Source organism: Peptostreptococcus porci, assembly GCF_009695815.1.
GTDB classification, from domain to species: Bacteria; Bacillota; Clostridia; order Peptostreptococcales; family Peptostreptococcaceae; genus Peptostreptococcus; species Peptostreptococcus porci.
In genome coordinates this window covers 1-115343 of the sequence record NZ_VUNE01000002.1, presented here as the reverse complement: position 1 = coordinate 115343, position 115343 = coordinate 1, and the positions used below count along the sequence as shown (strand labels likewise).

Annotated in this window: 102 protein-coding genes, 1 rRNA gene and 1 other RNA gene (1 of these 104 running past the window's edge); 96 read left to right on the top strand and 8 right to left on the bottom strand. The window is 32.6% G+C overall.

Going from position 1 to position 115343, the window contains the following annotated elements; all coding sequences use genetic code 11:
• On the bottom strand, window positions 1–257 hold the start of the coding sequence (locus tag FYJ71_RS04590) for an HAD family hydrolase (protein ID WP_154537647.1). It extends 487 nt beyond the left edge of the window; only the first 257 of its 744 coding nucleotides appear in the window; the start codon lies at window positions 255–257; the stop codon falls past the left edge of the window.
• Window positions 258–545: 288 nt separating this feature from the next.
• Here FYJ71_RS04590 and FYJ71_RS04585 point away from each other — a divergent pair, with 288 nt between their 5' ends.
• The 6 genes from FYJ71_RS04585 to FYJ71_RS04560 all read left to right on the top strand — a co-directional run bounded on the left by FYJ71_RS04585 (window position 546) and on the right by FYJ71_RS04560 (window position 7371).
• Complete coding sequence (locus FYJ71_RS04585) at window positions 546–1736, top strand: hypothetical protein (RefSeq protein ID WP_154537646.1); 1191 nt, start codon at window positions 546–548, stop codon at window positions 1734–1736.
• Between the two features lie 281 nt (window positions 1737–2017).
• Complete coding sequence (iorA, locus tag FYJ71_RS04580) at window positions 2018–3805, top strand: indolepyruvate ferredoxin oxidoreductase subunit alpha (RefSeq protein WP_154537645.1); 1788 nt, start codon at window positions 2018–2020, stop codon at window positions 3803–3805.
• A 1-nt stretch (window position 3806) separates the two neighbouring features.
• Window positions 3807–4379, top strand: coding sequence for an indolepyruvate oxidoreductase subunit beta (locus tag FYJ71_RS04575; protein ID WP_154537644.1), 573 nt, complete (start codon window positions 3807–3809; stop codon window positions 4377–4379).
• 153 nt (window positions 4380–4532) lie between these two features.
• Entirely contained in the window at window positions 4533–5429 is an 897-nt protein-coding gene (locus tag FYJ71_RS04570; protein ID WP_154537643.1) for a bifunctional enoyl-CoA hydratase/phosphate acetyltransferase, read from the top strand.
• 66 nt (window positions 5430–5495) lie between these two features.
• Window positions 5496–6548 (top strand): butyrate kinase, encoded by a 1053-nt coding sequence (gene buk / locus FYJ71_RS04565; RefSeq protein ID WP_154537642.1) that lies wholly within the window; start codon window positions 5496–5498, stop codon window positions 6546–6548.
• Between the two features lie 88 nt (window positions 6549–6636).
• Window positions 6637–7371, top strand: a complete 735-nt coding sequence (locus FYJ71_RS04560) for a helix-turn-helix transcriptional regulator (RefSeq protein ID WP_235899071.1) — start codon at window positions 6637–6639, stop codon at window positions 7369–7371.
• 188 nt (window positions 7372–7559) lie between these two features.
• On the opposite strand, the gene FYJ71_RS04555 is transcribed toward FYJ71_RS04560, so the two are convergent.
• On the bottom strand, window positions 7560–7805 hold the full coding sequence (locus FYJ71_RS04555) for a hypothetical protein (protein WP_154537641.1): 246 nt from the start codon (window positions 7803–7805) through the stop codon (window positions 7560–7562).
• Between the two features lie 221 nt (window positions 7806–8026).
• On the opposite strand from FYJ71_RS04555, the gene FYJ71_RS04550 reads away from it, so the two are divergent.
• Genes FYJ71_RS04550 through FYJ71_RS10050 form a run of 3 tightly spaced genes read left to right on the top strand, consistent with a single transcriptional unit; the run spans window position 8027 to window position 11099 of the window.
• A complete protein-coding gene (locus tag FYJ71_RS04550; protein ID WP_154537640.1) occupies window positions 8027–8977 on the top strand; it encodes an MBL fold metallo-hydrolase in 951 nt (316 codons plus the stop codon).
• A gap of 16 nt (window positions 8978–8993) precedes the next feature.
• Entirely contained in the window at window positions 8994–9812 is an 819-nt protein-coding gene (locus tag FYJ71_RS04545; RefSeq protein WP_154537639.1) for a GTP pyrophosphokinase, read from the top strand.
• Between the two features lie 33 nt (window positions 9813–9845).
• The gene (locus FYJ71_RS10050) at window positions 9846–11099 is read left to right on the top strand and encodes a 5' nucleotidase, NT5C type (RefSeq protein ID WP_154537638.1); all 1254 of its coding nucleotides are present in this window, start codon (window positions 9846–9848) and stop codon (window positions 11097–11099) included.
• A gap of 196 nt (window positions 11100–11295) precedes the next feature.
• On the opposite strand, the gene fba is transcribed toward FYJ71_RS10050, so the two are convergent.
• Window positions 11296–12219 (bottom strand): class II fructose-1,6-bisphosphate aldolase, encoded by a 924-nt coding sequence (fba, locus tag FYJ71_RS04535; protein ID WP_154537637.1) that lies wholly within the window; start codon window positions 12217–12219, stop codon window positions 11296–11298.
• 321 nt (window positions 12220–12540) lie between these two features.
• Between fba and FYJ71_RS04530 the strand changes: the two genes are divergently transcribed.
• The 17 genes from FYJ71_RS04530 (at window position 12541) to FYJ71_RS09965 (ending at window position 32133) form a co-directional block, all read left to right on the top strand.
• Complete coding sequence (locus FYJ71_RS04530; protein ID WP_154537636.1) at window positions 12541–13713, top strand: MGDG synthase family glycosyltransferase; 1173 nt, start codon at window positions 12541–12543, stop codon at window positions 13711–13713.
• 287 nt (window positions 13714–14000) lie between these two features.
• On the top strand, window positions 14001–14699 hold the full coding sequence (locus FYJ71_RS04525; protein WP_277087661.1) for a polysaccharide deacetylase family protein: 699 nt from the start codon (window positions 14001–14003) through the stop codon (window positions 14697–14699).
• A gap of 16 nt (window positions 14700–14715) precedes the next feature.
• Window positions 14716–15765, top strand: a complete 1050-nt coding sequence (locus FYJ71_RS04520; protein WP_154537634.1) for a lysylphosphatidylglycerol synthase transmembrane domain-containing protein — start codon at window positions 14716–14718, stop codon at window positions 15763–15765.
• The gene (rpoN, locus tag FYJ71_RS04515) at window positions 15762–17096 is read left to right on the top strand and encodes an RNA polymerase factor sigma-54 (protein WP_154537633.1); all 1335 of its coding nucleotides are present in this window, start codon (window positions 15762–15764) and stop codon (window positions 17094–17096) included. Before FYJ71_RS04520 ends, rpoN begins: the two co-directional genes overlap by 4 nt.
• Before the next feature lie 241 nt (window positions 17097–17337).
• Complete coding sequence (locus FYJ71_RS04510) at window positions 17338–18378, top strand: sugar-binding transcriptional regulator (protein WP_154537632.1); 1041 nt, start codon at window positions 17338–17340, stop codon at window positions 18376–18378.
• A gap of 57 nt (window positions 18379–18435) precedes the next feature.
• The gene (gene gap / locus FYJ71_RS04505) at window positions 18436–19443 is read left to right on the top strand and encodes a type I glyceraldehyde-3-phosphate dehydrogenase (RefSeq protein ID WP_154537631.1); all 1008 of its coding nucleotides are present in this window, start codon (window positions 18436–18438) and stop codon (window positions 19441–19443) included.
• A gap of 227 nt (window positions 19444–19670) precedes the next feature.
• Window positions 19671–20870 carry a phosphoglycerate kinase gene (locus FYJ71_RS04500; RefSeq protein WP_154537630.1) on the top strand — a complete coding sequence of 400 codons (1200 nt, stop codon included), beginning with the start codon at window positions 19671–19673 and terminating at the stop codon, window positions 20868–20870.
• A gap of 40 nt (window positions 20871–20910) precedes the next feature.
• A complete protein-coding gene (gene tpiA, locus FYJ71_RS04495) occupies window positions 20911–21651 on the top strand; it encodes a triose-phosphate isomerase (protein ID WP_154537629.1) in 741 nt (246 codons plus the stop codon).
• Window positions 21652–21678: 27 nt separating this feature from the next.
• On the top strand, window positions 21679–23205 hold the full coding sequence (gpmI, locus tag FYJ71_RS04490; RefSeq protein WP_154537628.1) for a 2,3-bisphosphoglycerate-independent phosphoglycerate mutase: 1527 nt from the start codon (window positions 21679–21681) through the stop codon (window positions 23203–23205).
• Between the two features lie 272 nt (window positions 23206–23477).
• Entirely contained in the window at window positions 23478–24770 is a 1293-nt protein-coding gene (gene eno / locus FYJ71_RS04485) for a phosphopyruvate hydratase (RefSeq protein WP_154537627.1), read from the top strand.
• Window positions 24771–25147: 377 nt separating this feature from the next.
• Window positions 25148–25381 (top strand): preprotein translocase subunit SecG, encoded by a 234-nt coding sequence (secG, locus tag FYJ71_RS04480; protein WP_154537626.1) that lies wholly within the window; start codon window positions 25148–25150, stop codon window positions 25379–25381.
• 60 nt (window positions 25382–25441) lie between these two features.
• Window positions 25442–27586, top strand: coding sequence for a ribonuclease R (gene rnr / locus FYJ71_RS04475; protein WP_154537625.1), 2145 nt, complete (start codon window positions 25442–25444; stop codon window positions 27584–27586).
• Window positions 27587–27723: 137 nt separating this feature from the next.
• Window positions 27724–28179, top strand: a complete 456-nt coding sequence (gene smpB / locus FYJ71_RS04470; protein WP_154537624.1) for an SsrA-binding protein SmpB — start codon at window positions 27724–27726, stop codon at window positions 28177–28179.
• Between the two features lie 199 nt (window positions 28180–28378).
• Window positions 28379–29110 carry a MerR family transcriptional regulator gene (locus tag FYJ71_RS04465; protein WP_154537623.1) on the top strand — a complete coding sequence of 244 codons (732 nt, stop codon included), beginning with the start codon at window positions 28379–28381 and terminating at the stop codon, window positions 29108–29110.
• A gap of 743 nt (window positions 29111–29853) precedes the next feature.
• Window positions 29854–30765, top strand: coding sequence for an Abi family protein (locus FYJ71_RS04460; RefSeq protein WP_154537622.1), 912 nt, complete (start codon window positions 29854–29856; stop codon window positions 30763–30765).
• A gap of 229 nt (window positions 30766–30994) precedes the next feature.
• Complete coding sequence (locus tag FYJ71_RS04455; protein ID WP_154537621.1) at window positions 30995–31705, top strand: hypothetical protein; 711 nt, start codon at window positions 30995–30997, stop codon at window positions 31703–31705.
• A gap of 152 nt (window positions 31706–31857) precedes the next feature.
• Window positions 31858–32133: a tyrosine-type recombinase/integrase gene (locus FYJ71_RS09965; RefSeq protein WP_328597744.1), complete on the top strand. Its 276-nt coding sequence runs from the start codon at window positions 31858–31860 to the stop codon at window positions 32131–32133.
• Between the two features lie 282 nt (window positions 32134–32415).
• Here FYJ71_RS09965 and ssrA read toward each other — a convergent pair.
• Window positions 32416–32766: a transfer-messenger RNA gene (ssrA, locus tag FYJ71_RS04445) on the bottom strand.
• Window positions 32767–32952: 186 nt separating this feature from the next.
• Between ssrA and FYJ71_RS04440 the strand changes: the two genes are divergently transcribed.
• The 9 genes from FYJ71_RS04440 to FYJ71_RS04400 all read left to right on the top strand — a co-directional run bounded on the left by FYJ71_RS04440 (window position 32953) and on the right by FYJ71_RS04400 (window position 43031).
• Window positions 32953–33375, top strand: coding sequence for a GtrA family protein (locus tag FYJ71_RS04440; RefSeq protein WP_154537620.1), 423 nt, complete (start codon window positions 32953–32955; stop codon window positions 33373–33375).
• Between the two features lie 155 nt (window positions 33376–33530).
• Complete coding sequence (locus FYJ71_RS04435) at window positions 33531–34487, top strand: glycosyltransferase family 2 protein (protein WP_154537619.1); 957 nt, start codon at window positions 33531–33533, stop codon at window positions 34485–34487.
• 8 nt (window positions 34488–34495) lie between these two features.
• Window positions 34496–34798, top strand: a complete 303-nt coding sequence (locus FYJ71_RS04430) for an MTH1187 family thiamine-binding protein (protein ID WP_154537618.1) — start codon at window positions 34496–34498, stop codon at window positions 34796–34798.
• A gap of 8 nt (window positions 34799–34806) precedes the next feature.
• Window positions 34807–36024, top strand: coding sequence for a class I SAM-dependent methyltransferase (locus tag FYJ71_RS04425; protein WP_331468028.1), 1218 nt, complete (start codon window positions 34807–34809; stop codon window positions 36022–36024).
• A gap of 36 nt (window positions 36025–36060) precedes the next feature.
• Window positions 36061–37086: a glycosyltransferase family 2 protein gene (locus FYJ71_RS04420; protein WP_154537617.1), complete on the top strand. Its 1026-nt coding sequence runs from the start codon at window positions 36061–36063 to the stop codon at window positions 37084–37086.
• A gap of 290 nt (window positions 37087–37376) precedes the next feature.
• Window positions 37377–39509: a L,D-transpeptidase family protein gene (locus FYJ71_RS04415; protein WP_154537616.1), complete on the top strand. Its 2133-nt coding sequence runs from the start codon at window positions 37377–37379 to the stop codon at window positions 39507–39509.
• A gap of 101 nt (window positions 39510–39610) precedes the next feature.
• Complete coding sequence (gene nrdE / locus FYJ71_RS04410; RefSeq protein WP_154537615.1) at window positions 39611–41725, top strand: class 1b ribonucleoside-diphosphate reductase subunit alpha; 2115 nt, start codon at window positions 39611–39613, stop codon at window positions 41723–41725.
• Window positions 41726–41750: 25 nt separating this feature from the next.
• Entirely contained in the window at window positions 41751–42740 is a 990-nt protein-coding gene (gene nrdF, locus FYJ71_RS04405; protein WP_154537614.1) for a class 1b ribonucleoside-diphosphate reductase subunit beta, read from the top strand.
• Between the two features lie 72 nt (window positions 42741–42812).
• Window positions 42813–43031, top strand: coding sequence for a hypothetical protein (locus FYJ71_RS04400; protein ID WP_154537613.1), 219 nt, complete (start codon window positions 42813–42815; stop codon window positions 43029–43031).
• A gap of 37 nt (window positions 43032–43068) precedes the next feature.
• Here the strand turns inward: FYJ71_RS04400 and FYJ71_RS04395 are convergent, their stop codons facing one another.
• Entirely contained in the window at window positions 43069–43950 is an 882-nt protein-coding gene (locus FYJ71_RS04395) for a dihydrodipicolinate synthase family protein (RefSeq protein WP_154537612.1), read from the bottom strand.
• A 181-nt stretch (window positions 43951–44131) separates the two neighbouring features.
• On the opposite strand from FYJ71_RS04395, the gene FYJ71_RS04390 reads away from it, so the two are divergent.
• The 5 genes from FYJ71_RS04390 (at window position 44132) to rlmD (ending at window position 49317) form a co-directional block, all read left to right on the top strand.
• The gene (locus FYJ71_RS04390; RefSeq protein WP_154537611.1) at window positions 44132–45325 is read left to right on the top strand and encodes an L-serine ammonia-lyase; all 1194 of its coding nucleotides are present in this window, start codon (window positions 44132–44134) and stop codon (window positions 45323–45325) included.
• A 67-nt stretch (window positions 45326–45392) separates the two neighbouring features.
• A complete protein-coding gene (locus tag FYJ71_RS04385; RefSeq protein ID WP_154537610.1) occupies window positions 45393–46157 on the top strand; it encodes a class I SAM-dependent DNA methyltransferase in 765 nt (254 codons plus the stop codon).
• Between the two features lie 71 nt (window positions 46158–46228).
• Entirely contained in the window at window positions 46229–47104 is an 876-nt protein-coding gene (gene hslO / locus FYJ71_RS04380) for an Hsp33 family molecular chaperone HslO (protein ID WP_154537609.1), read from the top strand.
• A gap of 14 nt (window positions 47105–47118) precedes the next feature.
• Window positions 47119–47820 (top strand): pseudouridine synthase, encoded by a 702-nt coding sequence (locus FYJ71_RS04375; RefSeq protein ID WP_154537608.1) that lies wholly within the window; start codon window positions 47119–47121, stop codon window positions 47818–47820.
• Between the two features lie 132 nt (window positions 47821–47952).
• Window positions 47953–49317: a 23S rRNA (uracil(1939)-C(5))-methyltransferase RlmD gene (rlmD, locus tag FYJ71_RS04370; protein WP_154537607.1), complete on the top strand. Its 1365-nt coding sequence runs from the start codon at window positions 47953–47955 to the stop codon at window positions 49315–49317.
• An 801-nt stretch (window positions 49318–50118) separates the two neighbouring features.
• Here the strand turns inward: rlmD and FYJ71_RS04360 are convergent.
• Window positions 50119–50544 (bottom strand): hypothetical protein, encoded by a 426-nt coding sequence (locus FYJ71_RS04360; RefSeq protein ID WP_154537606.1) that lies wholly within the window; start codon window positions 50542–50544, stop codon window positions 50119–50121.
• A 702-nt stretch (window positions 50545–51246) separates the two neighbouring features.
• Between FYJ71_RS04360 and FYJ71_RS04355 the strand changes: the two genes are divergently transcribed.
• A complete protein-coding gene (locus tag FYJ71_RS04355) occupies window positions 51247–51645 on the top strand; it encodes a hypothetical protein (RefSeq protein WP_154537605.1) in 399 nt (132 codons plus the stop codon).
• A 183-nt stretch (window positions 51646–51828) separates the two neighbouring features.
• Here FYJ71_RS04355 and FYJ71_RS04350 read toward each other — a convergent pair whose 3' ends face one another.
• Complete coding sequence (locus FYJ71_RS04350; protein ID WP_154537604.1) at window positions 51829–53556, bottom strand: rolling circle replication-associated protein; 1728 nt, start codon at window positions 53554–53556, stop codon at window positions 51829–51831.
• Between the two features lie 572 nt (window positions 53557–54128).
• On the opposite strand from FYJ71_RS04350, the gene FYJ71_RS04345 reads away from it, so the two are divergent.
• The 52 genes from FYJ71_RS04345 (at window position 54129) to FYJ71_RS04090 (ending at window position 108569) form a co-directional block, all read left to right on the top strand.
• The gene (locus FYJ71_RS04345) at window positions 54129–54272 is read left to right on the top strand and encodes a hypothetical protein (protein ID WP_154537603.1); all 144 of its coding nucleotides are present in this window, start codon (window positions 54129–54131) and stop codon (window positions 54270–54272) included.
• 324 nt (window positions 54273–54596) lie between these two features.
• Window positions 54597–54902 carry a type II toxin-antitoxin system RelB/DinJ family antitoxin gene (locus FYJ71_RS04340; RefSeq protein WP_154537602.1) on the top strand — a complete coding sequence of 102 codons (306 nt, stop codon included), beginning with the start codon at window positions 54597–54599 and terminating at the stop codon, window positions 54900–54902.
• Complete coding sequence (locus tag FYJ71_RS04335; protein ID WP_154537601.1) at window positions 54899–55237, top strand: type II toxin-antitoxin system RelE/ParE family toxin; 339 nt, start codon at window positions 54899–54901, stop codon at window positions 55235–55237. Before FYJ71_RS04340 ends, FYJ71_RS04335 begins: the two co-directional genes overlap by 4 nt.
• Window positions 55238–55687: 450 nt before the next feature.
• Entirely contained in the window at window positions 55688–55948 is a 261-nt protein-coding gene (locus FYJ71_RS04330; RefSeq protein WP_154537600.1) for a type II toxin-antitoxin system RelB/DinJ family antitoxin, read from the top strand.
• 162 nt (window positions 55949–56110) lie between these two features.
• Entirely contained in the window at window positions 56111–56578 is a 468-nt protein-coding gene (locus FYJ71_RS04325; protein ID WP_154537599.1) for a ribosome maturation factor RimP, read from the top strand.
• 21 nt (window positions 56579–56599) lie between these two features.
• Window positions 56600–57877: a transcription termination factor NusA gene (gene nusA / locus FYJ71_RS04320; protein WP_154537598.1), complete on the top strand. Its 1278-nt coding sequence runs from the start codon at window positions 56600–56602 to the stop codon at window positions 57875–57877.
• Window positions 57878–57894: 17 nt separating this feature from the next.
• Window positions 57895–58179, top strand: coding sequence for an RNase P modulator RnpM (gene rnpM, locus FYJ71_RS04315; protein ID WP_154537597.1), 285 nt, complete (start codon window positions 57895–57897; stop codon window positions 58177–58179).
• Between the two features lie 11 nt (window positions 58180–58190).
• A complete protein-coding gene (locus tag FYJ71_RS04310; RefSeq protein WP_154537596.1) occupies window positions 58191–58505 on the top strand; it encodes a L7Ae/L30e/S12e/Gadd45 family ribosomal protein in 315 nt (104 codons plus the stop codon).
• A gap of 58 nt (window positions 58506–58563) precedes the next feature.
• Window positions 58564–60504: a translation initiation factor IF-2 gene (gene infB / locus FYJ71_RS04305; protein ID WP_154537595.1), complete on the top strand. Its 1941-nt coding sequence runs from the start codon at window positions 58564–58566 to the stop codon at window positions 60502–60504.
• A gap of 49 nt (window positions 60505–60553) precedes the next feature.
• The gene (gene rbfA, locus FYJ71_RS04300; RefSeq protein ID WP_091995749.1) at window positions 60554–60892 is read left to right on the top strand and encodes a 30S ribosome-binding factor RbfA; all 339 of its coding nucleotides are present in this window, start codon (window positions 60554–60556) and stop codon (window positions 60890–60892) included.
• A 73-nt stretch (window positions 60893–60965) separates the two neighbouring features.
• Window positions 60966–61961, top strand: coding sequence for a DHH family phosphoesterase (locus FYJ71_RS04295; protein WP_154537594.1), 996 nt, complete (start codon window positions 60966–60968; stop codon window positions 61959–61961).
• Window positions 61951–62934 carry a tRNA pseudouridine(55) synthase TruB gene (gene truB / locus FYJ71_RS04290; RefSeq protein ID WP_154537593.1) on the top strand — a complete coding sequence of 328 codons (984 nt, stop codon included), beginning with the start codon at window positions 61951–61953 and terminating at the stop codon, window positions 62932–62934. Before FYJ71_RS04295 ends, truB begins: the two co-directional genes overlap by 11 nt.
• 10 nt (window positions 62935–62944) lie before the next feature.
• Window positions 62945–63892 (top strand): bifunctional riboflavin kinase/FAD synthetase, encoded by a 948-nt coding sequence (locus FYJ71_RS04285; protein ID WP_154537592.1) that lies wholly within the window; start codon window positions 62945–62947, stop codon window positions 63890–63892.
• A gap of 245 nt (window positions 63893–64137) precedes the next feature.
• On the top strand, window positions 64138–64845 hold the full coding sequence (locus FYJ71_RS04280; RefSeq protein WP_154537591.1) for a response regulator transcription factor: 708 nt from the start codon (window positions 64138–64140) through the stop codon (window positions 64843–64845).
• Window positions 64846–64871: 26 nt separating this feature from the next.
• Window positions 64872–66233: a sensor histidine kinase gene (locus tag FYJ71_RS04275; RefSeq protein WP_154537590.1), complete on the top strand. Its 1362-nt coding sequence runs from the start codon at window positions 64872–64874 to the stop codon at window positions 66231–66233.
• Window positions 66234–66534: 301 nt separating this feature from the next.
• On the top strand, window positions 66535–66747 hold the full coding sequence (locus FYJ71_RS04270) for a hypothetical protein (RefSeq protein ID WP_154537589.1): 213 nt from the start codon (window positions 66535–66537) through the stop codon (window positions 66745–66747).
• 167 nt (window positions 66748–66914) lie between these two features.
• Window positions 66915–67424 (top strand): hypothetical protein, encoded by a 510-nt coding sequence (locus tag FYJ71_RS04265; protein WP_154537588.1) that lies wholly within the window; start codon window positions 66915–66917, stop codon window positions 67422–67424.
• A 453-nt stretch (window positions 67425–67877) separates the two neighbouring features.
• Entirely contained in the window at window positions 67878–68135 is a 258-nt protein-coding gene (gene rpsO, locus FYJ71_RS04260; RefSeq protein ID WP_091995432.1) for a 30S ribosomal protein S15, read from the top strand.
• 192 nt (window positions 68136–68327) lie between these two features.
• Entirely contained in the window at window positions 68328–69416 is a 1089-nt protein-coding gene (locus FYJ71_RS04255; protein ID WP_154537587.1) for a uroporphyrinogen decarboxylase family protein, read from the top strand.
• A gap of 216 nt (window positions 69417–69632) precedes the next feature.
• Window positions 69633–70202, top strand: a complete 570-nt coding sequence (locus tag FYJ71_RS04250) for a sugar O-acetyltransferase (protein ID WP_154537586.1) — start codon at window positions 69633–69635, stop codon at window positions 70200–70202.
• A gap of 112 nt (window positions 70203–70314) precedes the next feature.
• Entirely contained in the window at window positions 70315–71160 is an 846-nt protein-coding gene (locus tag FYJ71_RS04245; protein ID WP_154537585.1) for a DegV family protein, read from the top strand.
• A 21-nt stretch (window positions 71161–71181) separates the two neighbouring features.
• Window positions 71182–73278 (top strand): polyribonucleotide nucleotidyltransferase, encoded by a 2097-nt coding sequence (pnp, locus tag FYJ71_RS04240; RefSeq protein WP_154537584.1) that lies wholly within the window; start codon window positions 71182–71184, stop codon window positions 73276–73278.
• Between the two features lie 278 nt (window positions 73279–73556).
• Window positions 73557–74807 carry a M16 family metallopeptidase gene (locus tag FYJ71_RS04235; protein WP_321056127.1) on the top strand — a complete coding sequence of 417 codons (1251 nt, stop codon included), beginning with the start codon at window positions 73557–73559 and terminating at the stop codon, window positions 74805–74807.
• Between the two features lie 4 nt (window positions 74808–74811).
• Window positions 74812–77262: a DNA translocase FtsK gene (locus tag FYJ71_RS04230; RefSeq protein ID WP_154537583.1), complete on the top strand. Its 2451-nt coding sequence runs from the start codon at window positions 74812–74814 to the stop codon at window positions 77260–77262.
• Window position 77263: 1 nt separating this feature from the next.
• Window positions 77264–78580 carry a 30S ribosomal protein S12 methylthiotransferase RimO gene (gene rimO / locus FYJ71_RS04225; RefSeq protein WP_154537582.1) on the top strand — a complete coding sequence of 439 codons (1317 nt, stop codon included), beginning with the start codon at window positions 77264–77266 and terminating at the stop codon, window positions 78578–78580.
• A 10-nt stretch (window positions 78581–78590) separates the two neighbouring features.
• Window positions 78591–79130, top strand: a complete 540-nt coding sequence (gene pgsA, locus FYJ71_RS04220) for a CDP-diacylglycerol--glycerol-3-phosphate 3-phosphatidyltransferase (protein ID WP_154537581.1) — start codon at window positions 78591–78593, stop codon at window positions 79128–79130.
• Between the two features lie 74 nt (window positions 79131–79204).
• Window positions 79205–80260 (top strand): recombinase RecA, encoded by a 1056-nt coding sequence (gene recA, locus FYJ71_RS04215; RefSeq protein ID WP_154537580.1) that lies wholly within the window; start codon window positions 79205–79207, stop codon window positions 80258–80260.
• Window positions 80261–80580: 320 nt separating this feature from the next.
• Entirely contained in the window at window positions 80581–82104 is a 1524-nt protein-coding gene (gene rny / locus FYJ71_RS04210) for a ribonuclease Y (RefSeq protein ID WP_154537579.1), read from the top strand.
• Between the two features lie 307 nt (window positions 82105–82411).
• Window positions 82412–84745 (top strand): cell wall-binding repeat-containing protein, encoded by a 2334-nt coding sequence (locus FYJ71_RS04205; protein ID WP_235899070.1) that lies wholly within the window; start codon window positions 82412–82414, stop codon window positions 84743–84745.
• A 23-nt stretch (window positions 84746–84768) separates the two neighbouring features.
• Window positions 84769–85167 (top strand): thioesterase family protein, encoded by a 399-nt coding sequence (locus tag FYJ71_RS04200; RefSeq protein WP_154537578.1) that lies wholly within the window; start codon window positions 84769–84771, stop codon window positions 85165–85167.
• 380 nt (window positions 85168–85547) lie between these two features.
• The gene (locus FYJ71_RS04195) at window positions 85548–86771 is read left to right on the top strand and encodes an ABC transporter substrate-binding protein (RefSeq protein WP_154537577.1); all 1224 of its coding nucleotides are present in this window, start codon (window positions 85548–85550) and stop codon (window positions 86769–86771) included.
• A 163-nt stretch (window positions 86772–86934) separates the two neighbouring features.
• Window positions 86935–87633: a GTP-binding protein gene (locus FYJ71_RS04190; protein WP_154537576.1), complete on the top strand. Its 699-nt coding sequence runs from the start codon at window positions 86935–86937 to the stop codon at window positions 87631–87633.
• Between the two features lie 123 nt (window positions 87634–87756).
• Window positions 87757–88755, top strand: a complete 999-nt coding sequence (locus tag FYJ71_RS04185; protein ID WP_154537575.1) for an ATP-binding cassette domain-containing protein — start codon at window positions 87757–87759, stop codon at window positions 88753–88755.
• Window positions 88733–89410, top strand: a complete 678-nt coding sequence (locus FYJ71_RS04180) for a Crp/Fnr family transcriptional regulator (protein ID WP_154537574.1) — start codon at window positions 88733–88735, stop codon at window positions 89408–89410. The genes FYJ71_RS04185 and FYJ71_RS04180 overlap by 23 nt, the downstream gene beginning before the upstream one ends.
• A gap of 125 nt (window positions 89411–89535) precedes the next feature.
• Window positions 89536–90534, top strand: coding sequence for an anaerobic sulfite reductase subunit AsrA (gene asrA / locus FYJ71_RS04175; protein ID WP_154537573.1), 999 nt, complete (start codon window positions 89536–89538; stop codon window positions 90532–90534).
• 1 nt (window position 90535) lies between these two features.
• Window positions 90536–91336, top strand: a complete 801-nt coding sequence (gene asrB, locus FYJ71_RS04170; RefSeq protein ID WP_154537572.1) for an anaerobic sulfite reductase subunit AsrB — start codon at window positions 90536–90538, stop codon at window positions 91334–91336.
• Between the two features lie 19 nt (window positions 91337–91355).
• Window positions 91356–92327 carry a sulfite reductase subunit C gene (asrC, locus tag FYJ71_RS04165; RefSeq protein WP_154537571.1) on the top strand — a complete coding sequence of 324 codons (972 nt, stop codon included), beginning with the start codon at window positions 91356–91358 and terminating at the stop codon, window positions 92325–92327.
• Between the two features lie 536 nt (window positions 92328–92863).
• Window positions 92864–94216: a peptide MFS transporter gene (locus FYJ71_RS04160; RefSeq protein WP_154537570.1), complete on the top strand. Its 1353-nt coding sequence runs from the start codon at window positions 92864–92866 to the stop codon at window positions 94214–94216.
• 210 nt (window positions 94217–94426) lie between these two features.
• Complete coding sequence (locus tag FYJ71_RS04155) at window positions 94427–94777, top strand: helix-turn-helix domain-containing protein (RefSeq protein ID WP_154537569.1); 351 nt, start codon at window positions 94427–94429, stop codon at window positions 94775–94777.
• The gene (locus FYJ71_RS04150; protein WP_154537568.1) at window positions 94767–95525 is read left to right on the top strand and encodes an ImmA/IrrE family metallo-endopeptidase; all 759 of its coding nucleotides are present in this window, start codon (window positions 94767–94769) and stop codon (window positions 95523–95525) included. Before FYJ71_RS04155 ends, FYJ71_RS04150 begins: the two co-directional genes overlap by 11 nt.
• A gap of 177 nt (window positions 95526–95702) precedes the next feature.
• Window positions 95703–96059 (top strand): hypothetical protein, encoded by a 357-nt coding sequence (locus FYJ71_RS04145; RefSeq protein ID WP_235899069.1) that lies wholly within the window; start codon window positions 95703–95705, stop codon window positions 96057–96059.
• Window positions 96060–96108: 49 nt separating this feature from the next.
• A complete protein-coding gene (locus FYJ71_RS04140; RefSeq protein ID WP_154537567.1) occupies window positions 96109–97113 on the top strand; it encodes an ABC transporter substrate-binding protein in 1005 nt (334 codons plus the stop codon).
• Window positions 97079–97840: an ABC transporter permease gene (locus tag FYJ71_RS04135; protein ID WP_154537566.1), complete on the top strand. Its 762-nt coding sequence runs from the start codon at window positions 97079–97081 to the stop codon at window positions 97838–97840. The genes FYJ71_RS04140 and FYJ71_RS04135 overlap by 35 nt, the downstream gene beginning before the upstream one ends.
• Before the next feature lie 100 nt (window positions 97841–97940).
• Window positions 97941–98528: an ATP-binding cassette domain-containing protein gene (locus FYJ71_RS04130; protein ID WP_154537565.1), complete on the top strand. Its 588-nt coding sequence runs from the start codon at window positions 97941–97943 to the stop codon at window positions 98526–98528.
• A gap of 177 nt (window positions 98529–98705) precedes the next feature.
• Window positions 98706–99299, top strand: a complete 594-nt coding sequence (locus tag FYJ71_RS04125) for an ECF transporter S component (RefSeq protein ID WP_154537564.1) — start codon at window positions 98706–98708, stop codon at window positions 99297–99299.
• Between the two features lie 318 nt (window positions 99300–99617).
• Complete coding sequence (locus tag FYJ71_RS04120) at window positions 99618–99839, top strand: DUF1659 domain-containing protein (RefSeq protein ID WP_154537563.1); 222 nt, start codon at window positions 99618–99620, stop codon at window positions 99837–99839.
• Between the two features lie 16 nt (window positions 99840–99855).
• On the top strand, window positions 99856–100083 hold the full coding sequence (locus FYJ71_RS04115) for a DUF2922 domain-containing protein (protein WP_154537562.1): 228 nt from the start codon (window positions 99856–99858) through the stop codon (window positions 100081–100083).
• A 60-nt stretch (window positions 100084–100143) separates the two neighbouring features.
• Window positions 100144–100293, top strand: a complete 150-nt coding sequence (locus tag FYJ71_RS04110; RefSeq protein WP_154537561.1) for a YvrJ family protein — start codon at window positions 100144–100146, stop codon at window positions 100291–100293.
• 340 nt (window positions 100294–100633) lie between these two features.
• Entirely contained in the window at window positions 100634–101410 is a 777-nt protein-coding gene (locus FYJ71_RS04105) for a hypothetical protein (RefSeq protein ID WP_154537560.1), read from the top strand.
• Window positions 101411–101782: 372 nt separating this feature from the next.
• Window positions 101783–103966 (top strand): cell wall-binding repeat-containing protein, encoded by a 2184-nt coding sequence (locus tag FYJ71_RS04100; RefSeq protein WP_195836895.1) that lies wholly within the window; start codon window positions 101783–101785, stop codon window positions 103964–103966.
• Between the two features lie 399 nt (window positions 103967–104365).
• Window positions 104366–106243, top strand: a complete 1878-nt coding sequence (locus tag FYJ71_RS04095; protein WP_154537558.1) for a cell wall-binding repeat-containing protein — start codon at window positions 104366–104368, stop codon at window positions 106241–106243.
• Between the two features lie 64 nt (window positions 106244–106307).
• Window positions 106308–108569, top strand: coding sequence for a cell wall-binding repeat-containing protein (locus FYJ71_RS04090; RefSeq protein WP_195836894.1), 2262 nt, complete (start codon window positions 106308–106310; stop codon window positions 108567–108569).
• A 179-nt stretch (window positions 108570–108748) separates the two neighbouring features.
• Here FYJ71_RS04090 and FYJ71_RS04085 read toward each other — a convergent pair whose 3' ends face one another.
• Complete coding sequence (locus tag FYJ71_RS04085; RefSeq protein ID WP_154537556.1) at window positions 108749–110281, bottom strand: cell wall-binding repeat-containing protein; 1533 nt, start codon at window positions 110279–110281, stop codon at window positions 108749–108751.
• A 259-nt stretch (window positions 110282–110540) separates the two neighbouring features.
• On the opposite strand from FYJ71_RS04085, the gene FYJ71_RS04080 reads away from it, so the two are divergent.
• The 3 genes from FYJ71_RS04080 to FYJ71_RS04070 all read left to right on the top strand — a co-directional run.
• Entirely contained in the window at window positions 110541–111998 is a 1458-nt protein-coding gene (locus FYJ71_RS04080) for a hypothetical protein (protein ID WP_154537555.1), read from the top strand.
• A 324-nt stretch (window positions 111999–112322) separates the two neighbouring features.
• The gene (locus FYJ71_RS04075) at window positions 112323–114635 is read left to right on the top strand and encodes a Cna B-type domain-containing protein (RefSeq protein ID WP_154537554.1); all 2313 of its coding nucleotides are present in this window, start codon (window positions 112323–112325) and stop codon (window positions 114633–114635) included.
• Between the two features lie 370 nt (window positions 114636–115005).
• Window positions 115006–115343 (top strand): 16S ribosomal RNA (locus FYJ71_RS04070); the annotation flags it as partial.

The following is a 115343-nucleotide window of genomic DNA, read 5'->3' as shown; positions in this document are numbered from 1 at the left end:
TGATCACTGGCAAAATCCATAAAAGACTTTTCTAGGCCAGTTATTGCTTCTACATATTGATCAGATATTTCATGGAGATAATCATCGTAGTTTCCTTGCCTCTTTTCCCAGTTTTTATATGTGTTTTCAAGATGTTCTGACCACTCCCTAGAGTCAATCAACTCATATTTTATCAATTTTTTAAAATGTTCAATCAGTAATGAATCCCTGTACAGAGTACCATCAATGTCAAAAAACGCAACAATATTTTTTTTCATAAGTACCTCCAATTTCAATTCTTTAGACTATTATATCACTATCTGATAATTTGTTGAACAAAATATTCAATTATACTAAAAAATCGAGCTTGATTTTGATGGATAAGATATTCAATTATGCTAGAAAATTGAGGTTGATTTTGATGGATAAGTTATTCAATTATACTGAAAAATAGATACCTAAGTATTAAAAAATAAGCAGCTGTATGGCAGATATTTTAATAATGTTCAATTGATTGATGAGATGTGTAGTATAATAGATATAGTTGTTATGTGATGGAGGTAAGTATGAATTTTAAAAGAGCATTTTGTACAAATACAAGGCTAATGGGAGCTATGATGATGGCAGTTGAGTGGGAATCGGATATATCAGGAATAGAAGCACATGTGTTTTTATTAGATTCTGAGGGACTGGGAATATATGATTTTTTCGTAAAAAAGGATGCAAGTGACAGGGAGTTATCTGACTTTTATATCAATAAGAGTAGTTGCTTTGGTGGTGAAAATATTGAATTGGAAGAAGTAGAAGCCTTGTCGCTTTTCGCACATTTTTATGATAAGAATATAAGAAATGAAAAGGAGATTCCTGAAAATCTTACAGAGAAAATGTATGATTTCTATATAGAAAAATTAAAGAAGTGCAGTAATAGTAATAATATTGATGACAATAATGATGGTAGTGATAGTAATGATGTAAGTTGTTTCGATTTTGCAAAAGTCAAGTCACTGAGTGTTATGTTCAACAAGCTGTGTAAAAAAATTGACTCTGAATACGAATTTGTCAATTATATGGTCATGAGATTTATTGCGAGAGATAGAGAGGCTTTGCTTAGTTTTTCGGGTAGTGATTTGTTGTCTAATCAGCATATAACCGAAATTAACGGAACTTTTCTATATAACCACGTCAATAGAAAGAGTGATGATAGATATATTTGTAGTACTGTATACGAGGACATCGACGGATATTACGAAACAAAGCTGATTATTGTAATCGAAAAAAATGTTGATATGTATAATCTTTTGTCAATTATCATTACATTTAACAACCCGATTAGTGAAGAAGATGTATTTGAATTGATTTCAAAACGGGAGGCTATAAGTGTTTTTAATATACTTGATGAAAACTTCAGTGTAGATGATTTAGATATATTTGATAAAATCGATAACATGATAACCAATCTATATAAAAGTATTCAAAGATTGGAATACGAAAATGGAGTTTTGTACACACAATATTGGAGTGATAATAGCCATGTGGATAATGAAATATATGTAATCAACAACGATATACAGTTTTTGATATACGTTGATGACGAACGATTATATTTGGCTACTTATGATTATGAAACCCAAATTTTTGTGGAAAATTTATTGAAGAGTATTTTGGAGAACATTGTTGAGTTTGATGGAGTTTATGAGTTCGATCAAAACGTTCTTTTTGATTTTATACAATCAGGAGAAATTGACCTTATTTTTTAACGTTATAAACTTGTCATAAATTTTTATTATAAAGAAAAAATTGTTTTTTTATAGAAGTTAAAAGGCAAAAAATAATGTGATACTCTATAAAATAACATAATTCTGAAAATTAAATAAATTGATAAATTGTGTATAATTTCCAAAAAATAAACATTTTGTTGACATAAATTTTTATATTTGGTATAAATTAATTATCAAATTGTTTCTATTTAGATTAACGTCAAGTAAAAAAATATGAAATACCTAAGGGTGTATTTTTTAAAATGTTTTGGAGGTATGATATGAAAAAATTGATGACAGGCGATGAAGCTATCGCAAGAGGTGTTTTTGAAGCTGGTGTAAAATTTGCATCTGCTTATCCGGGTACTCCTAGTACTGAGATTTTGGAAAATTTGTCTGAAATCGATAGAAAATATTTGGTAGCAGAGTGGGCTCCAAATGAAAAGGTAGCCTTGGAATCAGCAATCGGTGCGAGTGTGGCAGGTGCTAGATCATTTGCGGCTATGAAACATGTCGGGTTAAATGTTGCAGCTGATCCATTTTTTACAGCAGCATATTCGGGGGTAAATGGTGGTTTGGTTCTTGTTACTGCTGACGAACCGGGACAATTTTCATCACAAAACGAACAAGATAATAGAAATTTAGCAAAGGCAGCGTTTGTTCCAATGTTTGAACCTGCTGACAGTCAAGAATGTAAGGTAATGGTAAAGGCTGCTTATGAAATGAGTGAGGAATATGATACTCCAGTTATAATAAGAATGACAACTCGTGTCTGTCACTCAAAAGGATTAGTTGAAATTGAAGATAGAGAAGAAGTGGGGATAAAAAAATGGGAAAAGCAACCACTTAAATATGTAATGGTGCCAGCTAACGCAAAGGTTAGAAAGCAATATGTGTTTGAGAGAATGGAAAAGCTTTTCGATTATTCTAATAGCTGTGAATGGAACTTCGCTGAATACAATGATACAAAAATTGGTGTTGTTGTTTCTGGTGATTGTTATCTTTATGCGAAAGAAGTGTTCGGCGACGATGCATCTTACCTAAAGGTAGGTTTTAGTAATCCGTTACCTGATAAGCTTTTCAAGGAATTTGCTGGGAAGGTCGACAAGGTATACGTAATTGAGGAAAACGATCCGATAATGGAAACTCATATAAAGGCATTGGGCATCGAATGTCATGGTAAGGATGTATTTCCTAGTCATGGTGAAATGATACCAGAAGTAATCAGAAGATCTATTTCAGGAAAGGAAGTTCCAATTTTCGATGAAGCAAAAGAGGTTATGATAAATCGTGCTCCAACGTTCTGTGCAGGATGTCCACATAGAGGCTTCTTCTACACATTGGGTAAGAGAAAAAATATAATGATATCTGGGGATATAGGATGTTACACATTGGGATATGGTGCTCCTTATAATGCAATGGATATGACACTTTGCATGGGTGCGAGTATAAGTATGGGACATGGTGCATCACAGGTATTCTCAATGGATGAAAATCAAGACGTTAAAGTTGTTTCTGTAATCGGTGATTCAACATTCTTCCATTCAGGAATCAATTCCTTGTTAGATGTTGTGTACAACAACAGCAGCACTGTTACATGTATTCTTGACAATAGAATTACAGGAATGACTGGTCAGCAACAAAATCCAGGTACAGGATTTACAGCTCAGGGTCAGCAGGTTACTGAAGTTGATATTGAGTCAGTTGTTCGAGCAATAGGTGTTAAAAATATTAGACGTATTAATCCTAACAGCCTTGAGGAAGTTGAAGCAGCACTGGATTGGGCGTTAGCACTAGATGAACCATCTGTAATCATCACTTGGTGGCCATGTGCGTTAAAGATTCAGTCTGAAAGCGATAAGGAAAACTTCCCTGGTTCTTTCCAGAGTAAATATTTTGTTGATGAAAGTGTATGTATAGGATGTAGAAAATGTACAAAGACAGGATGTCCAGCAATTTCATTTAAGAAAGAAATTAAGAAATCTTCAATAGATCCTAATAAGTGTGTGGGATGTAGTGTTTGCGCTCAGGTTTGTCCTGTAAAAGCGATAAGAAAGGTGGAAAAATAATATGACAAAGAATGTATTACTAACTGGAATTGGCGGACAAGGGACAATAACTGCTAGCAAGCTTTTGACTATTGGCTTGATGAGTGCAGGATATGATGTAAAGATGAGTGAAGTACACGGTATGAGTCAAAGAGAAGGTCAGGTATTAACTCATCTGAGATACGGCGACAAAGTTTTTTCTCCAGTTGTACCTATGGGAGAAGCTGATATTATAATGGGATTTGAAGAATTGGAGGTATTGCGAAATATTGACTACTTAAAAGAAGATGGGGTCGTAGTATTGAATACTGCACGATTTAATCCAATTGGCGTATTAAGTGGTAAGGATACCTATCCAGAAAATACAAAGGAATTGATTGAGGCAAGAGCTGGAAAGGTCTACTCCTTTGATGCTACAGCAGAAGCAGAAAAGCTTGGGAATCCAAAGGTAATGAACATTATATTATTGGGGACAATAATAAAGAGCATGAATTTGGAAGATATAGATTGGGATAAAATAATAGAGGAAAATGTAAAGCCGAAATTTGTTGATTTAAACAAAAAAGCATTAAGAATTGGTAAGAGTTTAATTTAGCTAACTAATATACTATAATTTGTCAGAAGGAGAGTGTGATACAATATTATTGATAATATAGATGTCAGCTCTCTTTCTAAATGTTGACACAGATGGAAAGTAAAAAAGAGTAAAAATAATATATTGAATAAAAATAGGTTAGAGGAGAAAATTATGATTAGAACTTTTGATGAAGTAATAGAGAAAGTAAAAGCATTTCCAGAAATGAAGCGTTGTGGTGTTTGTATGGCGGATGAAGCTGCGATTGGTGGGGCATTAGAGGCTGAAAAAATTGGGCTAGCAAACCCTGTTTTCATAGGTGATAAGGAAGAAATATTGAAAATACTAAAAGAATTTGGAGCTACAAAGGACTATGAGATAGTTCATGTTGATTCTCCAAAAGAGGGTGCTGAAAAGGTCGTTGAGCTTGTAAGAGAAGGTAAATTAGATTTTATTTTAAAAGGGCACATAGAAACTGCAGTACTAATGAGAGCCGTAGTTGATAAAGATAGGGGACTTAGAACAGATAGATTGATTTCACATATGTCGTTTGAACAGGTTCCTACTTACCATAAGTTGATCACAATAACTGATGGTGGGATGTGTCCTTATCCAAACGTTGACGAAAAACAGCAGATAATTGAAAATGCTGTAGACATATATCATAAGCTGGGTTATGAATGCCCAAAGGTTGCGTGTCTTTCAGCAATTGAAAAGGTAAATCCTAAAATGCAGTGTACTGTTGATGCTGGTGAACTAAAGGCAAGAAATCAAAGAGGTGAGATAAAAGGCTGTATAGTTGAAGGACCTATTTCGTTTGACCTTGCATATTCGCCAAACGCTGCGAAGATAAAAGAGTATGAAAGCGAAGTAGCTGGAGATCCAGATATATTAGTTGCACCAGATTTACACGCAGGAAATATATTGGATAAAACCTTTAATTTTGCTGCTGGAGGGAAAATGGCTGGATTTATTGTCGGAGCAAAATGCCTTATAGTATTGACTTCTAGAAGTGCTTCTGCAGAAGAAAAATACTTATCAATAGCAATGGCAGCACTTGCTCATCAATAAGACCTTTACAAAATGTATGGTAATGTAATAAAATAAAAAATATGGTTAATTTGTTGGAGGAGAATAATGAAAATATTAGTAATTAACCCAGGCTCTACGTCTACAAAGGTTGGCATATATGAGGATTTGAGCGAAGTAATCGTTGAAAATATTAGTATCGCAGCCGAAGAATTGAAGAAATTCAATGATCTTTATGATCAGACAGAAATGAGATTAGAACAGGTTTTAAGTTTCTTAAAGAAAAATAATCTTGAGCCAATAGATTTGGATGTTATAGTTTCAAGAGGTGGAATGCTACCTCCAGTCCATACAGGTGCTTATGTAGTAGATGACAATCTATGTGACATAATGAGAAACAGACCAGCTCAGCTACACGCCTCGAATTTGGGTGCATTGGTCGCAAGAGAGATATCAAAAAAGGGAAATGTACCTGCATATATTTATGATGCGGTTTCCGTCGACGAGTTAAGCGATTTGGCTAGGTTATCTGGAATAAAAAAATATCCTAGAAGAAGCTTCTCACATGCATTAAATACGAGAGCTGTTGCAATGAGATATTGTAAAGACAATGGATTGGACTACTACAATTCTTCAATTATAGTGGCACATCTTGGTGGTGGTATTTCCTTGAATTTTCAAAAAAATGGTCATTTAGTCGATATCTGTTCTTCAGATGAAGCTCCATATTCAACAAATAGAGCCGGATATCTGCCAATCTATAGCTGTATTACTATAGCAAAAGAAGAAGGACATATTGCACTTCAAAGATATGAAGACAGTACGGGTGGACTGATATCATACCTAGATACCAATGATGCGAGAGAGGTTGAAAAGATGATATCAAACGGAGATGACTACGCCAAGCAAATTTACGAGGGAATGGCGTATCAAATAGCGAAATCAATAGCATCATTGTCAGTTGTGGATGACGGTAGAGTGGATGGAATAATTTTAACAGGAGGAATGGCTCATTCTAAGATGCTTACAGATTGGGTAATAAATAAGGTGTCATTTATTGCTCCTGTGTCGATATACGCTGGTGAGTTCGAAATGAATGCTTTGGCAGCTGGAGGCTACAGGGTTATGAAGGGTGAAGAAGAGGCGGATTTCTTAAAATAAATAAAAGGGTTTATGGGTTTCCTACAATAATCCAAATATATTAGGTAAGGAGATTGAATAATATCATATTTATCACTATATAAAATTTATGAAAAGTAGTAATTTTCTAGAAATTAGAGTACATAGTATGATATTTAAGAAGTATTTTATGGGAAAAGATAATTATAAAGGATCAGTTAATGATTATGATTCATTTATTGTATTTTTAGATACATTGGCAGTAATAATTTCGGAAATGTTTGGCAAAAACTGTGAGGTAGTAATCTCTGATATTGATAATCCAGAAAAATCTATACTTTCTATTTACAATGGGGAAGTGACTGGTAGAAAAGTCGGAGATCCTTTGTCGACAAGATCTGAAGAGTTAATAGAAAGAAGTAAGGGCGGATATAATATTAACTATAAAAAAGCCAATAAGCGAATCAAAAAGGAAATAAAATCTTCAACAATCGTAGTGAAGGCATTCGGAAGGAATTTGTCATTTTGCATTAATTATGACTGTGATGATTTGTGTTCAATACAAAGCACTCTAAAGAAGTTTTTGTCGATGCAGGATGATGTGTATGATGAATTCGACATATATGACAATGGACAGATTGTGGAACAAAAATTTGAAATTGAAGTCGAAAAAATGAACAAGTCTATAGTTAGTATGAATAAGGCAGACAGATTGACTTTGATAAGAAACTTGAAAAATTCTGGAGTGTTTAAGATACAAAAAAGCGTTCCTTATATAGCTGAGAAGTTGGGGGTATCAAGGTATACAATCTATAATTATCTAAATGAAATACAAAACGAAAAAAAATTAGAATCTGAAGAATAAGTACAGTGCTACTAGATTTATAAAAAAGGACGCAAGAAAAAATGAATTGTAAAAAATAGGAAAATATTAAAAAAAAATAATAAAATATGTTTAACATGATGTTTTTTGGGGCAAATATATAATACAAACATAATAAATTAAAATACTCAATCTCCCCAAATAAGGTTCCTACCCCCTAGGAACCTTATTTATTTTTTAATGAAAGATTTTCCCAAGTATTTTTTTATATCATCTTCTGATGAAAAGTCGTCAATCAATATTTCTTTTCCAGTTTCTTCAAAAACCACCAAAACTTCGCAATCTCCCTGTAGGAAAAATTTTCGTACAGTTTCTTCTTTTATCTCTCTAACTTTTGTGATATTCTTTTTTTCTTTTTCAAAATCCTTTGTGTAATAGCTACCCATAATATTAATAAATTTCGTGTATCTGTTCATATGTCTCTCCTTAAAAAATTAGTATTGTCACTTATTACGAATTGTGAATCTTTTTTTTCGGCTTTAACCGATTTCTTTATTTTATTATATATTTTCATTGGTGTTCTTATCAATATTTTTTTTCGAAAAAGTAATTTTTAGCAAATTTGTGGTAAAATATATTTATAGGATTGAGAAAACATATTGAAATAAAAGATACATTTTACAAGGTGGTGTTTTTTATGAAGTTAAACAATATAAAGGGCAATACTCATTGGATAAGAGGTGGGACTAACACTGGTATATACGTCTTTGAAGACAATACAGTATTGCTAATTGACCCTGGAATCAGTGGTTCTAGGCAGGAAAAAATAATAAAACTGTTGGATGAAAATAACCTACAACTTAGGTATATTTTTCTCACTCATGAGCATGAGGACCATGTTGGAGGAATAACCCAGTTGAGGAAAAAATATATAGATGTGACAGTAATATCTACAAATAAAGCAAAAATATTGATAGAAAATCCCGATTTGTATATGGATTCAATAATTGGTGGCAGAAGACCTCAGGAATTGATGGATGTTATTTATAAATATATATCAGAGCCACATATAGATGATAGAAATTTTAGATGTGTAGATGAGATTGTATTTCCAAACGATAAGCTGGAAATTAAAGGACATACATTCAATATTTTCAATTGTGCGGGGCATACGGAAGGATGTGTTGGAATTGTAACTGACGATGGAGTGGCATTTCTTGGGGATTTATTGATAACGAAAAATTCTTTGGATAAATTCGATTTTCTCTTTATGTGTGACTGTAACAGTCAACTAAAGTCACTTGACAATTTGAGAATAGTCGATTTTGAAGTAGCCATACTAGGTCACTCAAGTGTGATTTTTTCGAAGCAAGAAGCTTTGGAATTGGCTGATTATAACAATAATGTATTGATGGAGCATATCTCGTTCATCTTGACTGTTATGGAAAAACCAATAACATTTGATGAGTTAATAGGCATTATTGTAAGAGAAAAAAATTTGAGATGTAATTACATAGCATATATTGAATACAGAAATTCTCTAAATGCGCTTATTTCATATTTGTTGGATAAGGGTGCAATAAAGTATGTATTCGATAATTTTGTGATGAAATATGTAATATCAACTGAAGAAAAAGAAAATGATTAAATAAACGGAGGATAATATGGATTATCAAAAATGGGTAGAGATCATAGGACCATACTCAAATGCTGTAGAGGAGTTAAAAATTAAATTTAGAAATATCAGAAAAGAATATCTGGATATGGGTCAACATTCTCCTATTGAATTCGTTACCGGCAGAACAAAAAAAATATCTTCAATAATGGCAAAAATGAAGAAATTAGATACAAAGAACATTGAAGAGGATATAGAGGACATTGCTGGAATCAGATTGATGTGTCAGTTTGTCGAGGATATTTATACAATTGTCGATATTGTAAAAAAAAGAACAGACATGCGAATTATCAATGAAAAAGACTATATCAATAACTCAAAAGAGAGTGGCTACAGGAGTTATCATCTTATTATAATGTATCCAATTAACACTATTGAAGGCTATAGAGAGGTTCAATGTGAGATTCAGATTAGAACTTTGGCGATGAATTTTTGGGCAACTATTGAGCATTCACTAAAATACAAATACGATCACTATATACCTGATGACTTGGCAACAAGATTGAAAAGAGCGGCTGATGCAGCTTTTAGACTTGATCAAGAAATGGGCGAGATAAGAGAAGAAATAATAAAGGCACAGGAGTTATTCACTGAAAAAGAATATGCTACAACAGACGCCTTTTCTAGGGTACAAAAATTAAAAGAGTTGGGCGATTTGGAAAATTATTTCTTGTATAGACATAGATTAAACATTATGTCTAGTAAAAATGATATTCAGGGAATTATTGAATTAAAGAGAGAATTAGATGGAGTTTTAAGGGACAAAAGCTTTGTTAAATCAAGTGTTAATCCTGATAGAGATGAATAATGTCAAAGAAAATTTGTGGAAATGGAGATGTATATGAGATTATTTGCAATAGGTGACTTGCATCTGTCTACATCCGTTGATAAACCGATGACTATATTTGGAGAATGCTGGAAAAATCATGAAGAAAAGATTTTTTCGAATTGGAATAGGGTTGTCGAGGATGAAGATATTGTATTTGTTGTAGGCGATATTTCGTGGGCATCAAGCTTAAAAGAGGCTGAGCAAGATTTGGATAAAATATATAAAAGTAAGGGAACAAAGTTTTTTATTAAAGGGAATCATGATTACTGGTGGACCACAGCGACAGGATTGAGTAAACTTTTTGATGATAGTATGGTTTTTATGAATACGAACTATAGAGTTATAGGAGAGTATGCAATATGTGGTACAAGGGGATGGAACATACCTAATGACATAAAGTTTGATGAAAAGGATAATGAGATATATAAGAGAGAGGCTCACCGTCTGAAATTGTCTCTTGAGTCGGCGAGAAAGGATGGATTTAGAAAATACATAGTTCTAATGCACTATCCTCCTATAAACAAGGATTTGGATGAAACATTATTTTCGGATATCATAAGAGAATTTGGACCAGAGCATGTAATATATGGACACCTTCATGGCGAAGAAAGCTTTGATTATGGATTTCAAGGTTTGTATAGAGGTACAGAATACCATCTCGTTTCATCAGACTATTTGAAATTTGAGTTAAAGGAAATTAAGCAAAAGCCAACGATTTGTGTAGATATTGATGGTACGATAATAGATCCATATTTCTTTATTCCATATCTAAATAAATTAAATGGAGTAAATATAGATAAGAAAAATTATACATCAATCAAATGGACAGATACTTATGGAGATAGGTTCGGAAGCTTGTATAGAAACTTTGATACAATTTTTACCTATGTGTACGAGGAAGCAAAGCTGCTGCCAAATGTATTGGAGACAATTGAAATGTTGGAACATAGAGGCTTTAATGTATATTTCGTGACTGCTAGGGATACGAAAATTGATTCTATTACAAAAAAATGGATAGAGAAAAATGGAATGAATCCCGATAGAGTTATTTCCTTAGGAACGAAGAATAAGATAAATATTGCAAAGAAACTTGGTTGTGATGTATTCATCGAGGATGATCCGGGAAACATAGAGCAATTATTGTCTGCTGGATTTGAGGTAATTGCGTTGGATACAAATTACAACAGAGCTATAACAGGAGAAAGACTGACTAGAGTTTCAAATTGGGCAGAAATCATGGGAATATTTGAAAGCAAAGAATTATGATATCAAACATAAAAATTAATTGAAAAATAAACCAAAAAATAGATTGAAAATAAAAAAGGGCTCGCAACACTCTTTTTCCTAAACTTATGTTTACGGGATTTGAGTGTGCGAGCTTTTTTGATTGGAACCATTTCAATGGTCAGTCATAGCCTTTTTCAATTTGTTTAATAAAACAAAATTTTCGGTTTTATAAAGTTTATAGAGAATCCTTTGATCCTAATACATTGTCGATCTTTCCAAGAACAACATTCTTTATTGCTGCTCTACCTGCACCAAGATATTTTCTTGGATCAAATTCCTTTGGATTTTCAGCAAAGAATTTTCTCAATGCAGCAGTCATAGCCAATCTTAAATCAGTATCCATATTTATCTTACAAACTGCCATAGATGATGCTTTTCTAAGCATTTCAACTGGTATTCCTTTTGCTCCGGCAATATCTCCGCCAAATTGATTACAAGTAGCAACTGCTTCCTGATCAACTGCAGAGGCACCATGAAGAACTATAGGGAAATTTGGTAATTTGCTCTGGATGTCTTCAAGAATATCAAATCTAAGCTTTGCTTCACCTTTAAATTTAAATGCACCATGAGAAGTACCAATTGCAATTGCAAGTGAATCAACACCTGTTCTGTTTACGAAATCAACAGCTTGGTCTGGATCAGTATATTGATGAACATCACTTGTTACATCATCTTCTGTTCCTGCAAGTACGCCTAGTTCTGCTTCTACAGTAACATCGAATTTATGAGCGTATTCAACGACCTTCTTAGTTATTGCCACGTTTTCTTCGTAATCAAAATGTGAGCCATCGATCATAACTGAAGAGAAACCAGCATCTATAACTCTTTTTGCCATTTCAAAATCTGGACCATGATCTAGGTGAAGAGCACAGTCGACACCAATTTCATCAGATGCAGCTTTTACCATTGAAACTAATGTGTCAACGCCAGCATAGTTGATTGCAGACTTTGATGCTTGAATAATTACAGCAGAATTTCTCTCCTTACACGCTTCAAGAACACCTTGAAGTTGTTCTAAATTACTGATATTAAAGGCACCTATGGAGTAACCTCCTTCATATGCTTTTCTAAACATTTCCTTTGTATTAATTAATGCCATGATTTCCTCCTTTAAAACTTATAAAACTTACCCATCACTTAGATTATACCAAAAAAAGTATAAACTCACACTAAATTTAAAAAAAATAAATAATTCTATTGACAATTCTCTCGAAATATCGTATCATTGTGTTAGTTAATTAATACAGTAATGCAAAAATTACAGCTCTGTAAACAATAATTAAGAAAATCTTAAGATTTATATGAGGTATTTATTTAGAAATAAGTAATATAATGTATTTAATACAAAAATGTAAAAATTGTTGTAAAAAATTGTGAGGGAAAATATAGAGTAAGATAAAATAAAGTAAGGAGGATTGGCATGAAGGTTTTAATATTAACTGCAAAGTATGGAATGGGTCATATGTCTGCATCTAAGTCTATTAGTGACGATATCTTAAAATATAATAGTGCGGCAGAGATTTCAGTAGTTGATTTGTATCAGTATTCAATGCCTGTCCTATCAGATTACTTGTATTCTTTCTTTGGAGCAATGTTAAAGTATTCGAGTAAGACATATATTAAGTACTATAATAGCTCAGACAAGAGTACTGAAAATATAGACTTGATTACAAGAAAGCTTTCATATTCTGTTGAGAGGTTGGTTATGGAAGAAAACCCTGATGTATTGATTTCAACTTTTCCAATTATTTCAAAAGCTGTGTCATTATACAAAGAAAGAATGTCTGTAGATATACCATTGGTCACTTGTATTACTGATGTTAGTAGTCACTACGAATGGATTTCAAAGAATACAGACAAATACATTGTTCCTTGTATTGATGTGAAATATGATTTGATTAAGAAAGGTGTCAATCCAGATAGAATAGTTGTTTATGGGATACCAATTTCAAAGAAATTTAGAGAATCATTTACTCAGCAGGCTTTTTCAGAGCTTCACTCGAATTTGGTGAATATTTCAAAATACAATAGGAAGAAAGAATTGCTGATTATGGGTGGTGGACTTGGTATTTTACCAAAAACTCAGGATTTTTACAGAAAGCTCAATTCGACTGAAGGTTTGCATGTAACAATAGTTACTGGGAACAACAGAAAAATGTATGATTCGTTAAAGGATAGATATGAAAATATAACAGTTCTTGGCTATTCTGAAAATGTTTCAGAATTGATGTACAAGGCTGATTGTGTTGTAACTAAACCTGGTGGAATTACGTTGTTTGAGTCAATTTATTCATTGACACCGATTATTTCATTTATGACTGAGTTACCAAACGAATTGAGAAATATTGATTTTATTGAGGATAATAATTTTGGGATTTCGCTTCATTCAAAAGCGGAGGAAAATGTTGATAGAATTATTAAGTTCATCAATGACAGTAGTAAAATTGAGGGAATGAAAATGTCCATGAAAAAATTTGTGAACTCGTTGGAATCTGACTATTTTGATAATTATCTTCAGGATATCAACGAATTGAATGAAATTTATGGAAATGAGAAATATGCGTATAAGATAGGGAAAATAGCTCAGAAATAATTGGGTTTATAGGGGAATTATAACAAATATATTTTTAATCGTAATGCGGATTGATGTGATATGATGTGTTACGATTAAAAAACTTGAGGGATAGTGATAGTTTAAAAATAACTACTACATCATTTTACTTTTAGTTGCTTCTAGATTACTTGGAGGCAACTATTTTTTTAAAAAGATGAAGAAAAATTTAAGAAACGAAAAGTTAAAATAAAGTATTAAGGATGAAAAAAATTTCAAATAAGTGTATAATATAGTTATTAGGAATGTTTTTTGCTGGAGGTGATAAGGTGATAGAAAAAACTATTATAGTTTTGATATTGATTCTGTTGGTGTTTGTCGTACATTCGATAATACCAACATATTATAATAAATATTTCAATAAGAATGCTCAGAGAAAAACGAGCACGAAGAATGAAGTTATGCTTACATTTGATGATGGTCCAGATCCAAGATATACAAATAGGTTGTTGGATCTTTTGAAGGAAAATGACGTAAAAGCTACTTTTTTTATGGTTGCAGAAAATGCGAAAAAAAATAAAGACATTGTTAGACGAATGATTTCAGAGGGTCATAAGGTAGGGTTGCATTCATGGCAACACAGAAACGCGATGCTTTACAGTTATGCATATACAAAAAAAGATTTTGAAAATAGCGTAAAAATTATGAAGGCAATTGGAGTTGATGAGATATTTTATAGACCACCATGGGGGCACACAAATATTTTTTCTAATTATTTTGTAAATAAATTTGGCTTAAAAATGATTTTTTGGGATGTTATGGCAGAGGATTGGAAAAGTGAAAGTGTGCCAGAGATTATAATCGATAAATTAATGAAGAGAGTCACTCCGTATAGCATTATATGCTTGCACGATGCGGGTGAAAATTCAGGTGGAGACTACGGTGCTCCTGAAAATACAATTTTGGCATTGAAGGTTGCCATTCCAAAACTAAAATCAAAAGGGTATAAATTTGTTTTGCCTGAGTAAGAAGAGGGAGTAATTTATGGAAGGTTTTCAAAATAAAAAGAGTCAAATGATAGGTATAGGAATAATCACAGTATTGATGATTGCTGTGATTGCGTATATTTTGAAAGACGAATCTCTTGAAAATATTGTGAATACAATGCTTTCAATTAAGCCGATGTTTATTCTTATAGCAGTTACACTGATGATTTTTTATATATTATGCGAAGGTGTAAACATTTGGATTGTCATGAGAGCATTAAAAAAAGACGTCAATTTGTTGAATTGTTTGGGATATGGATTTGTTGGTTTTTATTTTAGTTCAATAACTCCTTCATCCTCAGGTGGGCAACCAGCTCAGATTTTTATAATGAAAAAAGATGGACTATCGATGACATCTTCATCACTTAGTCTGATGGTATTGCTTTTTTCTCATCAGCTAGTAATAATTGTCATGGGAATTTTGGCGTTTTTTTTCGTGCCTGACTTTAGCACCACATATCAAACTGGGTTTAAGCTTTTGCTAATCTATGGCTTTGGTTCAAACTCTGTGATTTTGATTGGAATATTGCTGCTTATATTTTCACCGAATATTGTTTTTGGCATTTTGAATTTCTTTGGTATACTTGTATATAAATTGAGATTGGTGAAGAATAGAGATTCAATAAAGAAAAAAATTGAGTCCTCAATAGTCGAGTATGAAAGAGGTGCTGCCTATATGAGAAATAATTTGAATGTTATAGTAAAGGTGACGATTGTCACGTTTTTTCAGATACTTGCGATGTTTTCTATACCGTTTGTCATCTACTATGCATTTGGATTGTCAAAATATAGCTATTTTGATATAGTTCTGGTTCAGGCTGTACTCAATATATCAGTTTCTTCATTACCTTTACCAGGTTCTGTTGGAGCTAGTGAATCCGTATTTCTTGATATGTTTAAAACCTTTTTTGGGAACTTTGTTATTCCGGGTATGTTACTTACAAGAATAGCAAATTTTTATATAGTTTTAATTATCAGTGGCGTGATTTCTCTGTTGATGTATTTTAGAAAAAATAATGAAATGCCGGGAGGAGTAGAAACTCAATGAAAAATAGGTTGGAACAGGTTATTTCACAAAAAATTAGTATAAATACAAATATAGTTCAGTCTCTGAAGGTTCTTCATACAAACAGAATGGAGCTTGAAGAAATGGCTGAAATAGAAGCGACTTCTAATCCACTTCTCGAAGTTGAAATTGACAAAGGTGTGGATTGGGAGCAATATTTCAAAAAAAATAGAGAGGCTTATATTTATGATAAAAATGAGTCATCATACAAAGATGATTCGGAATATAATTTTGAGAATTTGGCAAAAAGCTACGATTCACTTTACGATAGTCTGCATGGTCAGATAAATACAATGTATATGCCTCCAAATAAAAAGATAATTTGTAATTACCTCATAGATAGCTTGGATAAGGATGGATATCTAAGAGAAAATGAACAAACAATTTCTGAATTGTTGGAGGTTGAAGAGGATTTGGTTTTGGAATGTATAGGTATCATTCAATCTTTGGAACCGCATGGGATAGGTGCAAGGGATCTAAAGGAATGTATGATTATACAAATTAGAAACAATGGAATTGAAAATGATGTTTTAGAAAAGATAATTTTAAATGACTTAAATTTGGTAGCCAATCTAGATATAAAAAAATTATCTTCAAAGTATAATATCAGCAAAGAGGATACAAAAAAGAGTATTGAGATAATAAAGTCATTAAATCCAAAGCCAGTGGAATTTGATAGTGATGATAAAATAGCATATGTCTATCCGGATGTTTTAGTAGAAAAAAAGGGTCCAAAGTACATAGCAAAACCTTACAATGAAAAAAGAATGTCACTGAACATTAACTCATATTATAGTAATCTGCTAATAGAGTCGGATGACGAGGAAGTGAAGGCATACATTAGGGAAAATCTTACAAGAGCGAAGGAATTTATCAATGAATTTGATAGTAGAAATACTACAATTGTAAATATCGCAAATGCGATTTTGAATTTTCAAAATGAATATTTTGACAGTGATGAATTAAAGCCAATGACGCTATCCGATATTGCGGAGGTTTTGGAATGTCATGTATCTACTATAAGTAGGGGTGTAAATGACAAATATATGTTGACTCCAAAGGGACTGCTTGAATTTAAATTTTTCTTTTCAAAGGCATTCCAAAGAGGTGATGGAGAAGTAATATCTACAAGCTCAATAAAGCAAGAGATAAAAAAGATAATTGATGCTGAGGATTCTTCAAAACCACTAAGTGACAGTAGAATTGAAAAAATTCTTCATCAAAGAGGATATGATATCGCCAGAAGGACAGTATCAAAATACAGGGAAGAGTTGGGATATCTGAGTTCCACTATGAGAAAAAAGGTTAAATGAGATATGGGATAAAAAATGTCCCTTGTTGCGCTTTGGGAATTTAATACTATATAAAATTTAAAATAATTGATAAATAGCCATTTATTGAATAAACGATTAGGCTATTTATTTTTTTTTGAAATTTTTTATAAAAAAGTATTGCATTTTTTGTCCCGTGTGTATATAATGTAATCATGGGACAAGTAATAATTGAAGGGACTGAAAAAATCCCTAGTGCCGACGACATGGGAGGTGATGCTTATTGAATAGCTTGATAGAGGTTCAGAAAAAAATAGTTCCACAGGTTATCGAACAAATGAATAAAAGATATTCTATTTTGAGACAAATTTCAATAAGACAGCCAATTGGAAGAAGAGCACTGGCAGTTGTTTTGGACATGAGTGAGAGAATTACTAGAGCAGAGGTAGACTTTCTAAAAGAACAGGACTTGATAAATATTTCAACCTTTGGAATGACGATAACCGATGCTGGTAGAAAGCTTCTGGATGACTTAGAGTATGTGATGAATGATATCATGGGAATTACTGATCTAGAAAAAGAATTAAAAAATAGGTTAGGTTTGAAGTTTGTAGCAATATCAGAAAGTGTTGGAGATTCTCAAGAAGGTACTTTGAAGACTGTTTCAAAGAAGGCTGCTAGATATCTAGCGGAAAATATAAGATCTGGTGACATTATAGCAATCGCTGGAGGTACGACAATGAGAGAGGTAGCTCTTAATGTTGAACTAGAGGTAAATTCAAATAACAACGATGTGGTTGTGCTTCCCACAAGAGGAAGTGTTGGGTCAGATATTGATCTTCAGGCTAATAGCATCGCAGGCTTGCTAGCTAAGAACATCGGATCAAGGGTCGAGTATTTATATGTTCCGGATGATATAGATGTCATTACTAGAGAGAGCTTGATGTCTATTTCTGAATTAAAGAGAACTGTAAATGATCTAAAAAATGCGAATAAAATTTTCTTTAGTGTTGGAAGAGCTGATGTAATGTCTGAGAGACGAGGTATGTCAGAGGAGGATAGGAAAAAGCTAATCGACAGCGGTGCAGTTGGTGAGGCTTTTGGTCATTATTTCGACAAAGAAGGAAATATTGTATTAAAAATCAATACTATAGGGATTGACATTGAAATGTATAAAAACTGTGAAAATCCTGTAGTAGTATTTGGTGGGAATGATAAAGTCGATTCTTTCTTGGCACTGTATAAAATAAATAAAAACATATCCTTGATAACGGATGAGGATAGTGCCAAAGAAATATTGAATAAAGTGAAGGTAGTTTTGTAGACAAAACAAGTTTAAAGTGATTAAGTGATTGAAAAAAGATTTTGGAGGAATTAAAAAATGGTAAAAGTAGCGATTAATGGTTTTGGTAGAATAGGAAGATTAGCATTGAGAAAAATGATGGAACAGACTGATAAGTTTGAGGTTGTTGCAATAAACGACTTAACTGATGCTCATATGCTAGCTCATCTTTTCAAATATGATACATCTCAGGGTAGATTCAACGGTGAAATTCAGGTTGAAGAAGGTGCATTCATAGTTAATGGCAAGGAAATAATGGTTATTTCTGAGAGAAATCCTGAAAATCTTCCTTGGGGAGAGCTTGATGTAGATATAGTTCTTGAATGTACAGGATTGTTTACATCAAAAGAAAAGGCAGAGGCTCATATCAAAGCGGGAGCAAAGAAGGTTCTTATTTCTGCACCAGCGACAGGTGATTTAAAGACAGTAGTTTACAATGTAAATTCTGATATTATCGATGGAAGTGAAACTGTAGTTTCTGGTGCATCTTGTACTACAAACTGTTTGGCTCCAATGGCAAAAGTTCTAAATGACAAATTCGGTATTGTTGAAGGTTTGATGACAACAATTCATGCTTACACAAATGATCAGAACACATTGGATGGTCCTCATGGAAAGGGTGATTTGAGAAGAGCGAGAACTGCCGCTGCCAATATCATTCCAAATACAACAGGTGCTGCAAAAGCTATAGGCCTTGTAATTCCAGAATTGAAGGGTAAATTAGATGGTGCTGCACAGAGAGTTCCTGTAACTACAGGATCAATCACTGAATTAGTTTGTGTACTAGAAAAGAATACAACTGTAGAAGAAATAAATGCTGCAATGAAGGAAGCTGCAAATGAATCTTTCGGTTACAATGAAGATGAAATAGTTTCTAGCGACATAGTAGGAATTAGCTATGGTTCATTGTTTGATGCCACTCTAACAAAAGTAATGGACGTTGCCGGAAAGCAGTTAGTTAAGACAGTAGCATGGTACGATAATGAAATGTCATATACTTCTCAGCTTGTGAGAACTCTTGGATTAGTAGGAAGTTTGACAAAATAATAAATATAATTAAATAAAACTAGCGAAAGGTCATGCTTAAAGACCTCGTTGGCTTTAAAAAAATCAGTCCGAGGTATAGATTGTAATATTTGTACCTCGGATTTTTTATAAAAAACTTTTTGAGAGTCGGGACGTTTACCGAAACACTAATCATTTAATTATGGTATAATGGAAGTAAAGTAACACGTAATAAAATCAATAAGTATTATGAAACAAGGAGAAAAATTATGACAATGCTAAACAAAAAGACAGTTGAAGATATCGAAGTCAAAGGGAAAAAATGCTTGGTTAGATGTGATTTTAACGTGCCTCTTAAAGACGGAAAAATCACTGATGAAAACAGATTAGTGGGAGCGATGCCAACTATCAAATACTTGGTTGATAATGGAGCAAAAGTTATACTTTGTTCTCATCTTGGAAAACCAAAGGGTGAAGCAAAGCCAGAACTATCTTTGGAGCCTGTGGCAAAAAGACTTTCTGAAATGCTAGGAAAAGAAGTTGTGTTTGCGGCAGACGACAATGTTGTGGGAGAAAATGCAAAGAAGGCAGTTTCAGAAATGAAAGATGGAGATATCGTTTTATTGCAAAACACTAGATATAGAAAAGAAGAAACTAAAAATGAAGAAAACTACTCAAAGGAGCTTGCTTCTTTGGCGGAAATATTTGTAAATGACGCATTTGGTACGGCACATAGAGCTCATTGCTCAACAGTTGGAGCTGGTGAGTTTTTAGAGGCGAGAGTGTGTGGATATCTTATTCAAAAAGAGCTAGACTTCTTGGGCTCTGCGGTTGAAAATCCAAAAAGACCATTCTTGGCAATATTAGGTGGTGCAAAGGTCAGTGATAAGTTGGGTGTAATAAATAACCTATTGGAAAAGGTAGATACTTTGATAATAGGAGGCGGTATGGCGTACACATTTATCAAGGCGCTTGGTCATGAAATAGGCACATCTCTGCTAGAGGAAGATAAGATAGACTACGCAAAAGAAATGATAACCAAAGCTGAGGCAAAAGGTGTAAAATTACTTCTTCCAATAGACGTTGTATATGCTGATAGATTTGCTGAAGATGCACAACCACATATAACTGAAGGCAGAGATATACCTTCAGATTGCATGGGATTAGATATTGGACCAAAAACAGTTGAATTGTTTACAGAAGCAGTTAAATCTTCAAAAACAATTGTTTGGAATGGACCTATGGGAGTTTTCGAATTTGAAAACTTTGCAAAGGGTACAAAAGCAATTGCTCAGTCAATGGCTGAAACTGATGCTATAACTATAATAGGTGGAGGAGATTCCGCAGCAGCAGTTAATCAGATGGGATTTGGTGAAAGAATGAGCCATATTTCTACTGGCGGAGGAGCTTCATTGGAATTTTTAGAAGGTAAAGAATTGCCTGGTATTGCAGCATTGGACAATAAATAAAATAGATTGATAACATCGAAAAAAGTAAAGGAGAAGCTTGATGAGAACACCAATAATAGCAGGAAATTGGAAAATGAATAAAACAATTTCTGAAGGAGTGGCATTTGTAAATGAAGTAAAGGGAAAGACTGAAGGAAATGCTGAAGTCTTGATCTGTGCACCTTTTACATTGTTAAAGGACCTGAAAGAGGCGACAAAGGGAACAAATATAAAGATTGGGGCACAGAATATGCATTATGAAAATTCAGGTGCATTTACAGGGGAGGTTGCTCCTTCAAATTTGGTAGAATTGGGAATTGATTATGTAATAATAGGACATTCTGAAAGAAGAGAATATTTTAATGAAACTGATGAAACTTGTAACAAGAAGGTTCTTAAAGCAATAGAGGTTGGAATAAATCCAATCTTGTGCTGTGGAGAAACTCTTGAAGAAAGAGAGTCAGGGAAAACTCTAGATAAGGTTGAAAACCAGATAGTAAAAGGGCTAGCAGACGTAAAATCTGAAGATTTGGAGAAGGTTGTTATTGCATATGAACCGATTTGGGCAATAGGAACTGGAAAGACAGCAACGTCTGAGCAGGCAAATGAGGTAATATCAGAAATAAGAAAAGTAGTTAAAGGAATGTATGGAGATCTTGCTGAAAAAGTTAGAATTCAGTACGGTGGAAGCGTAAAACCATCAAATGTTGCGGAGATAATGGGACAGTCTGATATCGATGGAGCATTAGTTGGTGGAGCGTCTTTAAATCCTACAGATTTCCTTGGATTACTGAAATTTTAGTATGATAAAGTTGTAAAGGATTATATTATGAAGAAACCAGTAGTATTAACAATTTTAGATGGCTTTGGCTATACAAAAAACACTGAGGGTAATGCAATTTTCTCAGCTGGAACTCCAAATATCGATACTTTGAGTGCGAAATACCCACATACATTGATTCAAGCAAGTGGATTGGATGTTGGATTGCCAAATGGTCAAATGGGTAATTCAGAGGTTGGACACACAAATATTGGTGCTGGTAGAGTTGTATACCAAGACTTGACAAGAATCACAAAATCAATTCAGGATGGTGATTTTTTCGAAAACAAGATTTTAAAAGAAGCCATGTATAATGCAAAAGATAAAAGCCTTCATATAATGGGCTTGGTATCAGATGGAGGCGTTCATTCACATTTGGAACACTTAAAAGCGTTGGTCGATATGGCTAATAAAAATGATGTGAAAAATGTGTACGTTCATGTATTTACAGATGGAAGGGACACTGACCCTCAGAGTGCTTTGGGATTTGTAAAGGATATTGAAGACTATATGAATAATATCGGAACAGGAAGAGTTGCCACTATTTCTGGAAGATATTATGCTATGGATAGAGATAAGAGATGGGAAAGAGTTCAAGAGGCATACAATGCAATAGTTCTTTCAAAAGGGAATATGTCAGAATCAGCTCAAGGATGTATTTCTGACTCTTATGCTGAAGGAGTAAATGACGAGTTTATTGTTCCTACTGTAATAACTCAAGATGGAGAAGCTATTGGTAAAGTTGAAGATGGCGATTCAGTTATATTTTTTAACTTCAGACCCGATAGAGCAAGAGAAATTAGTAGAGCTATGACAGATAAAAATTTCGATGGATTTGAAAGAATTTTAGTTCCTACAAAGTTCGTTTGTATGACGACATATGATGCGACTATGGAAGATGTTGAAATTGCATTTGGTCCTGAGGATATTAAAAACACACTAGGTGAATATCTTTCAAAAAATGGAAAGACTCAATTGAGAGCAGCAGAAACAGAAAAATACGCTCATGTTACATTTTTCTTCAATGGAGGAATAGAAGAACCATATGCTGGAGAAGATAGAATATTGATTCCTTCACCAAAGGTTGCAACATATGATCTCCAGCCAGAAATGTCAGCATATGAATTGTTGGACAGACTTCTTGGTGCGATAGACGAGGATAAATACGATTTTATCGCTGTGAATTTTGCAAATCCAGATATGGTTGGTCACACTGGAAGCATTGAAGCAACAGAAAAAGCGATAAAAACTGTCGATGAGTGTGTAGGTAAGCTGTTTGAAAAAATTCTTTCAAAGGGTGGAAGTGGAATAATTACCGCAGATCATGGTAATGCAGAGCTGATGATAGATGCAGAAACTAAGAGACCTATCACATCACATTCTACAAACCCAGTGCCATTTATAGTGGTAGGCGAAGAATTTGTAGGAAGAGAGCTATTAGATGACGGTAAATTATCTGATATTGCACCTACAGTTTTAGACATGATGAAGATGGAAAAGCCTGCAGAGATTACAGGACATTCATTAATAAAATAATAAAAAAATATTAGCGAAATCAGTAAGATTTAGATATTAATAATGATGGATATTAATAAAATTGGAAAAAAATAGTATATCAAAATGACTTATACAAATTTACCCATCAATTTATTTGTTAAAGCGACCAATGTTTATTGTAAATTCTATGCGATATTAATATTTTCATCAATTGCAAAATTTTGCTCAAATATAGTATAATATAAAGATAATTATCTAATAATAATGTTTAATTATTAAATTAATTGTTTGACAATGAGAGGAGAAATAATATGTCAGCTATTGAATCAGTATATGCAAGAGAGGTTTTGGATTCTAGAGGAAATCCAACTGTTGAGGTTGAGGTAGTATTAGAAAGTGGAGCAATTGGTAGAGCGATAGTTCCATCAGGAGCATCAACAGGAGCTTTTGAAGCTGTTGAATTGAGAGACGGAGATAAGGGAAGATATTTAGGAAAGGGAGTTCTTCAAGCAGTTGATAATGTAAATGAAGTTATTGCACTTGAAGTTGAAGGGCTTGATGCCTTTGATCAGCCAGGAATAGATGCTTTAATGTGTGAGTTGGACGGAACTCCAAATAAGGGAAAATTAGGTGCTAATGCGATACTAGGTGTATCACTTGCAGTAGCAAGAGCTGCAGCAGACGAATTAGGATTACCATTATTCCAGTATATAGGTGGAGTAAATGCAAAGCAGCTTCCAGTACCAATGATGAATATTTTAAATGGTGGAGAACATGCTGATAATAACGTGGATGTTCAAGAATTTATGATACTACCAGTTGGAGCTGATTCTTTTGCAGAAGCTTTGAGAATGGGTGCAGAAGTATTCCATTCATTAAAGAAGGTGCTTGCTGAAAGAGGCTTGGCTTGTGGTGTAGGTGATGAAGGTGGATTTGCACCTAATCTTGACTCTAATAGAGAAGCTCTTGAGTTGATCGTCGATGCAATTAAGGGTGCAGGCTTGGAACCAGGCAAAGACGTAATGTTGGGAATGGACGTTGCTTCTTCAGAAATGTACAACAAAGAAACTGGAAAATATGAATTAAAGGGTGAAGGTAAGGTTCTTACTTCAGAAGAAATGATAGAGCTTTACGAAGGTTGGGTTTCAGAATTCCCAATTATCACAATAGAAGATGGTCTTGATGAAGAAGACTGGGCTGGATGGAAGCTATTGACTGACAGACTAGGAAAGAAGATTCAGTTAGTTGGAGATGACCTATTCGTTACTAACACTGAAAGGCTATCAAGAGGAATTGAAGCTGGTGTAGCAAATTCTATACTTATAAAGGTAAACCAGATTGGTACACTAACAGAAACATTAGATGCTATAGAAATGGCTAAAAGAGCTGGATATACAGCAGTTATTTCTCATAGATCTGGTGAAACAGAAGACACTACAATAGCTGATATTGCTGTTGCAGTAAACGCTGGACAGATAAAGACAGGTGCACCATCAAGAACTGATAGAGTTGCAAAATACAATCAGTTGTTGAGAATTGAAGAAATCGTAGGTGAACCATCAAGATACGAAAAAATTAAATCTTTCTACAATTTAAACAGATAGTCGTTACTGAAGTTCAGAAAAGTAAATAAAATCAATAGTAATAAAGGGATCCTCATCAATTTCGATGCAAGTAATAAAGGGGTCCCTTTATTATTTGACAAGTGTACAAATTGTAAAAAATGTCAACTTTTATTTAATATATTTAATATTATTGTTATATCAGTTATATATCGATTGTAATACCACAAATATACTTTTCATATTAAATTCTACTTTTATCAATTTACTAGAATTTACTTTGCGAATTAACAAATTTTTAAATGTTCTTAGATTATATCTTAAATTGATTGAATTCAGAGATATTTTATGATATACTTATAAGTGGATTTTATTGTGAAAATTAGTAGACATTGACTATGTTTTAGGAGGATAGAGAGATGAGTATAAATAATATTTTGATGTTAACACAATTAGTATTAAGTCTTTTTTTGATAATAGTGGTGTTGCCTCAAGAGAGTAAACAAACTCAAACACAGGTTTTTTTGGAGGATTCTGATTCTCAGGCATATTTTAAACCAAAGGGAAAAGAAGCATTTTTAAAGAAGACTACAAGAATAATAGCTATTTTATTCTTTATAAATGCAATTGCTCTAGTAACAGTAATGAAATAGTATTGTGATGCCTTTTTACGTGAGTAAGGGGGCTTTTTTCATAAATGGGGGTGAAAATATATGTTAGGAAATGACGTTAAAAATAGAATATTGGGCTTGATAAACGAAACCGCATACAAACTTATGCCCATTGATGAATTAGTTATGATTTTTGCAGAGGATAAAATAGAAAAAAGTGAAGTTAAGGCTCTTGTTCAAGAGATGTTTGAGGATGGCGAGCTTTTTATAAACAAAAAGGGAAAAGTAGGAAGCTTGAAAAGCTATTCAATGGTAAAGGGTAGGTATGGATTTACAAGAAAAACTTTTGGATTTGTAACATCTGAAAAAGACAATTCTGATATATACATAGATTCTGATGATAGAAACGGTGCTTTTGATGGAGATACTGTTCTAGTAAAAATTACAAAAGAGCCTACAGGAAGAATGAATAAAGAAGGTGTAGTTATAAAGATTTTAGAGAGGGCTAACAGAGAGATTGTTGGTTTATTTCACGAAAATAATAGCTTTGGTTTTGTGATTCCTGATAATAAAAAGTTTGATAATGATATATTTATTCCAAAAAAATACTTTAGTGGAGCAAAAAATAACGATAAAGTAGTTTGTAAAATAGAGGTATGGCCCGATGATAAAAAAAAACCAGAGGGAATAATTACTGAGATAATTGGTCAGAGTGGTGAGCGATTTGTGGAAATAGATTCAATTGTTAGAAGTCATGGATTTCAGGAGGAATTTCCAGAGAAGGTTATCGCTCAATTGGAAATGATTGAAAATAAGGTTAAGCCTAACGAGATAGAGGGTAGACTTGATCTAAGGGAAAAAATGATTTATACAATAGATGGAGATGATTCTAAAGACTTTGATGATGCAATAAGTGTAGAGATTTTGGATAACGGAAATTACGAGCTTGGTGTTCATATTGCTGATGTGACACACTATGTCAAAGAAAATTCTCCACTTGACAGAGAAGCATTGAGAAGAGGGACTTCTGTATATATGGTTGATAAAGTAATACCGATGCTTCCGCAAAAGCTTTCAAATGGTATATGTTCTTTGAATCCACATGTAGATAGGTTGACTTTATCTTGTATTATGGAAGTAAACCCTCAGAATGCGAAGGTAGTTCGTCATGTGATTTCAGAATCTGTGATTAGATCAAATGCCAGACTGACCTATCACGAGGTAAGTGAATTTTTGGAGAATAAAGATAAATCTCTGATTGAGAATATAGATGATCCAGAACGAGCAGAGGAGTTATTTGATAGTTTGAGAAATGCTGGAGTCTTATCTGAGTTATTGAGAAAAAATAGATTTAAAAGAGGTGCAATTGATTTTGATTTTCCTGAATCAAAAATAATACTTAACAAAAATGGATATCCAATTGAGATTTCGCCATACGAAAGAAGAGTATCGAACAAATTAATAGAGGAGTTTATGCTTTTGGCTAATGAAACTATCGCAGAACATTTTTTCTGGCTGAAAACTCCTTTCGTGTATAGAGTTCATGAGCTTCCTGATAATGAAAAGGTAACAATTTTAAAGGAATATTTAAATGAATTGGATATTATGTTGAGAATTTCAAAGGGTGGAATTAGACCGAGTGACTTACAAAGAGTTTTGGATAGCATTGAAGATTTTGAAATAAAACAGGCGGTTGGTTCAATCATGTTGAGGACATTGAGACAAGCTAGATATTCTCCTGAATGTCTGGGACATTTTGGTTTGGCTGCGACGTATTATTGTCATTTTACTTCGCCAATTAGAAGGTATCCAGATTTACAGATTCATAGGATAATAAAAGAACAGATTTCAGGAAAACTGAGCGACAAGAGAATAACTCACTATGAAAATATATTGTATGGAGTGAGTGATCAGAGTTCAGTACTGGAGCGAAAGGCTGAAATGGCTGAAAGAGATGTGGACGATTATTATAAAGCAGTGTTTATGAGTGACAAGGTTGGTGACGAGTTTGAAGGACACATTTCTGGAATAACAAATTTTGGTATTTTTGTCGAGCTGCCAAATGGTGTAGAAGGTATGATAAGCTTGGATAGTCTTTCAGATTATTATATTTATAATGAGCGAAGTAGGACGCTAGTTGGAGAAACCACAAAAAAAGTATACAAAATAGGTCAAAAACACAAGGTGAAATTGATAAAGGTTGAAGTCGAAACTAGAAAAATAGATTTTTCTTTTATACAGAAATAGCCAATATATAAATCAATAGATTATATATTGAATTGAAAATGAATTGATTTTAGTAAATAAATTCATTTTGGTAATAGAATGCAAAATGGCAAAAAATTAATTGAAAACTTGAAATATTTGAAAAGGGAGGTAGTTTTATGTCTGGAGTTAAGATACTAGCCAAAAACAAGGTGGCTAGACATAACTACTTTATAGATGAAGTTTACGAATGTGGAATAGAGCTAAAAGGAACTGAGGTAAAATCAATAAGAATGGGAAGAATAAACTTGAAAGAAGGCTATGCTTCTGTTGATAATAGCGAGGTTTTCTTGAAGCAGGTTCATATTAGCCCATATGAACAGGGGAATAGATATAATGTTGATCCTCTTAGGAACAGGAAGCTATTGCTACACAAGAGTGAGATAAGAAAGCTGATAGGGGCTACGACAGTCAAGGGGTACTCTCTAATACCTCTGAGTGTCTATCTAAAAAATGGTAAAGTAAAGGTTGAGCTTGGACTTGCTAAAGGAAAAAAATTATATGATAAGCGTCAGGATATGGCGAAAAAGGATGCTCAAAGAAGGATAGAGAGAGAAATTACAGGAAAATATTAGTATCATATATATGATAAGTGAGATTGGCTGCGACATTCTAGATTGAAATAGAGTGTTGTAGCTTTTTTTGACTGATTGTAATTAATATCAATTTATTTATGAGAGATAGAGACATATTTTCTGTTGAAAATTTTTCAAAAATATGTTGACTATAACATAACGTGATAGCTTATACTTATTATCGTTAGGAGGTGATTAAATGTACTTGATAAAAAAAGCTAGTGAGATTAGTGGTGTATCGGTGCGCACTTTACATCATTATGATGAGATTGGTTTACTATCTCCACAGAAGCATGAAAATGGATACAGATATTATTCTGAAGAAGATATGTCTATTTTGCAGACGATTTTATTTTATAAGTATTTGGGGTTTTCTCTGAAGCAGATAAAAGAATTGATAAATCATGATGGGAAAGAAATAACTTTTCATTTGAAAAAACAATTGATTTTGATGCAAAAAGAGAAAGAACGTATCCTAACATTGATAGAAACATTGGAAAAGACGATTGAATCAAGAGAAAGGAGAATGAATATGTCAACAAAGGAAAAATTTAATGGATTTACATATCATGATAATCAAAAATACAAACAAGCAGCAGTGGATCTGCATGGAGAAGATGTGATTGAGCAGGCTATTGAAAGGCAAAGGGGAAAAGAACAAGAAATAGCCGATGGATTCAATGAAATATTCTTTGCTTTTTCAAAAAATATGTCGAATGGATTAAATGCCTTGAATAAAGAAAATATAGAGCTAGCACAAAGATTACATAAGCATCTTTGTGAATATGCTTTTGATTGTACGATTGACGTGTTTTCTAGCATTGGTTTTGGATATGTACAAAATGAAGAATTTAGGGATAATTTAGATAAGTTTGGTAAAGGAACTGCGCAATATGTTTGTGATGCGATTCAACATTATGTAAAAAAATAGAAGAATCAGCAAGGAGATAATGACAGCTTAAAAAGAGAATTAAAAATATCTGAATGGAGAGACTGTGAAAAAAGGAGAGCATGTAAAAAACTCTGTAAATAAAAATAAGTCCTCCTAAGGTATAATAAAATTATCATAGGAGGATTTATTTTATAGAAAAAATTATTTCACATACTCTTTTACCTAATTTTCATTTGAGTATACTTGTTTACAATATTAACTTAATGACATTGCATATAGGTGCTTTGGTTTTATTTTTCAAGATTTTAATTTAATTTTGTAATCGTTTTTTCTAATTCATTTATTTTCACGATTTTTGAGTAGTCTTCTAGAAAACTCAAATTAAATAAAATTATTATAATATTTGTGATGCGATAAAAGATATTATTTATATTTTACAATTTTACACACTAAAAAATAAAAGGTATTTTTGGGGTAACTTGGGTATTATCGTGCGTATTAACCGTTATTAAAACCAAATAATTGATACAGTATATCATAATACAACATAATAATTAATGAAAAAGTAAATAAATTTATTAAAAACTATATACAGTTATAAAAAAATGATATATAATCAAGATATAAAATACATCTGGCCTCTTCATTGAAAGCTCATTAGGGTGTATCTGATTTGCGAGTTACGACTTGGCCTCTTCATTGAAAGCTCATTAGGGTCGTACAGAACGAGAAACCCACTTGATTTTATCAGGTGGGTTTGTTTTCTTATAGGAGATTTTTTTATGAATATAAAAAATGCAAAAACATTTAATGAACAGATAGAAATTTTAAAAGATAGAAACCTAGAGATAAATGATATTGAACAGGCAAAAACGTTCCTTAGCAATGTTAATTATTACAGATTTACCGCCTACCTAATTAATTATAAAACTAATAACGGTAACTATGAAATAGGTACAAAATTCGATACTATAAAAAAAATATACCTTTTCGACCAGGAATTAAGACACCTGATAAGTTCAATATTAGAAGTTATAGAACTGTCATTTAGGACTTATATTGCTTATACTATCGCTCACTTATGTGGACCATTAGGGTATAAAGAATATAGAAATTTTATAGATAGTACTATGTTATGCAACAAAGATGTAAATGATGATGAATATATAAAAGATATTTTTAGAAAACATAGTATCATCCTCGATGAAATAGAAAAAGCGCTTCATGACAATAAAAGTAAAATATTTATAAAACATCATAAACTGAAATATAATAGTGATATACCGGTTTGGGTTTTGGTTGAGGTTTTAACATTTGGAACTATTTCGAGATTATATAAATTAATGACTTCAGAACAAAAAAAACACATTAAAATATTGTGTCCCGTGAATCAATCTTTGGTTACTTCTTGGCTTGGCTCACTAAACAAACTTAGAAACGAATGTGCACATCATGGACGATTATATGGTGTAAATCTATCAAAAATAAAAGTGGCCAATAAATACAATAAAGATGTTATTGATGATATTTCATTATTTTCTTATATATTAGCCATAAAAGAATTGGTATACTCTTTCAGTATTTGGAGCGCATTCAAAACAGACTTGACTATTTTAATATCTAAATATTCTCAAGATATTGATATTAAAAACCTAGGATTTCCAAATAATTGGTTTGAAATCCTTTCAAAATAAAAGGTTGTGACGACTATGCCAAAACGCGAAATGCTATAAACTTCTTCAAATATTGATGTATTAAATTAGTAGCGGTGTAGGACTATTATCTGTGGTTAATGGATTATAAGAAAACATATAAGCCTATGAATATATGTATATATACTTAAGATATGGAAGAAGTAGAAGAAGTAAAATTTAAAGAAGTTGACACACTAAAAAATATATTTAACTTTTAGGAGGTTTAAAAATGCAAAACTATTTTGATAATAAAATAAATTTATCTCTTGATTTAGTTAAAGAAAGGTTAGATGTTAGTTATATTGAAAAATACAAGGATATTTTTACAGATGATAATAAAATAAGCATATCCAATTTTTTAATCTATCATCTCGAAACAATTGAATGTTTTGACCGGCAAAGAACTAAAAAAAATGATCAGTATGAAATAATATTAGGAAATATCGATAAATTATTTGAAATGTTTCGTAAAAATGGCATAAACGACACTAAAATTAATATGGATGAAAATTTTATTTTTAACTATAAAAATCAGTGTTTTTTAGCATTTTGTGTTAATAATGAAATAAATGGACTTGACAAACTTTTAAGTAGAGAACGCAATATTTATACAAATATTAAAATTGATGATACCGTAAATAAAATGAATAGTATAGAAAATAAAGTTGATGAAAAATTGAAAGAAACAACAAATCATCTCGAAAAAAGAATAGAAAAACAGAATATTAGCAACTTGACTATATTGTCTTTATTTACTGCAGTAATATCTATTATTATTTCGAGTATTACTACTGTAAGCAATGTATCAAATTCTATTATAGGAAACAATATTCCTCAAAATGCCTGGGATGTTTTAGCTCTCATATCTTTAGGTATAACTATTTCTGTAATATTTTTAATTCATATGGCGTTTAGCATTAGTAGAGGTAACAGTAAATAGCGAGCATAAATTAATGTCTTTTTTATTGTTTAGATCTTTAACAGCAAGAATAAAGCTAAGTATCTTCTCTAATACCTAAACTAATAGAATAACGTAAGACACAACTATAGAATAGATTAAAATACGGTGAAAGCTATCATATAAGCGATTACGTGTTTACTGATGAAGTAGGTAGGACAATAGACAATAAACGCCCTAACAGGACGTTACAAGCGATTTTAAAGAAACTAGATATAAACCCTATTAAATTTCATGGACTAAGAAAAACATACGCCACACGTTTATTTGAGAATGGTGTACCACCGAAAACAGTACAAACCTTATTAGGTCACGCCGATATACAAACAACACTTAACATATATACTCAGGTTATGGAAGAAGAAAAATATAAAGCCGTTGATACATTAAACTCTATATTTAGTTTTTAACTTTTTTGTGGTAAATCCATCCTTTATATAGGTACGGTAGCAAATTTATATTAACACAGGTTCTATATAAAAAATAAATAATCAATTTTAGAGCGTTTCCAGTTTTGGAATTGCTACAATATTCAACCCTCTTAATAATCATCTGAAGAGGGTATTTTTTATGTAAATTTTCTGAATCTTTCCTAGTTATTGCACAGTTATTGCATAGAGCAATAAAAAAAAGAAATACCACATCGTAAAATCCAGCATTTCCAATATATTCACCATATTTTTATGTTCATTTGGTGGAGATGAGGGGAATCGAACCCCTGTCCGCAAGCCTATTCCCTGCTACGTCTACATGCTTAGTCATCTCTTTTAAAGTTTCGAATTCCTCAACACCGAGTGACAGGTTTTGAGTTCATCTAGCCTTGATTATTCTGCTTCAAGTCAAGACACCCTTGAAGGAGTTCCCTGCATAAATGACGTCAGTTCTTAATCGGCAGGAGGATTAAGAAGGACGAACTGCTATTAAGCAGCTAATAAATTTTCTTCGTTTGCGTTTGTTTTAAATTTCCCCAGTTGTTACGTGACCCAGAGTAACACGACATGCTGTCTCAAGTTCCAAACCCACGTCGAAACCAGTACACCCCCATAAGTAATAATACAAACGAGAGATTCTGTAGCTACATTATACCATCATATTTGAATAAAATCAAATATTATCCATCTAATCAATTAATATTGCTCAAAATGGTTTAATTATTTTTTTCGAAATGGTATAATTATTTAGTAGATTTACTAATAAAAATATCGTGGTAAGGTTTTGAGGAGACAATTATGCAAAAAATATTAGATATACTGTCGAAAAATAGGGAGATAATAAACTACTTAGTTTTTGGTGTGCTCACAACCATAGTGAATTTTATGGTATATTTTTTCGCAAAAGAGGTTATAGACATTTACTATCTTTATGCAAATGTTATAGCGTGGTTTATATCAGTTCTTTTTGCATATGTTACAAATAGAGCATTTGTTTTTGAAAAGGTCAACTTCGGTTTTTATCCGATACTGAGAGAAGTAGTTTTGTTTATTGTGGCAAGATTACTTTCTGGAGCGATTGAAACGGTACTTTTATTCCTTATGGTTGAGTTAATTAGAATGGGAAGTGATATTTCGAAGGTATTAGTTGCAGTCGTCGTTGTAGTGCTAAATTATGTTTTTAGCAAGCTGATTATTTTCAAAGAAAAGAAAAATGATTAGATTATTTATACTAATTAAATATACTGATTAAATATATGAATCTAATATAAGAATTAGATCTGTGAATTAAATATAAGAATTAAATCTGTGAATTAATATGGATGAATTAACTTTTACGAATTAATATTGATATGACTTTCAGGGGGAGGTAGTTTATGTTTTTATCAGTGATTGTTCCTTGTTATAACGAAGAGGGAGTTTTGGACAAGTTATATAGCGTCTTGAGTTCTGAGATTGAAAAAGATTCAAACTTCAGCAGGTATGAGATAATACTTGTTGACGATGGTTCAAAAGACAATACTCTGAATGAAATAAAGGGCTTAAAAAAATTGGATGATAGAATAGAGTATATTTCCTTTGCCAGAAATTTCGGCAAGGAAGCTGCAATTTTTGCAGGATTAAAAAAGTCGAAGGGCGAGCTTGTCGTTTTGATGGATGCGGATCTACAGCATCCACCTGAATTAATTCACCAGATGGCAGATTTGATAATCAATCAAAATTATGATAGTGTTGGTACGATAAGAAAAGATAGAGAGGGCGAATCGAAAATTAGAGGCTTTCTCTCAACTCAATTTTATAAAGTTATCAATAGCTTATCAGAAACTACAATAAAAAAGAATGCTACCGATTACAGAATGATGAACAGAAAGTTTGTAAATTCTGTTTTGGAGCTTAGTGAATACAATAGGTTTACAAAGGGAATTTTCAGTTGGGTGGGCTACAACTGTACAGATATTGAATACAACAATGTAGACAGAGTATGCGGCGATAGCAAATGGAATTATATAAAGCTGTTTAAATACTCTATTGAAGGTATAGTCGCTTTTTCGACAACGCCTTTGATATTATCAAGCTTTCTAGGGTTTATAATGTTTTTTCTTTCTGCTATTGTAATGCTGGTATTTGTATTCAAATACATTTTCTTTGGTGAAGTCGTTAAAGGCTTCCCAACAGTAATTTGCTCAATATTTTTATTGGGTGGGATTCAACTTCTTTCTATCGGAGTTTTAGGGCAATATTTGTCAAAAATGTATCTCGAAGTAAAGAATAGACCAATTTATTTGACAAAGGAAGAGTCTGAAAGTGTTTCAGATGTTGTAACGAAAGGTTAGGTGTATTTATGGCTATAGTGGAATTGACAGTATGTCCTTTAGGGACAGGAACAACAAGTGCAAGTAAATATGTTGCAGGTGCTCATGAGATTTTATCATCTCAAAGTAGTGTGAAATTTATGCTAAATCCAATGGGAACTGTAATGGAAGGTAATATTGATGAAATATTCTCGCTGATAAGGAAAATACAAGAAGATGTATTCGACAAGGGTGTTGATAGAGTATATTCAATCATAAAGGTCGACGATAGAAGAGATAAAATCTCAACGATGGAGCAGAAATTGAATTCTGTGAACTCAAAATTGAAGTAGGTAAAAAAATGAATAACATGGAGAACAATCAAGAGCTGCTTGCGTATTGTGATGAAATAGCACAAGCTGAACCTATAAGAATCACTTTTAGCAGGCTTTCTGATAAAACATATAAATACAAAACTACAAAGGTAGTTCAAAAAAAATTAGATGGTAAAACTGTGTATAGTGTTGAAAGATATACAGAAAAGCAAGTATTTCATACAATAGTTAGATCTGACGAGCTAGTTGAAAATATTTTAGAAGAATTGAATTATTATAACCAAATTGATGCTGAATCATCTTATTTCAATTTCAATTTGAGGATAACAAAAAAGAAAAAAATTCTTTTTTCTAAAAAGAAAAAGTCATCCAATACTGTAGGTTGCTTGAATGATGAACAAATTACTTCGCATAATAGAAAAAAGAAATATATATTAGAAGAAGGGATGTACATTCCGGCATTTATTGATTTGGGTATTTTTACCAAAGAGGGTAAGATTGTAAACTCAAAATACGATAAGTTTAAGCAAATCAATAGATTTATTGAAATAATTGATGATGGCATAAGCAAATTGGAGCAGAGCGGTTATCTTAAAGATAGAAAAGTGTTAAAGATATTGGATTTCGGATGTGGAAAATCATATCTGACTTTCGTATTATACTATTATCTAACTGTTGTGAAATCATTAGATGTTGAGATTATTGGTCTTGATTTGAAAGAGGATGTTATCAATTCATGCAATGAGATCGCAAAAAAATACGGGTACAAAAATCTTGCTTTTGAGATTGGTGATATTTCAAACTATAAATATAACAACAGCATAGATATTGTCATAACTCTTCATGCGTGTGATACTGCGACAGATTATGCCTTATTCAATGCAATAAATTGGAATGCAAAGATGATTTTTTCTGTACCTTGTTGTCAGCATGAGGTGAACTCCAGCATAAGAACTGATGATTTAGAGATTCTTACTAAGTTTGGAATTATTAAGGAGAGAGTGGCATCTCTAATGACGGATTCAATTAGGGCAAGTCTATTAGAATATATGGGATATAAGACTCAGGTTTTGGAGTTTGTTGATATTTCTCATTCTCCAAAGAATATTTTGATTAGAGCATACAAGACAAATATAAGTAAAGAGAAGAGAGAAAAATCACTTGAAGAAATAACAAAGCTGAAAAAAATATTTAATTTTGAGCAAACATTATACAACCTTCTAAAATCAGACGGAAGATTTTAATGTTATTTGGCAATAGTATTTTGGGGGAGTTTTTTTATGTTTAGTAAAGATAATTTTGTTTCGGTAATTTTGCCTGCTTACAATTCGGGAAAATATATTAAATCATGCATCGATTCTATTTTGAATCAGAGCTATGAGGACTTTGAGCTGATAATTGTAGATGATGGTTCTACAGACGATACACAGAAAATAATTAACAATTATGTTGACAAAAAAATAAAATATATTTATCAGAGTAATAAAGGTGTGTCGTCGGCTAGAAACACTGGAATAAAAAATGCAATCGGAGAACTTGTAACATTTGTTGATGCTGATGATATAATGGGCAAGTATCAGTTAGAGATAATGGTGAAATATTTTTGTGATGGTGTGGACATGGTTATGTGCAGATATCACAAATTTTCAAAAATGGAAGAGCTTTCTGATAAATCCTGTGATCAAAGGATGGAAGAAGCTGATGTGTCTAATATATCAAAAATTGAGGCTTCAAAGCTTATTCACCTTGGAAGCTCATATGCAGGGTATGTTTGGAACAAAATGTATAGAATGAACAAAATATCAGAATTATTTTTTGATGACAAAAGTAATGGTATGGCATTTAGAGAGGATGTTGCGATGTGTGAGGATCTTCTTTTTAACAGTATTTATATCGATAGTTGTGATAATATCTGTGTTTTGAATAAGAAACTATACCATTATTATGAAAACAAAGATGGAATATCATCAGGAAAATATTCGTCGAAACTCCACACCCAAATAACTGCTTACAGAAATATTTTTGATGTATATCAGAAAAATAAGAGTGAGTACGTAGAGGTCATAGATCTATTAAAAGAAAATGTGTTAAAATTTAGCATTGATCACATAAATAGAATGGTAGTTGGTGGAAAAATAAATTCAGCCGAAGTGAAAGCATATAAGGAATTTATTAGGGAAAATATGGACTTACAATCGTCAAATAATATTTTGAATTCGAAGGATAAATTTCTTATAGGTATTCTTATGAATAGTCCCTTTGCTGCGTATAAATTTATATATAACATCTGGACAAAGATTAAATAACGTTTAGGGCGAATAAAAACAATTCAAATGTAAATAATTTAAATACAATGATAATATTAAAGGATAAATTAAAAATATACAATAGTAAGAAAAAAATAATAATAATAAAAAATAATAATAATAAAAATGTAACTCAAATTAATACACTTATTATGTAAAATTTTTCGTTACAATTTGGTAAAAAATAGCCAGAATTAGTTATTATATGGTAAACTGTATAGTAATACTGTTTTTAAAGTAAAGGATTTGATGAAAAGTTCAAAACTGAGTGTTATTTATGAGGAGTAAAAATGTCTAGGGTTGAAAGAAAGAGATTAGAAAAGGAACAGAAGAAAAAAACACGTTTCTTTGCAAAGAGTTCAGATAATTCTACAGCAGATGCTGTTGGTGACGATAAAGAAAAGTTGAATTTTAATGATAAAACAAAAGAAAATAAGAGCAAAAAGTCAAGCTCTGATGAATACTATGCAAAAGAAATTGAGAAAATGAAAAGTAGTGACAGTTATGGCGAAGATGTTGCTTCTAAGAATAGATTGATGACGGCTGATAAAATTATTTCAGTTGAAGATGAGAGAATGCTTTTGGAAAGAAGAAAAAGAAATTTGGGCAATCAAAGTGAATTAGGTGCAAATGTGATGACAGTCGACGATATATTCACAGCAGAGGATATAGAAAACGGGATTACGGAAAATGTTCCAAAGGTTCAAAAAGAAAAAAATCCAAAAATAAAAAAATCAGAAACTAATATAAATGAAATTAAAAGAATAAAAATTGAGAATGCTCCTTTTGAGGATGAGGTGAAGGTGGCTGAGTCTAGATTGGCAGCACAAGGTAAGGAGGCAAATATGGGAAAGGAAGATATTACGCCAGAGAAGAATGAACAAATTGAAGAAAAATCCAACGATATTATTGAGGAAAAGGAAATAATATCTGAAGAAATAAATGAAAACAAAGAAGAATCTGTTGTAGAAAAATCTATAAAATCTGCACCGATTCAGACTGAGATAAATGATATTGAAGAGCCTGAAAAAGGCGGTGGTATTAAGCGTGTTTTAAAGAAGTTTTTTGGAGCAATCGCAATTATTCTTGTAGTAATATATGGGATTGGATGTTTTGTTTTTAATGGGAGATTTTTCCCAAATACAGTTGTAAATGGAATTGATGTTTCTTATAAAACTCCAGAGCAACTAGACAAATTAGCTGCTGAGAAAATCGAGGGATATAAGTTGGATATTGAGGGAAGAAATAATGTAAAGGACTCAATTGCTGGATCAAGTGTCGATTTGGAATATGTGAAGGATTCTAGTGCAAGAAAAGTGAAATCAGAGCAAGGATTTTTGGGGTGGCCTCTTGCTTTGTATAAGGGTGAAAGCATTGATGGAAAGCTGAATATAAAGTACGACAAGGATAAATTTGAAAAAATTGTTTCTGAATTGAATATATTTAAAAAAGAAAATATTAAGGAACCAGTTAGTCCATATCCTGATTATGATGAAAAAGGTAAAAAAGTAATCGTAAATAAAGGTGATCTAGGGAGTACGCCAAAGAAAGAGGCTGTATATGCCTATATCTCTAATATGCTGGTTTCGGAAGCAACATCAGAAAAGTATCCTGATTCAGTATACAAGGCTCAGAAAAACGACGCTTCAAACCCAAATCTTGAAAAAGCAGTTGAATTTATTCAACCATATACAGAAAATAAGATCGAGTATGATTTTGGATACGAAAAATATACTGCAACAGGTAAAAATATTGTCAGTATGTTTGATGTAGATTCTGAAGGAAATTATGACGTTAAATTAAGCAAGGACAAGGTTAGAGAATTTGTCAGAGGATTGAGTAGAAAATATTCTACTTATGGAGATACTAGAGAAATCGACTCTGCTTCGACTGGCGGAAAGCTAAAGGTTAGTGGTGGTATCTACGGATGGTTGATAGATAGAGAAAAAGAAACTGATGAACTGTATAAATTGGTCAGTGAAAAGAAGAATATAACAAACAGAACTCCAATTTATTACCAGACTGCAATGTCAAGAGATAAGAATGACATGGGAGATGAATTTATTGAAATTGATTTATCAAAGCAGTATATGTGGTATGTTAGAAAGGGCGAGGTTTTGGTTTCAACTCCGATAGTTTCTGGTCAGCCGGGCAAAGGAGATGCAACACCAACAGGAATATATCCTCTAAACTATAAGACGAGAAACGCAACTCTTAGAGGTCCTGGATATTCATCGCCAGTATCTTATTGGATGCCATTCAATGGAAATATAGGAATCCATGATGCTAATTGGCAGCCATATTTTGGTGGAAGTAGATATTTATTTGCTGGTTCGCATGGTTGTATAAATACACCTTATGGCAAGGTTGCAAAATTCTATTCATTGGCAAAGGAAGGAATGCCAGTGGTAGTACATAATTAGTAAAAAATATTTAAAATACGTGTCAATGTATCTATATATTGATGCGTATTTTTTATTTTTTAGGGTAATAATATAAGAGTATTTTAAAAAGGAGATAGCGCATGAGAACGACGAACTATATTGAACTGAACAATGAAGTTATAGTGAGAGATATACACGGGGAATATCAATTGCATAAAGATAAAGAAGCATTAGATTTATACTTAAGAGATTCTGTTGATAAAAGGATGCTTTGCTTTGGCAATCTTGGAGAGAAGATAGATTATCTTGTGGATAATAATTATTATGAAAAAAAGATTATAGATAAATATAGCAGGGAATATATTGAGGAATTATACAATTATATAAAGTCACAGGGTTTTGAATTTAAATCGTTTATGAGTGCAAGTAAGTTTTACGAAAATTATGCACTAAAGACAGATGATGGAAAGAATATATTGGAAACTTATGAAGACAAGATATTGATATGTTCTCTGGCAATTGCTAATGGAGATGAGAAAGTAGCAAAAAAAGTTTCAAAATCTTTGATATCTCAGCAGTTTCAGCCTGCAACGCCAACATTTTTGAATCTGGGAAGAAAAAGAGCAGGTCAATTGGTAAGTTGTTTTTTGCTTACAGTTGAAGATAGCTGTGAAGGCATAAGCTATGCAGTATCTTCTGCAAATCATCTTTCAAAGATTGGTGGAGGAGTCGCACTCAATCTTACAAGACTAAGAGCCAGAGGAGAATCTATCAAGGGGATAGAAGGTGCCAGTGGTGGCGTGGTAGGAGTGGCAAAAATGCTTGAACAGAGTTTTAGCTATTTTAATCAAATGGGTGCTAGACAAGGTGCTGGAGCAGTATATTTAAATGTATTACACGCAGATTTTGATAACCTGATGGATACAAAGAAAATAAATGCCGATGAAAGAGTTAGGCTTGCTACATTGTCAATTGGGGCTATTGTTCCAGATAAATTTATGGAATTGGCTGAAAAAAATGAAGTTGGATATGCTTTTTATCCACATTCAATATTTAAGAAATATGGACTTCATCTTGATGATTTAAAGATGGATGAGTGGTATGATAAACTTGTTGCAGACCCTGATATCAGAAAAAAGGAAATAAATCCAAGACAAATGCTTACGAGAATAGCTGCAACTCAAATGGAGAGTGGTTATCCATACATAGTTTATATAGATACGGCAAATAGAGAGCATACCTTAAAAGATGTTGGAATGATAAGGATGTCGAATCTATGCTGTGAAATATTCCAACACCAAACTCCTTCTGATATAAAGAGCTTCGGCTCGACTGAAAGCACATGGGGACAGGACGTAAGCTGTAATTTGGGATCATTGAATATTACAAATTTGATGGAAAACAAAGAGATAGATAAATCAGTCGATGTTGCAATCAGATTTCTAACTGATGTCAGTGATATCACTAGTATCGAGGAAGTTCCAACTATCAAAAATGGAAATGATAGAAGTCATTCTGTGGGGTTGGGGGCGATGAATCTACATGGATATCTAATTAAAAATAATATTATGTACGATACAAAGGAAGCTGTAGATTTCTGCGATACATTTTTTGCAATGATAAGATATTATGCAATAAAAACCTCTATGGATATCGCAAAGGAAAGAAATGAAAAATTTGAGGGATTTGAAAAATCGGAGTATGCAAAGGGCGAAAAGAGTTCCGTTCTTGGAAAATACTATACTACTGATTTTAAACCAAAATACGAAAAGGTACAGAGGCTATTTGAGGGGATATACATTCCAACGAGGGAAGATTGGAAAAGGTTGCTTGACGAGGTAAAGGAAGTCGGAATTTACAATGCATATTTGATGGCTATAGCTCCTACTCAGAGCATTAGTTACGTGCAAAATTCTACATCTTCTGTTATGCCAATAACAGAGCAGATCGAAGTAAGAATATACGGAGATTCAACTACAATTTATCCAATGCCGTATTTGACAAATGAAAATATGATATTTTATAAAAGTGCCTACAATACAGATATGATGAAGGTGATTGATGTTGTTGCAGCGGTACAATCTCACGTAGATCAAGGGATTTCAACGACATTGTTTGTGACTGACGATAAGACGACTCGAGATATAGCTAGATACTATATTTATGGATACAAAAAAGGATTGAAGAGCTTATATTATACTAGAACAAAAATGCTGAGAGACCTTAATAACGATTGTGTCGCTTGTTCAGTTTAATATTGCAGAAAGAGAGAATAAAAAAATGAACAAATTGCAAGAGATAGATCAAGTAAATAAAGTGCATAAGGCAGTAAATTGGGATACAGAGGATGATGAATTTACACAAGCATTTTGGGACCAGAATGTAAAACAATTCTGGCTACCAGAGGAAATTCCTATATCAAAGGATATTCCAAGCTGGTCGAATTTATCAGAAAAAGAAAGGATTTTGTACAAAAGGGTTCTGGCTGGGTTGACTCTTTTGGATACAAAACAAGGAAATGACGGAATACCATCAATGATGGATTTAACCGAAAATCTGCAGAGGAAGGCAGTCTTGTCGTTTATGGGAACTATGGAAGAAATTCACGCCAAAAGCTATTCAAGTATATTTACGACACTTCTGTCAAAAAAAGAAATAGATGAGCTCTTTATATGGATAGAAGAAGAACCTTTACTACAAAATAAGGCTAAAATAGTTCTTAGACAGTATAAAAACACGACAGACCCAAAGAGCCTTTATTTGTCAATGGTAACAAGTGTATTTTTGGAAAGTTTTCTTTTCTACAGTGGATTTTTCTATCCATTGTTTTTGGCAGGACAGGGCAAAATGATTTCAAGTGGAGAAATAATCTCTCTAATTCTTAGAGATGAGTCACTTCACGGAAAATACATCGGTCTTTTGGCTCAAGAAAAATACAATCAATTTGGATATGACGATAGAAATGAGTTAAAAGACAAGATGTACGACTTGTTAAAGGAATTGATGGATAACGAGGAAAAGTATACAAGATTGTTGTATGAGGGCACTGGTCTAGAAGAACAGGTTATCAATTTTTTGAAATACAATGCTAATACAGCACTGACAAACCTTGGATTTGGAGAATTTTACAAGGTTGAACCAGTCAATGCAATCGTATTGAATGGACTTAGCACGGAAACAAAAACACATGACTTCTTTTCAACAAAGGGGAATGGATATCAAAAGGGTATTTATGAGGATTTAGAGGATTCAGATTTTATATTTGAATAATATCAGTATTCGTTGTATAATAGTATACTGTGGTAAAAAAATTACGAAATTTTTAATTGTAGCGAGGAGCATATGGACGAAAAGAAAAAATCAATATATATAAATAGAAAATTTATGAATGAAAATCAGAAAATTTTCCAAGAAAAACAGAGAATAGCCGTTGAAAAGTTTGGCGAATTGTTTGAAGACGAGATATTCTTTGCGTTAGAACTTGTTTACAATCAAGAATTTAAGCAAGAGATAAACAAGGAATACAAAAAGATAATAAATAGTAGTAAGTATATCAACTAAAATAGGCTGACCAATTGGTCAGCCTATTTTTTAAAAACTAAAGTTTTCTTATGTTTTGATCCATAATCAATGTTGCGACTCTTGCCGCATAGTCCGTATTCATTCCACTCAAAGGTAATCTGAAATCTCCAACATCATAGCCAAGCATATTCATTGCAGTTTTTATTGGAACTGGTTGAACCTCTTGAGAGAATACATCGAAATATTCCAACATAGATAAAAATTTATTTCTAGATTTTTCAATGTCCGATTTTTCATAAAAATCGATGATTTCACTAATATCAGAAGGACAAATATTTGAAATTGGTGAAATAAACGACTTTACACCAAGGCTAAGTGCAGGAAATATAGCTCTATCATTTGCACAGACTATTTGAAAATTATTGCTCACTTTTGAAATAATTGATATATACTTTCTTGTATCATCAGTATTTTCAATTATGCCGACAATATTTTTAATTTCAGAAAGCAATGCTATGTGCTCTGAAATGTCAACTCCTGTTTTTTCAGAATCATTTTCAATATAACAAGGTAATCCAACAGCAGTGGCAATTGATTTAAAATGATTTAATATTCCCGATTCATTGCCCAAGCTATAGTATGGAGCGAGCAATATTAAGGCGTCAACGCCAGCGTTTTTTACCCTTAACGAAAGCTTTATTGATCTAATTGTATCGTTAAAGCCAGTTTGTGCGATTACTGGAACTCTCTTGTCTACCTTTTTTACAACAAATTCAGCCACATCGATAATTTCATCATCGTTCATTGTCAAGAACTCACCAAAAGGACGACCCAAAATTAGAGATTTTGCACCATTTGCAATATATACCTCAATTTGTCTTTCGATACTTTCAAAATCTATTTCATTTGTTTCTGTGAATGGTGTTAATAAATTTATAGATAAACCCTTACTAATCATAATATCCCTCCTGTAATTTTATTGATACTCAAAATTAATTATAAGTATTTTATACCCATATGCAGTATTTAATACACACTTTTTATTATACACAATAAATAAATACATTAATACATTTATTTAGATTTATGATATAATTAGTGTGAAGAAAAAAATTTGTAGATAATACAATGGAGGAAATATGGATACACTTAAAGAATTATATAAAATAGGATCTGGACCATCGAGCTCACATACAATGGGACCACAGAGAGCTGCTAGGAGATTTATGGATAAAAATCCGGATGCAAATAGCTATAGATGTACATTGTATGGTAGTTTGGCAGCAACTGGTAAGGGTCATTTAACTGACTACATCATTGAGAAAACTATTGCTCCAAAATCTGTTGAAATTATCTGGAGAGCTGATATCAATCCTGAGTTTCATCCTAATGGAATGAAGCTTGAGGCATTGGACAAAGATGGAAATTCATATGATGAGTGGACAGTATTTTCTGTAGGCGGAGGTACACTTGCCGAAGAAGGAAAGAGAAACGAAACGACTGGTAAAGTATATTATGAGCACTCAAAATTGGATGATATAATAGCATACTGTAAAGAAAGAGAAATGAATTTTGTTGAGTACGTTTTGGAAAGAGAAGACGACGATTTTCTTGACTTTATGAATGGAATTGCAGATGCGATGAAAGCCGCTATAGACAAGGGCATTGAAACTAATACTGTAATACCTGGAAAGCTTAACCTAAAGAGACGTGCACCGAGATTTTATAAAAAATACCTAGCTACAAAAGACTATACAACGCTTGATTATGCATTTGCATTGGCAGCATCTGAAGAAAATGCTTCTGGTGGAAATATAGTAACAGCTCCAACATGTGGTGCGGCAGGAGTAATACCTGGTGTTTTCTATTCACTGATGGTACACAATGGATATACTAAGCAACACGTAATAGAAGGGTTAATCGTGGCGGGTCTTATAGGTAATCTTGTAAAGACAAATGCTTCTATTTCAGGTGCAGAGGTTGGATGTCAGGGTGAAGTTGGAACAGCCTGTTCAATGGCAGCAGCAGGTGCAGCATATTTATTTGGTGGAACATTGGAGCAGATTGAATATGCCGCCGAAATAGGATTGGAGCATCATCTTGGAATGACATGCGATCCAGTATATGGCTATGTTCAAATTCCATGTATAGAAAGAAATGCAATGGCAGCAGAGAGAGCTATTGCAGCTGCAAAATATGCACTAAATACCGAAGGAACACATACTATTTCTTTCGATCAGGTAACTGTAACAATGAAAGAAACAGGTATAGATTTGATGGATAAGTATAGAGAAACTGCCAAAGGTGGTTTGGCAAAGTGGTTTGAATGTTAGTTTAATGAGTATAGAGGCATTTTGTCTCTATACCATTTTTTTGTAATATCAAATATGGAGAAAAAATATGAGTCAATACGAAAATTTTGCGTATATATACGATGATTTGATGGATGATGTAGACTATGAAATGTGGGTAAACCATATTGAAAAAATTATTAAAAAAAGCGGATCGAGTGTGAAAAATATTCTTGAACTAGCTTGTGGGACAGGAAATATCACTATTCCACTGGCAAGGAAAGGCTATGACATAGCAGGTGTGGATATATCGTACTCGATGTTAGATGTTGCACTGTCAAAATCAGAGGAAATGGGAATACCCTTAGTTCTCTTAGAACAAGATATAGTGGAATTAGATTTCGATTTGTACGATTTAGATTGTGTGCTATGTGCCTGTGATGGATTTAATTACATCACTGAAATAGATGATTTGAAAAAAGTATTTGCAAAAGTGTACGAATTATTGAAAAAAGAAGGTGTATTTATTTTTGATATCAGCTCATATTACAAAATAAAGAGTATTTTAGGTAATAATTTCATGGGAGAGTCTAGGGAAAACTTGTCATATATGTGGACAAACTACTTTGACGAAGAAACAAATCTGATAGACATGGAATTAGATTTCTTTGTAAAGGTCGAAGTTGAAGATGATGAGGAAGATAATCTATACGAAAGATATAGAGAAGTTCATCATCAAAGAGCATATGAGGAAAGTGAATTGGTAACATTGTTAAAAGAAGTTGGATTTAGAGATGTAGAAGTTTTTGGCGATTTCGATCTGGAAAAATCCAAAGAAAATTCTCAGCGATTGTTCTTTATGTCAAAGAAATGATAGTAAGATATTAATAAATATAAATAAAATAGTAGTATGTATTTTTACTAAAGTATATTAGGAGAAGATAGATGAAAGATTATTGTATAAGAGTAACAACGGGAAATAAAGAGGCAAGAGCTTTTTTCTGCACGACTAGAAATATGGTAGAAAAGGCAAGAGCTTACCACAATACGACAAAAGTCGCCACAGCTGCATTGGGTAGAACCTTGACTGCAACTTCTATGATGGGATTGATGATGAAAAATAGCACAGACAAGGTTACAGTTATCATTAAAGGTGGAGGACCGATAGGAACAATATTAACGACATCAAACGCTTTTGGAATTACAAAGGGGTATGTTACTAACCCAAATGTAGAGGTCGAAAATTATGAAAATGGAAAATTAAATGTAGCCAAAGCGGTAGGAAATGAGGGGACGATAAAAGTAATAAAAGATTTGGGGCTAAAGGAACCATATAATGGCGAATATGATGTTGTGAGTGGGGAAATAGCACAGGATTTTACATATTACTTCACTGTATCTGAGCAAACTCCATCGGCAGTTGCATTGGGTGTTTTGACGAAATCAGATGAGGTTGAGCAGGCAGGTGGATTTATAGTACAGATGATGCCAGATGCGACTGACGAAACAATTTCTCAGATAGAAAAAAATATTTCTAAGCTAGAATCAATTACGACAATGCTTGATAAAGGTATGACACCAGAGGATATCATGAATGTAGTATTGGAGGGATTGAATCCAATAATTTTAGATAAAACCGAAGTTGGTTTCGAGTGTGATTGCTCGAAGGAAAGAGTTTCAAAGGCATTAGTCGCAATTGGTAAAAATGAATTAAAGACGATAATTGAGGAAGATAAAGGTGCAGAGGTAGGCTGTCAATTTTGCAATACAAAATATAAATTTAGTGAAGAGGAATTGACAAATCTGCTAAATGAACTTTAAAAATAGGAGAAAGTATGAGATTAGATAAGCTACTTGGAAATATGGGGTATGGTACGAGAAGTGAAATAAAAAAATATTGTAAACAAGGTCTGGTTTTTGTGAATGATAAAGAGGTTAAAAAATCTGATGTGCATGTAAATCCAGAGCAAGATAGAATAGTTTTCAATGACATAGAAGTGGTCTACAGGGAGTTTATATATCTGATGATGAATAAGCCAAGTGGAGTAGTATCTGCAACCTTTGACAAGTATGATGATACTGTAATAGACTTAATAGATTTGGAGTACCAGATTCTCGAACCATTTCCAGTTGGTAGACTGGATAAAGATACTGAAGGACTTTTGGTGCTTACGAATGATGGACAATTGGCACATAGGATACTCTCACCGAAGAAGCACGTTCCTAAAAAATACTATGTTGAAGTTGATGGAGAAATAACGGAACAAGATGTCGAAAAATTTAAAGAGGGGTTGGACATTGGAGAAGAAAAGCTGACAAAACCTGCAGTGTTAGAGCCAAACGGAGATACTGCATTTGTGACAATTACAGAAGGGAAATTTCATCAGATAAAGAGGATGTTTGAGCAAGTAGGAAAAAAAGTGACTTACTTGAAAAGAGTAAAAATGGGTAATTTGGAATTAGATGAAGATTTGGAGCTTGGCGAATACAGAGAGCTAACAAAAGAAGAAATAGAAAAGCTAGAAGAAATAAGATGAAAATCTTCGTTAAAGAAATAGAAAAGTCAAAAAAATAAATTGAAAATTTTAGTTAAGGAAATAGAAAAGTCACAAGAAAAATTAAACAATTTTTGAGTAATATATCGAAAAATTTATAAGTAAGGATAATATATGAAGAGAAAAGATATAATAGAATTTGAAGTAGGAAAGATGGAATTTGGCGGTGTGACCCGTTCACAATTTGATGGAAAAAGAATAAAGATGAAGGGTGGGATTACTGGTCAAAAAGTTAGAGCAGTAGTAAAAAAATCTAGATCAGATAGTGCCGAAGTCAAAATGCTAGAGCTTATCGAGCCATCGAGTCTTGAAACGGCAGAGACTTGTAGGCATTTTAGACAATGTGGTGGATGTAGCATACTGTCACTTGAATACGAGCAGCAGCTAAGACTTAAAGAAAAACAGGTGCTTGCATTATTTGAAGAGAAGAATATAACTGGTTTCCAGTATTTGGGAATAGAATCAAGTCCAAATGTTTTTGGATATAGAAACAAGATGGAATTTACATTTGGTGATGAGTTTAAAGATGGACCATTATCACTTGGGATGCACAAAGTGGGTAGATTTATTGATATTGTAACAGTTGATGATTGTAGGCTTGTAGATTCTGATTTTGTATCTATAATGGCAAGCACCAGAGATTTTTTTGATGTGAGAAAAATACCTTACTATAGAGGGTTCAATCATCAAGGATATTTGAGACACCTTGTTGTGAGGAAAGGTGAAAATACTGGTGAGCTGATGATAAATATAGTTACATCATCGCAGTTAGATTTCGATATGGAAGAATATAAAAATATGCTACTAGATTTAGATTTAAAAGGTAATATTGTAAGCATATTACACACTATAAACGATGGACTTGCAGATGCTGTTCAGTGTGATAGGCTAAATGTATTGTTTGGACAAGACTATTATACTGAAAAAATTCTAGGGCTGAGTTTTAAAGTATCACCTTTTTCTTTTTTCCAGACAAATACAAAAGGTGCTGAAAAATTGTATGAAATAGCTAGAAATTTTGCTGGAGATACTGGTGACGGAAAAGTTGTATTTGACTTGTATAGTGGAACAGGAACAATTGGTCAGATGATGTCCAAAACTGCAAAAAAGGTGTATGGAATCGAAATAGTAGAAGAAGCCGTACAAGCAGCAAATGAAAATACAAAACTCAATAATATTGAAAACTGTAGCTTTATTGCAGGAGATGTATCGAAAATAGTAAGTGAGCTGCCAGAAAAACCAGATTTGATAATTGTGGATCCTCCTAGAGCAGGTATTTTGGGTAATGGAGTAAAGGATATATCAGATTTTGGAGCTAAGGAGATTGTGTATGTGAGCTGCAATCCAAGATCATTAGTTGATAATTTGGTGGAGTTTGAGAGCAGAGGATATAAGGTTGAGAAGATGAAGCTTATGGATTTATTTCCGTCAACACCACACTGTGAGACTATAATTCTTTTGTCAAAAACAAAGGCTTAAAAATGGGAAGATAAAGCTGATAAAGTAAATCAATTATTTTTAGCAACTTGTATTAGAAAAAGCTTAAGTCATAAATATAGTTGGGGAGTGATTTATGCAGATAGTAAAATAAATGCCACAAAAAAAGTGATAAGTAAAGACTGAAAATATGATTTTAGGAATCAGAGATAGCAGAAATGTTATCTCTTTTTCATTAAGGACGAATTGGTAGATATTCTCTTACAAATACTCTTTAATAATCTATTATAAAAGCGTAAATGTAAAGAAGGTGATAGAATGGATACTTTAGAAAATTCTTTTTAGAGAGTAATATTATTACGAATAAACAGGCAGAAGAGATAGGCATCAAAAGGCATATCTTGCTATAAAAGATAAGTTCAGAAAGTTTGAAAGGTAAAATAAGAAACATTGCAAATTCTAAAAATCTCAGATCGCAGGAAGTTAGGTAGTTATTTAGACAACTAGCCTAAAAGTTTAAGGTTTTTTCTTTAAAAACTTAAAAACCCCCAGTAACTGCAATTACTGGGGGTTTTGGTGATATACCTAACGTTATACACCTAATCACTATTTAGCTAATATTATTATAACACAAATTTCATTAAACATATAAAATTATTCTTTAAAAAGTTCAACAAAATCAGTTTTAGAAATTACAAAATAACTTACTCCAGAAGGTAACAACTCTCCTGTTTTCTTATAATTATCATTTTTCAGTTCACCATTTTGCATATCAATATCAGATCCAGTTCAATTCCATCCAAAACAATATTTAAATCATATATATGTAGAATGCTATCTTGTTTATTTAAAAAAATCCCTTATCCTAAACCAAAAAGATTTACTCTTAATTTTAGAATCCTCGAGTAAAAGCACCTGATTATTTTGATTTATCTGTAATAACTTACTTATCTGAGAATCTTTTTCGGCAAGCTGCAATTTTAAAACATCTATTTCCTCTTTCAATACAGTAATGATATCATTTTTACTTTTTAACAAAATATCATCATCAATAGAATTATTTTTCATAACTGTTTCAAACTTTTCCAATACTATATTAAAGTATTTACCAATACTTTCAATATTATCTTTGTGTGCAACATAAGAATCTGATTTTAAATCTTTTGTAAATAAAAGTTTAAAGTTTTCATCAGAACGTAACTTGTAATATATCTTACTCTTTGTTATACCTAACTTCTTACTTATTTCTAAAATTGAAAAATAATCCATAATTTTATACTCCTTTTAAAATATTAATATAATAATACACTTAAAAATAAGTATATAACTTAATTATGGCTATTTTAATTTTAAAATACAAGTATACATTTATAACAATCAATATAATATACAACCAATATAATATCTAGAGTTATATAAAAAAAATCAGAAAATATATGTAATTTCATATTGACATGATAATTATTTTTTGTTATTTTAAAATCAAGATTAATAAAAATTGTAAAAAAGGAGAAAAAAATGAAAAAATAATACCATTAATACTGGCACTTATAATTGGATTTCAAACAGTAATTGTATCTGAAGCGTTCTATAGCGATGACAAACAATATGTAAATATGGAAAAAATTATCTCATTGAAAATACAATAAATAAACACAATTTCAATGAAATACAGCCAAAATCTGCACCAAAATATATTTCAAAAAAAGCTATTAAATGGATTATTAAAAACACAACAACAATTACTAATATTGTAGGAAAAAATTTTGGACGAAAAGCAGCTGTAAAAGTTGGTAATGTAATATATGATATAAAACCAGCATTAAGAGCACTTGAAAAATTTGATAAAATTACATATGGTAGATTAAATAGCGCCATATTAAAAGCTACAGGTTCAAAAACTATTACATATTGGATAATGATAGCTATAGAAATCGTTGCACCTATTTAATTTAGAAACGGAGTAATAGCATGGATTTAAATAATAATGATATAGAAAAGTTAAATTCTGATCTAGAATTAAGTTGTATAACAAATCTATTATTAGAAATAATTAAAAAAAATCATGAAGATATGATTTACGATATAAATTTTATTTTCTTAGATAAAGCATTAGATATTAAAACATATGAAAAAATTTTCGTTGAACTATTAGGAGGATATCAAAAAGAATTTATATCAAAAGGTATAATACCTAATATAGAAGATATCCATGAAAAACTAATAAAAATAATTTCAATTAATGACAATTTTTTAGAAGGAATATCCTATTTAAATAAAGATAAATATAATTTAGATTTCACTAAAAAATTTCTAACAAAAATTGAAGAAAAAAATAAAGAATTTACATTCTTGACTAAACTTAAATAAAATAAAAGATATCATCGGAAAATTATTGTATTATTTTTTATATCAAAAAAATAATACAATAATTAATGTTATATCGTTTTTAATAAATAATATAACAAATATAGTAAATTACTTTTTGCCAAAGGTTTAATTCTATATAAATATACATTATTCATATATTATACAACTCTAAAAAATAAAAAATCATTCTTTAAAAAGTTCTATAAAATCCTTTTTCGATAAAACAAAATAACTTACTCCTGATGGAACTAACTCCTTAAATTTTTCGTATTCAGGGCCTGCAATTAATCTAGTATAATTAGCTTTATGTACAGCTTTTTCTTTCATCTTTTCCATAATAGAAGATAAAACATCATCAGAATAATACTGTTTTTCGTATACAACTTTTTCTAAATTAACTGATTTAAAAAAAGCCTTTTTCTTATAACTATCATTATTAATTTTGCCAGTCTGTAAATCGATATTTGCAAGTTCATATTGCTTAGCAAAATACTTAGAGACATATAAAGCAACATTGGTTCTTGGAACAAGTTCACCATCTTTTGTTTTCATATTTTCTCTAATCAATCGTATATCAATAAAACCGTATCCCCAAATTTTTTCAAAAACACTCTTTTTAATATATGGAAAATCAAAAAACACAATATGATAATGAACACGATTTTTTTTAGTTCTCTCGTTAACAGCAAGATACTTCAATTCAAAAGCAGAATCTAACTTCTCTAAGTGATATTTAAGCCTTTTGATAAACTTATTAAACTCAATGTTAGCATATTCAATATCTTCAATATGTTCTCTAAAAGTTAGTGTTACGAAAGAACAATCTCCATTAAGATTAATATCTATTAATCTTCTAAGCTCGTGACGCTGTTTCTGATAATATAATTTTCTTCTCTTAAGCTTAATCACTTTTTCGGCTAAAGTACAATTCTCAAAATTGCCGATATCATTAATCAATGGATACTCCACTCTAATCACTTCATCACCATCAAATGACAAATATCCCACTCCAATTTCTGACCTTGATATTTTCTCAACTCCATCAGTTGAACCGAAAATTTGAACTAATGAAATTGAATCCATATTACCTACAGTAAATAATGCACTACAATTAACCTTAATATCACTACTAATCGTATCTACATTTACTTTCTGAGTAGCCAAAATGACAAATATGCCTAATTGTCGACCCAACATTACAATCCTTAATAGCTTGTCTTCAAAATCCTTCCTAGCGTCTTTCAGCCCTATTTTAAGCGATTTCAACTCATCAATAATTAATACTATAGGATTCAATTTCAAATCTCTGTAGTCAAATTCTACACCATTCAAATTACGAGGATTGCTAATATTCAATTTCGATAGCAAGTCTGAACGTTTCAAAATTTCACCTTCAAGATATCTTAATACTTTAAATATATCAGAATTAATTGTATTTGAATTAGAATAACAATTAATTTTATTATTAATATGATTCAGTGTACCTAGTTTAGTATTTTTAGGGTCAAAAATATATAACTCAGTATTCTGAATTAACAAACAATGTATTATATGGTAAATTAAATACGTTTTACCTTTACCAGTACCGCCAGCAATTAATGCATGAGATGTAGTATTTAAATTCCATGATACTTTTGAATTTAATGGAATTATAAGATTCATACTAGATACATCAAAATCATCCATTTCTGAATAATCAATTCGTTCCGTTTTTAATCCCGAAAATACATAAGTAACAATTCCATCTGATGCATAAATATCTTCAAATTCAAATTCAATAAATATATTGCTTAATTCTATTCTGAAGTCGTCTAAGGAAGGACTATACCTCACTCCCTCACTATCCATTACAATAGATAGTGTATCAATATCAAATTTAATATAAATCAAAGGTGATACAATCCTTGTCACATCATCACTAATTTTAATTTCTTTAAAAATATTATTTTCTTCAACAAAAAATAATAATCTATTAATTAAATCAAGTTGTGTAATGCCCTGAAATTTTTTAAATCCGGCAATAAAGAAACCAAATTTAACATACGTAAACCCTTAATATCTTAATTTATAATAGACTCTTGACCTATAATTATAATACTTAATTAACAATAGTATCACCCTCAATTCTACCTATATTTATAATTACAAAACTTAATAAAAAATCAATTTATTTTTTTCTTATTCTCGACTTTAAAAAGTCTGCGATACAAAAAATAATATTGATTTTTTATTTTTTTCGCTTTCCTTCATAACCACCGAAGGGGCTTATCTAAATTGATACTAAAAAAAGCCCTTCGATGCACCATAAACCTTTTATGCAGGCAATGCCGCCTGCAGGGCAACCTCGAGGGCTTATCTATACTAATTTGTTTTGTTGGTTAGTGTAAAATAAGTATGGAGTTTTTGAAATAAAAAAATAGAGATTACATCCTAATATGTTAAAATACAGTTAACCAAAAAAAATAAACAAAGGAGTAATCTCTATGGAAACTATTATACAACAATATTGCTTAGAATTGGTAAAAAATATAGAAAAAATATTAATATTTGATGAAGAACAGGATTTGTCATCAGTTTGTCCTAAAATTCTGGAAGAGTGCAAGAAGACATCTAAAGAATTTATATAAAAGCTGCATTAGTTGATAAAGCGACAGAATATTCATATGAGAAAAATAAAGCTCTAGTTGGAGTCGATTGTATTAGTAGACAAAGCGTAAGAAATGCGATATTAAAAAGCAAAATAGAGAATATATCAATTTGCAAAAATAGGGAACGAAAGGCTGTTAAAGAGCTACATATATTTGCAGATGAAGATCATGTGCACATTCAGAAGCCTAATAAAGAAATAGGATGAAAAAACTCCATAAAAAGTTGACACTATCGAAAGATGATGCATACTTGCAAATGCCAATACAATGTTGTATAATTATCTCAATGAAAGAGGTGATTTTATGGCTAAGACAGCGAATTTATATGTACGTATTGAACCGGAATTAAAGGAACAAGCAGAGCAAATATTAAATGCTTTAGGACTACCACCATCAAGTGCTATTACTATGTTTTATAAGCAAGTGGTTATGCAACAGGGACTTCCTTTTGATGCGAGATTGAATTATAGAAAACCGATTGATATATCTTCCATAACGAAGGATGAACTTAATATGGAGTTGGAAAAAGGATACCAAGATGCCCTTGAAGGAAGAACCAAACCGATAAATGAAGTGTTTGAATCTTTGGATAAGGAATTTGGTATATGAATTATTTAGTTACTATTACTCGAGAAGCAGAAGAGGACTTAAGGGGGATTTATGCCTATATTACTTTTATCCTATTGTCTCCTCAAAATGCAAAAGGTCAGATAGATAGAATTCAAAAGGTTATACACAGTCTTGATGAATTCCCTATGAGACATCGTTTAATGGATAGTGAACCATGGAAAAGCAGGGGGCTACATCTTGTACCATGTGATAATTTTTTGATTTTTTATTTGGTTAAAGAAGAAAAAGCAGAAGTTATTATTTCAAGGATTCTATATAGAAAAAGAAATCTGGAAGAAGAATTAAAGTCGGGCAGTTACCATGATAAAGAATAGACCTGAATTTTGTACAGAAAAATTATTAATTATGCAAGTTTACCGCTGACCAATATGCGGTATAGAAATGGTTGGGTTGAAAGTTTAGACCTGCCTAACTGAATATTAAACTGTTTTTAAGGGGCTGACTCATAAGAGCCCTAAATAAAATACACGCCCACATTATCCTTGCATGGAAATGAATGTGTAGCGTGTATTTTTATTTGTGCTCTCTTTATGAGTTTTGTATAGGTTAACTTGGCTCTATCGAGCCATATTTTTATTAAATTATGTGCCATTGCAATCAATCCAAATTCAATTTTTACCTTTTCATTTAAGGGGAAATGAAATGGTAAAAACCTAATATTTTTTTTGTTTGATTGAAGAGGATTAAAATTAGAGGAAAGATGATGTATACTTGCAAATGCCAATACAATGTTGTATAATTATCTCAAATAAAGAGGTGATTTTATGGCTAAGACAGCGAATTTATATGCACGTATTGAACCGGCATTGAAGGAACAAGCAGAGCAAAAATTAAATGCTTTAGGACTACCACCATCAAGTGCTATTACTATGTTTTATAAGCAAGTGGTTATGCAACAGGGACTTCCTTTTGATGTGAGATTGAATTATAGAAAACCGCTTGATATATCTTCCATGACGAAGGATGAACTTAATATGGAATTGGAAAAATATAGAAAAAATATAAGTCGTAGCATTTTGACTTGATTAGGTTAAATAGAATTTTTTTGTCGTATGTGATTAAGTACTTGTATTAAACCACACAAAATGGTATAATATCAAATATATTGTTTTTTTATGTGAGGCGATTAATGGCTCACATTTTTTCATGCGAATGAAAATTTTACAACTGAATATGGAGGTGTGATGATGAAAAAAACTATTGCACAAAAAGTTGAGGAATTGATTTTACCAGTGGTTGAAAATCATGGTTTTGAACTTGTTGACGTTGAATATGTCAAAGAGGCTGGAGTCTATTTCTTGAGAGTAGTAATGGATAGTGAAAAAGGTGTAGGACTTGATGAATGCGAGATGATAAGCAAAGAAATTAGTCCGGTATTGGATGAAAAAGATTTTATTGAAGAAAATTATTTCTTAGAAGTAAGCTCTCCCGGTATTGATAGAGTATTGAAAAGAGATAAGGAATTCTCTAAATATTCCGGAAGACAGGTCGAAGTGAAACTATATAAAAATGATGAAGATTTAAAAACAAAGCAATTTGAGGCTACCTTAAAGGGATTAAATGAAGCTGGGAATGTAGTTCTGATTTATGACGATAATGAAAAGATACTTACAAGAAAAGAGATAGCTCAAATTCGTCTTGCAGTTGAATTTTAATAATGGAGGAAATGAAGTAAAATGAATACAGAATTTATACAAGCTCTTGGAGAACTTGTAAAAGAGAAAGGAATAGACAGAGATGTTCTATTAGAAACTATTGAGCAAGCTTTGACTTCTGCATATAAGAAAAACTTTGGCTCTGCACAGAATGTAAGAGTTGATATGAACAAGGAAACAGGCGATATCAAGGTTTATTCACAGAGAACTGTAGTTGATGAATCAGATTTATATGATACTTTTTTGGAAATTGAATTAGATGAAGCTAGAAAAGTAAATCCGAATTATGAAATAGGAGATGTTTTAGAGTTTGAAGTAACTCCAAAGGATTTTGGTAGAATTGCGGCTCAAACAGCGAAGCAAATCGTAGTTCAAAAAATCAGAGAATCTGAGAGAGAAATGACATACAACGAATTTGTTGAGAAGCAGGATGAATTAGTTACAGGAGAGATATCTAGAGTGACTGTTCGTGATGGCAAGAAGATAGTGTATGTTCAAATTGGAAAAGGCGAAGGAATTTTACTACACAGCGAACAGATTCCAGGGGAAGAATATAAAATTGGCAAAACAATGAAGTTCTATGTCGTTGAGGTAAATAAGACAAACAAGAATCCTCAGATAATAATTTCAAGAGCTCATTTTGGACTTGTAAAGAGATTGTTTGAAATGGAAGTTCCAGAAATTCAAGATGGTATTGTGCAAATAAAGTCTATGTCAAGAGAGGCTGGATCAAGAACTAAGATGGCAGTTAGATCTGTTGACAGCAAGATAGATCCAATTGGGGCATGTGTAGGGACTCAAGGATCTAGAGTTAGAAATATAGTAAACGAGCTTGGTGACGAAAAGATAGACATAGTGAAATATAGTGATGATATGGCTGAATTTATCGAGGCTTCATTGAGTCCTTCAAAAGTCACAAAGGTATTTGTAAACAATAAAGATAAATCTGCTGTTGTTATAGTGCCAGACTTCCAGTTGTCGCTTGCAATAGGTAAAGAAGGTCAAAATGCAAGATTGGCAGCTAGACTTACAAACTGGAAGATTGATATTAAGCCAGAATCAGATTTTAGTGAGGAAGACGAAAGATTGCTTCTTGAAAAGCTAGAGATAGATAATTTGGCAGCAGAAAATGCAGCTGATGATATTGAAGAAGATTTGCTTGAAGGTGAATTTTCAGATGAAGAGATTGATTTTGAAGCTGATGATTCTCTAAATAATGATTTTGTTGAAGATGAATCAGATGAAGAAATGTACATTGAAGATTTAACTGATGAAAAAGCTGAGACTGAAAATATCTAATTTTGGGAGGTGTTTTTATGCAGAAACAGAGAAAAATTCCTCAGAGAAAGTGTATTGCCTGTCAAGAGCGTGGAGATAAAAAGGGATTGATTAGAGTTGTCAAAAATAAAGACAATGAAATATTTTTGGATCCAAGTGGAAAAGCAAATGGTAGAGGTGCTTATGTATGTGCTACAAAGGAATGCCTTTCTAAAGCTATCAAGACAAAAGCATTTAATAGAAGTTTTAAAATGGATGTAGAAGACGACGTTTATTCACATTTGTTGGATGAATTAGAAAAAATTGATTCTACTAATGATTAGTGAGTTGTTATATGGATAAGAAAAAGATATATTCATGGTTGGGTCTATGTATGAGATCTGGCAATTTGGTGTCAGGTGACGACACTACGTTGAGAAGTGTAAAGAAAAAAAGTGTGTCGTTGGTGGTTATTGCCAAAGACGCATCAGATAACACAAAAAAGTTATTTATGGACAAATGCAGCTTTAGAAATATTGATTTTATAATATTTGGTGAGAAATCCGAATTGGGTAAGTCGATAGGAAAAAGCCCGAGAGCTGTAGTTGGAATAACTGATAAAAATATGGCTTTGCAGATAAAAAAATTGATTGATAATATTGAGTTATAAATATTAATTGAGATCTTTGTTTGGACATATTACAGGGCAAATTTAGGAGGTGGTATTTATGTCTAAGACAAGTATTAAACATATTGCCGAAGATTATAATTTGAGCGAAAAAGAGCTACTTAAAAAAATTGAAAACTTTGGTATTGAAATGGTGGACGATAAGCATTTAGAAGGTGAAAATCTTCAATTATTTATAGAAATGCTAAACGAAGAAATAAGAGAAGAAAAGGGAAATGTTATCGAGGTCGATAACAAAATTACTGTTCAGGATTTGGCTGAAAGTATGGGAAAATCTGCTTCAGAAGTAATTATGAAGTTGATGAAAATGGGTACGATGGCTACGATAAATCAAGAGATAAGCTTTGATATTGCATCTTTGGTTTGTGCTGAATTTGGATTTACCTTGATGAAAAATGACTCATCTGAGGTTGAAGAATTGGAAATTGAAGCATTGATGGATATAGAGGAAGATGATGAAAAAGATTTGGTTCCAAGACCTCCAGTCGTAACAGTTATGGGTCATGTTGACCATGGAAAAACTTCTCTTTTGGATGCAATAAGAGATACAGATGTTATTTCAGGTGAAGCAGGTGGTATCACTCAGCATATCGGTGCTTCTGAGGTTAAAATTAACGGTCAGAAGATAGTATTTTTAGATACTCCAGGTCATGAGGCCTTTACTTCAATGAGAGCGAGAGGTGCACAGGTTACCGATATTGCGATATTAGTTGTCGCAGCAGATGATGGGATAATGCCTCAGACTGTTGAAGCAATCAATCACGCAAAGGCGGCAAATGTACCTATTATAATAGCAATTAACAAAATTGATAAACCAGGTGCAAATCCAGATAAGGTAAAGCAAGAGTTATCTGAACATGGTCTTTTGGTTGAAGACTGGGGTGGAGATGTCATTTCTGTTGAAGTATCAGCAAAGAAAAGAATAAACATTGAAGGGTTGCTTGAAATGGTTCTTTTGGTTGCTGAAGTTGAAGAATTAAAGGCAAATCCAAACAAGAGAGCAGTTGGAACAGTTATAGAGGCAGAGCTAGACAAAGGTCGTGGACCTGTGGCGACTGTGTTGGTTCAAGGTGGAACTCTAAGAGTCGGAGATCCAATAGTTGCTGGTGTTGCTAGTGGTAAGGTAAGAGCCATGATAAACTACAAAGGCAAGAGAGTTAAACAGGCAGGTCCTTCTACAGCAGTTGAAATACTAGGTCTATCTGAGGTTCCTTTTGGTGGAGATCAATTTGTGGAGGTGCCAAATGATAAAACAGCCAGATTGATAGCAGAAAAAAGACAGGCTCTTCAAAGAGAAGAAATGTTAAAATCTTCTTCTAAAATTTCTCTTGATGCACTTTTTGCTCAGATGAGTGAAGGTAAGGTAAAGGATTTGAACATTGTTATAAAGGCAGATGTTCAAGGGTCAGTTCAAGCTGTTAAGCAGAGCTTGGAAAAACTTTCAAATGATGAAGTTCAGATTAAAGTGATACATGGTGGTGTTGGTGCTATTACAGAATCAGACGTTCTGTTGGCCTCAGCTTCTAATGCTATCATAATTGGTTTCAACGTTAGACCGGTTTCTGGATCTGAACAGGTAGCCGAAAAAGAATCTGTTGATATAAGAACATACACTATCATATACAAAGCGATTGAAGATATCAAGGCGGCTATGAGTGGTATGTTGGATCCTGAATATGTCGATGAAGATACAGGAAAGGTTGAAATAAGAGAAACTTATAAGATTTCTGGAGTAGGTACAGTGGCAGGTTGCTATGTTTTATCTGGAAAAATTATGAGAAATTGTAAGGTGAGAATAGTAAGAGATGGTATTATTATTCATGAAGGAGAATTGGCAGCATTGAAGAGATTCAAAGATGATGTCAAGGAAGTTGCACAGGGATTTGAATGTGGATTGAGCTTCGTAAATTATAACGATATCAAGGTTGGAGATATAGTTGAAGCATACATTGTCAAAGCTGTAGAAAGAACAATTGAATAACAGTATTATTTTGAAACTATGATATACTATTTTCAGAAAGAGGTGTAGTATGGCTTCAAATAGAATAAAAAGAATAAGCGAAGAAGTGAAAAAAGTTGTGAGTGTAATGCTTATCAATGGGATAAAAGATCCCAGAATAACTTCTATGATTAGTGTTACAGATGTTGAAGTAACAAATGATTTGAGATATGCTTTTGTATACATTAGTATTCTTGGAGGAAATAAAGAAGAATCCTTAGAAGGTTTAAACAGTGCAAGGGGATATATTAGACGTGAGGTTGGTAAAGAAATAAAGCTAAGATATGTTCCGGAGATAATCTTTAAAATTGATGATTCAATTGAGAGAGGTATGCACATGGATGAATTGATAAAGAATCTTAACAAATAAGATAAATTTAGTGTTATAATAAATAGATGGTAAGTATTTTACCATCTATTTTTTTATAAAATTTGGAGGAAAAATGACTAGAAATATAGATGAAATAAATAATGTTGTTGAGAATTTACAAAAATCAGATAATTTTATTGTGACTTCTCATGTAAGTCCAGATGGGGATAATATTGGTTCCTCTATGGCAATGTTTTACTTTTTGACAAAATTGGGAAAGAAAGTGAGATATGTTCTAGATGACGATTACCCACAAAACTTACTGTTTTTATTAAAGGAAAATAAAGAAAAATCAATTGATGTCAATGATAGTGGGCATACTGTTATTGCACTTGATTCAGGCTCATACGAAAGGATTTGTATAGATAAAAAAATATTAGAAAACGCATCAAAAATAATCTGCATTGATCACCATATTACTAATGGAGAATATAGTGAAGTAAAATATATTGATACAAAGGCATCATCAACAAGCGAGATGGTTTATAACATAATAAGTGAATATGAAAAAAAATACTCTGTATCGATATTTGATGAGCTTATATCCACATATTTATATGTAGGTCTTGTCACTGATACTGGAAACTTCCAATATTCAAATACGGAATCAAGTTCACTTACTATGGCTGCAAGGCTATTGGGTTTTGGCGCAAGAAAAGACGAGATTATTCAACAAATATTTCAAAATAATAGCTTGAGCTATTATAAAATTTTGGGTGAGGCATTGAATGGCTTAGAGGTTGTAGATGGACATATAGCGATAATATCTGTAACAAAAGCTATGATGGAAAGAAATAGTATATCATACGATGACATTGATGCAATTACACCTTATACGAGAGATATAAACGGCGTAGAATTGGGTATATTTATAAAAGAAAAATCAATGAGGGAAATCAAGGTTAGTTTTAGGTCAAAAAATTATATTGACTGTTCAAAATTGGCGTCTGAATTTGGAGGCGGTGGTCATATAAGAGCTGCTGGATGTACATTTATTGATGAAGAATTGGAAGTTGTAAAAAGCAAAATTATTGAAAAGGCGAAAGAGTATTTTAAAAATGGAAAGTAATATTAAATTTGATAGAGTTGTGAATATAAATAAACCAAAAGGCATGACATCTCATGACGTTGTATACAAAGTGAGAAAAATATTTAACACAAAAAAAGTTGGGCATACTGGGACTTTGGATCCAGATGCTACAGGAGTATTACCGATTTGTATAGGAAGAGCAACAAAGCTGAGTGATATAATTCTTAACAAAGACAAAAAATATATTTGTGAAATGACAATTGGTATTGAAACGGATACCTATGATTCTAGTGGAACAATAGTAAATGAAGCTGATACTTCAAGTATAACAGAAGAGGATGTAATAAAGGCTCTAAAAACTCAATCTGGGGTTATTGATCAATATCCTCCTATTTATTCAGCATTAAAGGTAAATGGGAAAAAAATGTGCGATATCGCTAGAAGTGGAAATACAGATTCAATTGTAATAAAGTCAAGAAAGGTTGAAATATTCGAAATTACTGTATTGGATATTCATTTACCAAGAGTGAGATTTGAGGTTCATTGTAGTAAGGGAACATATATTAGAAGTATTTGTCATGACGTTGGAAAAATTCTTGGAGTTGGTGCACATATGTCTGATTTAATTAGGACAAAAAGTGGTATTTTCAAAATAGAAGACTCTATTACGCTTGAAGAGCTGCATAAATATTTTGAAGATAAAGAGGTTTTTGATCACAGTTATTCTGTAGAGGAAACACTATCTGAATTTCCATTTTTGAAGCTGAAGGACAACGCCGTAAAATACTATTCTAATGGCGGAAAAATTGAGATGAACAGATTTATTGAATTTGATTTCGATCCCAACAGTGTGAGAGAATTTCTTTTTGATAGTTCAAAATGTCAAAATTGTGATAAAATATACAGAGTAAGAGTGTATTCGAATGAAAATGAATTTATTGGGATAGGAAAGCTTCATTTGGAAAATGATACTCTGACTGTGAAAAGTGAAAAAATTTTTAATATAGGATAATGGTGTAAATATGGTGGTATATGAGCGTATTGACGATATAAATGTGACTGACAGCACATGTATAACCATTGGAAATTTCGATGGAGTGCATAAAGGGCATCAGACCCTGATGAAAAGAGCTGTCAACTATTCAAAAAAGAATAATTTAAAGAGTGTGGTTTTCACATTTTCGAATCATCCTGTGAATTTTTTTAAGTCGGGATATGTAAAGAATATAATATCTTCAGAGGATAAGAAAAAAATTTTGGAATCACTAGGAGTAGATATTTTGGTAAATATTCCATTCAATGAGGATATGACGAAAATTAGTGCTGAGGATTATATACGACAAATTTTGGTAGAAAAACTAAATGCAAAAATGATTATTGTCGGACATGATTTTTCTTTTGCTAGAAAAAAAGAAGGAAATGCAGACGTATTGATCAATTTTAAAGAAAAATACGGATATGACGTAGAGGTTGTTACCCCAGTTATCCTGAATGGAAAGAGAGTGAGCTCTACTGATATTAGAGCGATGATTTCCAGTGGAGATGTCGTTGGAGCAAAGAAATTGCTTGGGCGATATTATGCTATTGAGGGAGAAGTTGTGAGGGCGAGGCAAATCGGTAGAACAATAGGTTTTCCAACTGCAAATATTAAGTATGATTCTGGCATGGTTTTGCCGGATAAGGGTATTTATGCAACTATTGCAAAAATAGGTGATGTTATTTATTGTGGCGCCACAAATGTGGGTACAAATCCAACCGTTAATGGCAAAAAACTGAGTATTGAAACATATATCCTAGATTTTGATGAGGATATATATGGTGAAAGCCTTAGGATTGAATTTGTAGAAAAGATAAGAGAAGAAATAAAGTTCAACTCCAAAGAAGATCTGAAGCAACAGCTTGAACAAGATGTCGACTATGTCAGAAAAAACTATATCGAGCATCTAAAGAAACACGCATTTACAGAATAAATGTATATAGGATGAACAATAAATATAGCTAGCAATTTAGAGAAGGATAAAATTAGCCTTCTCTATTTTTATGTTTTGGTGTTTGAATCATAATTGCAATGGTTATTATATTTATTGTTATTATATTTATTGTTATTATATTTATTGTTATTATATTTATTTTATAACCACGTATTTTAAAGACAGTATATATATGTTAAAATAGTTATAATGGGGTAATTTGAATGAATTGGGGGAGATAATCAGTGAAAAAGAAAATATTGATTGTAGATGACGATTTGGATATAAGAGAAAGTATAAAAATGATTATTGATTCAGAGGATTATGAAATATTTTTAGCTGGGGACGCTGAGGAAGGAACTGATATAATAGAACAAAATAAGGATATTGATATTATTATTCTTGACGTGATGATGCCAGGCAAGTCTGGTATTCAATTCTGTAGAGAAGTCAGAGAAAAATATACTATGCCAATTTTGTTTATAAGTGCAAGGACATCTGAATCAGATAAGATAATGGGGTTGTCAGCAGGTGGAGATGACTATATCGTGAAACCGTTTTCGTATACGGAGCTGCTCGCAAAAATAAAAGCAATTTTGAGAAGGCAGTATGTATATAATGGCAGTCAGCGAAGGGAATCATATCAAATTTACGAATATCATAGATATAAAGACCTGCTAGTAAACAAAGATATCAATGAGGTGTTATTAAATGAAAAAAAAGTTTGTTGCACCGAAGTTGAATACAGAATACTGCTAGTAATGATTGAAAATTCTCCAAGCTGTATGTCGGCAAACGAAATATATGAAAAAATTTGGGGCGAATTGTGCCATCAGTACACATCAAATAGCATCATGGTTCATATAAGAAATTTGAGGATTAAGCTTGGCGATACTGGAAAAAAACCGGAATACATTAAGACTACGTGGGGCAAGGGATACTATATTGGTTAGAATATATATTTTGTGGGGATAAAAATATGAAATCAAGAAGTACACTCTCTAAACAAATTAATAATATAATTTTTAAAAGTTTATATTATGCAGCTCTTATTGGGATTTTGGTATATATTCTTTTACTAGAGGTACATAATTTTAATTATGAAGCAATAGCAACGTATTATGAGGAAGAATGTGCTAATGACCTTCAAAGCTATGTCGAAAGTAAAAACGTGATATCAACAGATAATAAAAAAATTAGTGAATGGAGTCATAACAAGTCTTTCATAGAACTGATAATATTTGATGAAAATAAATTGGTATACAGTGATGGAGTTGAAAGTCAATCTACAAGGGAAAAACATAGTAAAAAAGATATTTATAAAGAGATTCAAAGCACGCCAAAAGAAATGAATATAATATCAAGCTACAATAGGTTGATCAAATTTTCTGATGGAAAGGCACTTAGGGTGTATTTCTTGACAGATTATTATTTTGAATTGAAAAATTTTACGTTAATTTTTTCGGCAGCCGTTGGCGTCATTTGTTATACGCTAATTTTTATGAAAAAATTTAAAGACGAAATTAATTATATAAATATTCTTAGTGATGAAGTAGCCTTGTTTGAAAAAAATGAATTGGACAATGATTTTACAATCAGAGGAGAGAATGAGATTACTAATCTGGCACACACCCTTAGTTCAATGAGAACTACAATTTCGGAAAAAGAAAAAAGAGAGATTGACCTTAATAAAGAGCAAGAAAAGTTGGTAACAGGTATGACTCATGATCTTAGAACACCGATGACAGGTCTATCAAACTATATTGAGGTTTTAAAGCAAAAAAATACCAATAAAGATTTATCTGATATTATCGAAAGAATATCAGATAAAGTAGCAGATATAGGAATGCTTTCAGAACAACTATTTGAATACTTTATTGTAAAAAACGATAGTGCTATGCAGGATGTTTATACAGATTTGATAGAAACATCTGTTGGAGAATATGTTTCAGAAATGTATATAGATTTGCTGAGAAGTGGTTTTAACGTTGTAATTGAAAATTTTGAATTCGGGGAACAATGTGTGAAGATCTCGCATGTTCTCTTGAACAGAATAATGTCAAACATACTATCGAATATCAATAAGTATGCTGCGAAGGATGAACCGATAGTAATTGAATCTAACTTTAACGATTGTGAGTATAGATTGTATTTTAGAAATAAAGTTTCTAATGAAGTTCTCAAGATAAAAGGAACAAAGGTTGGTGTTGAAAATATAAAAACAATGATGAAGTACATGGATGGATATTGTATTGATACAAATAGTGAGCATGGAAATAAATGTGATGATATGGTCGGTAAGGAATATTTTATAATGCTTGCATTTAAAATACAGTGTTAATAGTTAAAAAGATAGAATGCTGCACTCAAATTCTTCTTATTATAACACATTTTTGGTTGAGTAGATATTAAAAATTTTTAAGATTGCCAAACTCAAAAATTAAGAAAAATTAATAAATAATTTTTAAGAATAATGCTATAATGATAGAAAATAGAGAATAGAGAAGAAAATCTCTGTTAAGATATGGTGAAGATAGAATAGTAAATAGTGAAAATATTATTTCGAAATAATCTAATAAATCCAAATATAAAAATGCTTTGAATATGAAAAATATTATATTAATAGATAGGGGGAGATAATTGTGAAAAAAACTAGTATAGTTATGTACGCATTGTATTTCTGTTTAGTTATTAGCATTTTGCTTGTTGAATTTGATTTGAAGTCAAAACTTGAAACTACGCCTGATGTGATAATAGTTGAGAGTGTAATTAAGTATTTGAAAATAACAATATTTTTTGTGATGTCAAGTATAGGGGTGTTATCTTTAATAAGTACATTTAAGGACAAGTGGTAGTTAAATGGAAAGGTTGTATGCACAGCTTTTCTCCTTGACTTCGAATCCTTTAATTTTTAGATTGAAGATGTAAATAAGGAAAAAGAAAAGCTTCAACAGATGGAAATGGAAAAATTTTATCAAAATAGTACTTTTAACTCAAGTTTTACAAAAAGAGAGATGATTTTATGAAAAAAAATAGATTTGTAAGTAGGCTTTGGAAAAAAATACCTATAGAAATCAATAATATGAAAATGAATAACCATATAAATGAGATTTATGTGCCATATTCCTTTGAAGAATGGAACATGAAACATATTGATTCAAAAAAAGTATATATATTAAATCTTCTACTGGACGTACTAAGTTATAAAAAAGATAATGATATTAATAGGATTTCAATTGGATGGATGAATATGTCAACTATTTCAAATTCATCGATACTAATATTTAATGATAGTGCTGAGGTAGATGAGTTTTTTAAAGGTAAAACAGAAAACTATGAAATTGATAAAGATGGTTTTTATTTTTACTTAGAACCAATTTGCTATGATGATTTGCCTAACAATATAAAAAAAATAGTGAATTTGAGCAATATGACTAAAAGTAAGTATAAAATTGAGTATTACATAGGTATTTCAAATAATGTAAAAATCGAAGAGTGTAGTATGGAAGAATACTATGCGGTTTTAAAATAATGATTTAATATTTAAGCCCATTTAATTTTAGTGTTACGACTGGTGGAGGGCAGATATCATTGACACAAGGGAAAATATAAATGAATAAAAATAAATCGTATGCATAAGATGTATTGCATTACAATTGAAGCATAGTGGTGTATTTGGGAGGCAATAATTTCACTCGAAAGAGCGTCACATATTTTTGGATGAAAATTATGTACATACTCAGAAGCTTAACAAAAAAGCAGATGCATAAAATTAACTATATTGACAATTTGGACGAAAAAGCTTTCTTATTAGTGTAACATATGTGTTGACAAATAAGAAACATTGTAATAGAAACACATCTTATGTATTGAAAAATGATTTTTAATGTGGTATAATGATTGAGGTTTAAACCTAAGCTCGGCTTATGAAATCTCCAATCAAGGCTTAGCTTTAGGCGATTATAATTTAGGAGGATTTTAAAAAATGGTAAACAAAGAACAAATAATCAAAGATTTTGGAAGAAAAGAAGGAGATACTGGTTCTCCAGAAGTACAGATAGCTTTATTAACAGCTAGAATTAATGAACTAAACGAACACTTAAAGGTTCACAAGAAAGATCATCATTCAAGAAGAGGTCTTTTGAAGATGGTTGGTAGAAGAAGAAACTTACTAGGTTATTTAAAGAAAAATGATCTTGAAGGTTATAGAGCTCTAATTGCTAGATTAGGACTAAGAAAATAATAAATATTGTAGGCTGTCGATTTCGGCGGCCTATTTTTATGTACAGATTTATTTTAATAGATAGAGAATAATAATATTTTAAATCGTGTTTATTGATATTTCCTATTATGAGCTATAATTTGTTTCTAAAATAACATATTCTGATAAAATATATTTAGATGAATAAATTTGTGTTTTTAGGAGGCTATTGTGATGAAATTAATTGTTCCAGAAATGAACCCAAAGGAAAGAATGATGGCATATATGAAAGGCGAAGAAGTTGATAGATTACCTGTTTTCAACAGTGCGAGTGAGACATCGTCACCTCTATACGGAATTTCAATGAGAGATTTTTATTTTTCGGCTGATAAAATGGTAGAGGTTGAAAGTAATTTGGCTAGAGATTTTGCGGCAGATAACATGGGGATTGGCTTGGGGCTTCGATCTTTGGCTGAAGCTTTAGGATCGAAGCTGGTTTATCCAGAATATGGTATTTCTTATGTTGATGAGCCAGTACTAAAAAAATTATCAGATATTGAAAATATGAGCTATGCAAACATTGAAAAGGATGGTAGATTGCCGATAATAGTGGAGGCGTTGGGAAGACTACAGGAATTGTATGGCGATGTCAGAATCGTCGGAAGTGGTCTTGCCGGTCCTTTGACGACAGCGACAAATATTTTTGGAACTGAGAAATTTTTGAAAGCCTCTGTAAAGGATAGAGATGGAGTTCATAGATTGATGCAATTTTGCACAGATGCGGTTGTTGAATGCTCAAAGGCAATTTATGAAAAAGTTGGAGTAAAATTTAGCCTTGCAGAGCCAGTTGCATCAGGAGCATTGATTAGCAAAAAGCAATTTGATGAGTTGTTTTTCCCATACTTAAAACAAACTGTAGAAAGAATGAATAAGTTTCAGGGCGGAACATCTATCCATATATGCGGTAAAACAAACGATAGATGGCAAGGTGTTGTAGATGCTGGAATTTCAAGTATGTGGATAGACAATTGCGAGAGTATAACTGAAATCAAAAAACAGTATGGAAATGTGTTGGGAATAACTGGAAATGTGGATCCAGTGAATACACTTAGAAAAGGAAGTCCTTCAGATGTTGATGAAAATGTAAAGCAATGTATTTTGTTAGGTGCTGACAATCCCAGAGGATTTTTTATTTCACCGGGATGTACCACACCAGTTGGGACACCTAGAGAAAATTTACTGGCATTAGTGAATGCCACAACTGTTTACAGCAGGGGTGCAAAATTAGGTCAAATGCCTAAAGGTATCATGGAGCTTATGTAGGAAAATATTTTTAAAGAGTATTTAAGTATATGATAGAAATATATTTTTAGTAAGGCTAAAAGCTTATAATATAAAGACATTTTTGGTAAATATTTTGGAAAATAACTATATAAAATAACTATATAAAATAACAATATAAAATATGCAAAATACAATTCATTGTGGTATCATATAAGAAAAATAATAATATAAGATAAGATAAGAGTGAGGTATTCTATGACTGAAAGAGACAAAATGATAAGTGGCGAATTATATGATGCAACTGATTCTGAACTAGGTAAAGATAGAGAAAGAGTCAAGGAATTGTGCTTTGATTATAATATGCTAAGACCCTCAGACACTGAAAAACAGAGAAAATTATTGCATGAAATAATTGGAAAAATGGGAGAGAACATCACGATTCTTCCATCGTTTTGGTGTGATTACGGATATAATATCGAAATAGGAAATAATTTTTTTTCAAATCATAACCTAATAATTCTTGATTGTGCAAAGGTAACTTTTGGAGATAATGTATTTATTGGTCCAAACAGTGGTTTCTATACTGCGGGTCATCCATTTGATCCAGAGATTAGAAGAGTTGGGATAGAGTATGCAAAGCCGATAACTGTAGGGAATGATGTGTGGATTGGCGCAGGAGTTCATGTAATGCCGGGTGTTAGTATTGGAAATAATGTGGTAATTGGTGCTGGAAGTGTGGTTACAAAAGATATTGAAGATGATTCTGTAGCTCTTGGAAATCCGTGTAAAGTTGTAAAAAAAATTGATGGAAAGCAAGTTTTATAATGCTTGTATTTCAATTAAATGTTGATATAAATCTGTTAAAATGCTATAATACACCATGTAGACTTATGTTCCTTAATAGAAAAAAATCTATTTTTTGATTGGAGGTATTATTTTGGATATAAAATTAATATGTGACAGTTTGTCTGATATTCCTGATGAAATTCAGGCAAAGGAATACCTTGAAGTTGTTCCGCTTACCTTGATTATGGACGGTAAGGAATACAAAGATGGAGTAGATATTAGCAAAGAAGAATTCTACAAAGTTGTTATGGAAATGGAAGATATACCAAAAACTTCGCAAGCGACTTATGGACAGTTTATTGAAATATTTGAAAAAAACATAAATCAAGGCAAAAAAATATTATATATTGCTGGATCATCTACAAAATCCGGTACATATCAGAGTGCTGTTTTGGCGAAAAAAGATATTGATGGAGACGTCCATATCTTCGACACAGAGCAGTTATCTTTGGGCGCTGGACAGTATGTTATCAGAGCATGTGACATGATAGAAGAAGGACTTTCTATTGAAGAAATCGTTGAAAAATTAGACGAAATCAGGGATAGCGTAGAAATATTATTCGCTCCTGCTAGCTTCGATTTCTTGAAGAAAAGTGGGAGAGTTCCGATGGCAACTGCTTTGATAGGGTCAATGCTTAATATTAAGCCCATTTTCAAGATGAAAGACGGAGAGATAAACTTGGAGGCCAAGGTTAGAGGAATAAAAAAATTAGTGGCGAATCTCGTTGATTTGGTGATTGAGAAAAATAAGGACAACTTGAGTCAGTTGACTGTGACAATTGGTTATGGTTGCAATTTGGATGACTTTAATAAATTAAAAAAAGAAGTTGAAGAAAAATTAAATGGAAAAGTGAAAAGACTTATGGTAACCAAAGGAGGGGTATGTATTTGCTCACATACTGGTCCAGATATTGTGGCGATAAGCTTTTCAAAGTAAGAAGTAATCGAGGAGGAAACTATGTTCGAACATAGAATTTTTGAAACAGAATTAGCTGGAAGAAAGCTTTCTGTTGAAATTGGCAAGATATGCGAAATGACAAACGGTAACTGTATTATCAGATATGGCGATACTATGTTGATGGTAAATGTTACAAAATCAGCTCAACCTAGAGATGGGATAGACTTTTTCCCACTAAGTGTAGACTTTGAAGAAAAATTATACTCAGTTGGTAAAATACCTGGTGGATTTTTGAAAAGAGAAGGTAAGCCCTCTGAAAAGGCAGTGCTTACTTCAAGATTGATAGATAGACCTATTAGACCTCTATTTCCAGATGGATTTAGAAATGATGTTCAAGTAGTCGCTACAGTTCTTTCTGTAGATCAAGACTGTACTCCTGATATCGTGGCAATGATTGGTTCATCGATAGCACTATCAATTTCTGATATACCATTCAATGGGCCAACTGGTTCTGTGCTGATAGGAATGGTTGATGGAGAATTTGTTGTCAACCCTAATCAAGAGCAGAGAGAAAAAAGCTCACTACACTTGGTTGTGTCAGGTACAAAGGACGCAATAATGATGGTTGAAGCAGGTGCTGATGAAGTAGCTGACGAAAAAGTATTGGAAGCAATTTTATTTGCTCATGAAGAAATAAAGAAGATTGTAGAATTTATTGAAAATATAGTATCAGAGGTTGGTCATGAGAAAGCTGTTGTCGAACTACATATTCCTTGTGAAGAATTAGAAGCAAAAGTAAATGAATTTGCAAGATTAAAAATGCGTGAGGCTGTTAAAACTGTTGAAAAAATGGAAAGAACAGAAAAAATGGACGCAGTAAGTGCGGAAACTCTAGCTCATTTTGAGGAAACACTTGAAGATTTTGAAGAGGTTGCTGGAGATATTGAAGACATTCTTCATGCAATAATAAAGGATGAAGTTAGAAGCCTTATAGTAGACGAAAATGTAAGACCTGATAATAGAGCTTTGGATGAAATTAGAAATATCTGGTGTGAAACTGGTATGATTCCAAGAACTCACGGCTCTGCTATATTTACAAGAGGACAGACTCAGGTTCTTAATGTGACTACATTAGGTGCATTGGGAGATGTTCAAAAACTGGATGGATTAGATGAAGAAGACAATAAGAGATATATGCATCACTACAATTTCCCTTCATACTCTGTTGGAGAAACTAGACCTTCAAGAGGTCCAGGAAGAAGAGAAATAGGTCATGGTGCGTTGGCTGAGAGAGCATTGGTTCCAGTTATTCCACCACAGGAGGATTTCCCTTATGCTATCAGATTGGTATCAGAGGTATTGAGCTCAAATGGATCTACTTCTCAGGCATCTGTCTGTGCATCAACGCTTTCATTATTGGATGCCGGTGTTCCGATTAGGGATATGGTTGCTGGTATAGCGATGGGGCTTATTAAGCATCATGATAAGGTTGCAGTGCTTTCTGATATTCAAGGAATGGAAGACCACTTGGGTGATATGGACTTTAAGGTTGCAGGAACTGAAAAGGGTGTAACTGCCATCCAGATGGACATAAAAATTGCCGGTATAGATGAAACGATACTTAGACAGGCATTGAAGCAAGCAAAGGAAGGTAGAATTCACATACTGAATGAAATGAAGAAGGTTATAAGTGAACCAAAGCCAGAGCTTTCTCCATATGCTCCAAAGATAGAGAAGATGACTATTAATCCTGACAAGATTAGAGATGTAATTGGACCTGGTGGAAAGATGATTAACAAGATCATAGATGAAACAGGAGTTAAGATAGATATTGAACAAACTGGAGAAGTATTTATCGTTGGTGTGGAATCAGAAATGATTAACAAGGCGAAGGCTATGATAGAAGAAATTGTTGCTGAAGCAGAGCCTGGAAAAATATACAAGGGAAGAGTTGTTAGATTGGAAAAATTTGGAGCCTTCGTTGAGATATTACCAGGAAAGCAAGGATTGCTTCACATTTCTCAAATTTCATCAAAGAGAGTTGAAAAAGTTGAAGATGTTTTGGCTATTGATGATGAAATAGATGTTATGGTTACTGAAATTGATGATAAGGAAAGGATAAATCTTTCTGTAAAAGCCATCAAAAATAACAAATAAGCATTAAGTACACATTAAAGTGTAGCAATGCATATATTGAAGTGTAATCAAGCATACATTAAACTGTAATATGCAAATTTTATAAAATTGATAAAATAGGCGTCATGAGGCGTCTATTTTATTTTGAAATACTAAAATATGTGTGTTTGATGATTTACATATTTATATTTATTCTATTTTGATATGATATTTGTGATAAATTAGTATAAGTTAAGTAATTTGTCGTAAAATATGATATAATCATAAAATGCAAGTAGTGTATGTAAAATCAAGCAGAGGTGATAAATATAAAATATAAAACTTTAGAAAATGGACTGAGAATAGTCGGAGATGAAGTACCGTATGTGCATTCAGTTTCACTGGGGGTATGGATTAATACTGGTTCAAGAATGGAAGACGAGAGTAATTTTGGAATAGCACATTTTATTGAACATATGCTTTTCAAAGGTACAAAGAATAGAAGTGCAAAGAAGATTTCAAATGATATAGATTATTATGGTGGCAATATTAACGCATTTACTACACAGGACAACACGTGTTATCATGTTAAGATGCCATACAACCACATTGAAAGAGGGATTGAGGTTTTAAGTGACATTATCAAAAACTCAGTTTTTGACGATGATGATATAAAAAAGGAAAAATCTGTCATCAGCGAAGAAATAAAAATGTATAACGATTCTCCAGAGGATTATCTTTACGAAAAGCTATTGAACGTTACCTACAACAATAAGGGGGCTGGAAGAAGTATTCTGGGGACTGAAGAGAGCGTAAATAATATAAATAGAGATAAGATAGTGGATTTTTTCTATAATAACTACTTGCCAAATAACTCAGTTGTTGTTGTAAGTGGTAATTTTGACTTTGATGAGATTACAATGCTGATTGAAGATTATTTTGGCGACTGGAAAAGTGGAAATGTTCTGGGCGTAAGGGAAGGACAGGAATTTTTACCAGTGGATTTTGTGGAAAACAGGGATGATGAGCAATCAAATATAGCGATTTTGTTCAAATCACTTATGGATGAGAATTACAAGGATTTTGTGTCGATTAAAATACTTGGAAATATTTTTGGAAATTCTCCAAGCTCGAGGCTATTTCAAAAGATAAGAGAGGAAAAGGGATTGACGTACAGCATTTATTCGGCAGACAATTTTTATGTAAATGGTTCTGAGTTTGGAATATTCGCAAGCGTTGCAACTGAGAATCTTCTGGAGGTCTATAAATTGATTCTTGAGGAAATTGAATTGATAAAAAGAGAATATGTGTCAGATTTCGAGTTGAATTTTGCAAAGGAGCAGTATAAAGGATCTGCAATGATGAACGTTGAAGACACTGAGGATAGAATGCTATTGATAGGTGAGTATGAAATAAATGGTCAGAGATTGAAAAATATTGAAGAGATAGTTGAATATGTCGACAGTATTGATATTGATTATATGAGGAATGTTATAGATATAATTTTTAGCAATCCGATGTCTATTGGAATTACAGGCAGGAATGTAGAGCCTATAATGAAATTGAGGTGATAAAATGGCAAATAGAGGTACTAAGGGAAATTCGGGAAAGAGTGGTGCGAAAAGACCTTCATCAAGCAAAAAGAAACCCGTTAGAGCTAAAAAAAGAGGAATCCATTTAAATAGAGAATACCATAATCTGATATTGATATTTTTGGGACTGTTCTTGATTTATGGTCTGTCCTCTTCATCTGGTGCAATTTTGCCAAGAGTAATCCAAATGATACTAAAGGGAATGTTTGGTGGCTTGGGAATAATTGTTCCAATCGTTATGATTGTGTTGGGTATTTTAGGTTTTATTGATGGAAATGAGAGAATAGATAGATTCAGAAAGACAAAAGTTTTCTATATAGCAATATTGTTTTTGATAATATATTATGGCTTGGTTAATTATGCGAGGACACCTTCTGAGAGTCCTTTAAAGGGTGATGTATTCCAAGATTTGATAAAAATGGGTGTTTCAGGCGAAGGTCTAGGCTTGGTACCTTCATTTATTATCTATTATTTAACAAGAATGTTGGGATATGTAGGAGCTTGGCTATTAACAGTATTCGCCACACTAATAACGATACTATATATATTCAACATTAATATAAATGAGCTGATTTCTATATTTGGACAATCTAAGAATAATGGGCTTATTTCAAAATTGAAATTTAAAAGGAATAAAACAGATAAAGATACGGATATTTTATCTGAAAAGACTGGCTTTTTTGATAAAATTAGGTCGAAATTTGCTTCAAAAAATGATGAAGATGGTGTTGACGACATTGATGACGAGCAAATTTATTCGGAAGAGGATGATAAGACTATAAAAATAGTTGGATTCAATAAAGCCGATGATGACTATCTTGAAATATTAGAAGGAACTCAAAGTCTTTCGGATTTAGAAATTCTACAAAGAATGCAAAATGAAGAGTCTATAAGTGACAGTATTTTTCCAAATGTAGATTTGCCTAAAAAAAATTCTCCTCAAAAAAGCTCATCAATGTCTAAGGTGGAAAGCTTTGGAGATGCCATTGAAAGTGGAGAGCAGGAAAATGAGCATTTAAAGTATGCCGATTACAAAAAACCGGCGATAAATTTGCTTAAAAAAGTAGAACAAAAGAACGACAAAAAATCAAAAAAGAAAGTTCTTGAGAATGCTAGAAAGCTTGAAAGAACATTGATGGATTTCGGAGTAGATGCTAGTATTAATCAAGTCACTGTCGGTCCGACGATTACCAGATATGAGATTCAACCAAAGCCGGGTGTTAAAGTTAGCAAAATAGTAAACCTAACAGACGACATAGCTTTGAGTCTTGCTGCGAAAAGCATAAGAATAGAAGCGCCAATTCCAGGTAAGAGCGCAATAGGTATTGAGGTTCCGAATGATGAATCTCAAATGGTAACGATTAGGGAAATAATCGAAAGCCCTGAGTTTAATAACTTTAAATCTCCACTTGCGATGGGGCTTGGTAAGGACGTTTCGGGAAAAATAATAATTGGAGATATTGCAAAAATGCCACATTTGTTGATAGCAGGTTCAACTGGATCGGGAAAATCCGTGTGTGTAAATACATTGATAACAAGTATTCTGTACAAATCTAAGCCTGACGAAGTAAAGCTGATGCTAATCGATCCAAAAGTGGTAGAACTTGCAAATTATAATGGAATACCACATTTGCTAGTTCCAGTTGTTACGGATGCAAAGAAGGCTGCAAACGCACTTTATTGGGCTGTGACTGAAATGAATAGAAGATACAATCTATTTGCAGAGGCTCAGGTAAAGGATATATCGAGCTACAATGAAAAGACTGACAATCCACTTCCGAAGATTGTTATAATAATAGACGAGCTGGCGGATTTGATGATGGTTAGTTCAAATGAAGTAGAAGACTATATTTGTAGACTAGCACAGATGGCGAGAGCTGCTGGAATGCATCTTATAGTAGCGACACAAAGACCGTCAGTAGATGTCATTACAGGAGTAATAAAGGCGAATATTCCGTCGAGAATTGCATTTGCAGTGTCATCTCAGACAGATTCAAGAACTATAATTGATATGGGCGGAGCTGAAAAACTTCTTGGAAAGGGAGATATGCTGTTCTATCCTTTGGGTGCAAACAAGCCAGTCAGATTACAGGGTGCTTTTATTTCTGAGGAAGAGTCGGACAGAGTAATAGATCACGTTAAGAGTGAGGCTGGAGAAGTGGAGTTCTCAAACGAAATCGAGCAATCTATTTCGAGTGTAAATACTATGAAAGATGATTCAGCCGATGAGCTATTGTCAGATGTAATAGATTTTGTTGTCATGAGTGGGCAGGCTTCTGCATCGATGCTACAAAGAAAGTTTAAAATTGGCTTTAATAGAGCTGCCAGACTGGTTGATGATATGGAAGAACGTGGTATAATTGGACCGAGTGAGGGAAGTAAGCCAAGAAAAGTATTGATCTCAAAAGAAGAATATGATGAATGGAGGAACTAGTTTGAAAATAGCATTAGAATCTTTGGGATGTTCAAAAAATTTGGTGGATGCCGAAATAATGTTGGGCTTGCTCAACAAGAAGGGACATCAATTAGTTGGAGATTGTTCTAACGCAGATATAGTAATAGTTAATACCTGTGGATTTATCGAGTCTGCAAAAGAGGAATCGATAAATTCCATAGTACAGTATGCAGAGCTAAAGAATGAAGGTGTGATAAAATTCTTATTGGTATCTGGATGCTTGGCTCAGCGATATCCAGATGAGTTGAGAAGTGAAATTCCAGAGATAGATGGTATAGTAGGCACTGGAAGCTATGATAAAATAACAGATGTAGTTGATTCACTAATGAGTGAATGTGGGATTGTAGAAATGGGAGATATCAATTTTACTTTTGATGAAAGCTTGCCTAGATATGTTTCTACTCTTCCACATATTGCATATTTAAAGATAGGTGAGGGATGCGATAACAACTGTACATACTGTATTATTCCAAAGCTACGTGGTAAATACAGAAGTAGAAATATTGAGAGTCTTTTAGAAGAGGCAAGAACATTAAGAGCGAGAGGCGTAAAGGAGCTTGTCGTGATTGCTCAGGACACAACTGCATATGGCGTGGATTTGTACGGAAAGCAATCATTGGCAGAGCTTTTAGGCGAACTGTCCAAGATTGATTTTGATTGGATAAGGGTGATGTATTCATATCCAGAGGGAATTACTCAAGAGATTGTAGATGTTATTGAAAAAAATGACAATATATGTAGCTATTTTGACATCCCTATTCAGCATGCTGACGACAAGATATTAAAGCTGATGAACAGGAATACCAGTAGGGCGGAATTGACACAAAAAATAAATATGATTAGAAAATCAATACCTGATGCTACTATAAGAACTACGTTTATCGTGGGCTTTCCAGGAGAAACAGATGAACATTTTGAGAATCTAATAGATTTCGTTAGGGAAATGAAGTTTGATAGGATGGGGGCGTTCACATATTCTAGAGAAGAAGATACTCCAGCAGATAAATTGCCAAATCACTTAGATGAGAATATCAAAACTGAAAGACTCGAAAGATTGATGATGGTACAACAGGATATTTCTCAAGAATTAAACTCAGCAAAGGTAGGCAAGGAATTTAAAGTATTGGTAGAAGATCAGATTGATGATACATTATACATAGGCAGAACTGAATTTGACGCAGAGGAGATAGATAGTGTAGTATATATAGAGACGAAAAAACAGCTGAATGCTGGTGATTTTGTCGTTGTAGTTGTCAAGGATTCATATGAGTATGATTTAAGAGCTGTTTTGAAGTAGGAGGAACAATATGAATTTACCAAATAAGCTGACTATGTTTAGAATTTGTTTAGTTCCAATTTTTGTTATTTTTATGTACTTGCCACTGGATAACAAATTTGGAATATCACTGTTAATATTTATTATTGCAGCTCTGACGGATGCGTTGGATGGTAAGATTGCGAGAAAGTACAATTTGATAACCGATTTTGGGAAGTTTATGGACCCATTAGCTGACAAGCTATTGGTAATCGCAGCCTTGATTTGCTTGATAGAAGAAGCTTTGGTACCTGGTTGGATTGTGCTTGTTATAGTGTCGAGAGAATTGGCAGTGAGCATAATGAGAGCCATCGTAGCCGGAGATGGAAAAGTTGTCGCTGCTGGGATTAGTGGAAAACTGAAAACTGTTACTCAGATGTTAGCAATTGTCTTGTTATTATTTGGAGCTCAAATCGATTCGAGTTTGGTATTGAATATCGGTACTTTTCTTATATATTTAGCTTGTTTGCTGACTATATATTCAGGATACGAATACTTCTCACAAAATAAGGAAATATTTGGAGATAGGTAGTTTAAAAAATAATAATTTAGGCTATAATAATATATAGTGATGAGATAGAATATATTGTTTTAAAGGAGAAGAAGATGGCGGTAGATAAAAATAAAATGGATGCCTTAAACGAGGCGTTATCGAAAATTGAAAAGGAGCATGGAAAAGGGTCTATAATGAAGCTTGGAGAGGCAGCTGCTTTGGAGGTTGATTCAATATCAACTGGAGTAATCGGTCTTGATATAGCCCTAGGAGTAGGTGGTCTTCCAAGAGGGAGAATAATAGAGATATACGGACCAGAATCTTCTGGTAAGACTACAGTTGCACTTCACTGTATTGCAGAAGCTCAAAAGGGCGATGGAATTGCTGCATTTATTGATGCCGAGCATGCCCTTGATCCTGTTTATGCCAGAGCATTGGGTGTTGATATCGATAATTTGATAATATCTCAGCCAGACACAGGTGAACAGGCTTTGGATATTGCTGAAGCATTGATTAGATCTGGAGCAGTCGATATTCTAGTTGTCGATTCTGTTGCGGCATTAGTTCCAAAGGCAGAAATTGATGGTGAAATGGGAGATAGCCACGTTGGTTTGCAGGCAAGACTTATGTCTCAAGCTTTGAGAAAGCTGACAGGTTCTATAAAGAAATCAAATTGCGTTGTAATTTTCATAAATCAGTTGAGAGAAAAAGTTGGTGTTATGTTCGGAAGTCCCGAAACGACAACCGGTGGTAGAGCTTTGAAATTCTTCTCTACTATTAGAATAGATGTAAGAAGAGGGGAACAGTTAAAGCAAGGCGAAAAAATACTTGGAAACAAAACAAAGATTAAAGTCGTTAAAAACAAGGTTGCACCACCATTTAAACAGGTAGAAGTAGATATCATGTACGGTACAGGTGTTTCGAGGTCAGGAGATTTGCTTGATAATGCAGTAGGAGTTGATGTCATCAAAAAATCAGGGTCTTGGTACAGCTATAATGACGAAAAAATGGGACAAGGTAGAGAAAATGCAAAGAAATTCATCGAAGACAATGAAGAGGTGGCTTTTGATGTTGAGATGAAGGTCAGAGAATACTATGGTCTAAAAACTGATATTGATGGAGTCGCTACTGATAATTCAGAAAAGGTTGAAGAACAGATTAAGTTTTAGCAATAAATTAGGTTTTAACAATATATATAGTTGAAATTAATTGGGGTGGTACTGAAAATACTGGCGCAAACAGCATTGGTATTTTCGGTACTATTTTTTTATACGGCAAATAAAATTGTTTTTGAACTTATATGAATTTGCATAAAGAATTGACATTGTTTGTAAAAAATTATAAAATAATAAGAGGGATAAAATTCCCGAGTTTGATTTATTATTTTTTATAAAATAAAACATATTAAATTAATAACATTTATAATAAGACATTAGAACTTTGAAAACAAAATAATTTTAAGGAGGTGGAGGCAATTCCAACGGAAATTATGATCACAGGCGTTGTTGCTGTGTTAATAGGACTATTGATTGGTTATTTTGTCAGAAAAAATATTTCCGAAGCAAAAGTTGGTCAAGCTGAAACGATTGCTAGAGATATAGTTGACAAAGCCAATAGAGATTCAGAGACTATTAAAAAAGAAAAGCTTCTTGAGGCAAAAGAAGAAATTCATAGATTACGTACTGAAGGTGAAAAAGAAAACAAAGAAAGAAGAAATGAAGTACAGAAATATGAAAAGAGAGTCCTTCAAAAGGAGGAAACTCTTGACAGAAAGATTCAGTCTTTGGAGCAGAAGGAAAATAACCTTCAGAGAAAGACTGATGCAGTTTCAAAAAAGGAATCTGAAATTGAGGAAATCAAAAATCAACAACTTCAAAAATTGGAGAGTATTTCTGGTTTTACAACTGATGAAGCAAAGGAAATTATCCTTTCAAATGCTGAAAGAGATGTAAGACGAGAGATGTCTTTAATGATTAAGGAAAAAGAGCAGCAGGCCAAAGAAGAAGCCGATAAGAGAGCGAGAGAAATAATTGGATATGCCATTCAAAAATGTTCAGCGGACCATGTAGCTGAGACTACTGTTTCTGTGGTAAGCTTGCCAAATGATGAGATGAAGGGAAGAATCATCGGTAGAGAGGGTAGAAATATTCGTGCCCTTGAGACTCTAACAGGTATTGATTTGATAATCGATGATACTCCTGAAGCCGTAATACTTTCTGGCTTTGACCCAATAAGAAGAGAGGTTGCCAGAATAGCACTGGAAAACCTAATTGGTGATGGAAGAATACATCCAGCCAGAATTGAAGAAATGGTAGAAAAGGCTAAAAAAGAAGTTCAAGTTATTATAAAGGATGCTGGTGAACAGGCTATGTTTGATACTGGTGTTCATGGACTTCATCCAGAAATTGTAAAATTACTTGGAAGACTTAAATACAGAACAAGCTACGGACAAAATGTATTAAAGCACTCTATTGAAGTTTCTATACTTGCAGGTATTATGGCAGAAGAGATTGGTGCTGATGTCAAGCTGGCTAAAAGAGCTGGTTTGGTACATGATATAGGTAAGGCAGTAGATCACGAAATAGAGGGAACTCACATTGAAATTGGTATGGACTTATTAAAGAAATACAAGGAATCAAAGGATGTAATTCATGCGATGAGTACGCATCATGGGGATTATGAGCCACAGTCGATAGAAGCTGTTTTGGTGACGGCTGCTGATGCTGTTTCTGCTGCAAGACCTGGTGCTAGAAGAGAAACGTTAGAGGCATATATCAAGAGACTGGAAAAGCTTGAAGAAATAACGAATTCATATGATGGAGTTGACAAATCATTTGCGATTCAGGCAGGTAGAGAAGTAAGAATAATGGTTAAGCCTGAAGAAATAAACGATGAAGAAATGCACTTATTAGCTAGAGATATGACGAAGAGAATAGAAGACGAGCTAGAATATCCTGGTCAAATTAAGGTTAGTATAATTAGAGAAACAAGAGCCACTGATTATGCGAAATAAGCAATATTAATATTAAAAATAGCAGTACTAGAGTTAATACTTTGGTACTGTTTTTTTGTTTTATATGAGATAGAAAGATATCGAGGATTGATGATAAATTTGATGATTTATGATAAATTAATAGCAAACGTTTGCTGATAGGTTGGTAATAATTTGATAATTTTACTATTGTTTCGGTTAAAAGTCAAAAATGAAAATGAAAATCATAAATTTTTCTCTTGAATTTTTTTCTCTATAGGTTTATAATTTCATTTGGAGGATGGCTATTTTATTAAAATAGCGAAAATAAAAAATAGGGAGTGAAGAAATGATAAAAATATTAAAAAAGCCATTGATGATTGTGGCGTTTGTACTTGCGCTTGCAATTAGCTTTGCAGCTATTGAGCCTTCAAATGCTGAAAACGATTCAAGTTTAAAAATTGAGCTAAAGTGGAATATGCCTAATGGTGTTCCTGACTATGTAAAAACTATGTCAAAGCCACGTATTACGCTGGAATTATTTGGCAAGGAAAAAGGAACAGGACAGTTAATCGGAATACAAAACTATGATGTTGAGAGACAGAAGAATGAAGTCGTAATACAGATAGATTCTAAAACTAGAGGGTTATATGATGAGTTTGTTGTAAGACAAGATTTTAGTGATAAAAACTCTCAAGATAGTTCTCCAATTAATACAAACTGGGTTTTGGAGAAAGAAAAGACGGTTTCTTTGGGTAAGCAGAATATTTTTACTAATAGTTATACTGATAAGCATACAGGAAAGATTTCTGTAACAAAATTGCTAAAAAATAATTATGGAAGGGATTCAATTCCTGTTGTAGCGAATGTCGCTGGTAATTCGAGAAACGAATCTTCGGCTACTGTTGCAGACAAATCAGCAAAGCCTTTGGAATTTACATTTCAATTGTTTTATTTTCCAGAGCAATACACAATTCCAGTGCCTGTACCAGGAGTTGAAACGATAAAAATAAAGGCAGGAGAAACAAAGTCTTTTGACAATTTATATCCAGGCTATTACAGATTGGTTGAGATGGAAAGACATGGATTTATTCCAGAACCTGGTAATTATGGCGAGATACCGTTGAAAAATGATGAAAAAAAATCTACAGTTGTAAATTTTAACGGTCATGCCGATGCACTTAATTATAGAGAATTCAAAATTAACAAGATATGGCAAGATGGTGAAAATTACCCATCTACTGTATTGAGATTGATGAGAAAATCTGCAAGTATGCAAAAGGCGGAAGAGATTGGAAGGTTTTCGACTGAAAAAGGAAAAAAGGAAGACTATCATATATTTAGAGCAAATTACTCCTATAGAGATCGTGAGTATATGCCTACAATGATAGGTTTCGATGAAGAAATCTCAGATATGCATGACAGTGGTGATGATAAAAAGGTAACTAAATATCCTAATTATTTTCCGAAATATGACGAAAAAGGATATGAGTATAGATATTTTGTAGATGAACCAAGTATACCAAACGGGTATGAGGCAAAGATAGAATCTGAAAATGTAGAGGTCTGTAGAGAATTGCATGATCCTACTCCAGTATCAATGGATATGGAGGCAAGAGATAGAAATCCTCGTGTCGATAAAATATGTTTTGTAAATGGTATCAATTTCAAGGTCACTAACAAGAAAAAAACTACACCTGAAAAACCAAAGAAGCCAGAAAATCCTAAAAAACCTGAAAAGCCAAAACAACCAGAAAATCCAAGCAATCCACAAAGACCTAGAACACCGAGCAATCCTCCAGTTGATAGAGTTCCAGGAAAGGATAGGGTAGAAACATCTGTAAATGTATCAAAGAAATATTATAGTAGTGCAAAAACTGTAATAGTTGTAAGAAAGGATCTGTTCCCAGATTCAATGACTGCTACAGTGCTTTCAAAGCTGTTGAATGCTCCGATTTTATTGACTGATGTCGACAAATTGGAAGATATAATAAAAGATGAAATAAAAAGATTGGGTGCAAAAGAAATAATAATAGTTGGTGGACCTAATTCAGTATCTGAAAATGTAAAAAAAGAACTTGAGTACTTTGATTCTGAAGTAGAAAGAATATCTGGTTCAGATAGATATGAGACATCAGATAAGGTGGCTAGAAGAGTTGTGGGAATAACTGGAAATCTTAATAAAGCTGTTATTGCATCAGGTGAAGTATTTCCGGATGCACTGGCAATTAGTCCATTTGCTGCAAGTAAAGGATATCCAATACTATTGGTAAAGAAGGATTCTATATCTGACAAGGTCAAAGCTGCATTTAAGGATTTAGGAATAAATAGAGTTTACTTGATTGGTGGGTATAACACGATATCCAAATCTACAGAAATGATGTTGCCACACGTACATGAAAGAATTGCTGGGGTGGACAGATATGAAACATCTGTTCTGATTGCAAGATCAAAATTTGGAGATTCTAGCAGAGCTTTTCTAGTATCTGGAGAAGTATTTGCAGACGCTCTTGTCGTTGGTCCAGTTGCAGGTAAATATAATGAACCAATATTACTTACAACTAGAAATAATGCACCAACAGTTGTTTCTGACTATGTGAAAAAGTCAAAAATTAGGAATATAATCGCTATTGGTGGAGAGAAATATGTTCCTAATTCAGTTATAAATTCGCTTAAAAAATAATTATTATTGCCAAAGGAGGAAATATGTTAGAAGTAGGTATTAAATATTCAAAAGAAATAGTCGTAGATGAAAAATTGACAGCATCGGCTGCTGGAAGTGGCGGACTTGATGTTTATGGTACTCCATACATGATTGCGCTTATGGAGTGTACTTGTAAAGAGTGTGCACAGCAGTTTTTAGATGATTCGAAGGGCACTGTTGGTATTTCGATATCTACTAATCACAAAGCAGCAACACCTTTGGGTATGAAGGTTACTTGCGAATGTGAGTTGATCGAAATTGATAGATCAAGACTTGTTTTCTCTGTTAAATGCTTTGATGAGATTGAAGAAATAGGTGTTGGAAAGCACGAAAGATTTATTATAGATAATGAAAAATTCTTAGAAAAAGTGAATGCAAAATTTGAAAAAGTATCAAAGTAAAATTAACTATTGTAAATATTTGTAAATCTATTGAACCAAGGAGTGTCAAATGACGCTTTCCTTGGTTCTAATTATATTGATTAGAACTCTATTTTTTTCAACTAGCATTTAGTTGTGTTTAATAATATCTATATTTTTGAGAATGGTTGTCACAACAACATACATTACCAACATAATAATGTATAACTAAATAAAGCAGTTAAGTGCTATAATATAAAATCGAAATGGTATAATATAAAGCTGAAGCGATGTAATATAAAATTAAAGTGATATGATATTAATGAAGTGATATGATGCTAATGAAGTGATAAAATAAAAAGAAGAAATTACACAATATAACTGCAAATTGATAATATGTATAGTAATAATAGGAGGGCAAGATGAATAAATACTTTTCAGTAGATGATAAAATTTTTGATATTGTGCAAAAAAATTCAGGTGTGAAGGATTTCCTTATTTCTAATGGATTTGAGCAATTTTCAAATAGTGATATTTTTGAAAAAATGTCAAAAAATGTAAGCCTTGCGATGGCTTTAAAAATGAAAAAAATGAATGTGGAATTATTTGAAGAAAAGCTAGTTTCATTTTTAGATAGCAGAAATAGTAGAGTCGACATTAATCTTTTTAAAAAGAATGTAGGTAATTTTGATATTAATGTCGAAGGTGTGTTACCTTGTCCAATTAGAATTCCTTTGCTGGAAAAATTTGAAGAATGGTTGGATGAAAATAAAGCGAAATATAATTATACAATTGGGCATGATTTAAAATCTGCAAACTTGGGGCTTGACAGCATAATTGAAAAGGTAAAAATGGGAGATGAAAATAAACTACCAGATGTTTTGATGTCTGCAGGCTTTGATTTGTTTTTCGATAAAAAGCTGATGGGTCAGTTTTTGGATAATGATGTATTTGAAGTAAGCAATGATGAGATGAACTCAGATTTTTGTAATGATAAAATAGATTTAAGAGACCCAGACAAAAAATACCTGATAACAGGAGTCGTACCAGCAGTATTTTTGGTAAACAAAAATGAACTGAAGGGCAGAAAAATTCCAAAAACTTGGGATGATATATTAAGTGAGGAGTTCGAAGATTCGGTTGCAGTTCCGATGGGAGATTTAGATTTATTCAACGCATTGGTGGTTAATCTTTATAAAGATTATGGGATGGACGGAATCAAGCGATTGGCTAGATCGTACATGAAAAACCTCCATCCTGCTCAAATGGTTAAAGCAAAAGGGAAGAACAACTCTAATAATCCTGCTGTTAGCATTATTCCGTATTTCTTCACACAGATGATTCAGGGAGATGAACAAATTGCTGTGTGGCCAGAAGATGGAGCGATAATTAGTCCGATATTTATGGTTGCAAAAAAGAGCAGTAGAGAGATGTCCCAGCCGATAATCGATTTTTTCAATTCAGAGGAAGTAGGAAGAGTTTTCTCTGCAAATGGAAAATTTCCATCTACAAACAAAATGATCGATAACGGACTTTCAGAAGAACAAAATTTCAAGTGGGTAGGATGGGATTTTATTAGAAGCAATGATATCGGAGCGTTGATAGAGGAAATAGAAAAAGTTTTTAATGAAAGTATAGCCAATTAAATTTTGAAACAAGAGGCATATAGCATTTTAAAATAAAAGACATATAATATTTTAAAATAAAAAACATATAATATTTTAAAACGAATGACATATAATGCTTTGAAAAATAATATTATTAGTTTTTTTGAAAGAAAGTAGTAGTTTTTTGAAAGAAAGGTGAAATATGAATTTAGTTGTTTTTTCAGGTCCCCCATCTTCGGGCAAGACAAGTATAATATTGAAGGTTATAGATTCACTAAAGAATGTAGGTATAAAGGTCGGCGTTGTGAAGTTTGATTGTCTACACACAGACGATGACATCTATTATGAAAAAGCAGGTGTACCTGTTAGAAAAGGACTTTCTGGATCGCTTTGTCCTGATCACTTTTTTGTATCCAACATAGAGGAAGTCGTGCAGTGGGGAAAATCTATGGATTTGGATTTACTAATAACTGAGTCTGCAGGACTTTGTAACAGATGCTCCCCTTATATTAAGGAAATAAAAGGGGTTTGTGTAATAGATAATTTATCAGGAATAAACACACCAAAGAAAATTGGTCCAATGCTAAAATCTGCGGACATTGTAATTATTACAAAGGGAGATATTGTATCTCAGGCAGAAAGAGAAGTATTTGCTTCAAAAGTAAACTCTGTAAATCCAACTGCGATTACTATGCACGTCAACGGTCTTACGGGTCAGGGTGCATATGAATTAGGTACACTCCTAATGGAAGAAAAGAAACAAATAGATACTGTAAAAGGTATGAAACTAAGATTTCCAATGCCATCTGCTCTTTGCTCATACTGTTTAGGAGAAACTAGAATAGGAGAGCAATACCAAATGGGAAATGTTAGAAAAATGAATTTGGAACAAGAAAACTAATAAAAAGAGTTGGAACATTGATAAAAACAAATGAATTTATGGCAAGAAAATAAACAAATGAATTTGGAACAAAAATATAAACAAAATAATTTGGAATAAGAGCAGTAATAATAGGAGGAAGATATGACTGAGCTGTATAATTTAAAACTTGATGAGCTGGTATCGAGGTACCCTTTCATTAGTAACTATTTTGAAGAAAATAAATTAGACATATCTGATTATGGAGAATCAACGTTTATCGAATTTTTGGAACACTTTACACCAGAACAAATTGAAGAATACGCACTTGATTTAAATAAAATTGAAATTGACCTTTTAGAGTACATTAGTCAGATGAAAGAATTTCTTGGGATAGAGGACAATAGTGTAGACGTGTTATCAATATTGCCAGGAAACGACAAATCTGGAGATAGAGAAGGCTTTGAGAGATTAGATATTAAAAAGTCAGAGATGATTGCGATAGTTGGACCAACAGGGTCTGGAAAATCAAGGCTGTTGGCTGATATAGAGTGGACTGCTCAGGCCGATACACCGACAAAAAGAACGATACTGATCAATGGTGAATTGCCGGATAAAAAATGGAGATTTTCATCGAACAATAAATTGGTCGCACAGCTATCTCAAAACATGAATTTTGTAATGGATTTGTCCGTTAGTGAATTTCTTGAGCTTCATGCAAAAAGTAGAATGGTTGAAAACATAGAGCAAACTGTAGATAAAATCATATCTGAAGCAAATAAACTGGCTGGAGAGAAATTTAGAATGGACACTCAAATTACAGCTTTGAGTGGAGGACAATCCAGAGCGTTGATGATCGCTGACACAGCAATACTTTCGTCTTCACCAATCGTATTGATAGATGAGATTGAAAATGCAGGAATAGATAGAAAAAAAGCATTGGAGCTGTTGATATCATCTGATAAGATTGTTTTGATGGCTACTCATGATCCGATGCTAGCACTTTTGGCTGATAGGAGAATTGTCATCAATAATGGTGGTATAGCTGAAATAATAGAAACGACTGAAAAAGAAAAGCAACGATTGGTTGAGTTGGAAGAGATGGATAAGGTTATTCAAGAAATGAGAAGGCGATTGAGATATGGGGAACTTGTCGAAAATTAAGGTATTTGAAGGGATATCAAAAGATAGCTTTGAGCAAATAAAAAACAAGGGCGAATCATTTACATTAGACAGGAACAAATGCCTATACACTGATAGACAGAAGCTGAACTATGTGTATTTTCTGATTTCAGGAAAGGTAACATTATTAAAGCAGAATGAAAGTGGAGATAGTAGAGTAATATTTATTTTGGATGAAGGAGACATGATAAATCAACCAATTATGAGAAATAATACCTCTGCTGTTGAATGTTGGGGTTTTGAAAAATCAATAATTTATAGGATAGAATTTTCGATTTTTGACGATATAATGAAGAATGATTATGTCTTGGCACGCAATTGTATGGAATACATGGAAAAGAGAATTAGGCGTCTTTATAGGCAGCTAAAAAATTCAGTTAGTATAAATCTAGATAGAAAATTGGCAGCAAAAATGTATCGATTAGGTTTAGAATATGGTATAGATGATGGTAAATTTGATAATTTTGTACTACTTGATGTTGGTCTTTCGATTACATTTCTATCAAAAATGCTAGGATGTCAAAGAGAGTCGCTGTCAAGAGCTATGAAATCACTAATTCAAAATAAAATAGTGGTTTATTGCGAAAAATCATACTATGTAAATATGGAAGAAGCAATAAAATATTTTAAACAATAGTATTTTTGTTAATTTAATGATTTTTTATAAAAACTGTGATATATATCACGGTTTTTTTTATTATGCGATGATAATATAAAGTAAAAGCATGAAAAAAAGATTTGTATTATTTTGGAGGAGTTGACATGAAAATAAAATTGAGTATTGATCAGTTCAATAATGGACTAAGTGTCTTGAGTAGCAAGTATGATATTTATGCTCCAAGAGTTTTTGAAAAAAGAGGAACGCATTCTGATACTGATTCTATAAGGTATGATAAGGTCAGTAATTTTCAGGAAATGGAGTTTTCAAGAAAATCACACTTTTCAGCAAAGGAAACATTTTTGCCGATAAATCAGTTGTTATTCTATTTTGTAGAAAACGATTATCGTGAGGCAGCAATTGAGCGAAAAGACATTATCGTATTTCTAAGAGCCTGTGATATGCACGCTGTGAAAAGAATAGATAAAATATACTTGGAAAATGGGACAGAGGATTATTATTACAAAAGGCTGAGAGATAAGGTGAAGTTTGTAGTTGTTGGTTGTAAGGAAAGCTTCAGAAACTGTTTTTGTGTGAGTATGGGTACAAACAAACCAGAAAATTATGATATGGGTATGAATTTGGACAACGAATATATTTTTCTAGATATTTGTGATGAGAGTCTAAATGTTTTTGAAGGTGTTGAAGCAGAATTTGAGTTAGATTATGTAAGTGAAAACAACTTTTCGGTGAATGTTCCAGAAAAAGTTGATTTTATGAAGATAAAGGATCATGAAATGTGGAACGAATATGATTCAAGATGTATTGGCTGTGGTAGATGTAACTTCTCATGTCCAACGTGTACTTGCTTTTCGATGCAAGATATATACTACAAAGAAAATGAAAATATCGGTGAGAGAAGAAGAGTGTGGGCATCATGTCAGGTAGATGGTTATACGAATATTGCCGGTGGTCATTCCTTTAGAAATAAACAAGGCGAAAGAATGAGATTCAAGACAATGCACAAAATTCATGATTTCAAGGAACGTTTTGGTATGAATATGTGTGTGGGATGCGGAAGATGTGATGATATGTGTCCACAATATATATCATTTTCGTCAGCTATAGAAAAACTTAATAATGTCATTGAGGAGGAAAAATAATATGTGTACATCAAACAAATACATCCCAGTTGGATGCGAAATAATCGATATAATAAAGCATACTGATATTGAATGGACATTTAGAGCAAAAACAAATACTGAAAAAGTGAAGCCTGGACAATTTTACGAAATATCTATTCCTATGCATGGAGAAAGTCCGATATCTGTTTCTGGTATTGGCGACAATTACGTTGATTTTACTATTAGAAATGTGGGGAAGGTCACTGGTAATATTTTTAAATATGATATTGGAGATACTCTTTTGTTGAGAGGTCCATATGGAAATGGATTCGATATTAACGAGTTCAAGGGAAAAGATTTGGTAGTTATTGCAGGAGGAAGTGCCCTTGCGCCTGTCAGAGGAATTGTTGAGTATGTATATACAAATCCAAATGAATTTAAATCCTTCGAGTTAATCGTCGGCTTTAAATCTCTAAAGGATATTCTGTTTAAAAAAGACTTGGAAAAATGGAGTGAAAAATTAAAAATAACTGTTACTCTTGATAGTGCCGACGATGACTACAAGGGCAATGTGGGGCTGGTTACAAAATATATTCCAAATATCAGTATTACCGACTTGGATAATGTGTCAGCTGTTGTTGTAGGTCCACCGATGATGATGAAATTTTCCATTATTGAGCTACAGAAGCTAAATATAAGTGATGAAAATATATGGGTGTCCTACGAGAGAAAAATGCATTGTGGAATAGGAAAATGTGGCCATTGTAAGATGGATTCGACTTACATTTGTATTGATGGTCCAGTTTTTAATTACAAATTTGCAAAAAATTTGGCTGATTAATTTGAGATGAGGTGTAAAGATGATAAGAGATTTGAATACGAAAAAAGTGATGAAAAATGCCTTTAGGATAACAAAGCATAAATATATGACTTCTCTTAGAGTTAGAGTTCCAGGTGGATTGATTGATCCGGAAGCATTAATGCTGGTATCAAAAATTTCAAAAGAATATGGAGATGGACAAATTCATATTACAACTAGACAGGGGTTTGAAATTCTTGGTATAAAAATGGAGGATATGGAAGCTGTAAATGCTATGGCACAGGGCTTGATTGATAAACTTGAAATAAATCAAAGTGAAAAGAATAAAGGCTATTCAGCTGCAGGAACAAGAAATATATCTGCTTGTATAGGCAATAAGGTCTGTCCAAAAGCACAATATAATACCACAGAATTTGCAAAAAAAATAGAAAAAAGCATATTTCCGCACGATTTACATTTTAAAGTCGCCTTAACTGGGTGTCCAAATGATTGTATAAAGGCTAGAATGCAGGATTTTGGGATAATAGGTACCTGCTTGCCTGAATATGATATGTCGAGATGTGTGGCGTGTAATGCTTGTGTAAAAAAGTGCAAGAATTATTCTGTTGGAGCATTAAAAATGGAAAATAATAAAATTGTTAGAAATGAAGAAAAGTGTATTGGCTGTGGAGAGTGTGTCATAAATTGTCCGATGGCTGCATGGTCAAGAAGTCCAAAAAAATATTACAAGCTTATGATTATGGGAAGGACTGGAAAAAAGAATCCAAGATTGGCTGAAGATTGGTTGAGATGGGTAGACGAAGAAAGCATAATAAAAATAATAAAGAATACTTATGACTATGTAGAGCAATATATTTCTCCAGATGCTCCAAATAGAAAAGAGCATATTGGATATATTATTGATAGAACTGGATTCGAGGAATATAAGAAATGGGCACTAAAAGATGTAGAGCTTCCTACTGAAACAATTGAAAGAAAAAATATATACTGGTCTGGAGTAAAATATGATTAGATTATTTTTAATTAAAGTCTTAAATTGAAAAATAAAAATCAAAAAGTCGATATGTTAATACTTATATCATACGAACATATCGTCTTTTTTTGTACAAATATAGTAGAAATTTTTGTGAAAAAATATGGAATTTGGAAAAAATAACAATAAATTAGTCTGGTCAAAATGGTATAAAAAGGTAGATTTCAAAAAAATTATTTGAAAAATCTGTTAATTTTAAATGATGGTAAGAAGCATCGAGTTGTCAATTTAAATAATTAATAAAAATAACGAATTAAGATTTAACAAATAAAAAAATATCAAAGTTAATCATATTTAGATAAAATCAATTGATATATTAATATTTTAGTTGATTTGGAAAATACATTATGATATATTAATTATCATAGATTTTTATTAGTATTTTCTTTATAAAAAAACAGCGTATATGGTTTTTATAAAAGAAAGTAAAAAATCTGTTTTTATAATGAATATTAGAAGTATATTAAGCAGAAGAGCTTTATATAAATATTAAATTATAATGGGGGATTTTTTTCATGGAAACTGTAAAAAAAGGTTATCCAAAAGCGTTCTGGGTATGTAGCTTCTCAGAAACATTTGAACGTCTGGCATACTATTTGGGACGTTCGTTGATCCTAATCTTCGTAACTACAGCAGTGGTAAATGGTGGTTTGGGATTATCTGACAAAATCGGTGCAAATATGCAGGCAAACATGACTGCTTTTTCTTATTTGGCAGCGATTTTTGGTGCAGTAATAGTCGATAGATTTATTGGGGCGAAATATACGACTCCAGTTGGTATGATTATTACAGGTATAGGCTATTATGTAGGATCGATTGCGACTGGAATTGTTCATATTTATTTGATGATCCTATTGGTGAGCTTTGGACTTGGTTTGTTCAAAAATGGTCCACTTCTTGGAAGAATAATCACTGACAAGAAACAAATGGATTCAGCATTTTCACTTAGGTATACTTTGGTAAATCTTGGTGCTTTTATCGGTACATTTGCCGTGGGTATCCTATACAAGGATGTTTTTGCCAAGAATGGAGTGCTAGGATTTTCTCAATGCTTCAAGCTGGCAGCACTTGTCATGATATTGGGAGCTTTATGGTATTTCTTTGTATGTTGGAAATATTTGGGTGAAATAGGTAGTCGTCCGTTCATAATGGAAAAAACTCAAGAAGAAATTGAAATGGAAAAAAGAGAAAACTTGAGTGAAGACAAGAACAGACCTTTGACAAAAATGGAAAAGAAGAGAATGGGTGCAATAGTTTTGGTATCTTCGTTCTCGATTATCTTCTGGATATTCTGGTATCTAGCATATCTTCCAGTGTATTACTATTGGGCAGAAAATATGAATTGGGTAATAGGTGGCTACCAAGTGCCTGTAACATGGTTTGACTCTGCAAATGCGTTAATTTGTATAGCTTTGGGACCAGTAATGGCTGCTTTTTGGATGAAACTATCTAGAAGACCTCAAGGAGATATATCATTATTTAGAAAAACTGGTATCGGTATTGGAATACTTGGACTAAGCTATTTATTTTACGCATTCATTGATATTACAAGAGGTGATGCGAAAGCGAGTGTTCTTTGGTTGATCCTATTTGCAGTATTTCTAACACTAGGAGAAATGTTCTTCTCACCACTTGGAAACTCATTTATCAGTAAGTACTCTCCAAGTAAATATCTTGGTATAATGATGTCTGTATGGTCAATAGGTACCTTTATAGCTGCAAAATTATATGGGTATGCATATGGATTCCTGTTTGGTGGAAACTTCAAATTTACTGTGGCTTGCTATATAGTAGCAGCTATAGCATTTGGAGCATCAGTCGTACTTTTTGTAATGGATAAGAAATTGTCTGCATTGGTAGAAGAATAAAAAATAGTATTTGAAAAGAATATAGCAATACTAATCGTAGCGTTGAGGAAAGTGATTTACTTTTTTCAACGCTATGAATTTATGATGAACAAATTTATCTAATCAAAATAGAATCTCCAACTTTTTGTCATAAAATAATATATGTACATACTTTACTTTATGACAAAAAGCTGTTATACTTTTCTTAAATGGATTGATGGAGGTGTTGTTATGATTGATTTAAAAAATGTTGGAGCTAAAATAAAAAAATATAGATTGGAGTCAAATCTAACTCAGAATAGAGTAGCTGAATTTTTGTCTATGGATCAAAGTATGGTGGCAAAGATGGAGAAGGGGGAAAGGAGTATAAGCTCAGATGTATTAGAACAATTAGCTTCGTTGTTTTGTTGTTCTATAGATTCATTGATATCTGAGGACGTTGAAGAAAGTAGGTGTTTTATTGCTTTTAGATCAAATTCGTTATCGAGTGAAGATTTAAAATCATTAGCAGTAATCAATCGCATTGTGATAAATCAATTTGAAATGGATAAATTATTAAAAGGAGAAGACAATGTTAGATAAAATGGATTTGAGCAATAAGGCTTATAGACTTAGAAAGCAAATAGGAGAAGATGAATATTCACCAATTGATATATTTCATGTTGTGCAAAATATTGATAATTTAACTCTGGTACACTATCCTTTGGGAAAGAATATTAGTGGATTGTGCTATAGAGGAGAAAAATCAAGCATCATAGTCATAAATTCTGAAATGTCGCTTGGAAGACAACGTTTTTCCTTAGCTCACGAGCTATACCACTTATTTTTTGATGATGACAAGGTTACAACTGTTAGTATGACACAAATAGGAAAAGGGGATTTGAATGAAAAGAAGGCAGATCAATTTGCATCGTATTTTTTGGTACCTCAGCAATCCTTATACAATAGAATTAGAGATTACAAAAACAAACACAATATAACAAATCTAGGATTGGAAGATATTGTAAATTTTGAGCAATACTACGGAGTTAGTCATAAAGCGATGCTGTTTAGACTAGTTGATGAATCTGAAATTGACAGAGAGCAATCAAGTAAAATGGAATCAGGTGTAGTTGAGGTAGCTGCTAGATTGGGATATGACACTTCATTATACTTACCTACACCTGAGGGAAAAAGAATGAATGTTTTGGGGCATTATATTTCGATGTCTGAGAAATTGCTAGAGCGAGAATTTATCTCTTGTGGAAAATACGAGGAGCTTTTACTAGATGCTTTTAGAGATGATATTGTATTTGGAATCAAGGAAGAGGAGAGTGTCTATATTGACTAACTCAATATTTTTTGATACAGACTGCATTTCTGCTTTTTTATGGGTAAATAATGAATGCATCTTGGAAAAGCTATACTATGGAAAAATTGTTATTCCAAAAGAAGTATACAATGAGCTAAGCAATCCATGTGTTACTCATTTAAAAGAAAAAATCGACTCACTCATTAAAAAAATGCAGTGGAGATACTTAGTATTGAAATTGATACTGAAGAATTTGAATTGTTTTGTAAAATGACAAAGCGTCCTGAAAGAGGATATAAAATCATTGGAAAGGGAGAAGCAGCCTCAATCGTATTGGCAAAGAAACATGAAGGTATTTTAGGTAGCAATAATTTGAAAGATATTTCAAATTACGTAAATCTGTTTTCTTTAAAGCATTTAACAACGGGAGATATATTATTAGAGGCATATGACAAAAATATTATTACTGAAAAAGAGGGCAATGAGATATGGAGAAAAATGATAAACAAGAAAAGAAAATTGGGTGCGAGCTCATTTACAGAATATATAAAAAATAATGCTTTAAAATATTGAATTATGATATAATGAGAATATCAAAAAAATAATAAATGGAGGTTTTCTAATGAAGAAGTTATTATCAGTATTGTTATCCTTGGTCTTGACTGCGGGTGTAGTCACTGGTTGCAAGAGTGTAAATGATTCAGCAGATAACAAGGAGCCAGCAGTGGTGGCGAAAGTTGGGGCTTTAAAAGGTCCTACATCAATGGGTATGGTAAAAATGATGTCGGAGAATGATGGAGATGAAAAGGGTTACAACTTCTCAATCCAAAATTCTGTAGATGAAATTGTACCGAAAATCGTAAAAGGTGAGTTTGATATAGCGGCAGTTCCATCGAATTTGTCATCCGTTTTGTACAATAAGACAAAAGGAAAGGTGGTAACGCTGGCAATCAACACTCTTGGCGTTTTGTATGTCGTAGAAAATGGAGATACAGTGAAATCACTTGCAGATCTGAAGGGAAAGACTATATATTCAAGTGGAAAAGGTGCATCACCAGAGTACACACTTAACTACATACTTCAAGCAAATGGAATTGATCCACAAAAGGATGTTACGGTTGACTACAAAACCGAACATACAGAGGCATTGCAAACACTGATGAAAAATAAAGGTGCAGTAGCCATATTGCCACAACCATTTGTCACTGTTGCGACTACAAAGAGTCCAAGCCTGAAATCAGTTCTAAATCTTTCAGAAGAATGGGATAAGGCGGCTCAGAAGAATGGAAGCAAAAGTGCCTTGATAATGGGTGTTGTAGTGGCGAATAAGGATTTTGTAGAGAAATATCCACAAAAGGTGGCAGATTTTATGAGCAAATACAAAAAATCAGTAGATTTCACAAATAACAATGTAGATGAAGCAGCAAAGCTGATAGCTGCAAAAGATATAGTCCCAGAGCCTATTGCCAAAAAGGCAATTCCATTTTGTAATATTACATTTATAGAAGGCTCTGAAATGAAAGACAAGCTTTCTGGATACCTAGAAGTATTGAGCAAAGCCAATCCACAATCAGTAGGAGGAAAATTGCCAAATGAGGATTTCTATTATATTGGAGAAACTAAGTAAAACAAAATACATAGGATTCATTTTTTGGATAATAGTTTGGCAAGTTTTAAGTGTTGAAATAAATCAGGAGATACTATTAGTATCTCCTTTTTCGGCTATAAAACGACTATCAGAGTTGATATTTGAACATCAGTTCTGGATTGCGATAACAAATTCATCCTTTAGAATAATACTTGGATTTTTGCTATCGTTGATTACTGGAGTCGTGCTTGCGATGTTTTCGACAAACTATAAAATCATAGAAGCTATCATCAAACCGATGATGGACATGATAAAGTCAGTTCCAGTAGTTTCTTTCATTATATTGTGTCTGATTTGGGTATCGACAAAATACCTGTCCACCCTTATATCGTTTTTGATGGTACTTCCAGTAATATACGATAATTGCCACACTGGAATCAAAAATATCCCCAAAGAAATGATTGAAATGGTAAATGTATTCAATGTAGATAGACTTAGGCAGGTTAGATATTTGTACGTTTCAGAGGTTATGAAATATCTAAAAGCAGGATGTAGCATTTCACTTGGTCTTTGTTGGAAATCTGGTGTTGCTGCAGAAGTGATAGGAATACCAAAAGGGACTATCGGTGAAAATCTATACAATGCCAAAATTTACCTCAGCTCGTCCGATTTATTTGCTTGGACTATGACAATAGTTGTAATTAGCATATTGTTTAGACGACTATTTATGTATATGCTGGAAGTAGTTGAAAGTAGATTAAAGTAGTTGAAAGTAGATTAAAGTAGTTAAAAATAAATTGAAGTAGTTAAAAATAGATCGAAGTGGTTTGAGATGCACTGAAATAGGAAGATATAGAGGAGTGGCTATGATAATATTTAAAGATATTTCAAAATCATACGGCAACAGAACCGTATTGAAAAACTTCAATATTGAAATCAGAGAAGGTCAAACAACATTTGTGCTTGGCAAGTCGGGATCAGGAAAAACGACCTTTTCAAAAATAGTTCTCGGACTCGAAAAAATCGACACAGGTGAAATATCGGGTTTGGACGGGAAAAAAATCAGCGTGGTTTTTCAAGAAGATAGATTGATGGAAAACATGACAATTGGTTCTAATTTCAAAATGACGGTCGACTCACATATTAATAGTAAGCAAATTATAGAAAAAATGGAAAAAATTGGTTTATTTCAATCCTTAGAAACCAAAATTAGCGAACTAAGTGGAGGAATGAAAAGAAGGATATCCATATTGAGAGCATTTTTGATTGAATTTGATTTGATAGTAATGGACGAGCCATTTAGAGGGCTTGATGACGAAACAAAAGAAATAGTGATGAATTTTGTCATTCAAAATATAAAAAGAAAGACGGCTATAATAATAACACACAATAAGGATGAAGTAGAGTATTTTGCAGAAAAAACAAAAGAACTGCAAATATGTAATATGGTGTAGAAACAGAAAACTGCAAATATGTAATAATAACTTGAGGTAGAAAAGTTGACTAATCGACATAACGTTGGTATAGTATAAAGGGGATTAAAAGCGTTTATCCAATATTGGAAAACGACTAAAAATGTTCAAAAAAATTTTAAATGACCGGTATCTTTATGAACTGGAACAGGAGGAAAAATGAATAGTAATGTAAGCGTAAAAAAGAAAACCAATGTTAGAAAGCTGGTTATTATCGGTGTGTTATCCGGTGTTTCCATAATATTATCACTGACACCATTGGGGTATATACCAATCGGTCCACTTAATTTGACAATAATGCACATACCAGTAATAATAGGTGCAATCATAGAAGGACCATTGGTTGGAATGATGATAGGCTTTATGTTTGGTATGACGAGTCTTGTACGTGCATTTGTGGCACCTACTGTCATATCTTTTGTGCTGATGAATCCATTGATTTCTGTATTGCCAAGAGTGATAATGGGGATTGCGACATACTATGTGTACACGATTCTCAGCAGGATTATTTCAAAGGAGAAGGTATCATTGGCGATTACAGGGGTGGTAGGCTCTCTAATGAATACAGTCGGTGTGCTGGGAAGTATCTATCTGTTATATGGGCAAAGATATGTTGAAGCAATAGGCAAAACAGGCTCGGCAGGCAAGATAATCGGAATGATAGCTGTGACAAATGGACTGCCAGAAGCAATCTTGGCAGGAGTAATAGTGTCATCGGTTGTTGTGATTTTGAAAAAAACTAATAAATTTTAGACATAATACAAATAGACAAAATATAAACGTTTGTGATATTTGGGGAAGAATGCCCGATGTGCGGACCTTCCAAAATAGAAGAATATAAAATGCTAATAAAAAGGGCTTGATGAGTGTAATCATCGAGCCTTTTTCTATGCTCAAAAGATAAAAAATGAAAAAAATGTAACCAAATTTTGGATAAAAAAGCTAAAAAAAATCCGATATTTACCATAGCTTTGGTAACAATTTCTGAACGAAAATATTACAATAGACTTGTGGGTAAGGGGAACCTACAAAGAAAGAATCTAGATTCAATAAAGCTAAAGGAGGAAAAACATGGCACAATTAAGAGACAAAAGAATAACACTAAGAGTGAAGTTAATCAACGGTTTAAATGCAAGTGGAAAACCAAAGTACAAGATGATATCGTTTAAGGATATCAATCCAGCTATAACAGAGGATCAGTTGCTAGAATTGGGAACAAAGCTGGCAAGTCTTCAGGAATTGGAGTTATCAGAGGTATATAAATCACAAGTGGAAAAAGTAGTACAGGCATAATGAGGGAGGATAAAATATGAACAACAAAATATTGCTAATGAGATTCAAAAAGGAAGATAACAAAGCTTTTTCAATTTCTCTTAGAGCTCCTAGAGCAAATGTAACAGAAGAGGAAATCAAGAAAGTCATGGATTATATAGTAGATAATTCATTGATAATTCCAGGTGGTGTGGCAATAGTAGGAACTATTGATGCAAAGATTACAAGTACGACAACTGAAAAGATAGATTTGATACTAGAGTAGCCAATCAGTAATAAATCATCCACCAAATTGACATATATAAAAATATAAAAGGGGGAAAAAATGGACTCTCAAAATATTATTTCGATAATTCAAAACGTGGGGTTTCCAATTGCTATATCCATATACTTGCTAGTCAGGATGGAGTCTAAAATGGATCAATTGACAGAAAGCATAACAGAATTATCCAAGATAATCGAGGCAAGAATATAAACCCTAAAAGCGTGAATAAGCTATCATCATACTAAGAATGATGATATACAATAGGCTGATTTAAAAATAAAATTTGTCAGATAGGGTATTGAAGATTTTTTCAATACCCTTTTGACTATAAAGGCAAAAACCTAAAAAGTTCGGCAAAAACGAAAAAATATACTGAGAAACCGGAACAAGTTCGGTAAAGTAATAAAAATGTAAATTATACTTTACAAAATAAAAAAATATTGCTAAAAATAGCGAAAAACTTTTGAAAATGAGCTAGAAATTTGATACTATAATTATAGATGGTAAATATATATTACGGTCAAAAGAAATAATAAGGAGGAACGTTGGTATGCGTGATTTTAGGAACGAAGCTTTTGTTATTAAGCAGCAGATGGTAACAATATTTGCAGATGAAAATTGTGATAGAAATAATAGAAAAGTGGAGGGAAAGAATTCAAATACCGATAAAAAGAATAATAAAAAAAATCTTACGTCATCTTGGATGCACGTATCAAACAAAGATCCGAACACTAAAGTATTTGAAGAAGTGAATGCTGACTTATTGTTGACAGGAAATGTTACCAAAAACAGAAAAGTATTGAACAAGGCAAAGGATATACTCAATACTATTGGAATAATAGATATGACGTCCAATCGTGCCTCAGGATGTTCGATAGAGGATTATATCAACAAGAAGAAGGAATTCTATGAAGAATTTGGAGGCGATAGAATCTATATGGAAAGCGTTAACAATATAAGAAAATATCAGTTGATGTTCGTAGTTAAGATATTGAGAGAATTATATAAATACACCGTAAAGGATACTGCAAAAACATTGAGTATTCACGAAAGTTTGGTGTTCAACTATCAAAAAGATTTCTTTGAAAAATGCGATACTGTCTGGAAGGAATTGTATTATGAATTTGTTGATAGGGCGGATAAGGATAAAGAATTGATGCTTGCAAGGTTAGACAACAAGGTATACATACCAGATCCAGATGATAGCAAAAATTATATCGTGTACGATTTGACAAAGCCAGAATATAGTCCTTTGAGATACAAAATAGTAAAAAAAGAAGATTGCAAAGAGATTATTGAGAGATTTTATGAAGAACAAGGCAAATAATAAATAAGAGTAAAAGTTAAGTTAAAAAAATATATCAATACGAGATGTATTGAAGAACGCAGAAAACAATAAATATAACAAATATAAGATTAAATGACCTAATATATATTAAAAAACATCCAAATAATATAAATATGCACTTTCTATTGATAAATAGGCATATTTAGTGTATACTAAGTGGTGGTTGATTGGAGTTTTGAACCACATTTTGATAAAAAAATCAAAAAAAATGAAAAAAATTCCAAAAAACTCTTGAATTTATTACAATTTTGTAATAATATTAAGGTGTGAGAAATATAGTTGCGTTTTCGATGCAACTTTTATGAAATTATGAAATGTAATTGAATAATATGTTTGGGAGGAATGATAAAAATGAAAAAACAATTAGCTGTTTTAATGGCTGCTGCAACAGCAGTTACAACTGTAGCTCCAGTGTTAGCTAGTGCAGAAATGTTAAGTGTTAATGATGCATCAGCTTCACAGGTAAATGCTGAAATTAAGAAAGCGTTAGATACTAAGTATGCTGACAAGAAGCAGGATGGTATTGCATTGAGTAATCCTAATGAAGTGGATGCTTATATGAATTCAAGATATGCTGTTTTAGCGACAGGATTAGTTGAAAATGAAGCTAAGGGTGTATTGGCTTTAGATAAGAGTGGATACAGTTCTGAAGCTGCAAAATTAGCGATTGGAGCGAATTCTATTCCTGGTGCTGTTGTTATAACTGATGCTGCCAAGGCTGTTGGTGTTATTGAAAATGCGATGTTAGCAAATAATCCTAATGTTAAGGTGTACATCGTTGATAAGGGAATAAAGGATAATAGTTCAGTTTATATCACAGATAGTAAGATAATAAAAGATGCTGATGCATTGAATAAACTTAAGGATGAGTTTGATAAGGCTGGTATTGCTGCTAATGGAGTGGCATCTTATTTGAAGAATGCTCCTGAAGTTAAAGATGGTGTTTTAACTGTTAACTTGACTAGTGGTACAAAACTTACTTTCAAAGTTGGTGACGAAACTCCAGATTTGAGCAAGGCTTTTGCAAAAGATGGACAAGAAATAAACCCTGCTCATGCGAATCAGCAATCAGTTTTTGATCAGATTGTTAAATTTGGCATAGCAAAAAATGCTGATGAAAAGAAAGAAACTGTTGATGTAGTGAGTGGTGATACTATTGTATACACTTTGGCTAACGCTGAAAATACAGTAATTGATGTACCTACTATCTATACAAGCGATAATGGATATACTGAAAAAGGTGCTGAACTTGTAAATAAACTTATAAAAGCAAATAATGGAGAGCCAAACTTTAAATTTAACTATGAAGGTGTTAATTACGAACTTACAGGTAAGGATGCTTTAGATACTGGAAACGCTAAGATTGAGAAAGTTGGCGATAAGTATGTTCTTAAAGTTAAAGCTAAGGTAAGAAATGCTAATGATACTGCAGTTGAAAAAATAATTCAGTTTAATATTGAAGGGAAGGTTCAGAAAGATCTTGTTAGAGTTCTTAACGATTTAAGAGGTAAAACAGAAGTTGTTGTTGGTCATTTTGTAAAATTGGCTGGTGCTGATAGATTTGCTACTGCAATTGAAGTATCTAATCAGAGATTTGAAAAAGGTAAGGCGGATTCAGTTGTAATAGTTGGTGCTACAGCATTAATGGATGGTCTTTCTGCAGTTCCTCTAGCATCTGTAAAAAATGCTCCAATTCTTCTTGCTGATGCAAAGAATGGTTTGAGTGCTGATACAGTTGCAGAAATAAAGAGAGCAACAAAGGATTTAAATAGAAAAACTGTTTACATAGTAGGTGGAGCAAACTCTGTTCCAACAAGTGTTGATAAGGCATTACAGGAAAAATTTGGTGCAGTTGTCGTTAGATTATCTGGTACTGATAGATATGAAACATCTTTAGATGTTGCAAGAAGACTTAAATATGATACTTCTGTTAATAAGACTGCATATGTAGTTGGTGGTGAAGGTGCTGCTGATGCAATGTCAATATCTTCAGTAGCTGCAAAAGTTGTATCTAAGAAAGTTAGTCCAGTTGTAGTTGTTCCTCAAAAAGGAATTTCTAGAACTACAAGAGATTTCCTTGCTGATTTGAGATTGGAAAAAGCTTATGTTATTGGTGGTGAATCTTCAGTTTCTACTCAGGTATTGAAGGATATCAAGTTAGCAAAAGCTAGCACAGAAGTTAGCAGAATATCTGGGGCTGATAGATATGCTACTAATGTTGAAGTACTAAAGACATTCTTTGATAAGGCTGTAGATAATGATGTTAAGACTATGGTCGGTGGTCTTGTTGTGACAAGTGGTGATACTAAATTCTTAGTAGATTCTCAGACTGCAGGTGCTTTGGCTGCTTCAAATAAGGCTCCGATACTTCTTACTGGAGATAAATTAACTTCAGATCAGTTAGCATTATTTAAGAATGATGCGTTGTTCTCAGTTTTAGCTAATGCTCCAGGAAGAACTTCAAAGGTATTCCAGGTTGGTGGAGTTGTTGCTGCTGACGTTATGAAGACTGTTGTTGAAAAGTTAGGTCTTTAATATTTAAATTAATAAGTTTATATTAAACTTTAAAACAGAGTGGTTTTCCACTCTGTTTTTTGCTTGCATAATATTTAGCGTTGATAGTAAAAATTTAGTTTATTGTTAAAAAGCTTTTATAAATTGGAATATCCCATAACAAGAAATTCAATTAGAATAGGTATGCCAGTATATATCATAAAATGCTAACATTTTAATAAATTAAAAATTACAGGACTATCATGAATTAATATTTTATGATTTTATCATCAATATTAAATATAACAAATACAACAACTTAATAAAAAAGCTAGTAATATATCTATATTCTGCTTTTGACACCGCTTTTTTTATGTTATAATATAGGGTAGAAAGGTATAGATATTCTGTGTATTATACAATATTTTTTAGGAGGTAATTATGAAGTTTAGAAGTATTTGTAAGAAAAATATAGTTTCGGTGCTATGTGCCATCACATTAGCAGTCAGTGCAATAGGTGTATCTGCTGACAGACTTCCGGTATTTATTTCAAGTGCGTTGGATGTGAGCACAAACATGGGAACGTATTCGGATGTTGTTTTGTCTGGTGGAAGTGCTACGATTACTGTAAATGGTATAAGGGTAAATAGCGAAAATAAAGGTGTTGTTGCTATTGATATCGAAAATAATTTTGTAAGTGGAAGATCTTCAAAACTTGACAAAGACAACTACCTAGAATTGATGCAGGAAAATGGAACATATTCACCTACAGTTGTTAAATCATCGACTACAGAATACAGAGCAAATGATAGTGGGTATTCTAGATTCTATGTTCCAGTTGATTCTTCAAATGGGAGTGCGAATATAAAGTTTACTGCAAAAGGAACAAAGCTTACAAACGACAAAATAAAAGTAATGGCTTATACTGTTAGCAATACAGAAAATCAATTAAAGAAGTTGCCTGATAATGTTACGTTGGATGCTTCAAATTTTGACACTTATAAAAACGAAGTGTCTACTTACATTGATTCAAATGAAAGTGCAACTGTTTATTCAGCTATAATTGGAAAAAATAAGGACACATTCATATTAAAACCAAGTAATAACCCGAGCACTATAAGATTGTATTTAGGTGCGGGTAAAGGTAAAAATGTATCAATGTCAAAACGTTTTGATGTAAAGTACTATGCGAATTTGGATGTATATAGAAGAATAAATAATGATTATAAAAAATATAAAGATGGATATGTTAGAAATGGGGAATATAAAGAAAGTACTATTTCAGCCTATTCAGAATACTCATCTCTAGATTTTACTTGGAACAACACTGACGGTTTCATAGAAGTAAAGGGAGAAGATATGAATAACTTCCTATTAAATGTGAAAATGCAGTCGATAAGTAATGTGAATCCTAATCCAAGCAAACCAAACAAAGATGAAATAAAACCTGAGGTTGAGAAGTTAAATCCGACTGTAGAAAGAATATCTAAAGATACTAGATATGAAACTGCAATCGAATTAAGCAAAAAAGCCTTTAATTCATCTAAGAATGCTATTGTTGTAAGTGGTGAAAACTTTGCTGATGCATTATCTGGTGGAGCATTGGCAAATACTTTAAAGGCACCGTTGTTGTTGGTCGACAATAACAAGTCTAATATTGAAATGGTGAAGTCAGAGCTATCAAGATTAGGTGTTGAAAATGTATATGTACTAGGTGGAGAAAAATCAGTTGCATTATCTACTGAGAAGGAACTAGCAAATGGTCGCAAAGCCGTTAGATTATCTGGAGCTGATAGATATGCTACTTCAAAGGCTGTCTATGATGAATTCGTAAAGGTTGCAAATTCATCAAGAGATGCTATTGTTGTTAATGGTATGCAGTTTGCTGATGCATTATCTGCAGGACCTCTTTCTGCAAAGAAAGGTATGCCAATACTTCTTACTGATGGTAAAATGATAAAGTCAGATTTAAACAGAAGTGGTAATATTATCATAGGTGGATTTAATTCTATGGGAACTGTATTTAAGGGCGCTAGAATCAATGGTAGTGATAGATATGAAACATCAACTCTAATTGCATCTAAGTACTTTGAAGGCGTTGATAGAGCAGTGTTAGCAAGTGGAAAGAACTATCCAGATGGTCTAGCATCTATAAGCTTGTACAACAAATATTATGCTCCATTATTGTTGACAGAAAATAACAGCTTGCCAACTTCAGTTGCAAATTACCTAAAATCAGCAAAGGTTAGAAATGTATACATAGCTGGTGGCATTGGTAGTGTTTCTAATTCAGTATATAATGCAGTAAAAGGATTGTAATCGAAGCTTGGTATAAGCAATCCTAATTGATAAAGTATAAATGAAATATGTGGAGGGATGTCGTATGAATAAGAAAATATGCGTTGCTCTTGCTTCAACTATGTTGGTGGCTGGTGCTGGTAATTTGGCTAGTGCGGAAACGACTGTTACGAAAAGCGGAGTGGAATTAATGAGGAGATACAGTGGAGCTGACAGGTTTCAAACTGCAGTTGATGTATCTAAGGGTAATTATCCAAATGGGTCATCAAATGTGATTTTGGTAAATGGTTCAAATCCAGCAGATGCTTTAAGTGGTGGACCATTGGCTTACAGTATTGATAGTCCAATACTTTTGGTCAATGCTCAGAGCATAGCTACTGTTACATTGAATGAGCTTGTTAGATTGAATCCTACTAATGTGTATATATTGGGTGGAGAGAAATCTGTATCATCAAATCTTGAAAAGGTTATTAAAAGCAAGCTAAAATCGACTACGAAATTCACAAGAATAAGTGGTAGTGATAGATATGAGACATCTGTAAGGGTTGCTGAGGTTATGCTTGGTAACAAGAGCTTCTCTGGTGCTGGCTTTGTAAATGGCGATACTAATAAGTTTCCTGATGCATTGAGTGCGGCTGCATTGTTGGGTAAAAAAGGAATGCCTTTGATTCTTACAAATGGAAAAAGCTTATCAAGTAGCATGACAAAATATAAATCAAATTCAAATAACTATATTATTGGTGGTGCTGCTACAATCAATATACCTGGTTTATCTGGAAAGAGAATTGCTGGAAATGATAGATATGATACTTCGGCAAAAGTTGCTACTGAAGGGTTTACATATGGTTCTTATAATTCAAATAGCGATAGTGCTTGTGTGGTCGTTGATGGTAGAAATTATCCTGATGCACTTACTGCAATATCTGTTGCAAAAAAGCAAAATGGTCCTATTTTATTAGTTGATAAGCAAGTGCCAACTCCGATTGCAAACTATATAAATGCTCAAAAGAGAGATAAGGCATATATGGTTGGTGGAATGAACTCTGTTAGTCTTACAGTTCAAAATGATTTACTAAACAGATTGGAAAATAACTACAAGAATTATAGAAGCTCCGAGGTCGAAAAAAGAAGACTTGCTCTTAGTGATTTGGAAAAGACGATGAGCAAGTATGACGAGATGGTTGGTTGGTTATCAAGAAATTCAAATAACCTTACTGCAATAAATGAGTACAAGACGCTAAGAGATCAGTTGTATAGAGATTATACAAGTAAGAGTGCATCATCTCTTGTTGGTGTTACAGTTGAAACTATAATATCAAAGAAGAGTGACTTAACTAAAAAGTTTGAAGACATTGCTAAAATTAATGATGACCAGTACAATACAATTTTGAGAGCAGAGGTAGACAAAGCCTATGATAAGATAAGTGAAAGAGGAATTCTTCTTCCAGAGAGTCAGATGACAAGTAGTCAGAAAGAATTGTACTCTAAATTGAAGGAAGCTACTAGGTTGATGACTGATGTTTCAAATGGAAAGAGAAAATTAGAATTGACTTACGAGATAAAACATTCTAGCGTTTCTTCTAGTAGTTCAAGCTCTGATTCTAATTCTCAGATTAGAGAAGCCAATGAATTATTGAATAAAGCAAAGGATATCAGAACTCAGAGTCCGGAATTCTTGTCTAAAAAGGCAAACCTTGACTATGCAATAGCCGATGTTAGAAAGTCTGCTTCTTCTACAAACCTGCAAAATTTAAAAGATGCAACTGAGGACTTTAAGTATGTTCTTAATGCTTATCTTGCTTTAGATGATAAGATAAAGACTGCTGAAAAGCTTATTAAGGATAATAAAAGCACAATTGAATATTCTTTTAGAAGCAAAGCATACAAAGAAGCTGATGTACCAAAAGAGTCATCTGGTGTAAAGCTTTCCGATTACATCAAAAAGAAAAGAAGTAATATAGAGGATAAGATAGTTGATTACAAAAAGACTATGGATTCCTTTAATACTAGAACACAGTTAAACTATCCTGAGAACGAATTAGACGGATTGATTGATGAGTTTAGAAATGTTATCAGAAATTTTGATGAATTGAAAATACTTGATGGTACAATAAAAACTTGTGAGGACTCAGAACCGAATGGTAAAGTGTTCAAAGAAGACAAGGATAAGATGGATAAATTACTCAAAGCATACAAAGACTTGTTTGATAATGCAAAGAAGCTTAAAGACAAAGCAGGCAGTGAAATCATTTTGAGTGAAAGCTCTTATGATAAGATTAGAAGCCTGAATAAGGCTCTTAATGATGCATTTAACGAGTATAAAACAGAATATAGTAGATCAAGATAAAGTGTTAATGCTTGATTATGTTTTATCAGTGATGTGTTTATAAAAATAGCTTAAAGCTTATATAAAAATAATAAAGAGGGTACATATCAAAATGAAAAGTTGATAAGTAGCCCTCTTTTGTTATATAGTGTATTTTCAATGTTAATTTATTGTAATGTTTTAGTTCTCATATTAAGGCACTAGTCAACCTCTATATAATAAACTGGGTGACTAATTTTGTTTTGAAATGAAGCTGGCACAGAATTTTGACCAACGGCATAAAATCCATTTGCAGGGTTCCAAATAGTGTAAGCATTTAGTGCCTTTATCATGATTTCTTTTTCTGAGTCATTAAGGTGTATGGCTTTATAATTTTTTTTAGTTATAACAGAATCCCATTCCGATTTTATGTAATAACTAGCAGGGATGTTATATTTTTTCTCGGCATCTTCAGTAGCATATGTAATAGCAAGGTGATCTGAAGAACCGTCTTTATGGTTAAGAAGCTCAACAGCAAGTGTCTTGAAAACAACGTTATTTTGATTTTTGACTATTTTATCTAATACATTGCTGACGTCTGTCTTTAATAAGCCTTTGTTAATGTATCCAAGAAATTCAATTTTTTTACTTTCCACTCCGAGATGATTAAGAGCCAGTGTAATTTCCTTATTTCTAGCCTTGACAATATCTTCACTCGTTATTTCGGAAAGACCTTGCTCAGAAAGTTTTTTGTTTATTGCTTTTATTGCGCTAGTTCTTGAGCCATCTGTAAATAGAATTGCATTTACATTGTGACCATCTCTTACATCTCTATTAATATCGATTCCAATATATAACACTTCGTCATCTTGATGAGGTATTAGATAATATACATTGTGTACAACCTTCACTAATCCACCAATAATACCCTTTACTTCGTAGTCAGAAACATTAATATTTGAAGCATCACGATTGCATAGAAGAATACTTGAGTCCATTTTTGCTGCGTAGCTTGATGAAGATATCGAATCAGATATGTTTTCGCCACTTGTTAGAAGTACGGATTTACTTTTTGATTCGTTTAATAAAAGCTTTGATGTTTCATATCTATCTTTTCCTGCGATTCTCTTTACATTGGAAAAATAGTTATCTACATCAGGTACGGAATCTTTTCCCCCAATTATCGCTATTTTTTCATAATTCTTTTCTTTTATTTTTTTTATTGTTTCCATCTTGTTATTATTATTTATTAGAATAATTACCATGTTGTTTTGTCTTGCATATGTTGATGAAATAATAGCATCGACGTCGTTTGAAACCAGTAATGCTGATTTTTTATTATCGTACTCATAATATTTAGGTAGCTTTTTTAGCTTGAATTTTTCCGTCTGGAAATTCTTATCTTTTGATATGGATTCACTATTAGTTAATATCGTTTTTGATGATAACCTGTTTATTTCGTCTTTTTGGAGCTTCTCTACTTTGTCATTTGTAAGCAAAATTGGTGCATTATATTGCAGTGATGCGTTGAATGCGTCAATAGTATCGGATAAATTATCATTATTAAGTAGAATTACATTATCACTAAATGTGAATGACTTATTTGATAAAATGACAGATGTTTCGTATCGGTCTTTTCCATATATCCTATTCTCGTTAGGGTTTGAATACATTTTTGCATTGGAAATTGAGCTCATAGAGAGCAAAATGCCTACTGTCAAAATAAAAAGTTTTGAACAATTTTTAAATTTCATAATTACCTCACTTTTAATTTGTAATTTTTAACATAATTTTAAACATAATATATGTTGTCATACATATATTACAACCTATTTTGAAAGAATAATCAATACCTTTTTGATTTTTTTCGAAATTCAAACTATAAATTTTTCATATATTATTTCTTTATGATATGATTAGAAATTTTACTATTAGGGTAAAAATTAATAATTAATATGATATTAAATAGTAAGGAAGTGAAAGAAAGCAGAGTTTATAAAGGAGTTGAAATATATGTTTGATAAAAAATTGGATTTGTTGATGAAATTGCTTTCGGTGTCAAATTCCGAACTTGCAAAAGCAGTGTATATTGACCCTTCTTATATTTCCAAATTAAGAAAAGGAAAGAGAAAAGCACCAAAAAGTAGCGAATTTTTATTCGATATATCCGATTATTTTGTGGAATTGGCGGACAAGAAAAATATGCTTCATCTATTAAAGGATATAGTGGGATGTCCTGATGAAGATGATACTGATGAAATATCGCTTGTCGTGTATGAATGGTTGGTTCTAAAGGATTCGGTAGTTGACATTGTCAGCAAATTAATGTCCGACATATCGGCGAATGACTTTGGTGAGTTAAAGAATTCTGAAAGGCTAATCGGATTACAAAGTGATAAGGAAATGAATATAACTGAATATTATTATGGAATTGCAGGAAAAAAAGATTGTATAAAAAAGATATTCGGGGAAATAATCAAACCAGATAGAAGCGTAACTGTTTTTTGGAAGATAAATGAGTGGGATAGCCATTTTTTTGAAGAGGAAGATCATTATTATGAGTATTACGAATTGACGAAAGAGCTATTGGATAGTGATGGAAAGATAGTTTTACTTTTTTCAGATGAAGGATATTACATTAAGTTAATAATTTTGATGAACAAGTTTCTTCCCTATTTTATTAATAAAAAAATTATTCCGTATTTGTATAACAAAGCTGATGGGTACGGAGTAAATGCCGTTATACTGGTCGAAAATGAAATCACTTTATTAAGACTTCCTAACTATGAAAATTTAGACAATGCAGCATTTATGTCTACGAACGAGATTGGAATGATTAATTATAGTAAGGGACTATTTGATAGTCTTTTGAGTAAAAGTAATCCTATAATAGATGTTTTGGAATACGATGATGTCGGTGCTTATATAAAGGGTTATGAACAGATTTGTGATATGGATGGACGCTATTATTACATGGAGGCAAATTTGCCATTTTATAGCCTTCCAAAGGCTTTGGCAAGGAAAATAGATAAAGAGTATCCCGAATTGAATTTTTATGAAGTTTATGAGCAATCCAATCGTACTTATCTTTCAATATTGAAAAATAATGGTGGTTGCGAAGTTTTCGATATTAGGGAACGAGAAAAATATTTTTTTTTATTTCAAGGGAAACTAATTGAGTATTCAAAGAGTGATTTTAAATGTCATTTGAAGGAGATTATATCCCTGCTGAAAAAATATGAGAGATATGAGGTTTATATATCAAAAGATATTGTAAAAAATACATCCCTGCTAATCAATGATAAGGGTGGATTAATAATAGAGCGATACAACCGAAAGAATAAGCTTATCAGAGCACAAGATAAAAAAATAAACAAACAATTTATAAGATATATTTTCAATATAAGAGAAAAATCTGGTTTAAAGACGAAAGAAGAGGTCATATCTTTTTTGAGAAATTTGTTAGATTAGAATAGATAAATATTTTGATTTTTCAATTTTCATAAATGTGCCAATGCGTATTAATATGAATAGCGAACGAACGAATTCTAGAATCAAAAATAAATCCCAGAATAAAAAATAAATCCTAGAATTAAAAATAAATCTTAGAATTAAAAATAAATCTTAGAATCAATTAAATAATCATTGAAGAATATTTATAGATATTAAATATGGACAAAAGTTGACAAATATAAAAAACGGAAAAATTGATGATATACTTTATTTTGTGTTTGAGGGCATATTATCAAAAACACAAAATAACATATTATTCAAAGAGGAGGAAGTGATAAAAATATGGAAATTAATTTTAAAAAAATAAGCTTAACACTACTGGCTTTTGTATTTGCTTTTATTAGCATAGTAGATGGAACTTTATCAAATAACGATGCTTTTGCTGAAGGTAATGACATAAGCAATTTAGTAGTAACTAATTTGACAGTTTCGCCTACAGAAATAAATGACGGTGGAAGCACGACAGTCAGATTAGATTTTCGAGAAAATGCAGGACATAATATTAAGGGTGGAGAAACGATAAATGTTTCATGGACAAGAGATAATGAAATATTGTTCAGTGGCTTTGTTAAAGAGATACCATTGGAGATTCAGAATAAAAGAGTTGGTACTGCAACAATTAGACAGGATGGTGCTACAATTGTATTTGATGAGTCGATAAACAATTTGGATAATGTAGAAGGCTATGTTTCATTTGAGGTTCAAGGTAGAAACTTTACTAATACAAGTGGAAAAGACACAAAAACAGGTTATATTTCCTCTGGAGGTAAGACTGCGAGTGTAAATGTTACAAAGCAGGAGTCTGGAACTACAAGTGTTTTCTACTATAAAACTGGAAATATGGATACTAATGATACAGAACATATAAACTGGTGGCTAAGTGCCAATATGAATAAAGTTTATGTTGAAAAGGAAATAAGAATTGAAGATGAAATTCAAGGAGGACATGAGCTTGTTAAAGATAGCTTCAATATAACTGTGACGGATTATAACAATTCGCAGACCACTTTTGCAGGGGCAAATGCATTAAATGAATTTGCACAACGATACAACGGTGCCAATATAAATATTAATCAAAATAAAATAGATGTGTATATTCCTAAGGACTATGTAAGCCTTAATCAGTTTATTTTTAATTATAAAACGAAAATAGCCGAACAAAGTCAAAAAGAGTTTGTAAATAATTCAAAGGTGTGGTATCAAGAATTATACAAAGATGAAGTATCAGGTCTTGAATCAAATTTTTCAGTTAGAAATATTAATGTCAGTGCTGGAATAACGGGAACTGTCAAGGGGGAATTGAAAATTTTTAAGAAGGTAAAGGGTACTGAGGTTGGAATTCAAGGAGTTACATTTATACTAAAAATGACTGATAATAGTATCATTAAAGGTGATAAAAGCGAATTCACGCTGGAAACAGATTCTAAGGGAATTGCGAATATTAAGGAATTACCTGTTGGAACATATAAAATTAAAGAGGTAAGTGCACCAGACTGGATCGATTTTAATCCCTTGGAGGCACAGGAATTGGAGTTTGAAGTAAAAGAAAGTGATGTTGAAGGTACTTTGTTTAATGTTGAAAACAAGGTTAGGACAACGAGCATTTCTGTAGAAAAGAAATGGGTGGATGATAGAGAACAATCAATAGCTTCACCAAAGGAAGCGAGAGTTGAGATAGAGTTAATGAGAAATAATAAGTCATTTAATCCTAGAAAGATAGCTACACTTGGTCCAGACAATTCAAAGGCGGTATTCGATAGCTTGGAAGAGTATGATTCAACAGGAACAAAATATGAATATACTGTAAAAGAAATGGGATTAAATGAAAATAATGAGATAAGGTTTGGAGAATTTTGGTATAAATCAAGTATATCTGGAGATGCAAAAACAGGATATATAATTACAAATGCCAAGAAAAAGATTATAGAATCGACTATGCCACAAATAACAAAACTAAAAATTGTAAAGAGATGGGAGGGTGTTACTGGTGAAAATATACCCGAATCCGTAACAGTAAGGCTATTTAAAGATGGAAATGCTACTAATGAAACAAGGCTATTAAATTCTCATAACAACTGGACTGCAACTTTCGACAATCTAGAATATAATAAATCTGGTAATGATGGTAAAAAAATAGAATACACAGTTGAAGAAGAGGGTGCTATTAATGGTAAGGTCGTGATTGGTGGCAAAATATTTGAGGTTAGAAAAGAAATGTTAGAATCAACATTGGATAATTCAAAGATTATTAGGATAATAAATAGACTTGAAAAGCCAAAGGTGAATTCTGATAACAAAGTGCCACCAACTCCGCCAACATCGCCGACATCGCCGACATCGACAAAGCCATCAAATCCGATACAAGGTGGAAACTCTTTAAAGCCTTCAGTCACATCACCGACATCAACTGAAAAGACATATTCAAATGAACTGAAAACATCAAATACCGTTGGTATAGCGTCTCAACCAGAAACAAACAAAACATTACCAAAAACTGGTAGTGAAGGCAATACATCGTTTTTAGCTTGGATATTTTCTGCAGTAGGAAGTATTCTTATGCTGGCAGAATTAAAATACAAAGGGAAGTTAGATTAAGATTATAAGTTTAAATTATAAATAAATATTATATTATACAATAAAAGAACTCATTAATTATGAGTTCTTTTATTGCTGTTTATCAATATGTAAAGACATTGCTCAAAATTTTTTTGTAAAAAATAAAAAAATATATAAAAAAGTGTTGACTTATATTTTTGGATATGGTACTATTAATAAGTCGTCAAGATGAGACGGCAAAATGAACTTTGAAAATTGAACAGCAGGTTAATTCAATAAGCTCAAAAGAGCAAATTGATTAATCGTTTAAATAATAATAAGACTATGTAAGTTTTGTTAGAAATTTAAACCACAAACAAACCAAGCCAGATATTTCTAAATGGGATAATAGCTGAGCGGAATTAAATTTTTATTTGAGAGTTTGATCCTGGCTCAGGATGAACGCTGGCGGCGTGCCTAACACATGCAAGTCGAGCGCGACTGATTTGATGCTTGCATTAATGAAAGTTGAGCGGCGGACGGGTGAGTAACGCGTGGGTAACCTGCCCTATACACATGGATAACATACTGAAAAGTTTACTAATACATGATAACGTAGTTTTTCGGCATCGAAGAATTATCAAAGCGTTAGCGGTATAGGATGGACCCGCGTCTGATTAGCTAGTTGGTGAGATAACTGCCCACCAAGGCGACGATCAGTAGCCGACCTGAGAGGGTGATCGGCCACATTGGAACTGAGACACGGTC

Bases quoted from the DNA above. Each gene is read 5' to 3' on its own strand.
- FYJ71_RS04125 (WP_154537564.1), top strand. From the start codon at position 98,706: ATGAATAGTAATGTAAGCGTAAAAAAGAAAACCAATGTTAGAAAGCTG.
- FYJ71_RS04545 (WP_154537639.1), top strand. From the start codon at position 8,994: ATGGATTATCAAAAATGGGTAGAGATCATAGGACCATACTCAAATGCT.
- FYJ71_RS04230 (WP_154537583.1), top strand. From the start codon at position 74,812: ATGGCAAATAGAGGTACTAAGGGAAATTCGGGAAAGAGTGGTGCGAAA.
- FYJ71_RS04530 (WP_154537636.1), top strand. From the start codon at position 12,541: ATGAAGGTTTTAATATTAACTGCAAAGTATGGAATGGGTCATATGTCT.
- FYJ71_RS10050 (WP_154537638.1), top strand. From the start codon at position 9,846: ATGAGATTATTTGCAATAGGTGACTTGCATCTGTCTACATCCGTTGAT.
- nrdF (WP_154537614.1), top strand. From the start codon at position 41,751: ATGAACAAATTGCAAGAGATAGATCAAGTAAATAAAGTGCATAAGGCA.
- pgsA (WP_154537581.1), top strand. From the start codon at position 78,591: ATGAATTTACCAAATAAGCTGACTATGTTTAGAATTTGTTTAGTTCCA.
- FYJ71_RS04265 (WP_154537588.1), top strand. From the start codon at position 66,915: ATGAAAAAAAATAGATTTGTAAGTAGGCTTTGGAAAAAAATACCTATA.
- FYJ71_RS04420 (WP_154537617.1), top strand. From the start codon at position 36,061: ATGTTTAGTAAAGATAATTTTGTTTCGGTAATTTTGCCTGCTTACAAT.
- FYJ71_RS04430 (WP_154537618.1), top strand. From the start codon at position 34,496: ATGGCTATAGTGGAATTGACAGTATGTCCTTTAGGGACAGGAACAACA.
- rpoN (WP_154537633.1), top strand. From the start codon at position 15,762: ATGAAAAATAGGTTGGAACAGGTTATTTCACAAAAAATTAGTATAAAT.
- gpmI (WP_154537628.1), top strand. From the start codon at position 21,679: ATGAAGAAACCAGTAGTATTAACAATTTTAGATGGCTTTGGCTATACA.
- FYJ71_RS04095 (WP_154537558.1), top strand. From the start codon at position 104,366: ATGAAGTTTAGAAGTATTTGTAAGAAAAATATAGTTTCGGTGCTATGT.
- tpiA (WP_154537629.1), top strand. From the start codon at position 20,911: ATGAGAACACCAATAATAGCAGGAAATTGGAAAATGAATAAAACAATT.
- pnp (WP_154537584.1), top strand. From the start codon at position 71,182: ATGTTCGAACATAGAATTTTTGAAACAGAATTAGCTGGAAGAAAGCTT.
- FYJ71_RS04110 (WP_154537561.1), top strand. From the start codon at position 100,144: ATGGACTCTCAAAATATTATTTCGATAATTCAAAACGTGGGGTTTCCA.
- FYJ71_RS04375 (WP_154537608.1), top strand. From the start codon at position 47,119: ATGAGATTAGATAAGCTACTTGGAAATATGGGGTATGGTACGAGAAGT.
- FYJ71_RS04460 (WP_154537622.1), top strand. From the start codon at position 29,854: ATGAATATAAAAAATGCAAAAACATTTAATGAACAGATAGAAATTTTA.
- FYJ71_RS04570 (WP_154537643.1), top strand. From the start codon at position 4,533: ATGATTAGAACTTTTGATGAAGTAATAGAGAAAGTAAAAGCATTTCCA.
- FYJ71_RS04555 (WP_154537641.1), bottom strand. From the start codon at position 7,805: ATGAACAGATACACGAAATTTATTAATATTATGGGTAGCTATTACACA.
- gap (WP_154537631.1), top strand. From the start codon at position 18,436: ATGGTAAAAGTAGCGATTAATGGTTTTGGTAGAATAGGAAGATTAGCA.
- FYJ71_RS04205 (WP_235899070.1), top strand. From the start codon at position 82,412: ATGATAAAAATATTAAAAAAGCCATTGATGATTGTGGCGTTTGTACTT.
- FYJ71_RS04560 (WP_235899071.1), top strand. From the start codon at position 6,637: ATGAAAAGTAGTAATTTTCTAGAAATTAGAGTACATAGTATGATATTT.
- FYJ71_RS04130 (WP_154537565.1), top strand. From the start codon at position 97,941: ATGATAATATTTAAAGATATTTCAAAATCATACGGCAACAGAACCGTA.
- rnpM (WP_154537597.1), top strand. From the start codon at position 57,895: ATGCAGAAACAGAGAAAAATTCCTCAGAGAAAGTGTATTGCCTGTCAA.
- nrdE (WP_154537615.1), top strand. From the start codon at position 39,611: ATGAGAACGACGAACTATATTGAACTGAACAATGAAGTTATAGTGAGA.
- FYJ71_RS04345 (WP_154537603.1), top strand. From the start codon at position 54,129: ATGGAAACTATTATACAACAATATTGCTTAGAATTGGTAAAAAATATA.
- FYJ71_RS04120 (WP_154537563.1), top strand. From the start codon at position 99,618: ATGGCACAATTAAGAGACAAAAGAATAACACTAAGAGTGAAGTTAATC.
- rny (WP_154537579.1), top strand. From the start codon at position 80,581: ATGATCACAGGCGTTGTTGCTGTGTTAATAGGACTATTGATTGGTTAT.
- FYJ71_RS04140 (WP_154537567.1), top strand. From the start codon at position 96,109: ATGAAGAAGTTATTATCAGTATTGTTATCCTTGGTCTTGACTGCGGGT.
- FYJ71_RS04550 (WP_154537640.1), top strand. From the start codon at position 8,027: ATGAAGTTAAACAATATAAAGGGCAATACTCATTGGATAAGAGGTGGG.
- FYJ71_RS04080 (WP_154537555.1), top strand. From the start codon at position 110,541: ATGTTTGATAAAAAATTGGATTTGTTGATGAAATTGCTTTCGGTGTCA.
- asrA (WP_154537573.1), top strand. From the start codon at position 89,536: ATGAAAATAAAATTGAGTATTGATCAGTTCAATAATGGACTAAGTGTC.
- FYJ71_RS04105 (WP_154537560.1), top strand. From the start codon at position 100,634: ATGCGTGATTTTAGGAACGAAGCTTTTGTTATTAAGCAGCAGATGGTA.
- nusA (WP_154537598.1), top strand. From the start codon at position 56,600: ATGAATACAGAATTTATACAAGCTCTTGGAGAACTTGTAAAAGAGAAA.
- rlmD (WP_154537607.1), top strand. From the start codon at position 47,953: ATGAAGAGAAAAGATATAATAGAATTTGAAGTAGGAAAGATGGAATTT.
- FYJ71_RS04455 (WP_154537621.1), top strand. From the start codon at position 30,995: ATGCAAAACTATTTTGATAATAAAATAAATTTATCTCTTGATTTAGTT.
- FYJ71_RS04090 (WP_195836894.1), top strand. From the start codon at position 106,308: ATGAATAAGAAAATATGCGTTGCTCTTGCTTCAACTATGTTGGTGGCT.
- FYJ71_RS04360 (WP_154537606.1), bottom strand. From the start codon at position 50,544: ATGGATTATTTTTCAATTTTAGAAATAAGTAAGAAGTTAGGTATAACA.
- FYJ71_RS04340 (WP_154537602.1), top strand. From the start codon at position 54,597: ATGGCTAAGACAGCGAATTTATATGTACGTATTGAACCGGAATTAAAG.
- FYJ71_RS04500 (WP_154537630.1), top strand. From the start codon at position 19,671: ATGACAATGCTAAACAAAAAGACAGTTGAAGATATCGAAGTCAAAGGG.
- FYJ71_RS04395 (WP_154537612.1), bottom strand. From the start codon at position 43,950: ATGATTAGTAAGGGTTTATCTATAAATTTATTAACACCATTCACAGAA.
- FYJ71_RS04200 (WP_154537578.1), top strand. From the start codon at position 84,769: ATGTTAGAAGTAGGTATTAAATATTCAAAAGAAATAGTCGTAGATGAA.
- FYJ71_RS04185 (WP_154537575.1), top strand. From the start codon at position 87,757: ATGACTGAGCTGTATAATTTAAAACTTGATGAGCTGGTATCGAGGTAC.
- FYJ71_RS04390 (WP_154537611.1), top strand. From the start codon at position 44,132: ATGGATACACTTAAAGAATTATATAAAATAGGATCTGGACCATCGAGC.
- FYJ71_RS04385 (WP_154537610.1), top strand. From the start codon at position 45,393: ATGAGTCAATACGAAAATTTTGCGTATATATACGATGATTTGATGGAT.
- FYJ71_RS04100 (WP_195836895.1), top strand. From the start codon at position 101,783: ATGAAAAAACAATTAGCTGTTTTAATGGCTGCTGCAACAGCAGTTACA.
- secG (WP_154537626.1), top strand. From the start codon at position 25,148: ATGAGTATAAATAATATTTTGATGTTAACACAATTAGTATTAAGTCTT.
- FYJ71_RS04255 (WP_154537587.1), top strand. From the start codon at position 68,328: ATGAAATTAATTGTTCCAGAAATGAACCCAAAGGAAAGAATGATGGCA.
- FYJ71_RS04325 (WP_154537599.1), top strand. From the start codon at position 56,111: ATGAAAAAAACTATTGCACAAAAAGTTGAGGAATTGATTTTACCAGTG.
- asrC (WP_154537571.1), top strand. From the start codon at position 91,356: ATGATAAGAGATTTGAATACGAAAAAAGTGATGAAAAATGCCTTTAGG.
- iorA (WP_154537645.1), top strand. From the start codon at position 2,018: ATGAAAAAATTGATGACAGGCGATGAAGCTATCGCAAGAGGTGTTTTT.
- FYJ71_RS04075 (WP_154537554.1), top strand. From the start codon at position 112,323: ATGGAAATTAATTTTAAAAAAATAAGCTTAACACTACTGGCTTTTGTA.
- FYJ71_RS04275 (WP_154537590.1), top strand. From the start codon at position 64,872: ATGAAATCAAGAAGTACACTCTCTAAACAAATTAATAATATAATTTTT.
- hslO (WP_154537609.1), top strand. From the start codon at position 46,229: ATGAAAGATTATTGTATAAGAGTAACAACGGGAAATAAAGAGGCAAGA.
- buk (WP_154537642.1), top strand. From the start codon at position 5,496: ATGAAAATATTAGTAATTAACCCAGGCTCTACGTCTACAAAGGTTGGC.
- FYJ71_RS04330 (WP_154537600.1), top strand. From the start codon at position 55,688: ATGGCTAAGACAGCGAATTTATATGCACGTATTGAACCGGCATTGAAG.
- FYJ71_RS04115 (WP_154537562.1), top strand. From the start codon at position 99,856: ATGAACAACAAAATATTGCTAATGAGATTCAAAAAGGAAGATAACAAA.
- FYJ71_RS04190 (WP_154537576.1), top strand. From the start codon at position 86,935: ATGAATTTAGTTGTTTTTTCAGGTCCCCCATCTTCGGGCAAGACAAGT.
- FYJ71_RS04400 (WP_154537613.1), top strand. From the start codon at position 42,813: ATGGACGAAAAGAAAAAATCAATATATATAAATAGAAAATTTATGAAT.
- FYJ71_RS04150 (WP_154537568.1), top strand. From the start codon at position 94,767: ATGTTAGATAAAATGGATTTGAGCAATAAGGCTTATAGACTTAGAAAG.
- rnr (WP_154537625.1), top strand. From the start codon at position 25,442: ATGTTAGGAAATGACGTTAAAAATAGAATATTGGGCTTGATAAACGAA.
- asrB (WP_154537572.1), top strand. From the start codon at position 90,536: ATGTGTACATCAAACAAATACATCCCAGTTGGATGCGAAATAATCGAT.
- FYJ71_RS04440 (WP_154537620.1), top strand. From the start codon at position 32,953: ATGCAAAAAATATTAGATATACTGTCGAAAAATAGGGAGATAATAAAC.
- rbfA (WP_091995749.1), top strand. From the start codon at position 60,554: ATGGCTTCAAATAGAATAAAAAGAATAAGCGAAGAAGTGAAAAAAGTT.
- FYJ71_RS04415 (WP_154537616.1), top strand. From the start codon at position 37,377: ATGTCTAGGGTTGAAAGAAAGAGATTAGAAAAGGAACAGAAGAAAAAA.
- FYJ71_RS04310 (WP_154537596.1), top strand. From the start codon at position 58,191: ATGGATAAGAAAAAGATATATTCATGGTTGGGTCTATGTATGAGATCT.
- FYJ71_RS04195 (WP_154537577.1), top strand. From the start codon at position 85,548: ATGAATAAATACTTTTCAGTAGATGATAAAATTTTTGATATTGTGCAA.
- FYJ71_RS04135 (WP_154537566.1), top strand. From the start codon at position 97,079: ATGAGGATTTCTATTATATTGGAGAAACTAAGTAAAACAAAATACATA.
- FYJ71_RS04520 (WP_154537634.1), top strand. From the start codon at position 14,716: ATGGAAGGTTTTCAAAATAAAAAGAGTCAAATGATAGGTATAGGAATA.
- FYJ71_RS04465 (WP_154537623.1), top strand. From the start codon at position 28,379: ATGTACTTGATAAAAAAAGCTAGTGAGATTAGTGGTGTATCGGTGCGC.
- FYJ71_RS04435 (WP_154537619.1), top strand. From the start codon at position 33,531: ATGTTTTTATCAGTGATTGTTCCTTGTTATAACGAAGAGGGAGTTTTG.
- FYJ71_RS04355 (WP_154537605.1), top strand. From the start codon at position 51,247: ATGGATTTAAATAATAATGATATAGAAAAGTTAAATTCTGATCTAGAA.
- FYJ71_RS04585 (WP_154537646.1), top strand. From the start codon at position 546: ATGAATTTTAAAAGAGCATTTTGTACAAATACAAGGCTAATGGGAGCT.
- FYJ71_RS04250 (WP_154537586.1), top strand. From the start codon at position 69,633: ATGACTGAAAGAGACAAAATGATAAGTGGCGAATTATATGATGCAACT.
- FYJ71_RS04160 (WP_154537570.1), top strand. From the start codon at position 92,864: ATGGAAACTGTAAAAAAAGGTTATCCAAAAGCGTTCTGGGTATGTAGC.
- infB (WP_154537595.1), top strand. From the start codon at position 58,564: ATGTCTAAGACAAGTATTAAACATATTGCCGAAGATTATAATTTGAGC.
- FYJ71_RS04180 (WP_154537574.1), top strand. From the start codon at position 88,733: ATGGGGAACTTGTCGAAAATTAAGGTATTTGAAGGGATATCAAAAGAT.
- FYJ71_RS04085 (WP_154537556.1), bottom strand. From the start codon at position 110,281: ATGAAATTTAAAAATTGTTCAAAACTTTTTATTTTGACAGTAGGCATT.
- FYJ71_RS04575 (WP_154537644.1), top strand. From the start codon at position 3,807: ATGACAAAGAATGTATTACTAACTGGAATTGGCGGACAAGGGACAATA.
- FYJ71_RS04335 (WP_154537601.1), top strand. From the start codon at position 54,899: ATGAATTATTTAGTTACTATTACTCGAGAAGCAGAAGAGGACTTAAGG.
- truB (WP_154537593.1), top strand. From the start codon at position 61,951: ATGGAAAGTAATATTAAATTTGATAGAGTTGTGAATATAAATAAACCA.
- FYJ71_RS04155 (WP_154537569.1), top strand. From the start codon at position 94,427: ATGATTGATTTAAAAAATGTTGGAGCTAAAATAAAAAAATATAGATTG.
- eno (WP_154537627.1), top strand. From the start codon at position 23,478: ATGTCAGCTATTGAATCAGTATATGCAAGAGAGGTTTTGGATTCTAGA.
- FYJ71_RS04285 (WP_154537592.1), top strand. From the start codon at position 62,945: ATGGTGGTATATGAGCGTATTGACGATATAAATGTGACTGACAGCACA.
- smpB (WP_154537624.1), top strand. From the start codon at position 27,724: ATGTCTGGAGTTAAGATACTAGCCAAAAACAAGGTGGCTAGACATAAC.
- FYJ71_RS04295 (WP_154537594.1), top strand. From the start codon at position 60,966: ATGACTAGAAATATAGATGAAATAAATAATGTTGTTGAGAATTTACAA.
- FYJ71_RS04425 (WP_331468028.1), top strand. From the start codon at position 34,807: ATGAATAACATGGAGAACAATCAAGAGCTGCTTGCGTATTGTGATGAA.
- recA (WP_154537580.1), top strand. From the start codon at position 79,205: ATGGCGGTAGATAAAAATAAAATGGATGCCTTAAACGAGGCGTTATCG.
- rpsO (WP_091995432.1), top strand. From the start codon at position 67,878: ATGGTAAACAAAGAACAAATAATCAAAGATTTTGGAAGAAAAGAAGGA.
- fba (WP_154537637.1), bottom strand. From the start codon at position 12,219: ATGGCATTAATTAATACAAAGGAAATGTTTAGAAAAGCATATGAAGGA.